This is a genomic window from Bacillus sp. 2175 (assembly GCF_057812155.1).
In genome coordinates this window covers 1,141,544-1,256,886 of the sequence record NZ_CM173819.1, presented here as the reverse complement: position 1 = coordinate 1,256,886, position 115,343 = coordinate 1,141,544, and the positions used below count along the sequence as shown (strand labels likewise).

General features: G+C 35.3%; 128 protein-coding genes, 4 pseudogenes, 3 riboswitches and 3 other annotated features (1 of these 138 cut by a window edge). Of the genes and pseudogenes, 38 read left to right on the top strand and 94 right to left on the bottom strand.

Annotation, left to right across the window (positions count from 1 at the left end):
* The 13 genes from ACXKY9_RS06830 to ACXKY9_RS06770 all read right to left on the bottom strand — a co-directional run.
* Nucleotides 1-452: the 5' portion of a cob(I)yrinic acid a,c-diamide adenosyltransferase gene (locus tag ACXKY9_RS06830; RefSeq protein ID WP_000781276.1), read on the bottom strand. The gene continues 130 nt to the left of window position 1, outside the view; 452 of the gene's 582 nt are visible here — the first part of the coding sequence; its start codon is at nt 450-452; its stop codon lies off the left edge, out of view.
* A 137-nt stretch (nt 453-589) separates the two neighbouring features.
* Nucleotides 590-2,365 carry a sensor histidine kinase ResE gene (resE, locus tag ACXKY9_RS06825; RefSeq protein ID WP_000964697.1) on the bottom strand — a complete coding sequence of 592 codons (1,776 nt, stop codon included), beginning with the start codon at nt 2,363-2,365 and terminating at the stop codon, nt 590-592.
* Nucleotides 2,365-3,081, bottom strand: a complete 717-nt coding sequence (resD, locus tag ACXKY9_RS06820; RefSeq protein ID WP_000426861.1) for a DNA-binding response regulator ResD — start codon at nt 3,079-3,081, stop codon at nt 2,365-2,367. The genes resE and resD overlap by 1 nt, the downstream gene beginning before the upstream one ends.
* Nucleotides 3,082-3,384: 303 nt before the next feature.
* Nucleotides 3,385-4,542 (bottom strand): cytochrome c biogenesis protein ResC, encoded by a 1,158-nt coding sequence (gene resC, locus ACXKY9_RS06815; RefSeq protein WP_000250081.1) that lies wholly within the window; start codon nt 4,540-4,542, stop codon nt 3,385-3,387.
* A 14-nt stretch (nt 4,543-4,556) separates the two neighbouring features.
* Nucleotides 4,557-6,182, bottom strand: a complete 1,626-nt coding sequence (gene resB, locus ACXKY9_RS06810) for a cytochrome c biogenesis protein ResB (protein WP_000910548.1) — start codon at nt 6,180-6,182, stop codon at nt 4,557-4,559.
* Between the two features lie 121 nt (nt 6,183-6,303).
* Nucleotides 6,304-6,825 carry a thiol-disulfide oxidoreductase ResA gene (gene resA, locus ACXKY9_RS06805; RefSeq protein ID WP_000742194.1) on the bottom strand — a complete coding sequence of 174 codons (522 nt, stop codon included), beginning with the start codon at nt 6,823-6,825 and terminating at the stop codon, nt 6,304-6,306.
* A 106-nt stretch (nt 6,826-6,931) separates the two neighbouring features.
* A complete protein-coding gene (gene rluB / locus ACXKY9_RS06800) occupies nt 6,932-7,660 on the bottom strand; it encodes a 23S rRNA pseudouridine(2605) synthase RluB (protein ID WP_000440556.1) in 729 nt (242 codons plus the stop codon).
* Nucleotides 7,661-7,949: 289 nt separating this feature from the next.
* Nucleotides 7,950-8,480 (bottom strand): spore maturation protein SpmB, encoded by a 531-nt coding sequence (gene spmB, locus ACXKY9_RS06795; protein ID WP_000029514.1) that lies wholly within the window; start codon nt 8,478-8,480, stop codon nt 7,950-7,952.
* Nucleotides 8,477-9,073, bottom strand: a complete 597-nt coding sequence (gene spmA, locus ACXKY9_RS06790; RefSeq protein ID WP_000247812.1) for a spore maturation protein SpmA — start codon at nt 9,071-9,073, stop codon at nt 8,477-8,479. Before spmA ends, spmB begins: the two co-directional genes overlap by 4 nt.
* On the bottom strand, nt 9,066-10,190 hold the full coding sequence (locus tag ACXKY9_RS06785; RefSeq protein ID WP_001252636.1) for a D-alanyl-D-alanine carboxypeptidase family protein: 1,125 nt from the start codon (nt 10,188-10,190) through the stop codon (nt 9,066-9,068). The genes spmA and ACXKY9_RS06785 overlap by 8 nt, the downstream gene beginning before the upstream one ends.
* A 112-nt stretch (nt 10,191-10,302) precedes the next feature.
* A complete protein-coding gene (locus ACXKY9_RS06780; RefSeq protein WP_001075739.1) occupies nt 10,303-11,217 on the bottom strand; it encodes a superoxide dismutase in 915 nt (304 codons plus the stop codon).
* A 105-nt stretch (nt 11,218-11,322) separates the two neighbouring features.
* Nucleotides 11,323-11,814: a YpuI family protein gene (locus ACXKY9_RS06775; RefSeq protein ID WP_000067556.1), complete on the bottom strand. Its 492-nt coding sequence runs from the start codon at nt 11,812-11,814 to the stop codon at nt 11,323-11,325.
* Nucleotides 11,815-11,835: 21 nt separating this feature from the next.
* Complete coding sequence (locus ACXKY9_RS06770) at nt 11,836-12,225, bottom strand: hypothetical protein (RefSeq protein ID WP_000584363.1); 390 nt, start codon at nt 12,223-12,225, stop codon at nt 11,836-11,838.
* Between the two features lie 182 nt (nt 12,226-12,407).
* Between ACXKY9_RS06770 and mprF the strand changes: the two genes are divergently transcribed.
* Nucleotides 12,408-14,990, top strand: a complete 2,583-nt coding sequence (gene mprF, locus ACXKY9_RS06765) for a bifunctional lysylphosphatidylglycerol flippase/synthetase MprF (RefSeq protein ID WP_000010889.1) — start codon at nt 12,408-12,410, stop codon at nt 14,988-14,990.
* Nucleotides 14,991-14,994: 4 nt separating this feature from the next.
* Here the strand turns inward: mprF and ACXKY9_RS06760 are convergent, their stop codons facing one another.
* Nucleotides 14,995-15,783 carry a DUF8832 domain-containing protein gene (locus tag ACXKY9_RS06760; RefSeq protein WP_000232610.1) on the bottom strand — a complete coding sequence of 263 codons (789 nt, stop codon included), beginning with the start codon at nt 15,781-15,783 and terminating at the stop codon, nt 14,995-14,997.
* 177 nt (nt 15,784-15,960) lie between these two features.
* On the opposite strand from ACXKY9_RS06760, the gene deoD reads away from it, so the two are divergent.
* The 4 genes from deoD (at nt 15,961) to ACXKY9_RS06740 (ending at nt 19,745) form a co-directional block, all read left to right on the top strand.
* Nucleotides 15,961-16,668, top strand: coding sequence for a purine-nucleoside phosphorylase (gene deoD / locus ACXKY9_RS06755; RefSeq protein ID WP_000110707.1), 708 nt, complete (start codon nt 15,961-15,963; stop codon nt 16,666-16,668).
* Between the two features lie 308 nt (nt 16,669-16,976).
* Nucleotides 16,977-18,791 carry a sensor histidine kinase gene (locus tag ACXKY9_RS06750; protein WP_000797503.1) on the top strand — a complete coding sequence of 605 codons (1,815 nt, stop codon included), beginning with the start codon at nt 16,977-16,979 and terminating at the stop codon, nt 18,789-18,791.
* Nucleotides 18,792-18,898: 107 nt separating this feature from the next.
* Nucleotides 18,899-19,429 carry a tyrosine-type recombinase/integrase gene (locus ACXKY9_RS06745; protein WP_000806236.1) on the top strand — a complete coding sequence of 177 codons (531 nt, stop codon included), beginning with the start codon at nt 18,899-18,901 and terminating at the stop codon, nt 19,427-19,429.
* Between the two features lie 121 nt (nt 19,430-19,550).
* Nucleotides 19,551-19,745, top strand: coding sequence for a DUF3924 domain-containing protein (locus ACXKY9_RS06740; RefSeq protein ID WP_001094860.1), 195 nt, complete (start codon nt 19,551-19,553; stop codon nt 19,743-19,745).
* A 215-nt stretch (nt 19,746-19,960) separates the two neighbouring features.
* On the opposite strand, the gene ACXKY9_RS06735 is transcribed toward ACXKY9_RS06740, so the two are convergent.
* The gene (locus ACXKY9_RS06735; protein ID WP_000897354.1) at nt 19,961-20,806 is read right to left on the bottom strand and encodes a DUF72 domain-containing protein; all 846 of its coding nucleotides are present in this window, start codon (nt 20,804-20,806) and stop codon (nt 19,961-19,963) included.
* A 138-nt stretch (nt 20,807-20,944) separates the two neighbouring features.
* Here ACXKY9_RS06735 and ACXKY9_RS06730 point away from each other — a divergent pair, with 138 nt between their 5' ends.
* The 3 genes from ACXKY9_RS06730 (at nt 20,945) to ACXKY9_RS06720 (ending at nt 23,390) form a co-directional block, all read left to right on the top strand.
* Nucleotides 20,945-22,216, top strand: a complete 1,272-nt coding sequence (locus ACXKY9_RS06730) for an ATP-binding protein (protein ID WP_000937239.1) — start codon at nt 20,945-20,947, stop codon at nt 22,214-22,216.
* 225 nt (nt 22,217-22,441) lie between these two features.
* Nucleotides 22,442-22,744 carry a hypothetical protein gene (locus ACXKY9_RS06725; RefSeq protein WP_000660281.1) on the top strand — a complete coding sequence of 101 codons (303 nt, stop codon included), beginning with the start codon at nt 22,442-22,444 and terminating at the stop codon, nt 22,742-22,744.
* Nucleotides 22,745-22,961: 217 nt separating this feature from the next.
* Complete coding sequence (locus ACXKY9_RS06720; protein ID WP_001265589.1) at nt 22,962-23,390, top strand: hypothetical protein; 429 nt, start codon at nt 22,962-22,964, stop codon at nt 23,388-23,390.
* Nucleotides 23,391-23,485: 95 nt separating this feature from the next.
* On the opposite strand, the gene ACXKY9_RS06715 is transcribed toward ACXKY9_RS06720, so the two are convergent.
* Nucleotides 23,486-25,528, bottom strand: coding sequence for a transglycosylase domain-containing protein (locus ACXKY9_RS06715; protein WP_000769239.1), 2,043 nt, complete (start codon nt 25,526-25,528; stop codon nt 23,486-23,488).
* A gap of 311 nt (nt 25,529-25,839) precedes the next feature.
* Between ACXKY9_RS06715 and ACXKY9_RS06710 the strand changes: the two genes are divergently transcribed.
* From ACXKY9_RS06710 to ACXKY9_RS06700, 3 genes are all read left to right on the top strand, one after another.
* Nucleotides 25,840-26,460 (top strand): DUF47 domain-containing protein, encoded by a 621-nt coding sequence (locus tag ACXKY9_RS06710; RefSeq protein WP_000231449.1) that lies wholly within the window; start codon nt 25,840-25,842, stop codon nt 26,458-26,460.
* 11 nt (nt 26,461-26,471) lie between these two features.
* Entirely contained in the window at nt 26,472-27,470 is a 999-nt protein-coding gene (locus tag ACXKY9_RS06705) for an inorganic phosphate transporter (RefSeq protein WP_000380273.1), read from the top strand.
* Between the two features lie 117 nt (nt 27,471-27,587).
* Nucleotides 27,588-28,388: a sulfite exporter TauE/SafE family protein gene (locus tag ACXKY9_RS06700; protein ID WP_000455762.1), complete on the top strand. Its 801-nt coding sequence runs from the start codon at nt 27,588-27,590 to the stop codon at nt 28,386-28,388.
* A gap of 293 nt (nt 28,389-28,681) precedes the next feature.
* Here ACXKY9_RS06700 and ACXKY9_RS06695 read toward each other — a convergent pair whose 3' ends face one another.
* Nucleotides 28,682-28,909: a hypothetical protein gene (locus tag ACXKY9_RS06695; protein ID WP_000883009.1), complete on the bottom strand. Its 228-nt coding sequence runs from the start codon at nt 28,907-28,909 to the stop codon at nt 28,682-28,684.
* Nucleotides 28,910-29,079: 170 nt separating this feature from the next.
* Here ACXKY9_RS06695 and ACXKY9_RS06690 point away from each other — a divergent pair, with 170 nt between their 5' ends.
* A complete protein-coding gene (locus tag ACXKY9_RS06690; protein WP_000600585.1) occupies nt 29,080-29,592 on the top strand; it encodes a Crp/Fnr family transcriptional regulator in 513 nt (170 codons plus the stop codon).
* A 17-nt stretch (nt 29,593-29,609) separates the two neighbouring features.
* Here the strand turns inward: ACXKY9_RS06690 and hmpA are convergent, their stop codons facing one another.
* From hmpA to ACXKY9_RS06675, 3 genes are all read right to left on the bottom strand, one after another.
* A complete protein-coding gene (hmpA, locus tag ACXKY9_RS06685) occupies nt 29,610-30,818 on the bottom strand; it encodes an NO-inducible flavohemoprotein (RefSeq protein WP_000947320.1) in 1,209 nt (402 codons plus the stop codon).
* 159 nt (nt 30,819-30,977) lie between these two features.
* Complete coding sequence (locus tag ACXKY9_RS06680) at nt 30,978-31,496, bottom strand: hypothetical protein (RefSeq protein WP_000735523.1); 519 nt, start codon at nt 31,494-31,496, stop codon at nt 30,978-30,980.
* A gap of 114 nt (nt 31,497-31,610) precedes the next feature.
* Nucleotides 31,611-32,708: a site-2 protease family protein gene (locus ACXKY9_RS06675; RefSeq protein ID WP_000794491.1), complete on the bottom strand. Its 1,098-nt coding sequence runs from the start codon at nt 32,706-32,708 to the stop codon at nt 31,611-31,613.
* A 151-nt stretch (nt 32,709-32,859) separates the two neighbouring features.
* Between ACXKY9_RS06675 and ACXKY9_RS06670 the strand changes: the two genes are divergently transcribed.
* Nucleotides 32,860-33,057, top strand: a complete 198-nt coding sequence (locus ACXKY9_RS06670; RefSeq protein ID WP_001053356.1) for a hypothetical protein — start codon at nt 32,860-32,862, stop codon at nt 33,055-33,057.
* 107 nt (nt 33,058-33,164) lie between these two features.
* On the opposite strand, the gene ACXKY9_RS06665 is transcribed toward ACXKY9_RS06670, so the two are convergent.
* Complete coding sequence (locus ACXKY9_RS06665; RefSeq protein WP_000677070.1) at nt 33,165-34,019, bottom strand: YhfM domain-containing protein; 855 nt, start codon at nt 34,017-34,019, stop codon at nt 33,165-33,167.
* A gap of 108 nt (nt 34,020-34,127) precedes the next feature.
* Here ACXKY9_RS06665 and ACXKY9_RS06660 point away from each other — a divergent pair, with 108 nt between their 5' ends.
* Nucleotides 34,128-34,904: a class I SAM-dependent methyltransferase gene (locus ACXKY9_RS06660; RefSeq protein ID WP_000026273.1), complete on the top strand. Its 777-nt coding sequence runs from the start codon at nt 34,128-34,130 to the stop codon at nt 34,902-34,904.
* Between the two features lie 40 nt (nt 34,905-34,944).
* Here the strand turns inward: ACXKY9_RS06660 and ACXKY9_RS06655 are convergent, their stop codons facing one another.
* Nucleotides 34,945-35,154 carry a hypothetical protein gene (locus ACXKY9_RS06655; protein WP_000880630.1) on the bottom strand — a complete coding sequence of 70 codons (210 nt, stop codon included), beginning with the start codon at nt 35,152-35,154 and terminating at the stop codon, nt 34,945-34,947.
* A 272-nt stretch (nt 35,155-35,426) separates the two neighbouring features.
* Nucleotides 35,427-35,685: a binding site (T-box leader), on the top strand.
* Nucleotides 35,686-35,741: 56 nt separating this feature from the next.
* On the opposite strand from ACXKY9_RS06655, the gene brnQ3 reads away from it, so the two are divergent.
* Nucleotides 35,742-37,097, top strand: coding sequence for a branched-chain amino acid transport system II carrier protein BrnQ3 (gene brnQ3, locus ACXKY9_RS06650; protein ID WP_001099144.1), 1,356 nt, complete (start codon nt 35,742-35,744; stop codon nt 37,095-37,097).
* A 24-nt stretch (nt 37,098-37,121) separates the two neighbouring features.
* Here the strand turns inward: brnQ3 and ACXKY9_RS06645 are convergent, their stop codons facing one another.
* The 9 genes from ACXKY9_RS06645 to gltP all read right to left on the bottom strand — a co-directional run bounded on the left by ACXKY9_RS06645 (nt 37,122) and on the right by gltP (nt 44,911).
* Nucleotides 37,122-37,460: a DUF3922 domain-containing protein gene (locus ACXKY9_RS06645; protein WP_002061028.1), complete on the bottom strand. Its 339-nt coding sequence runs from the start codon at nt 37,458-37,460 to the stop codon at nt 37,122-37,124.
* Between the two features lie 172 nt (nt 37,461-37,632).
* Nucleotides 37,633-38,265 (bottom strand): response regulator, encoded by a 633-nt coding sequence (locus ACXKY9_RS06640; protein WP_000598713.1) that lies wholly within the window; start codon nt 38,263-38,265, stop codon nt 37,633-37,635.
* Entirely contained in the window at nt 38,262-39,317 is a 1,056-nt protein-coding gene (locus ACXKY9_RS06635; protein ID WP_000744326.1) for a sensor histidine kinase, read from the bottom strand. Before ACXKY9_RS06635 ends, ACXKY9_RS06640 begins: the two co-directional genes overlap by 4 nt.
* Nucleotides 39,317-40,057, bottom strand: a complete 741-nt coding sequence (gene liaF / locus ACXKY9_RS06630) for a cell wall-active antibiotics response protein LiaF (protein ID WP_000716097.1) — start codon at nt 40,055-40,057, stop codon at nt 39,317-39,319. Before liaF ends, ACXKY9_RS06635 begins: the two co-directional genes overlap by 1 nt.
* Nucleotides 40,058-40,163: 106 nt before the next feature.
* Nucleotides 40,164-40,826: a PspA/IM30 family protein gene (locus tag ACXKY9_RS06625; protein ID WP_000814127.1), complete on the bottom strand. Its 663-nt coding sequence runs from the start codon at nt 40,824-40,826 to the stop codon at nt 40,164-40,166.
* A gap of 47 nt (nt 40,827-40,873) precedes the next feature.
* Nucleotides 40,874-41,230: a lmo0954 family membrane protein gene (locus ACXKY9_RS06620; RefSeq protein ID WP_000808641.1), complete on the bottom strand. Its 357-nt coding sequence runs from the start codon at nt 41,228-41,230 to the stop codon at nt 40,874-40,876.
* 182 nt (nt 41,231-41,412) lie between these two features.
* Nucleotides 41,413-42,729, bottom strand: coding sequence for a Na+/H+ antiporter NhaC family protein (locus tag ACXKY9_RS06615; protein ID WP_000665486.1), 1,317 nt, complete (start codon nt 42,727-42,729; stop codon nt 41,413-41,415).
* Nucleotides 42,730-42,823: 94 nt separating this feature from the next.
* Nucleotides 42,824-42,929: riboswitch (SAM riboswitch) on the bottom strand.
* 120 nt (nt 42,930-43,049) lie between these two features.
* On the bottom strand, nt 43,050-43,568 hold the full coding sequence (locus ACXKY9_RS06610) for a ribonuclease FAU-1 family protein (RefSeq protein ID WP_000824666.1): 519 nt from the start codon (nt 43,566-43,568) through the stop codon (nt 43,050-43,052).
* Nucleotides 43,569-43,636: 68 nt separating this feature from the next.
* Entirely contained in the window at nt 43,637-44,911 is a 1,275-nt protein-coding gene (gene gltP / locus ACXKY9_RS06605) for a glutamate/aspartate:proton symporter GltP (protein WP_000821130.1), read from the bottom strand.
* 495 nt (nt 44,912-45,406) lie between these two features.
* On the opposite strand from gltP, the gene ACXKY9_RS06600 reads away from it, so the two are divergent.
* Together ACXKY9_RS06600 and ACXKY9_RS06595 are read left to right on the top strand one after the other, a co-directional pair.
* Nucleotides 45,407-46,663, top strand: a complete 1,257-nt coding sequence (locus ACXKY9_RS06600) for a murein hydrolase activator EnvC family protein (RefSeq protein WP_000726080.1) — start codon at nt 45,407-45,409, stop codon at nt 46,661-46,663.
* A 101-nt stretch (nt 46,664-46,764) separates the two neighbouring features.
* Nucleotides 46,765-46,929 carry a hypothetical protein gene (locus ACXKY9_RS06595; RefSeq protein WP_001096002.1) on the top strand — a complete coding sequence of 55 codons (165 nt, stop codon included), beginning with the start codon at nt 46,765-46,767 and terminating at the stop codon, nt 46,927-46,929.
* Between the two features lie 27 nt (nt 46,930-46,956).
* Here the strand turns inward: ACXKY9_RS06595 and ACXKY9_RS06590 are convergent, their stop codons facing one another.
* From ACXKY9_RS06590 to ACXKY9_RS06535, 12 genes are all read right to left on the bottom strand, one after another.
* Complete coding sequence (locus tag ACXKY9_RS06590) at nt 46,957-48,312, bottom strand: sodium-dependent transporter (protein ID WP_000665430.1); 1,356 nt, start codon at nt 48,310-48,312, stop codon at nt 46,957-46,959.
* A 111-nt stretch (nt 48,313-48,423) separates the two neighbouring features.
* Nucleotides 48,424-48,672 (bottom strand) — a binding site (T-box leader).
* A gap of 64 nt (nt 48,673-48,736) precedes the next feature.
* Nucleotides 48,737-49,351 (bottom strand): NAD(P)-binding protein, encoded by a 615-nt coding sequence (locus ACXKY9_RS06585; RefSeq protein ID WP_000283355.1) that lies wholly within the window; start codon nt 49,349-49,351, stop codon nt 48,737-48,739.
* Complete coding sequence (locus ACXKY9_RS06580; RefSeq protein WP_000648879.1) at nt 49,326-50,081, bottom strand: sirohydrochlorin chelatase; 756 nt, start codon at nt 50,079-50,081, stop codon at nt 49,326-49,328. The genes ACXKY9_RS06585 and ACXKY9_RS06580 overlap by 26 nt, the downstream gene beginning before the upstream one ends.
* A gap of 1 nt (nt 50,082) precedes the next feature.
* Complete coding sequence (gene cobA / locus ACXKY9_RS06575; RefSeq protein WP_000521255.1) at nt 50,083-50,859, bottom strand: uroporphyrinogen-III C-methyltransferase; 777 nt, start codon at nt 50,857-50,859, stop codon at nt 50,083-50,085.
* An 84-nt stretch (nt 50,860-50,943) separates the two neighbouring features.
* Nucleotides 50,944-51,144, bottom strand: a complete 201-nt coding sequence (locus tag ACXKY9_RS06570; RefSeq protein WP_000366915.1) for a DUF3906 family protein — start codon at nt 51,142-51,144, stop codon at nt 50,944-50,946.
* A gap of 10 nt (nt 51,145-51,154) precedes the next feature.
* Nucleotides 51,155-52,777 carry a nitrite/sulfite reductase gene (locus ACXKY9_RS06565; RefSeq protein ID WP_000119612.1) on the bottom strand — a complete coding sequence of 541 codons (1,623 nt, stop codon included), beginning with the start codon at nt 52,775-52,777 and terminating at the stop codon, nt 51,155-51,157.
* An 11-nt stretch (nt 52,778-52,788) separates the two neighbouring features.
* Nucleotides 52,789-53,382: an adenylyl-sulfate kinase gene (cysC, locus tag ACXKY9_RS06560; RefSeq protein WP_000380499.1), complete on the bottom strand. Its 594-nt coding sequence runs from the start codon at nt 53,380-53,382 to the stop codon at nt 52,789-52,791.
* A 12-nt stretch (nt 53,383-53,394) separates the two neighbouring features.
* Entirely contained in the window at nt 53,395-54,531 is a 1,137-nt protein-coding gene (sat, locus tag ACXKY9_RS06555) for a sulfate adenylyltransferase (RefSeq protein ID WP_000029494.1), read from the bottom strand.
* 39 nt (nt 54,532-54,570) lie between these two features.
* Nucleotides 54,571-55,275, bottom strand: coding sequence for a phosphoadenylyl-sulfate reductase (locus ACXKY9_RS06550; protein ID WP_000959013.1), 705 nt, complete (start codon nt 55,273-55,275; stop codon nt 54,571-54,573).
* A gap of 87 nt (nt 55,276-55,362) precedes the next feature.
* A complete protein-coding gene (locus ACXKY9_RS06545) occupies nt 55,363-55,506 on the bottom strand; it encodes a YezD family protein (protein ID WP_000538896.1) in 144 nt (47 codons plus the stop codon).
* Between the two features lie 72 nt (nt 55,507-55,578).
* Nucleotides 55,579-55,687: riboswitch (SAM riboswitch) on the bottom strand.
* A 116-nt stretch (nt 55,688-55,803) separates the two neighbouring features.
* Nucleotides 55,804-57,120, bottom strand: coding sequence for a diaminopimelate decarboxylase (gene lysA / locus ACXKY9_RS06540; RefSeq protein WP_000280652.1), 1,317 nt, complete (start codon nt 57,118-57,120; stop codon nt 55,804-55,806).
* A 180-nt stretch (nt 57,121-57,300) separates the two neighbouring features.
* Nucleotides 57,301-57,482: riboswitch (Lysine riboswitch) on the bottom strand.
* A gap of 89 nt (nt 57,483-57,571) precedes the next feature.
* Complete coding sequence (locus tag ACXKY9_RS06535) at nt 57,572-57,967, bottom strand: DUF3888 domain-containing protein (RefSeq protein ID WP_001228824.1); 396 nt, start codon at nt 57,965-57,967, stop codon at nt 57,572-57,574.
* A 254-nt stretch (nt 57,968-58,221) separates the two neighbouring features.
* Between ACXKY9_RS06535 and ACXKY9_RS06530 the strand changes: the two genes are divergently transcribed.
* On the top strand, nt 58,222-60,108 hold the full coding sequence (locus tag ACXKY9_RS06530; RefSeq protein ID WP_000939083.1) for an LTA synthase family protein: 1,887 nt from the start codon (nt 58,222-58,224) through the stop codon (nt 60,106-60,108).
* A gap of 188 nt (nt 60,109-60,296) precedes the next feature.
* Nucleotides 60,297-60,998 carry a CDP-diacylglycerol--serine O-phosphatidyltransferase gene (gene pssA / locus ACXKY9_RS06525; RefSeq protein ID WP_000285417.1) on the top strand — a complete coding sequence of 234 codons (702 nt, stop codon included), beginning with the start codon at nt 60,297-60,299 and terminating at the stop codon, nt 60,996-60,998.
* A 30-nt stretch (nt 60,999-61,028) separates the two neighbouring features.
* On the opposite strand, the gene ACXKY9_RS06520 is transcribed toward pssA, so the two are convergent.
* The 20 genes from ACXKY9_RS06520 to ilvE all read right to left on the bottom strand — a co-directional run bounded on the left by ACXKY9_RS06520 (nt 61,029) and on the right by ilvE (nt 79,260).
* Nucleotides 61,029-62,000 carry an NAD(P)-dependent oxidoreductase gene (locus ACXKY9_RS06520; protein ID WP_001062830.1) on the bottom strand — a complete coding sequence of 324 codons (972 nt, stop codon included), beginning with the start codon at nt 61,998-62,000 and terminating at the stop codon, nt 61,029-61,031.
* 144 nt (nt 62,001-62,144) lie between these two features.
* Nucleotides 62,145-62,312, bottom strand: coding sequence for a YozQ family protein (locus ACXKY9_RS06515; protein ID WP_001118880.1), 168 nt, complete (start codon nt 62,310-62,312; stop codon nt 62,145-62,147).
* Between the two features lie 68 nt (nt 62,313-62,380).
* Nucleotides 62,381-63,397 carry a histidinol phosphate phosphatase domain-containing protein gene (locus ACXKY9_RS06510; RefSeq protein WP_000861846.1) on the bottom strand — a complete coding sequence of 339 codons (1,017 nt, stop codon included), beginning with the start codon at nt 63,395-63,397 and terminating at the stop codon, nt 62,381-62,383.
* A gap of 12 nt (nt 63,398-63,409) precedes the next feature.
* On the bottom strand, nt 63,410-63,733 hold the full coding sequence (hisE, locus tag ACXKY9_RS06505; RefSeq protein ID WP_000426357.1) for a phosphoribosyl-ATP diphosphatase: 324 nt from the start codon (nt 63,731-63,733) through the stop codon (nt 63,410-63,412).
* Between the two features lie 10 nt (nt 63,734-63,743).
* Nucleotides 63,744-64,049, bottom strand: coding sequence for a phosphoribosyl-AMP cyclohydrolase (hisI, locus tag ACXKY9_RS06500; protein WP_000803961.1), 306 nt, complete (start codon nt 64,047-64,049; stop codon nt 63,744-63,746).
* A complete protein-coding gene (gene hisF, locus ACXKY9_RS06495) occupies nt 64,046-64,804 on the bottom strand; it encodes an imidazoleglycerol phosphate synthase cyclase subunit (protein WP_000880117.1) in 759 nt (252 codons plus the stop codon). The genes hisI and hisF overlap by 4 nt, the downstream gene beginning before the upstream one ends.
* Entirely contained in the window at nt 64,798-65,517 is a 720-nt protein-coding gene (gene hisA, locus ACXKY9_RS06490; protein WP_000402298.1) for a 1-(5-phosphoribosyl)-5-[(5-phosphoribosylamino)methylideneamino]imidazole-4-carboxamide isomerase, read from the bottom strand. Before hisA ends, hisF begins: the two co-directional genes overlap by 7 nt.
* Nucleotides 65,490-66,119: an imidazole glycerol phosphate synthase subunit HisH gene (gene hisH / locus ACXKY9_RS06485; protein WP_000560336.1), complete on the bottom strand. Its 630-nt coding sequence runs from the start codon at nt 66,117-66,119 to the stop codon at nt 65,490-65,492. The genes hisA and hisH overlap by 28 nt, the downstream gene beginning before the upstream one ends.
* Nucleotides 66,120-66,704, bottom strand: a complete 585-nt coding sequence (hisB, locus tag ACXKY9_RS06480) for an imidazoleglycerol-phosphate dehydratase HisB (RefSeq protein ID WP_001249951.1) — start codon at nt 66,702-66,704, stop codon at nt 66,120-66,122.
* On the bottom strand, nt 66,704-67,993 hold the full coding sequence (gene hisD, locus ACXKY9_RS06475) for a histidinol dehydrogenase (RefSeq protein WP_000402914.1): 1,290 nt from the start codon (nt 67,991-67,993) through the stop codon (nt 66,704-66,706). Before hisD ends, hisB begins: the two co-directional genes overlap by 1 nt.
* Before the next feature lie 11 nt (nt 67,994-68,004).
* The gene (hisG, locus tag ACXKY9_RS06470; RefSeq protein WP_001244487.1) at nt 68,005-68,640 is read right to left on the bottom strand and encodes an ATP phosphoribosyltransferase; all 636 of its coding nucleotides are present in this window, start codon (nt 68,638-68,640) and stop codon (nt 68,005-68,007) included.
* Nucleotides 68,616-69,878 carry an ATP phosphoribosyltransferase regulatory subunit gene (locus tag ACXKY9_RS06465; RefSeq protein WP_000170293.1) on the bottom strand — a complete coding sequence of 421 codons (1,263 nt, stop codon included), beginning with the start codon at nt 69,876-69,878 and terminating at the stop codon, nt 68,616-68,618. Before ACXKY9_RS06465 ends, hisG begins: the two co-directional genes overlap by 25 nt.
* A 309-nt stretch (nt 69,879-70,187) precedes the next feature.
* Nucleotides 70,188-70,769, bottom strand: coding sequence for a 3-isopropylmalate dehydratase small subunit (gene leuD, locus ACXKY9_RS06460; RefSeq protein WP_000433189.1), 582 nt, complete (start codon nt 70,767-70,769; stop codon nt 70,188-70,190).
* Entirely contained in the window at nt 70,747-72,141 is a 1,395-nt protein-coding gene (leuC, locus tag ACXKY9_RS06455) for a 3-isopropylmalate dehydratase large subunit (RefSeq protein ID WP_000518102.1), read from the bottom strand. Before leuC ends, leuD begins: the two co-directional genes overlap by 23 nt.
* Nucleotides 72,141-73,205 (bottom strand): 3-isopropylmalate dehydrogenase, encoded by a 1,065-nt coding sequence (gene leuB, locus ACXKY9_RS06450; protein WP_000415384.1) that lies wholly within the window; start codon nt 73,203-73,205, stop codon nt 72,141-72,143. Before leuB ends, leuC begins: the two co-directional genes overlap by 1 nt.
* 77 nt (nt 73,206-73,282) lie before the next feature.
* Complete coding sequence (gene leuA, locus ACXKY9_RS06445) at nt 73,283-74,803, bottom strand: 2-isopropylmalate synthase (RefSeq protein ID WP_000815752.1); 1,521 nt, start codon at nt 74,801-74,803, stop codon at nt 73,283-73,285.
* Between the two features lies 1 nt (nt 74,804).
* A complete protein-coding gene (gene ilvC, locus ACXKY9_RS06440) occupies nt 74,805-75,815 on the bottom strand; it encodes a ketol-acid reductoisomerase (protein ID WP_001151747.1) in 1,011 nt (336 codons plus the stop codon).
* 26 nt (nt 75,816-75,841) lie between these two features.
* Nucleotides 75,842-76,351 (bottom strand): acetolactate synthase small subunit, encoded by a 510-nt coding sequence (gene ilvN, locus ACXKY9_RS06435; protein WP_000822952.1) that lies wholly within the window; start codon nt 76,349-76,351, stop codon nt 75,842-75,844.
* Entirely contained in the window at nt 76,348-78,048 is a 1,701-nt protein-coding gene (ilvB, locus tag ACXKY9_RS06430) for an acetolactate synthase large subunit (RefSeq protein ID WP_000095831.1), read from the bottom strand. The genes ilvN and ilvB overlap by 4 nt, the downstream gene beginning before the upstream one ends.
* Before the next feature lie 72 nt (nt 78,049-78,120).
* Nucleotides 78,121-78,348: a binding site (T-box leader), on the bottom strand.
* Nucleotides 78,349-78,363: 15 nt separating this feature from the next.
* Nucleotides 78,364-79,260: a branched-chain-amino-acid transaminase gene (gene ilvE, locus ACXKY9_RS06425; protein ID WP_001005487.1), complete on the bottom strand. Its 897-nt coding sequence runs from the start codon at nt 79,258-79,260 to the stop codon at nt 78,364-78,366.
* 415 nt (nt 79,261-79,675) lie between these two features.
* On the opposite strand from ilvE, the gene ACXKY9_RS06420 reads away from it, so the two are divergent.
* The gene (locus ACXKY9_RS06420) at nt 79,676-79,915 is read left to right on the top strand and encodes a DUF3911 family protein (protein WP_000752512.1); all 240 of its coding nucleotides are present in this window, start codon (nt 79,676-79,678) and stop codon (nt 79,913-79,915) included.
* Between the two features lie 86 nt (nt 79,916-80,001).
* Nucleotides 80,002-80,241, top strand: a complete 240-nt coding sequence (locus ACXKY9_RS06415) for a YkuS family protein (protein WP_000101022.1) — start codon at nt 80,002-80,004, stop codon at nt 80,239-80,241.
* Between the two features lie 352 nt (nt 80,242-80,593).
* On the opposite strand, the gene ACXKY9_RS06410 is transcribed toward ACXKY9_RS06415, so the two are convergent.
* The gene (locus ACXKY9_RS06410) at nt 80,594-80,683 is read right to left on the bottom strand and encodes a hypothetical protein (protein ID WP_000608227.1); all 90 of its coding nucleotides are present in this window, start codon (nt 80,681-80,683) and stop codon (nt 80,594-80,596) included.
* A gap of 108 nt (nt 80,684-80,791) precedes the next feature.
* Complete coding sequence (gene ytfJ / locus ACXKY9_RS06405; RefSeq protein WP_000204234.1) at nt 80,792-81,259, bottom strand: GerW family sporulation protein; 468 nt, start codon at nt 81,257-81,259, stop codon at nt 80,792-80,794.
* A 188-nt stretch (nt 81,260-81,447) separates the two neighbouring features.
* On the opposite strand from ytfJ, the gene ACXKY9_RS06400 reads away from it, so the two are divergent.
* Nucleotides 81,448-81,822 carry a hypothetical protein gene (locus ACXKY9_RS06400; protein WP_000136535.1) on the top strand — a complete coding sequence of 125 codons (375 nt, stop codon included), beginning with the start codon at nt 81,448-81,450 and terminating at the stop codon, nt 81,820-81,822.
* A 35-nt stretch (nt 81,823-81,857) separates the two neighbouring features.
* Here ACXKY9_RS06400 and ACXKY9_RS06395 read toward each other — a convergent pair whose 3' ends face one another.
* Complete coding sequence (locus ACXKY9_RS06395) at nt 81,858-83,201, bottom strand: TrkH family potassium uptake protein (RefSeq protein ID WP_000383522.1); 1,344 nt, start codon at nt 83,199-83,201, stop codon at nt 81,858-81,860.
* Nucleotides 83,202-84,472: 1,271 nt separating this feature from the next.
* On the opposite strand from ACXKY9_RS06395, the gene ACXKY9_RS06390 reads away from it, so the two are divergent.
* Nucleotides 84,473-85,708: a dicarboxylate/amino acid:cation symporter gene (locus ACXKY9_RS06390; RefSeq protein WP_000814807.1), complete on the top strand. Its 1,236-nt coding sequence runs from the start codon at nt 84,473-84,475 to the stop codon at nt 85,706-85,708.
* Between the two features lie 22 nt (nt 85,709-85,730).
* On the opposite strand, the gene ACXKY9_RS06385 is transcribed toward ACXKY9_RS06390, so the two are convergent.
* Entirely contained in the window at nt 85,731-85,886 is a 156-nt protein-coding gene (locus ACXKY9_RS06385; RefSeq protein ID WP_000184928.1) for a hypothetical protein, read from the bottom strand.
* Between the two features lie 155 nt (nt 85,887-86,041).
* Nucleotides 86,042-86,461 carry a MarR family winged helix-turn-helix transcriptional regulator gene (locus ACXKY9_RS06380; RefSeq protein WP_000081432.1) on the bottom strand — a complete coding sequence of 140 codons (420 nt, stop codon included), beginning with the start codon at nt 86,459-86,461 and terminating at the stop codon, nt 86,042-86,044.
* Nucleotides 86,462-86,730: 269 nt separating this feature from the next.
* Here ACXKY9_RS06380 and ACXKY9_RS06375 point away from each other — a divergent pair, with 269 nt between their 5' ends.
* Nucleotides 86,731-87,318 (top strand): thioredoxin family protein, encoded by a 588-nt coding sequence (locus ACXKY9_RS06375; protein ID WP_003283701.1) that lies wholly within the window; start codon nt 86,731-86,733, stop codon nt 87,316-87,318.
* A gap of 29 nt (nt 87,319-87,347) precedes the next feature.
* Here ACXKY9_RS06375 and uppP read toward each other — a convergent pair whose 3' ends face one another.
* Nucleotides 87,348-88,139 carry a bacitracin resistance undecaprenyl-diphosphatase gene (gene uppP / locus ACXKY9_RS06370; RefSeq protein WP_000796265.1) on the bottom strand — a complete coding sequence of 264 codons (792 nt, stop codon included), beginning with the start codon at nt 88,137-88,139 and terminating at the stop codon, nt 87,348-87,350.
* Between the two features lie 186 nt (nt 88,140-88,325).
* On the opposite strand from uppP, the gene ACXKY9_RS06365 reads away from it, so the two are divergent.
* The 3 genes from ACXKY9_RS06365 (at nt 88,326) to ACXKY9_RS06355 (ending at nt 90,102) form a co-directional block, all read left to right on the top strand.
* Nucleotides 88,326-89,684, top strand: coding sequence for an MATE family efflux transporter (locus ACXKY9_RS06365; protein ID WP_000665549.1), 1,359 nt, complete (start codon nt 88,326-88,328; stop codon nt 89,682-89,684).
* 76 nt (nt 89,685-89,760) lie between these two features.
* Complete coding sequence (locus ACXKY9_RS06360) at nt 89,761-89,934, top strand: hypothetical protein (RefSeq protein WP_000341062.1); 174 nt, start codon at nt 89,761-89,763, stop codon at nt 89,932-89,934.
* Nucleotides 89,935-89,952: 18 nt separating this feature from the next.
* Entirely contained in the window at nt 89,953-90,102 is a 150-nt protein-coding gene (locus ACXKY9_RS06355; protein WP_000743742.1) for a hypothetical protein, read from the top strand.
* 83 nt (nt 90,103-90,185) lie between these two features.
* Here the strand turns inward: ACXKY9_RS06355 and ACXKY9_RS06350 are convergent, their stop codons facing one another.
* Entirely contained in the window at nt 90,186-90,704 is a 519-nt protein-coding gene (locus tag ACXKY9_RS06350) for a hypothetical protein (RefSeq protein ID WP_000715262.1), read from the bottom strand.
* An 83-nt stretch (nt 90,705-90,787) separates the two neighbouring features.
* On the opposite strand from ACXKY9_RS06350, the gene ACXKY9_RS06345 reads away from it, so the two are divergent.
* Nucleotides 90,788-91,690 (top strand): aminoglycoside phosphotransferase family protein, encoded by a 903-nt coding sequence (locus tag ACXKY9_RS06345; RefSeq protein WP_000378980.1) that lies wholly within the window; start codon nt 90,788-90,790, stop codon nt 91,688-91,690.
* A 2-nt stretch (nt 91,691-91,692) separates the two neighbouring features.
* Here ACXKY9_RS06345 and ACXKY9_RS06340 read toward each other — a convergent pair whose 3' ends face one another.
* The 5 genes from ACXKY9_RS06340 to amaA form a co-directional block, all read right to left on the bottom strand.
* Nucleotides 91,693-91,854 (bottom strand): hypothetical protein, encoded by a 162-nt coding sequence (locus tag ACXKY9_RS06340; protein WP_000651084.1) that lies wholly within the window; start codon nt 91,852-91,854, stop codon nt 91,693-91,695.
* 185 nt (nt 91,855-92,039) lie between these two features.
* On the bottom strand, nt 92,040-92,813 hold the full coding sequence (locus ACXKY9_RS06335; protein ID WP_000544577.1) for a hypothetical protein: 774 nt from the start codon (nt 92,811-92,813) through the stop codon (nt 92,040-92,042).
* A gap of 24 nt (nt 92,814-92,837) precedes the next feature.
* Entirely contained in the window at nt 92,838-93,284 is a 447-nt protein-coding gene (locus ACXKY9_RS06330) for a flavodoxin (RefSeq protein WP_000041153.1), read from the bottom strand.
* Entirely contained in the window at nt 93,277-93,459 is a 183-nt protein-coding gene (locus ACXKY9_RS06325) for a hypothetical protein (RefSeq protein ID WP_000929026.1), read from the bottom strand. Before ACXKY9_RS06325 ends, ACXKY9_RS06330 begins: the two co-directional genes overlap by 8 nt.
* Before the next feature lie 224 nt (nt 93,460-93,683).
* Nucleotides 93,684-94,853, bottom strand: a complete 1,170-nt coding sequence (gene amaA / locus ACXKY9_RS06320) for an N-acyl-aliphatic-L-amino acid amidohydrolase (protein ID WP_001082787.1) — start codon at nt 94,851-94,853, stop codon at nt 93,684-93,686.
* A 337-nt stretch (nt 94,854-95,190) separates the two neighbouring features.
* Here amaA and ACXKY9_RS06315 point away from each other — a divergent pair, with 337 nt between their 5' ends.
* The 5 genes from ACXKY9_RS06315 to dltD all read left to right on the top strand — a co-directional run bounded on the left by ACXKY9_RS06315 (nt 95,191) and on the right by dltD (nt 99,516).
* Nucleotides 95,191-95,337, top strand: coding sequence for a teichoic acid D-Ala incorporation-associated protein DltX (locus tag ACXKY9_RS06315; protein ID WP_000440293.1), 147 nt, complete (start codon nt 95,191-95,193; stop codon nt 95,335-95,337).
* 12 nt (nt 95,338-95,349) lie between these two features.
* Nucleotides 95,350-96,864: a D-alanine--poly(phosphoribitol) ligase subunit DltA gene (gene dltA, locus ACXKY9_RS06310; protein WP_000770512.1), complete on the top strand. Its 1,515-nt coding sequence runs from the start codon at nt 95,350-95,352 to the stop codon at nt 96,862-96,864.
* Nucleotides 96,861-98,036, top strand: a complete 1,176-nt coding sequence (gene dltB, locus ACXKY9_RS06305) for a D-alanyl-lipoteichoic acid biosynthesis protein DltB (RefSeq protein ID WP_000127921.1) — start codon at nt 96,861-96,863, stop codon at nt 98,034-98,036. The genes dltA and dltB overlap by 4 nt, the downstream gene beginning before the upstream one ends.
* Nucleotides 98,037-98,104: 68 nt before the next feature.
* Nucleotides 98,105-98,344 (top strand): D-alanine--poly(phosphoribitol) ligase subunit DltC, encoded by a 240-nt coding sequence (gene dltC, locus ACXKY9_RS06300; RefSeq protein ID WP_000807310.1) that lies wholly within the window; start codon nt 98,105-98,107, stop codon nt 98,342-98,344.
* Nucleotides 98,341-99,516, top strand: a complete 1,176-nt coding sequence (gene dltD, locus ACXKY9_RS06295; protein ID WP_001030266.1) for a D-alanyl-lipoteichoic acid biosynthesis protein DltD — start codon at nt 98,341-98,343, stop codon at nt 99,514-99,516. The genes dltC and dltD overlap by 4 nt, the downstream gene beginning before the upstream one ends.
* A gap of 21 nt (nt 99,517-99,537) precedes the next feature.
* Here dltD and ACXKY9_RS06290 read toward each other — a convergent pair whose 3' ends face one another.
* A complete protein-coding gene (locus ACXKY9_RS06290) occupies nt 99,538-100,626 on the bottom strand; it encodes an NAD(P)H-dependent flavin oxidoreductase (protein WP_000495286.1) in 1,089 nt (362 codons plus the stop codon).
* Nucleotides 100,627-100,741: 115 nt separating this feature from the next.
* Here ACXKY9_RS06290 and ACXKY9_RS06285 point away from each other — a divergent pair, with 115 nt between their 5' ends.
* A complete protein-coding gene (locus ACXKY9_RS06285) occupies nt 100,742-101,662 on the top strand; it encodes a S66 peptidase family protein (RefSeq protein WP_000640075.1) in 921 nt (306 codons plus the stop codon).
* 27 nt (nt 101,663-101,689) lie between these two features.
* Here the strand turns inward: ACXKY9_RS06285 and ACXKY9_RS06280 are convergent, their stop codons facing one another.
* The 3 genes from ACXKY9_RS06280 to ACXKY9_RS06270 form a co-directional block, all read right to left on the bottom strand.
* Nucleotides 101,690-102,088, bottom strand: a complete 399-nt coding sequence (locus ACXKY9_RS06280; protein WP_000435262.1) for an SseB family protein — start codon at nt 102,086-102,088, stop codon at nt 101,690-101,692.
* An 86-nt stretch (nt 102,089-102,174) separates the two neighbouring features.
* Nucleotides 102,175-102,729 carry a cysteine hydrolase family protein gene (locus tag ACXKY9_RS06275; protein ID WP_000184437.1) on the bottom strand — a complete coding sequence of 185 codons (555 nt, stop codon included), beginning with the start codon at nt 102,727-102,729 and terminating at the stop codon, nt 102,175-102,177.
* 10 nt (nt 102,730-102,739) lie between these two features.
* Complete coding sequence (locus tag ACXKY9_RS06270; RefSeq protein ID WP_000439753.1) at nt 102,740-103,150, bottom strand: carboxymuconolactone decarboxylase family protein; 411 nt, start codon at nt 103,148-103,150, stop codon at nt 102,740-102,742.
* A 126-nt stretch (nt 103,151-103,276) separates the two neighbouring features.
* Here ACXKY9_RS06270 and ACXKY9_RS06265 point away from each other — a divergent pair, with 126 nt between their 5' ends.
* A complete protein-coding gene (locus ACXKY9_RS06265) occupies nt 103,277-103,729 on the top strand; it encodes an Lrp/AsnC family transcriptional regulator (RefSeq protein ID WP_001175505.1) in 453 nt (150 codons plus the stop codon).
* A 100-nt stretch (nt 103,730-103,829) separates the two neighbouring features.
* A complete protein-coding gene (locus tag ACXKY9_RS06260) occupies nt 103,830-104,012 on the top strand; it encodes a DUF3913 family protein (RefSeq protein WP_000707107.1) in 183 nt (60 codons plus the stop codon).
* 29 nt (nt 104,013-104,041) lie between these two features.
* Here ACXKY9_RS06260 and ACXKY9_RS06255 read toward each other — a convergent pair.
* From ACXKY9_RS06255 to nrdI, 11 genes and pseudogenes are all read right to left on the bottom strand, one after another.
* A pseudogene (locus ACXKY9_RS06255) lies at nt 104,042-104,419 on the bottom strand (AbrB/MazE/SpoVT family DNA-binding domain-containing protein); the annotation flags it as partial.
* Nucleotides 104,420-104,475: 56 nt separating this feature from the next.
* Complete coding sequence (locus tag ACXKY9_RS06250) at nt 104,476-105,252, bottom strand: ABC transporter permease (RefSeq protein WP_000475423.1); 777 nt, start codon at nt 105,250-105,252, stop codon at nt 104,476-104,478.
* Nucleotides 105,252-106,154, bottom strand: coding sequence for an ABC transporter ATP-binding protein (locus tag ACXKY9_RS06245; RefSeq protein WP_000528820.1), 903 nt, complete (start codon nt 106,152-106,154; stop codon nt 105,252-105,254). The genes ACXKY9_RS06250 and ACXKY9_RS06245 overlap by 1 nt, the downstream gene beginning before the upstream one ends.
* Nucleotides 106,155-106,168: 14 nt before the next feature.
* The gene (locus ACXKY9_RS06240; protein WP_000843921.1) at nt 106,169-106,951 is read right to left on the bottom strand and encodes a hypothetical protein; all 783 of its coding nucleotides are present in this window, start codon (nt 106,949-106,951) and stop codon (nt 106,169-106,171) included.
* Complete coding sequence (locus ACXKY9_RS06235) at nt 106,948-107,646, bottom strand: ABC transporter ATP-binding protein (protein WP_000137747.1); 699 nt, start codon at nt 107,644-107,646, stop codon at nt 106,948-106,950. The genes ACXKY9_RS06240 and ACXKY9_RS06235 overlap by 4 nt, the downstream gene beginning before the upstream one ends.
* Complete coding sequence (locus ACXKY9_RS06230) at nt 107,643-108,023, bottom strand: GntR family transcriptional regulator (RefSeq protein ID WP_000687508.1); 381 nt, start codon at nt 108,021-108,023, stop codon at nt 107,643-107,645. The genes ACXKY9_RS06235 and ACXKY9_RS06230 overlap by 4 nt, the downstream gene beginning before the upstream one ends.
* 216 nt (nt 108,024-108,239) lie before the next feature.
* Nucleotides 108,240-108,635 (bottom strand): annotated as a pseudogene (locus ACXKY9_RS06225) (ribonucleotide-diphosphate reductase subunit beta); the annotation flags it as partial.
* Between the two features lie 129 nt (nt 108,636-108,764).
* Nucleotides 108,765-108,866: pseudogene (locus ACXKY9_RS06220) on the bottom strand (nuclease); the annotation flags it as partial.
* A gap of 201 nt (nt 108,867-109,067) precedes the next feature.
* Nucleotides 109,068-109,646 (bottom strand): annotated as a pseudogene (locus ACXKY9_RS06215) (ribonucleotide-diphosphate reductase subunit beta); the annotation flags it as partial.
* Nucleotides 109,647-109,800: 154 nt separating this feature from the next.
* Nucleotides 109,801-111,885 (bottom strand): class 1b ribonucleoside-diphosphate reductase subunit alpha, encoded by a 2,085-nt coding sequence (gene nrdE, locus ACXKY9_RS06210; protein WP_001215839.1) that lies wholly within the window; start codon nt 111,883-111,885, stop codon nt 109,801-109,803.
* Nucleotides 111,872-112,231, bottom strand: a complete 360-nt coding sequence (gene nrdI / locus ACXKY9_RS06205) for a class Ib ribonucleoside-diphosphate reductase assembly flavoprotein NrdI (protein WP_000959447.1) — start codon at nt 112,229-112,231, stop codon at nt 111,872-111,874. Before nrdI ends, nrdE begins: the two co-directional genes overlap by 14 nt.
* 163 nt (nt 112,232-112,394) lie before the next feature.
* Between nrdI and ACXKY9_RS06200 the strand changes: the two genes are divergently transcribed.
* Nucleotides 112,395-112,565: a hypothetical protein gene (locus ACXKY9_RS06200; protein WP_174767340.1), complete on the top strand. Its 171-nt coding sequence runs from the start codon at nt 112,395-112,397 to the stop codon at nt 112,563-112,565.
* A 143-nt stretch (nt 112,566-112,708) separates the two neighbouring features.
* Here ACXKY9_RS06200 and ACXKY9_RS06195 read toward each other — a convergent pair whose 3' ends face one another.
* Both ACXKY9_RS06195 and ACXKY9_RS06190 read right to left on the bottom strand, forming a co-directional pair.
* The gene (locus ACXKY9_RS06195) at nt 112,709-113,026 is read right to left on the bottom strand and encodes a hypothetical protein (protein WP_000502197.1); all 318 of its coding nucleotides are present in this window, start codon (nt 113,024-113,026) and stop codon (nt 112,709-112,711) included.
* Nucleotides 113,027-113,125: 99 nt separating this feature from the next.
* Entirely contained in the window at nt 113,126-113,320 is a 195-nt protein-coding gene (locus ACXKY9_RS06190) for a hypothetical protein (RefSeq protein ID WP_000356684.1), read from the bottom strand.
* Nucleotides 113,321-113,654: 334 nt separating this feature from the next.
* On the opposite strand from ACXKY9_RS06190, the gene ACXKY9_RS06185 reads away from it, so the two are divergent.
* Nucleotides 113,655-114,233, top strand: coding sequence for a GNAT family N-acetyltransferase (locus ACXKY9_RS06185; protein WP_000619548.1), 579 nt, complete (start codon nt 113,655-113,657; stop codon nt 114,231-114,233).
* A 35-nt stretch (nt 114,234-114,268) separates the two neighbouring features.
* Here ACXKY9_RS06185 and ACXKY9_RS06180 read toward each other — a convergent pair whose 3' ends face one another.
* Both ACXKY9_RS06180 and ACXKY9_RS06175 read right to left on the bottom strand, forming a co-directional pair.
* Nucleotides 114,269-114,871 carry a histidine phosphatase family protein gene (locus tag ACXKY9_RS06180; protein ID WP_000703098.1) on the bottom strand — a complete coding sequence of 201 codons (603 nt, stop codon included), beginning with the start codon at nt 114,869-114,871 and terminating at the stop codon, nt 114,269-114,271.
* 88 nt (nt 114,872-114,959) lie between these two features.
* Entirely contained in the window at nt 114,960-115,142 is a 183-nt protein-coding gene (locus tag ACXKY9_RS06175; protein ID WP_002004691.1) for a hypothetical protein, read from the bottom strand.
* Between the last annotated feature and the right edge of the window lie 201 nt (nt 115,143-115,343).

Here is a 115,343-nt window from a genome sequence, read left to right as displayed (position 1 = left end):
TACTTTAAGACAACTTCATTTATTTTCACTTCTTTTTGCAATGATACTATAGAGCGTTCTGCTCTCCTTACAACAGTACGTGCAATATGAATAATAGCCGCCGCCTCGCTACCACCTGGCAAAATAAAGCGTTCTAATGGCGGGGCTTCTTCTATATATAAATCAATCTTTCTTTCTAAACTTTCAACCATCTCAATTGTCACTTTATAAGGAATTTTTTGTTCCACTATTGCCAAGTCTCCTCCGCAATCAAATAGTTCATGTTGAATATTTTCGAGCTCATTGTAAATATCTCTAAAAGCCCCGCCTTGAACCTTAGTCATTGCATATCCAATATGAGAATTTGCCTCGTCTATTGTTCCATACGCTTCCACACGGATATCATCTTTATCAACCCTGCCACCTATTACACTTGTCGTTCCTTTATCTCCTGTTTTTGTATATAATTTCATTTCTTCACAGCACCCTCTCTTGTTATTCTTGATTCGACCAAGATAGAAAAAAGTTCTACCATTCTTTATTTAATTGAGTTTACAAAAAAATAAAAAACAGCAGAACTTTATTCATTATCAACTTTAAAAAAGCATATCTAAATTATACGATTCGGTAAATATACAGAGAATGTAGTTCCTTCTCCAACAACACTTGATACAGAAATTTTACCGTCATGGCCTTGAACAATATTTTTCGCAATTGCAAGCCCGAGTCCTGTGCCACCCTTTTTCCCACGTGTTCTTGCTTTATCAGCTTTATAGAAACGATCAAATAAAAATGGAATATCCTCTTCTGGAATGCCTACACCCGAATCTTGTACTTCAAAAATGAGGCCATTATTTTTCGTATCAATTACAAGCGTTACATGTCCACCCGCATTCGTATGACGAATTGCGTTATCAATCAAGTTCGTCAACACTTGTTCCATCCGATCTGCATCAAACGCATATTCTTCAATCTGATTCCGGAAATCAACTGTTAGTTCAACTTCTTTATCCTTTGCAATCCCTTGGAATTTACGACCAATTTTTTCCACAAACGGATGTATGTCCACTTCACCAATATGTAACTCTACGTGACCGCTTTCCATACGAGCTAAATCTAACAATTCATTTACAAGTTTACCTAAACGAACGGATTCATCATAAATGATTTGAACAAACTCATCTATTTCCTCTTTCGTTTGCACAATATCATCTAAAATCGCTTCACTATACCCTTGCAGCATGACCATCGGTGTACGAAGTTCATGTGATACATTCGCAATAAAGTCTTGACGCATTTTCTCAAGACGACGTTCTTCCGTCATATCTCGCAGTACCGCTACAGCCCCACGAATTTTCGTTTGATTGTAAAGTGGTGTCATAAGAACTACATAGTTCCCTTTTTGTAAATTAATTTCAACAACTTGTTGTTGCTCGCTTTCTACAACGAGATGGAATAGTTCCACAAGTTCAGAAGGTAATTTTTTACTTAACTCTATCTCTTTTTCTTCTTGCCAAACTTGTAAGAAATGTTCAGCCGGTGGATTAATAACTACGACTTCACCTTCTTGATTTAACGTAATAACTCCATCTGCCATACTACTCAAAATACTAGCTAACTGTTCTTTTTCTTGCTGCAAAGCATTCATATTAAACTTCAACTGTTTACCCATTTGATTTAAGGCCGTTGCCAGCTCACCAATTTCGTCCTGAGATACCATAGGAGCCTTCGCATCAAATTTCCCACGTGACACTTCAAAAGCAACCTCACGCATTTTACGAAGCGGTGCTGTAATCCGAGTAGATAAGAAGAACGCAAAGAAAGTTGTTAATATAATCGCAATCCCAGCGGCTAAGAAAATGAAATCAGTCGTTCTCTCCATATCTTTTATTGGCACTTGTAAAGATTCATATACGAACACTGCGCTTTGATTTTTTGATTGCACTGGTTTCCCAACGATCACAATATCATTTTCAGTGCTTTTATTCTTTCTACTATCAGAAGCTTTTCTAATGTTGTTCTTAATTTCTTTTTTGTCCGTAAAAACAGCGGCTAATTCTTTATCTTCTTTTAAATTATCCATTGTAAGGGTGACTAACCCTTCTTGTTTCGGTGAAGAAGAGATTTCCTTGCCATCTTCTACAATAATAATCCTTGAAAGTGGATCAGAGAATTTGTACGCGATGTTCTCAATCGTTTTTACATCGGCACCTTCTTCAATTAATTCCGTAACACTTGTTGCGACTTTTTGAAGTCTATTTTCACTCATATCAACATAATACGTTCTAAAAAATTGTGAAAGTAAAATCGCAACAAATCCAAGAACAAACGAAACGAGAAGTAATATGGTCATCCATAACTTCCCTACTACACTTCTCCAAAGCATCAGTCGTTCACAACCTCAAATTTGTAACCTACACCCCAAACAGTAACAATCATTTTCGCTGCATCTGGTGATTTTTTGCTTAACTTCTCACGTAAACGCTTTACATGTGTATCAACTGTACGTAAATCTCCGAAGAATTCATATTGCCATACTTCTTTTAACAGCTGCTCACGATCGAATACTTTATCAGGAGCTTTCGCTAAAAATAATAGTAACTCATATTCTTTCGGCGTTAAGTTTACTTCATTGCCATCTGCAGTAACACGGTGTGCATCGTTATCAATTGTTAAGTGAGGGAATACAGTAACATCTTTTGTCGTTGTATCTTGTGTAAAGAATGTTGTTGGTACAGCACGACGTAATACCGCTTTCACACGTAGCACGACCTCACGTGGACTAAACGGCTTTACAATATAATCATCTGTTCCAACTTCAAATCCTTGTACTCTATTTACTTCTTCACCTTTTGCTGTCAGCATAATAATTGGTGTCGCTTTCTTCTCACGAACCCCTTTACATACTTCAATGCCATCTTTACCAGGCATCATAAGATCTAATAAGATTAAATCGTAATCATTTTGCAACGCCATTTCTAAAGCTGTATCACCATTATCTGCTTCTTCAATCGTATATTGTTCTCTTTCTAAGTACATTTTCAATAAACGACGAATACGATCCTCATCATCTACAATTAAAATTCTTGATTCATTTTCCATCTCTACCCGCTGCGTACTCTCACCTCAGCGGTTCACACCTACCCTTCTTTAACTATTATGTTGCGCTATTCTCGTTTATTTAAGCAATCTTCTAAATGTTTCACTTCCCATATTATGCTTCACAAGAATAATAAATTTTGTTCAATTTTTTTCCAAAACTATGTATTTTTTTTGAACTGTATATAATGTCCTCGACATCATTTTACAAAATCAACCGCTACTTTGTCATGTTTTTCTCAAAAAAGAAGAAAAGTTGACAAAAATAAAATAGGAAAGTGACATGCACTCTCCTATTTTATTTCTCTATGCATATGAATGTAAACCGGCAATAATTAAGTTTACTACAATAAAGTTAAACATAATGATTGCAAAACCAATTACTGCAAGCCAAGCTGATTTCTCTCCATGCCACCCTTTAGATAATCGTAAATGTAGTACTGCAGCATAAAAGAGCCACGTTATAAGTGCCCAAACCTCTTTCGGATCCCAGCCCCAAAAGCGCGTCCACGCTATTTGAGCCCAAATCATCGCAAAAATTAATGCACCTAATGTGAAAACTGGGAATCCAATTGCAATAGATCGATATCCGATTTCATCTAGTAAATCACTATTCGTATTCTTTACTAACGGCTGAAGTGCCGCCGATACTCGCTTCCGTAAAACGAGTCTTAATACAATATACAGTAATGTTCCAACTAACACTGACCAAATAACAGTATTTAATTTTTTTGCATTTACAATTGCTGGAACTTCAACTGCCGGTTCTAATTTATTTTCTGTCAGTAACTTCCCTTCATGCGGTCCAACTAAAGCCGGAAGATTGTACTTCATTTCCAGTTGTTGTTCATTTTTATCAATCCATTGAAACTTCGCTTCATATTTCATACTAGAAAATACCGTTGTTACTCCAATAAATCCAACTGTACAAACAAGTGTAAATACTACCGTCTCTAGCCAAAATGTACGTTTACTTCTCGTCGATTGATCTACATTTTTCAATAAATACATAACGCCTGTAATAAAACTAATCGCTAAAATGGCTTGTCCTGCTGCTGCCGTCGTCACGTGAATATGTAACCAATTACTTTTTAAAGATGGAATAAGCGGAGATATTTCCCTCGGAAACATACTTGCATAGGCAATTAATAAAAGCGCAACTGGTAATGCAAATAGTCCGATTATGCTTACACGGTACATAAAATACATGACAATAAATGCTCCTACAAGCATCATGCCGAAAAATGTACCGAATTCAAAAAAGTTACTAACTGGCGCATGCCCTGATGCAATCCACCTTGTAACAAAATATACTGTTTGTGCTATAAACCCTAAAATTGTAATCGTTATTCCTACATTTGCCCATTTATGACCCTTTTCTTTAATGGCTCCTCCAAAAAATAGAGTCGCAATTAAATATAAAATAAATGCGGTAAAGAGAAAGTTACTACTTATTTGCACCATATCGTTTCCCCACCTTAACTAATTTTTTTATCAATTACTTTATCATTTGGCTGTGGAATTGTTGTACCTTCTATTACTCTTTCAATATCTTTCTTTAAACCGAACCAATTTTTATTTGTATGCCCTGCAATCCACCATTCATCATTAACACGTTGTATCCAAATACGGCGATGATTCCAATACATACCTTGAATGACACCAACCATAAATATAAATCCTCCAATGCCGAGAATCCAAAGCGTTAAATCTTTTCTTACAGTAAGTGCTGTTGCATTTTGCATTTCAACACCTGCAAACGACATTTTATATTTGTTGTTTCCATCTGGTTCTATATTTTGCTGAATACCAACAAAACTCACTTCGCCATCTGGTGTTTCAGGTGTAAACATTTTAAATACAAATGCAGGATTGTTTGGTAATTTCGTTTTCGTATTTGGTTTTCCATTCTCATCAAAATAAAAATCAGGAAAATAGCTTAATAGTTCTAGAGAATAACCAGTTCCTAAATCATATTTTTCCTTAGGATTCGTTAAATCTACTTTAATCGGTCCCCACTTTTGATTATTTTCTTTATTTTGTAAGTTAAAGGACATACTTTTAAATTCACTTTCTTTATAATCCACTTGATACACTGCAAATTGATCAAATTTCAGTGGTTCATTCACTCGAATTTCCGCTTCTTTTACTTTTTCTAATTTCGGTTTTTGTCCTGCTATATTTTCTCCTACTGCTTTATATAATACGGCATTCGTTTGGAAGTTTTTCGCAATCATTTTATCGCCTACACGATTAATCGCTTCATCAAAAACTTCCTTGTCCTTACTTTTATCATAAACTTCTTTTATAAATTTCTCGTTTTTTAAGTAGTATTGTCCATCCGTCCCTGGTATCTCTTTCGTTTCACCGTCACGTAACCAAAGTGCTTCGTCTACGTACATACTCGGTAAAAAACGAAGCATCGCACCGAATAAAAAGATAATAAGACCGATATGATTTACATATGGACCCCAACGCGAGAAGCGTCCCTTTTCTGCTAAAACGTTTCCGTCTTCCACTTTCACGTTATAGTTTCTTTTCTTTAAATTCTTTTGCACTCTTTCCAGGTCACCTTCTTGCGGTGTACCAGTCCCATATAATCTCTGTCTCTTTAAAAAGCTAGGATGTCTTTTTACGCCTTGCTTTTTTAAAGCTTTATAAAGTGGAATAACACGGTCTAAACTACATATCACAAGTGAAATACCGATAGAAGCAATCAAAATCATATACCACCATGAACCGTATAAATTATTAAACCCTAATTGATAGTATAATTGTCCTAAAAATCCGTATTCTTGTTTATAATATTCAGCTGGTGCAATCCCTGGAGTTATGTACATTTCTTGCGGAAAAATAGTTCCTATCGCTGATGCAGCTAAAGTTATTACGATTAGCCATACACCCACTTTTACAGAAGAGAAAAAGCTCCAAATTTTATCGATTATCGTTTTTGTCTGCGTGAGAGATCTCCGTGCACTCCCCTCATAGCGCATATCCAATAGTTTTGTATTTTCATTGCTTTCAAATGGTTTCCCGCAAGCTTCACAAAAAACGGTTCCTATCGGATTAACATGTCCACATTCACATTTAATTTCTTTCAACACTCTCACCGCCCCTGTATCTATATGTACTATTGTATATTCTAACCTCAAGTTACCGCAATACTCAGAATTTTTAAACCAGAGGCACTATAGACACGCACCCCTTATGTAAAGGCTTTCTTTATTACGGAGTAATTTTCTTTAAATACCCTTCTAACTGTTCTTTCGTTTGTTCACCTATAATTTGCTCCACTACTTTTCCATCTTTATCAATCAAAAAGCTTGTCGGTAATGGACCTACTCCATATGTTCCTATAATCTTTTGTCCTTTATCAATGGCAACTGGGAATTTCAAACCATACTGGTTCACAAAGTTCTTTACTGCAATATCCGTTTCATCTGCATCTAACGCTATGATTTCAACACCTTTTTCTTTATACTTTGGATATAATTCATTCATATAAGGCATTTCTTTTTCACAAGGTTTACACCACGTGCCCCAAAAGTTTAAAAATACACCTTTTCCCTTTAAATCTTTTAGTTCAATTTTCTTCCCTTCTAAATCCGTCACAACAAAGTTAGGTGCTTCTTTTCCGATTTGCATTTTCTCTTTATTAGCAAAGAATCCTTGATAAAGGGTAAATCCTACAGCACCACATAAAATGAGTAGAATAATAACGCGAAATAATAAGCGATTTTTCTTCATATTACTTCTCCTCTCCTCGATAAATGTTATGTATTATCTTCTGTAAATGTTGTATTGAATAAATCACCAGCAGAGCACTCCACTGGTGAATTTTTAACTCTATAGCTTATCTTGGCTTTGTAGAAGCAAGCGCGCGTAATTGTTTCACCTCATGTGGTGTCAATTCTCTCGCATCACCAGGTCGCAGGCTTCCTACTTCTAAGAAAGCATAACGTTCACGTTTTAATTTCACTACTTTACAGTCTAACGCTTCAAACATACGACGTACTTGACGATTACGTCCTTCATGAATTGTTAATTGTACAATAGCCATCTCTTTACGCTTGTCCCAAGAAATAATTTTCACACGTGCTGGTGCTGTTTTACCGTCTTCTAACGTAACACCGCGTTCTAACATGCGAATTTTCTCACCTGTTAATGGCCCTTTTATTTTTGCAACATATGTTTTTTCAACTTTATATCTAGGATGCATTAATACGTTTGCGAAGTCCCCATCGTTTGTCATTAATAATACGCCAGACGTATCATAATCTAAGCGTCCGATTGGGAATAAACGTTGTGTAATTTCCGGGAAAAAGTCCGTTACAACACTTCTTCCTTTATCGTCTGATACACTTGAAATTACGCCAGTTGGTTTATATAGTAAAAAATAAACAGGTTCTTCTTTTTCAAGAGGGATGTTATTTACTTCTACTTTATCTTGAGGAGTTACTTTTGTCCCTAACTCTTTCACTATTTTCCCATTAACTTTCACTTTTCCTTGCTGAATTAATTCCTCAGCCTTTCTTCTCGATGCAATACCTGCTTGCGCAATCACTTTTTGTAATCGTTCCATTTCTTTTTTTCACCTCGAATTTATCTTACCTTACATTAGAAAGACTTGGCAACCGCATACGCTTTACGGCTATTCGCTTCATCTTACTTAAACAACATAGCGATGATAATAAACATATAAAGGTCAAATCATGTTTTTACCCTTTATTATTGTCCATATTTTTCATATTTCTCACAATAAAAGTTCATCATTTTGTCAAAAATACCACATAAAAAAACCACTATTAAGCTACACCTTAATAGTGGTCGTATACGTATTATAAGCGAAATAGCGTAAAAAATGAATAGTATTACTGAAACAATAAAGAAACGAACACAATTGAGCATATAATCCCGATTAAATCTGCAAAAAGTCCTACTTTTAGTGCATCACCCATTTTTCTAATCCCGACCGCTCCAAAATATACAGTTAAAATATAGAAAGTCGTATCTGTGCTCCCCTGCATCGTAGAAGCCAATCTCCCAATAAACGAATCTGGCCCATATGTGGCAATTAAATCGGTCGTAATACTTAAACCAGCAGAGCCTGAAATAGGGCGTATAAGTGCTAGTGGAACAATTTCTGCTGGAACATGGATCAAATCTAACATTGGCTTCATTACCGATATCATTGCATCTAACGCACCTGAAGACCGGAATATAGAAATAGACACAAGCATTCCAACCATAAACGGTAAGATGGAAATTGCAATTTGAATCCCTTCTTTTCCTCCCTCAACGAACGATTCATACGTCGGTACTTTCTTTATTGTGCCATATAAAAGGATAAAACCAATTACACAAGGAATTACCCATAAGGAAATTGTATTTACAATACTCATTTTTTCCGCCCCTTTCTACTCCTTCTTCGGTAAAAATAGCGGTCAATCCAAATTGCTCCAATCATAGAAAGTACTTGTGCAATAAATGTTACCCCAACAATTTCAGTAGGATTCGCTGATTCATACGTCATTCGAATGGAAATGACTGTCGTAGGAATTAATGTAATGGCTGATGTATTTAATGCTAGAAACGTCACCATAGAACGGCTCGCCGAATCCTGTCCTCCATTTAACTCTTTCAGTTGTTCCATCGCTTTAATACCAAGAGGGGTTGCTGCATTACCTAGACCAAAAAAGTTTGCCATCATATTTGATAGAATAAATCCCATGGACGGATGATCCTTTGGTATTTCTGGAAACAACCTTTTTACTATCGGCATAAAAAGTGTAACTAATTTTTTTAACAATCCGGCTTCCTCTGCAATTTTCATTAAACCGAGCCAAAATACTAAAACACTAATAAGTCCTATACAAATCGTTACCGCATCTTTTGCTCCGTCAAATACAGCTTTATTCACTTCTTCCATCGTGCCATTTATCATGGCGTATACAATCCCAATGACAGCCATCGCTACCCATACGAGATTAACCATCGTTCCCAACACCTATCATGTAAGAAAAAATTTCTTTCACATTATTCCAGTAAAGTCCCGTTGTAGCTACTAACTTCCGTTTACTATAAAATAAATTCCGTTCTCCAACTTTTTCATTACCAACATAAATGTCTGTCTTCCCAACCTTTACTCCATCCGTAAGTTTTATACTTTTATGGAGTTCAACTTTTAATACTACGTTCTTTTTTTCTTCTTCAGTTAACGGTACCGAAAAACTATTTTTCGTATAAACATGGTTGGCATACTTCTTTTCATTTATTTCAGCAATTGCTCCTTGTCCTAAAACTTTCGTTTGTTTGAAACGTTCAAAACCTTTATCAAACAAATTCATATGATCATCCCAATCACTAGAGGCACTCAAAGTTACGACAATTAAATCTAGTCCATCTTTTGATGCCGTTGTCACAAGCGTTCGCCCAGCTTTCTTCGTAAAGCCTGTTTTTCCTCCTGTTGCAAATTCATAATAAGACGTTACCAGCTTATGTTTATTTTTCCACGGGTAATCCCAAGAATCTGATTTATATGTTTTGGTTCCAAAGATTTTCTTAAATGTCTCGTTTCCCATTGCATATTTCGTTAATAATGCCATATCGTAAGCAGACGAATAATGTGATCCATCTCCATCTAAGCCATGAGGGTTTGAGAAGTGCGTATCTTTCATTCCAATTTCTTTCGCTTTTTGATTCATTAAATATACGAATCCATCTATACTCCCACCCACACTTTCAGCAATTACTTGCGCTGCGTCATTACCAGATCTAAGCATGAGTCCGTATACTAAATCTTCTAACTTCACTTTTTGTCCAGGCTTTAAATAGATTGCCGATCCTTCCACCCTCACCGCTTCATTACTAACTGATACCATTTCTTTCATCTTCCCTGATTCAGCAGCTAATAAAGCGGTCATAATTTTTGTTATACTAGCAATTTTTTGAGGCTCATGTTCTGCTTTTCCGTATAATACACGACCAGACTGTTGCTCCATTAATACAGCATTTCGAGCACTGACATTGCTGTTCATCTTTGCATATGTAGGAATCGGCATAACGCTTGCATACATCATAAGAAGCGTAATGATTACACAAATTCGTCTCATATTTCCCCCCACGTCCTTTTGGCACTTTTTGTACAAGTGTATGCTTGGCCTTTTAAAATATGAACGAAATCTTCCTTCTACTTCCATTAAAAAAGACGCAGAGAATTTGCGTCTAATATGGTGTCCATTCAATTTGTTTCGCAGTTTCAAACCTTTTTTCTACATCAGGCCAATTTACAACATTCCACCAGTTTTTAATATATTCATCTTTTCGATTTTGGTATTGTAAATAATACGCATGTTCCCAGACATCTAGTACAAGGAGCGGTATCGTATCCCATTGTGTAAATAATTGATGAAGTGTACTTTGCAAAATTTCTAACCTTCCAGACCGGGGTACCCAAACGAGAATTGCCCAGCCTGAACCTTCTACTTTAGAGGCCGCTTCTGTAAAATGTTTTTGGAAACGTAAAAAGCTCCCAAAATCTTGTTCAATTTGTTGTGAAAAAGCTCCTCTTGGACTTCCACCACCGTCTTTTTTCATGTTATTCCAAAATATCGTGTGTAAGTAATGACCTGACCCATGAAAAGCCGCTTCCCTTTCCCAATGCTTAATTAAATCAAATTTATTTGTTTTTCTCGCTTCTTCCATCATCTTCTCTGCTTTATTTAACCCTTCCACGTAACTCCGATGATGTTTATCATGATGTAACATCATAATTTCTTTAGAAATATACGGTTCTAATGCATTATACGGATAAGGTAATGGCGGGAGTGTATGTCCTCCAATTGGGACAGCTCGTTCACTATCCCCTCTTTCATATAATTCATATTCCTCTTCTTCTTGCATAAATACTTCCTGCAAGTGATGCTGAATGTGTTCTACATCATCGCTTATTTCATACATAAACTCTGCATCTGTTTCATACTCATGCTCTTTCATACGCTCTAATAACGTCTGAATTTTATAAGCAAGCATATGGACATCATACACTTCCATTGCGCGGCTATCTAATACGTGAAGAACACTTTCACACCAATTTTCTACTTCATGAAAGTAATCTGTAAATACACCTTGCTGATTCATGTTGCACCTCCCTAATGCTATCCACTTAACTATATTCAATGAAAATCCCTTATATAACTGTACAAAAGGAAAAGAAGCTAAGTCACCTTAGCTTCTTTTCCTCAATCAATATTTGTGTAACATCTTTGTCTGATAATCCGTCTCATAATATTCTAGTTCTTCACGCATCAATTGAAATTTACCTTCTAAACTCTTCATCACTTGCTCCAAAGATGCAGGTGGTGTTTGTTGAAAAACGATAGAATTTTTCCCTGTATATGCAGACCGACTATTTTCATACCAATGATCACTCTTCGGTGAAAAAAACTCTGCAATTACTTGATGGTAAATCTTATATAAAATTTTTTCAGCTGCTGTTTTTCGAAATGGCTGGCTATTCAACAAAACAAAACATGCATCCTGTCCTTCTTCGCAAAAAACGAGAAGTCGTCTCATTGATGCTAATACCCCTTTATAATATTGCTCATTCCCTGCTGGTGTTTCCTCTAATAAAGAAGGTAACGTATGATAATTTACATAATTGGTTATCAAATTAATAGCATCTTCTAAAAATATAGAAACTTGTTCTGTTTGATTTTCAACCATCAAATTAGACATTTTTCTCTCTCCTTTGCCATTTCACGCTATTTCTACTCTTTTATTTTTATGTAATTCAGCCAATATTTCTTGTACTTTCGACACCGTTCCCTCATCAAAATATTGTTGAAATTCTTCCATATTATTTAAATACAAACGTTTTTGCGCACGAAGCTCCTTATCTTTCACTAAACAACATATCGCTACAATATCACGCAAATATATGTTTTGTTCTTCTACTTTATACACTGGATTTCCTTCAAAAGGAGTAATTTCTTGTAAAACTTCTTCAAAATATCGAACGTATAAAACCGAAAAAGTTTTCTCTTTACCATTTAATATATATGTCACTTCAGATCTGTTAAAAAAATCTTCTGATGTATTAGGTTTCGCTTTTTCTAACTCATATCCTACATAACCTTTTATAATCATATACTCCCCTCCTCCTTCTTTCATCTTATTCTAACTTAATTTTCTGATAAACAAAATATTCTTTTAAATATACCTATATAAAAAATAGCTCGCCTATACAGGAATTTACCTTTTTATTTTTCTTGAAGTTTGTCATAATAATATTATTGTCTCAGTTTTCTTATACAAGGAGAGTTGTATTTATGTCGTTTTCATGGAAACGTTTCTTACAAATCGGGAAAATTGTCTTCCCATTTGTTGTATTAACAATTGTATTCTTTCAAGCAAAAAAAGAATTAGCGGGCATTTCTTTTTTAGAAGCGATTGATACAATTAAAAACATTCCAACTGGAGGAGTCTTTTTAGCAATTACACTTGGTGCATTCGCTGTATCAACAATGTTCTTTTATGACTATGTTATGCTTCGTTACTTAAAAGCTGATATCCCTGTCCAAAAGATTTTCCGTATCTCGTGGATTGCTAATACTTTAAATGGATTTATCGGGTTTGGTGGTCTTGTTGGAGCCGGCGTACGCACAATGCTTTATCGTCCATATATAAAAGAAAATGGAAAACTTATTAAAAGTATCGCTTGGATGACAACTGCCTTTATTAATGGATTAGCCATTCTTTCATTTCTTGGTCTCATCGGAATATTAGACACGAGATTTATTTTGCATGAAAAACCATGGCTATGGCCTGTTCTTATCTTCTTCGCTCTTTTCGTCCCTATATATATCGGATTTTCTAAATTAAAAAATAGAAAAGCGACGCAAACAGAGGAACAAGAAGAAGAAGAGGAGAAAAACCCAACTGTTTTATACTCATTAGTTTCATTAGTCGAATGGGTATCTGCTGGTATTGTTATGTACGTCATATTACTATTATTTGGCATTGAAATCGAATTCCAAAAGTTTTTAGGCGTATATGTTATTGCTGCTTTAGCTGGTGTCGTTAGTCTTGTTCCTGGTGGCCTTGGATCATTTGATCTTGTCTTCTTAACTGGGCTTGGGCAATACGGCATCGATACAGGTGTTTTACTCCCTGCTATGTTATTATATCGTCTCGTCTATTACATCTTGCCCTTCTGCCTTGGTCTCATTTTTGCAGCTTTTGAAATGACAGGAGTAGCCATTAAAAAGTTTGAAGATAAACCTTTTATTGCGCCTGCATTAGAGACAACTGGTGTTATATGGACTTTGCAGCGTGACTTTCTAGGAAAGTTAGGTTCTTGGGCATCTGCTGCTTTAACAGTATTTGCTGGCTTAATGGTTATTTTATCAACCATTCTACCGACAAGTATAAATCGGGCACACGCCTTACATATTCTAGCTCCAAAACATCTTATTCAATTTTCTTTTAGCTTATCGCTAACATTCGGTATTCTCCTCCTCATTCTTTCGCGGGGGATATATTACGGAACAAAACGTTCTTATTATATGACGATTGTTTCTTTAATCGGAGCGGCTATTTTTAACACACTAAAAGGAATTGATGTTGAAGAAACTTTTATTTTATTAATCGTACTCGCTGTATTGTATATGCTTCGTAAAAGGTTTGTACGTGAGAAAATGGAAGTCTCACTTTCCGATATCGTAAAAGTTTTTATATTCCTACTTGTAACGTTATATTTATATAAAAACTTAGGTATTTTATTTGCAGGTGCAAAAGAAGCTTTCAAACCTGATTTTGTCGTTCGTAATATTACACAAGTGAAACGAAGTGCATTAGCAGCTGCCTTTTTTGTTCCTACTTTTTTACTAATTGGTTCACTCATTGCAAATCGTTATCGAAATGAATTTCCCGGGCAACCAGCTAATGATAAACGATTACAAAACTTCTTAGATGAACATGGTGGAAATGTACTTAGTCATTTAGGTTTTTTAGGAGATAAACAGTTCTTTTTCAGTAGTGATGGAAAAGCACTCATTCTCTTCTCAATAACTGGAAAACGACTTATTGTACTAGGTGATCCAATTGGGGACCCTTCCTCCTATCGTACTGTATTGCAAGAGTTTTTAGCTGAGGCTGATCGATTTGGATACATTTGTGTATTCTATCAAATTGAAAGTAAATGGATGAGTTTATACCACGATTTTGGTTATAACTTCTTTAAGCTTGGTGAAGAAGCTGTTGTTGATTTAAATACCTTTACAATAACAGGAAAGAAACGCGCTGGCATGCGAGCTACTTTCAACCGTTTTGAAAGAGAAGGCTATACATTCTCTATTCATGAGCCACCTTTCTCCGACGAATTATATGAAGAGTTAAGAAAAGTTTCAGATGCATGGCTTGGTGGAAAAAAAGAGAAAGGTTTTTCACTCGGATACTTCGATCGTGAATATATTAGTCGCGCTCCTATCGCAACATTATCTGATTCGGATGGAAAAATCATTGCATTCACAACATTCATGCCTGTATATCAAAACGGATCATTATCTGTCGATTTAATGCGATATTATCCAGATGCGCCTAGCGGCATTATGGACGCAATTTTCATCCACTTATTCCAGTGGGCAAAAGAAAATGAATACCACTCCTTTAATATCGGTATGGCACCACTTTCAAATGTTGGTTTATCCACACAGTCTTTCTGGTCTGAACGAGTGGCTGCTGCAATCTTTAATAACGTTCGTTATACGTATAGTTTCAGCGGATTACGACATTTTAAAGAAAAATATAAACCAGCATGGAGCGGTAAATATTTAGCATTTAGGAAGAATCATTCTTTACCAATTACAATGCTCTCTGTAACAAAATTAATAGGAAAAAGAAAAAACAGCTAAATTCTTAGCTGTTTTTTCTTTTTTGAACTTGTACAATAAATTCTTTTTCATACTTCTTACCATTTATATAGAAATTCCCCCACATTTTATACGTGCCCTCGGCAGGAAATGTAATTCGGTATTGTAATTGTTCATCCGTATCTACAGGCATAGCGTATAAAAAATTCTCCTTCGTTTCATCCACTATATAGAGTGACTCTACTTCTCCTCTCTCTGAATGCAATTTCAATTTTTCACCCTTTTTCGCTTGAAACTGAAATGTTAACGTAACTGGTTCATTCGGATGTAATGCGCCAAATAAAAGAGAAACTTCATACTCTCCTATTTTTTTTGTAAGTACACTGTCGATTGGAAATTTCACTTTTTTCTTATTGTTCTCCTCTTTCGTTCTACCAAAATTCTTCCTAGCGAATGACTCTACGGACTTATTTTTATCTTCGTATAAAAATATTGTATATTCTTCGTCTTTCGCTATTTTGGAAGATAACTTATATGACCCGTTCCCTGCAAATGTGGGTTTAATTTGTTGTATGTTTTTTAACTGTCCATCTACAATCACTGCCCGCATTTGATCATTTACACCACGAATTTCATTATTCTTGTTGTTTAACAACTGAAATACAATATCTACTTTCTCATTTCCCTTTCCATTTGAAACATCCCACTTTACTTCCTGAACATCTCCTACAGTCTCTTCGTTTTCTTGATATTTTTTTATGTAAAATCCTCCTGCCACAATAAGTACTAACGCAATAAGCCCGATGACAAGATTTTTCAAAACATCACCTACCATTTTTATTGTCTCTATTCATACAAAACTTCTTAAGATATATATTCTAGATTATGATTTATGAAATCCTCCTATTTTGCACATATTACAAATAATAAAAAGATTTTAATTGAAAGGATTCGTAGTGTATAATGCAAATGATATTGATTTCTATCAATACATTATAAGGAGGACTTTTTTATGAGTGTACATATCGAAGCAAAACAAGGCGAAATCGCTGAATCTATTCTATTACCTGGTGATCCATTACGTGCAAAATATATCGCTGAAACATTTCTAGAGGACGTTACTTGCTATAATAATGTGCGTGGTATGTTAGGTTTTACTGGAACTTATAAAGGAAAACGTGTATCTGTTCAAGGTACAGGTATGGGTGTTCCTTCTATTTCTATTTATGTAAACGAATTAATCCAAAGCTACGGAGTTAAAAATTTAATTCGCGTTGGAACTTGCGGTGCAATTCAAAAAGATGTAAAAGTTCGTGATGTTATTATCGCAATGACGGCTTGTACTGATTCTAATATGAACCGTTTAACATTCCCAGGATTTGATTTTGCACCAGCTGCAAACTTTGACCTTTTAAAGAAAGCTTATGATGCTGGAACTGAAAAAGGATTACACGTTCGTGTCGGTAACGTTTTAACAGCAGATGTGTTTTATCGTGAAAGCATGGACATGGTTAAAAAACTTGGAGATTACGGTGTATTAGCAGTAGAAATGGAAACAACTGCTCTTTACACATTAGCAGCGAAATACGGTGTAAATGCATTATCTGTATTAACAGTTAGCGATCACATCTTCACTGGCGAAGAAACAACATCTGAAGAGCGTCAAACTACATTTAACGAAATGATTGAAATCGCTTTAGATGCAGCAATTCAACAATAATACACTAAAGAACTTGTCATACGTCTGGCGAGTTCTTTTTATGTGACTTTTTATAAATAACTACTTTATAAAGAGACAGATTTCTCCCCTCTACTTTCTTGTAACGTTTGTTATAATAAAGTGAAACTTTAATCAGTGGAGGTTTTTTCCATCCCCCACTGATTATTAGTTGAACCAATCGGATTTTACGGGCAATTGTTTTCCCACTTAACTCCCTTGTATTCGCCGAATTTTGAAGTGGGAGTCTTATTGCCCGTTAAAGCGGGATAAAGAAATCATTTACAGTATTTCTCATAAGAGGTGACGTAGTGAAAAACAGAAGTATCGTCTTTAAACTATTTTTATTAACATCCACTTTATTTACAATCATATTCCTACTTTTTTTCCTAGGACAATCTCTATTTTTAGAGAAATTTTATATTAATAAGAAAGTAAAAACAGTCCAAACTGCTTTTGAAAAATTCGTAGATAATTATGATAAAAGTGATAAAAATTATGAGCAGGTTAGAAAACTAAAACAAGAATTTCATGATAAAACAAATGCCGATATGCAGTTTTTGGACTCTAACGGTATTATTAAAAGTGATAACAATTACTATATCGATGTATTTAATCCCAACAATAATAAACAGTATTCCATTCCACTCAATAATCTTTTAACACCAGAAGAATATAATAAATTCGAAAATTTAGGTTTAAAAAAAGATGTAATAATCAATGTTGATGGAGTCGTACAAGAGAATAATATAATCACACCACAAAAATTAGGGACGAATTATAATCAATGGCAGAACGAACATTTCTATTCGGATTTTCAGTCAATTAATGGTAACCCTTCTAAGAACAGACTTGCAAGCCGATACAAATCTACAACTCGAATCGTCTTTACAGGTGTTATAACTAAGTTACAGCTCCCATCCAAAGCTGAGGTTCGTCTTGCAAATGATATTGAAACATTACAAGCCGTTCAATATTTTGCAGATATGATTAGAGAGGGAACTTCTAACTCGAACCAATTAAGTACTTTCATATTAGATGGCGGAGAAAATATAAAAAATAGTATCTTTGTAAAACCGATTATAGAAAATGGAAGGATTACAGAATACGCTTTTGCGATAGCATCTTTGCAGCCTGTTAATGAAGCGATGCTCGTTTTAAAAGATTATTATGTCTATGCCTTAATCATCGTGTTTCTCGTAATTATTTTGTTATCCTTCTACTACTCAAAAATCATTGTTAAGCCATTAATTAAAATAAATCGTGTTACAAAAAAAATGGCTAATTTTGATTTCAGCGAGAAATTACCTGTTACAGCTGACGATGAAATTGGCGGGCTTTCTGGCAGTATCAATACATTATCTGTAAATTTAAAAGATCGAATCGATCGATTAAATGTTGCTAATACAAAGTTACAACAAGATATTGAACGTGAACGTCAATTAGAAAAAACAAGAAAAGAATTCATTTCTGGCGTATCACACGAATTAAAAACACCGCTAAGTGTAATTAGAAGTTTTGCAGAAGGAATTAAAGATGGTGTTAGTAAGGATACTTCGTATTATACTGATGTTATTTTAGAAGAAACAGAAAATATGAACAGGCTGATTGTTGAAATGTTAGAATTAGCAAAGTTGGAATCTGGTACTTACAAACTAGATATGACGACGTTCTCAATCGGTGAATTAACGCAACAAGTCTACACAAAATTATTATTTAGCATGGAAGAAAAACATTTACAAGTGAACATCGATGCAGACCCTTCTATACTTGTTAAAGCAAATCGCAGTCGCATTGAACAAGTAGTTGTGAACTTACTAAGTAATGCAATCCGTTATACGCCAGAGGGAGAAAAAATACAAGTCTCCATTATAGAAGCAGAAGATACCGTAAAAGTCGAAATCGAGAATACAGGAAACCCTATCCCTGAAGAAAGTCTTGAAAAAATTTGGGATCGCTTCTATCGTCTAGATGCATCACGTAGCCGTCACACCGGAGGTACCGGTCTCGGATTATCTATTGTAAAAAACATCTTAGACCTCCATCATGCCGAGTATGGTGTGTATAATACGACTAACAGTGTTGTATTCTATTTCAATTTACAAAAAGTAAAAGAAGTCAAATAATTTGTCTTAATTTCACTAGGAGTTCACATGAAATTCACACTCTCCCTTTATAGTAAGAAACAAGTTAATCCTTTCCTTTACACATATAAAAGAGGAGAGTGCGTGAAATGAAACAAGCAGGACAACCTATTCAAAATGAAAAACAATTAGAAACTATCAAAAATATACTTTTACAATCTTCGAAACGTGATGGCTTATTATTCGTATTAGCTGTAAATTCTGGCTTAAAAGTAAGTGAAATCTTACAATTAAAAGTTAGTGATGTAATCGATGAAAATGAAAATGTTCGCCATTCCATTTTATTTTACAATGAAAAAGTGAAGAAACATAAATGGTTTGCTGTAAATGAAGACTTACAGCACGCAATCGAAGACTACATGAAAGAACGTAAAACTTGGAAACGTAATGAACCATTGTTAAAATCTCAAAAAGGAACAAAATCTATTACGAGACAACATGCATGGTACATTTTAAACAAAGCCGCAAAAGAAGTTGGATTAGAAGGGATTAGCTCACATACACTTCGAAAAACTTGGGGTTATTGTGCATACAAATCAGGTGTTGATATTGCGTTTTTACAACACTTCTTTGATCACAGTACTCCATCAAAAACTTTAAAGTATATCGGTATTGCTTAATAACTCTTATACATAAAAAAGGTTACCATTTTAAAATTTGGTAACCTTTTTTATATTTCGTATTCTCTTTTCTTGTCTCTCCTATACTGTAGTGGTACTCTAATAATAAGGGGGAGAAATTATGAACACACTTACAATTGAATTACCAAAAGAAACGGCTGAAAAACTTGATTTATTAAAACAAGCTTATGAAAAGAAGACAGGTGCTTCTATCTCTGAGAGCACTCTCGTTCAAACACTTATCTCAAAAGAATTTATCCAAGCGATAACTCCTTTTGATTTACAACAATTCGTCAATGGAAAAGAACAGCATTAATCGCTGTTCTTTTTTTATCTCTATTTAAAATATATAAAGTTTTTTATATATTTTTAGAAAAACCATTGACAATGATAATGATAACCATTATCATTTATTGTGAAGCCAACAATTGATGAATCAACCAAACGCTCAGTAACATTGTTACCCCTCTTTTTCATATAGAAAGGCACTGTACATTCCCCCTGTTTGTACAGTGCCTTTCTTGTTTATTATCATTCAAAAAAATTTAATTGCTCCGGCTTCGGCTCACCATATGTAATATTCATCATTTTCATAAGCTGTTTCGCATTATCTGCTGCATCCCCACCTGAATTGTTGTTAAACAGTACGTATATATCCTTTGTTTTCTTTTTTAATTGCTCTAGTCGTTCAACCCATTCTTCCAGTTCTTTATTGTTGTAGCGATATAAACAGCGAACCGCTCTCCAATTTTCCCCTTTATCAAGCCAACCATGAACATTTCGACCGTGAAAACGTATTAATGCCATGTCTGAATTCGTAACCTCTAACACGAGTGGCACAGAACCTATCCCAGCCTGTGGTTCATCACAAATTGTATGAATCCATTTCTCCTGTTCTAGAAACTGTAACGTCTTATCTCTCATTTCTGGATAAAACCATGTTTGATTTCGAAATTCTATTGCACATGGTAAACCTTCCATTTTTTCTTTCGTATATCGAAGAAAATCTACATTTTTCTTTTTGCAATCAAACCATGGTGGATATTGAAATAAAATTGTTTTTAATTTATCAGCTTCTATTAAAGGAAGAATAGACTGTTTATACACATCAAACATCTCATCGAACGTAGAAAAAGGAATTTCACCTTTCATATGTCCCGTCATTCCTTGATACGCTTTTACGACAAAAGAAAAATCTTTCGGCGTTTCCATTGCCCATTTTATATAATTTCGTGCAGGTTGCATCGCGTAAAATGAACTATCCACTTCCACAATAGGAAAATACTCGCTATATGTTCGTAATTTATTTCTATTTTCATAGGGATTTATGTATAAAGAATCATGATCTCCCCATCCTGTCACTCCAATAAACAGCACATATACCCCTCCCTTTTAACTTCATCTTCAATTCACTTTCCAAACACTTTGCATCATGTAGCCTTTTCTTTAAGAGTATCCTTATAAAAATATGATATACTATATGGAAGAATTTTTAAAATGAGGGGTTATTTATTTATGCTTCCAAACGATGCTACTGTATCTCATGAAAAACGAATTGAAGAACTAGAAAATAAAGTACGTTTTTATGAAGAACTTGTGAATCAATTACCACATCATTTCACATACAAAAATCCACATATTGGTTTACGAATAAAGAAAACTAGAACGACTCATTCCATTCAAGAAATACCAAAAGAGAATAAAGAGGCTCATTTTCAACTTACTTGTGATTCATTATTTTTATTTGAACAACTTGAAAAACACTTTGTACATATTTTTGATGCCTTTTCACATCATGTAACCTTTATCGATAGTAAAGGGAATATTACTTTATGTAATCAAGTTGCTGCAGATGATTTCGGTATAATACGAAATCATATTATCGGAAAACCGATTCAACAATTACTAAACTTGCCGGAAGAAAAAATTAAAGCAATTGAAACATTAAAAACGGGAACAGAAATATATAATGAAGAAGTTTTAGACAAAAACTATGGCATTATAAATAACCGAATTATTCGCGATTATAACGGGGAGATTTTTAGAGTTATTAGTGTCTTTCATTATTTAAATACAGAACGTGATGCAGAGAAGTTTTCGTTAGCAGGGCGAATCGCAGCTGGAATTGCACACGAAGTACGAAATCCTCTTACAACAGTACGCGGATACTTACAATTTTTACAAGAAAGCATTTCTCCATCAAATAAAGAGTTATTTAAAAACTTGCTTATCCCTGAATTAGATCGTGCAAATAATATTATTACAAAATTTTTAGCCATTTCAAAAACACGGGAATTTACAAGAGAACCGTTTCCCATCAATACATTTTTACGTGACTATATTCAACAGTTACTAGCTAGTGAAGTTTCCTTGCATAATATTTCAATTGATTATAACTTCTCTAATGAATTAGATGATATTTTAGTCAATATTGATCGACATGAACTTGTTCAAGTGTTTTTAAATCTATTTCAAAATGCCGTCGATGCTCAAGGCGACAAACCTCTTTCTATTCAAATTACTAGTTATCGCCTTAATAACTTCATTCGGATTACTTTCACAGATAATGGAATTGGTATTCCTCCAGCTATTCAAGAATATATCTTTGATCCATTCTTCTCAACGAAGGATTCGGGAACAGGACTAGGCTTGTCAGTAACAAAAAAAATCATCCAAAATCATAACGGCACATTAAAAATGACTAGTAATGAAGATGGTACAACTTTCACTATTTCAATTCCAATCTTACCTAAAACAACCCTTGAAAAATTAAATCAATGTAAATAAAGGACTAATCCACGAACTACATGCCAATTGTTAAACACTCCCAACAATTAGCATGTAGTTTTTTATGTTGCACTTTTCTTCTTTACATTATATAAACCTTTCTCTATATCTTACTTATTTCTTTCGTAGGTGGGCCAATTTCTTATTTTTTTTAGAAATGGTAATTTGTCCATCACGAATTTAGTATAAATTTCATTTTAATATATAGTAATGACTGATGATTCTATGAAAGAAAAGAATGAAAAGATGAACAATAAAAATAAAGGAAAAGTATTTTATGGTAATGATTGTTGCGAAGTAAGAGCATGTAACCATATTAACATCCCTAAGTCAGAACTTACAGAATTTGTTAGACTTCTTCAAGCTCTTGGTCAAGCTATTCTAGTTCAATATGGATTTGGTTGCCTAGGCGGAGGAACTACGGGGACTACTGGTGCTCAAGGGCCTCAAGGCGCTCAAGGACCTCAAGGCGCTCAAGGACCTGCGGGCGATACAACTGCGACACTATCTGTCTTCCGAATTTACTAACCACAATTTCCGAAAATATTTTGGGAGGACTAAGCACATTTATAAGTAATAGATGTGATTTTGATTGTCTATTAAATCTCTCTTTTAATAAAAAGGAGCACTTGTTTGGGAGGATAAGTGCTCCTTCTTTACGTTTCTTTACCTCAAATTTACTCTATCTTAATCCTCATTTTGTATGATAAATAATGAAGTCAAAGATATGAAAGAGGGATGAAAAATGAGAGTTATGTCACCGATACGCATTTGGATTGCTCTTATGGTATGCATTATTTTATGTGTAGGATTTTTTTTAACTCTAAAATATTCCACTATTTCAAAAGCAGATAGAAAAACTGTTCCATACAAAATTTTGTATACGAAACAAAGCAACATCCCTTATTCCAATGCAACAAAAAATGAAAAGAAAGTTATAACGGGAATGCTTATTACGAAAGCTTCTAGTTCCGAAGCGTTACTTCAAATTGCTGAAACGATTAAAGATCAGTATACAAATAAAAAAATCGATGAAATTACACTTTCTATCCACAATGAAAATAATGGTAATTACGAAGAAGAATTACCTTACGAACCTATTAGTAAAGGAAAAATAATTGTCACATACGATTCTCAATCCTTTGGCAATACGAACATTATACTTAACGAGTAGTAACTAGTACGGAGAAGGGATAATTTCAATCGTTTAAAGTTTCATTTTGTTTTTCATACAAAAAAGAGGCGAATTTCATTATTCGCCTCTTTCTTTTACCAAAATGAAGGAATCCATTCTTTCACTTTATCAATCCACTCTTGTTGCTCTTTTTTTCTTTGTTGTTCCTCTTCTTTCCTTCTCTTCTCTTCTTCTTTTCTTCGTTTTTCCTCTTCTATTGTAGTCAATTGTTTTTTATAATCAGCCTCAGATATGAGCGATAACTGAAATGCTTTTTGAGCTGGATTTGCGTTCGCTTTTTTCATAATATCCCGGAACATTGTCGTCGTAATTTGACTACCACCCGGAACATAATGATCGCTATCTGTTTTATCATATCCTACCCAAATCGCACCTACCAAATCTGGTGTGTATCCAACAAACCATGAATCCTTTGCGCCGGTGCTTGGGCCATTTACAATTTGAGTAGTTCCTGTCTTACCGGCCGTATCAACATTATTAACTTTCGCCTTTTCACCCGTTCCCTTTTCGACAACGCCTTTTAATAAATATGTCATCTTTTGAGAAATTTTCTCGCTTGTCACTCGTGTCTCTTTCTTATACCACTTTCCAATCGTTTCACCTTCCGCATTTTGTATCTCTCTAATCGCATGAGCTTCCACTTGAACACCATCATTTGCAAATGTACTATACGCTTGAGCCATTACAAATGGGGATGTTCCTACATGCATACCGCCTAAAGCGATTGGATACGTACGATCTTCTGGCACTAATGGAATACCAAATCGCTCTAAAGATTTCAATCCTTTATCTAATCCAATCTGTTCCAATAGCCAAACAGCCGAAACATTGTACGACTTTGCCACAGCTTCATACATTGTCACATCACCGTGAAAAGTATGATCGCTATTTTGTGGTTTATATTCTTTAATATTAAATGGTTCATCCTTTAATATATCGTATACTTCATACCCTTGTTCTAAAGCGGGTACATATACAGCTAGAGGCTTTAATGTTGAACCTGGCTGTCTTTTTAATTGCGTAGCATGATTAAATTGTAAAAACTGATATGGTCCTCTACCCCCAACTAAAGCTGGAACACCGCCTGTTTTGGGATTTATAAGGACTACACCTGTTTGCATAAGTTGATCTGAGCCACTATCTTTGAAATAACTATCATTATTCACAACATCTTCTACAGCTTGTTGTTTTTTCGGATCAAGCTCAGTATAAATACGATAACCACCTGCTAAAATTTCATTTTGTGTTAATTCGTATTTGTCCATCGCTTCTCTAACAATATAGTCTACATATTGAGAATATTTTCCCTTGTATTTATCATCCACACCACGTTTTAATACAAGACCGCTCTCTTTTTCTTTATTATACTGTTCGTCAGAAATATACCCTTGCTCTTTCATTAAGCTTAATACGACATTACGTCTTTCAATTGACTTGTTAAAGTTTTTATAAGGTGAATATGCAGATGGTGCTTTAATTAAGCCTGCAATCGTTGCAGCTTCTGAAATTGATAAATCTTTTACCTCTTTATCAAAATAAGATTTAGCTGCCCTCTTTATCCCCCAAGCACCTTCCCCAAAATAAATTTGATTCATATACATTTCAATAATTTCATCTTTTGTATAAGTACGTTCTATTTTTTTTGTTAAAAAGTATTCCTTTATTTTACGAGAAAATGTACGATCTTGTGTCAGAAATACATTCTTCGCAAGCTGCTGTGTAATTGTACTTCCCCCAGCTACAACTTCTCCTGCTGTAATATTTTTAAAAACCGCACTTATAATTCCACTATAATAAATACCATGATGGTTAAAAAATTCCTTATCTTCTACTGCAACAATTGCCTGAACCATAATATCAGGAATATCTTTTCTTTTAACGCCTTCTGTTTTCGAAGAAGCTAATTTAGTTGCGACCTCATTATTTGCATCATAAATTAAAGTCGGTTGTGGAACAGCTTGTTTTAGTTCAGATATGTCTTGAATGGAAATTATTATATTTACAGCAATAAATAGAGTAACGAATACACTTCCCAATACAATTAATGAATTACGAAGTTTCTTCCTCTTATTGAACCACTCAAGCATTTTTTTAAAATGAGTGTTCTTCAATTTCATTCGTTCACTTCCTTCATTTATTTACACTCTTCTTTTTAAAAGGAAGAATATACCGCCTTTTAAATTTATTATAATAACGTAGTCATTCCTATAGTGTAAAGCTTTTCTTTTACATTCATACTTTTTGCAAGAAAAGGACATTCTACAAGTAAGATATTCACTATTGGATATTAATATTATTAATAGAACAACGAGAGTTATGTTAAGTTTTTGTAAACTTTTCGATAAAATGTTTTAAAAAACGACAGTTTTTTGTTAGAATTGATTAGCCAATATATTTTACATATATTACTTTTGTGGGGGTAACAATAATGGTCTTTAAATCAAAAAAAGATAAATTTTCTGAAATGTTAATGAATGTTTCCGAAAATTTAAAAGAAGGCGCGCAGTTTTTCGTGGAGTATAAAATTAAAAATGCTAGCGATTTAAAAGAGTTTTCTATGCGCATGAAAGAGTATGAGTCAAAAGGTGACTCATTTATTCACGAAATCATTATGGAGTTAAACAAAGCGTTTATCACTCCGATTGAACGTGAGGACATCCTACAACTTGCAATGAGTATGGATGATGTATTAGACGGATTAGATCACAGTGCTGGTCTGTTCGAAATGTATTCTATTACAGAAGCAGATGAATACATGATTAAATTCGTAGAAGCAATTAATCAATGTGCGATTGAGATTGCAAACTCTGTTGAATTAATGTCTAACAAAAAATTAGTCGACATTCGTACAAATGCGATTAAGATTAAGGATTATGAATCACAGTGTGATGATATTCGCCGTCATGCGATTAAGAACTTATTCTCTCGTGAAAAAGATCCGATTAAGATTATTCAATTTAAAGAGATTTACGAAGAGCTTGAAGAAGTAGCTGATAGCTGTCAAAGCGTTGCAAACGTATTAGAAACAATTATTATGAAGAACGCGTAAGGAGTTTGATCATGGATACACTCTTGATACTGACCGTTTTAGTAGTCATTTGCGCTTTAGCTTTTGACTTTATCAATGGATTTCACGATACAGCAAACGCTATTGCAACGGCTGTTTCAACGAAAGCTCTAAAGCCTAGACATGCCATTATTATGGCGGCTATTATGAACTTTTTGGGCGCAATGACATTTACAGGTGTAGCAAAAACGATTACAAAAGATATCGTTGATCCATTCGCCTTACAAAATGGTTCTCTTGTAATTTTAGCTGCTTTGCTTGCGGCAATAGCTTGGAACTTAATTACTTGGTACTACGGTATTCCAAGTAGTTCTTCGCATGCAATTATCGGCTCAATCGCAGGTGCAGCAATTGCGGCCGCTGGGATTAGCTCGCTAAATCTTAAAGGATTTATTAAAATTATTGAAGCTTTAATCATTTCACCGATTATCGCTTTCGTTATTGGTTATACCGTATACAGTATTTTTAAAGTAGTATTTAAAAACTTTAACTTAACAAAAACGAATAAGAACTTCCGTATATTCCAGATTTTCACTGCAGCATTACAAGCCTACACACACGGTACGAATGATGCACAAAAAGCAATGGGAATCATTACGATGGCTCTTATGGCTAATAACTATCATACTTCTAGCGATATCCCGTTCTGGGTACAATTATCTTGTGCTATCGCAATGGGGCTTGGTACTTCTGTCGGCGGATGGAAAATTATTAAAACTGTCGGTGGACAAATTATGAAAATTCGTCCTGTAAATGGTGTAGCTGCCGATTTATCATCATCACTTGTTATTTTCGGTGCAACATTCATTCACTTACCGGTTAGTACGACGCACGTTATCTCTTCTTCTATTTTAGGGGTTGGTGCTTCTCACCGTGTGAAAGGGGTAAAATGGGGAACTGCAAAACGCATGTTAATTACATGGGTTATTACACTTCCTATTTCAGCTTCTTTAGCTGCTCTGTTTTACTACCTATTACATTTTGTTTTCTAATCAAAAGTCGTCTTCCTTATTTTTCTAGGAAGACGACTTTTTTGTGAACAAGCCTATTTCTCTTTAAAAAGCGTGTATAATAATTGGTGGATAAGTTATTTAGAGGAGTTGGCAATTTTGGAATACATCATGTTACTTTTCATCGGACTAATCGCCGGAACAGTCGGCAGCCTAGTTGGGCTTGGAGGCGGAATTATTATTGTTCCGTTATTAATTGGATTACACAGTTTATCACCACAACTTGCAGTAGGGACTTCTATGGTAACAGTCGTTTTCACAGGACTATCTTCCACCCTTACTTACATGAAGCATAAGCGAGTAGATTATAAAAGTGGACTTATTTTATTTATCGGAAGCGGCCCTGGTGGTATTATCGGATCATGGGCAAATAAATTTTTAAACCAAGACACATTTTCTTTATACTTTGGGATTTTCCTTATATTCGTCTCAATTCTACTTATGCTTCGAGACAAATTAAAACCTCTTTCCCTCTCAAATACGTCTGTAATTAAGCGTTCTTTTACAGATAATGATGGAAATACTGTACACTACCAATTCCCACCGTTTCTTGCTATCTTTATCGCCTTTATAGTTGGGTTTATATCTGGATTATTTGGAATTGGTGGCGGTGCCTTACTTGTTCCAGCAATGATGCTTCTTTTTGCATTCCCAGCACATATTGCAGTAGCAACTTCAATGTTCATCGTATTTCTATCAGCAATTGTAAGTTCTGCAACTCACATCTCACTTGGAAATGTCAGCTGGATTTATGCATTAATCCTGATTCCGGGTGCATGGATTGGCGGAAAAATCGGGGCTTACATTAATACAAAACTAAGTGGTAACGCCGTAATTAATTTATTACGTATTACGTTGATTATTCTTGGAACTAGATTAATCATTATTTCCCTTTTATAACGTATTCTTTTTAGAATGCGTTTTTCTTATACACATGAATATAAAAATCCTCCGAGGAGAACAAATAAAATTAAGCAAACACATAATAACATATAATTTGAAATATGTAATTTCTTCAAGTTGACCACTCCTATAACTGCGACTGTTATCTTTATGATAGCGAAAAAATAGTTCACTTGCAGTTACAGAGTGCTAACAATGCAAAATCAATTATTACAAATTTTATCCTTATATTTCATTTCTTTGTATATTCTATCGATTTAATAAAAAAAGATGTCATATTGACATCTTTTTTAATGAAGAAGTGACCACCCCATGAAGTCTTCATGTACTTGGCACGCCCTCTTATCGTTTCGATCATATAATTCAGCATAGCTATCTGTTTCTTCATCATAAGCCATCGTATAAATAATTTGGCCGTCTACTTCAACGGATAAAACGACTCCACCTTTCATCTCTTCTACATGAATGATAGCATTCGCCGGAATTCTCATATCCGTCATTCTCATCGCATCTAACAATATACTAAACCCCCTACAGCGTATTCATTGCTAGTACTATTACACACTAAATAGTATACTACTGTAATAGCATACATTTCGTCAATGAAATTGCTGTTGAAATAGCATATTGTCTATATACATATACGCTAAAATAGAAGAAATAGAAACATATTAATGGGGGGCTAACATTGATTCTACACAAAGGAGATGTACTATTCCGTCAAGGCGAGGACGGTCCTTTATACTTTATAAAAACAGGCTTATTAAAAGTAGTTCGGCTAGAAGAAGACGGAACACCATTTTTATTCAACATTATCGTTCCAGGTGAAACGATACCTCATCATTCTTTAATTTCACCGAAAGAATATCACGGTACAGCTATCGCTTTAATAAAAACAGAAGTGGAACCGATCACTAGTAGTGAATGGTACGAGAGACTTCAAGCAAATCCCGAATCGTATGCTAACATCGCTATGCAATTGCAATCTAAATTAAGAATGATGCAACAACGAATTGATCAATTGACAACCGTCTCTCCGAAAGAACGTCTTCATCGTTTACAAGAATGGTTCACCCTATATTTAGGTGACATTCCTATATATGAAATATTAACACAAACCGAAATTGGTCAACTGATAGGTATACGTCGTGAAACAGTAAACCGTTTATTACGAGAACAAATAAAAAACGAGGTAAAATAAATACCTCGTTTTTTTGCTTATTGTAAGCTTGTTGCTGGGCCGAAAAATTCATAATGAATATGCTCTTGTTTCACACCTAAATCAGTTAGTGCAGCATTTATATGCTTCATAAATGCTACTGGACCACAGAAATAAAACTCTGCTTCAGTTGTCGGAATAATAGTTTTTAACCATTCACTTTCAATGAAACCTTCTTTATCAAAGTTCTTCATTTCTAAATCTTTTTCAGTCGGTGCAGAATAACAAGTATATGCTTTAACTTGTTCATATTCATTTTCTACTGCCTTAACGTCTTCTTTCATTGCATGTGTATTACTATTTATTGCTGCATGAACAAAATATACATTACGTTTTGAATCTTGCTCAATTAACGTATTTAACATACTCATCATCGGTGTAATCCCTACTCCACCACTAATTAGTACAACTGGTAATGTTGAATCCATATTTAACACGAAATCTCCCGCTGGTGCACTTACTGGTAAAACATCTCCTTCTTTTACATGTTCATGTAAGTAATTAGACACTTTACCGTCTGGTGTATCTACACCTTTTTCTTTTTTTACACTAATACGATAATATTCTTTCCCAGGAGCATCGGATAAACTGTATTGACGATTATGTGTATATGTCTCACCTTCAATATTGATTTGAACCGTTACATATTGACCTGGGATGAATGAAGAAACTTTCCCTCCATCTTCAGGTTTCAAATAAAATGACGTAATAACATCGCTTTCCTTCACTTTTTTAACAATCACAAAGTTGCGGAAGTCTTTCCATCCACCTTCTTTATGTGCAGCTTCTTCATACATCTCTGCTTCAATGCTAATGAATGCATCAGCAATGACACCATATGCTTCTCCCCATGCGTTTAAAACTTCATCAGGTGCACCTGCGACCTCTTTAATGGCACGCAGTAAACATGTACCTACAATCGGGTAATGCTCTGCTTTAATACCTAAACTTCTATGCTTATGACCAATTTGTTTTACAACTGGAATAATAGCTTCTAAATTATCAATGTACGTTGCAGCTGCATAAACAGCATTCGCTAACGCTTGTTGTTGTCTTCCCTTTTTCTGATTTGTATGGTTGAAAATATTCAATAACTCCGGATGTTCCGAAAATAAAATTTCGTAAAATCTCGTTGTAATTTCAACGCCTTTTTCTTGTAATAATGGTACTGTTGACTTTACGATTTCAATTGTTTTTGCACTTAACATTGTATCCCACTCCTCTATTTCCTTAACTGTTTTTAGTTTAACTGAATCTTATAATGCAGATTGTGATTTTAATCACTATTAACACGGTGTTTTTGTGAATAATATATGAACATTGTATTTACAAAAGAAAATAAGCTAACTAGAATTCTAGCTAGCTTATTATTTTGTTTGTATAGCTTGTTCAATTACTTTTATATCTTTCCCATCGCCAAACTCCGTATATCCCCAGATATTCGTTTCACCTCTATATTTATTTACGATAATATCCAAGTCATGATATACACGGTGGGCATACACTACATACTCAATATTTTGAAGTTCCACACCTTTTTTTACAATTTCATAGCTTCTATTTACATCACGTTTTATTTTTTCATTCTTTATTTCTGTATGTATATTTTTTAACGATGATTCTTGTTGTTGAAACCATTGCTTAAATTGATTCAAATCCCCGTCTGTATAATTCTCTGCTTTACCGTAATTTAAGAAATTATTATAGCTTTCATGTGTCATTCGAATAAAATTTAGCACTTTTGTCTCTTCTTGCACATCTTCTATTTGAGCTATTGTATTTACCTCAGCAGGCTTATTCGCATAATGTAACAGCACTTTCATAAGACTATAGCTTGCAATGATCATCACGATAATAATCCCGAATACACTTAACAATTTCTTCATATACAGAACTCCTTCTCTACTAAAAATATTACAATGTATGACTATACTTGTAACTTTCTCTCGTAGAAATATAATTCCTGTATAAATTCTTCCTATCATTTCGACAATATTTTTCTATACATTTCTCGTTGGCAAATGTTCTTGTAAAACAATATATCCTTCATAAGCTGTGTAACCGAGTATAGCCATTAATCCGATATAACAAGCAAATACTGTCCATTTCGTTTTCGCATCCACTTTATAATAGTTTTCTTGTTGTTCCTTTTCTGTTTTCCATTCATTTAATTTTCTTTCTGACGCTTCAAATGCTTCCCTTATGTGAATTGTATACTCATCTTTTTCATCTTCATATGGAACATAATCTAACGGTTCGAACTTCGGTAAAAGATACTCTAACACTTCCATTTTTTGAAGTTCACCTATTTGTAACTCTTTTTCCCGTTCTCTTTGTCTTAATGCATTCATCTCATGATGCATCACGTATATAGTCCGATGTACAGCACCCGTTTCTTTTAATTCCTCTTCAAGCCTAGTAACATATTCTTTCATCCCATCAATTTTATGCCCTAATTCCTTAATCGGCTCATCTCTCTTTATTACTCTATATAACTCCATACAACCGATAATAACAATAAATCCTCCCAAAATACTTTTAAAGTAAATTGAATAGCCAAGTAATAAAATAAGGCCTGCCCCCCAAATTTTAGTACTGACAACTGAAATAATTCGCCCACCATCTAGCGGCGAAACGGGAATTAAATTAAAGAAATTAATCATACTTCCAAGCAAAATAACAAGCGCCCAAAATGGCTCTTTCGTCATTATATAAAGCGGTATCGCTGGTAAAAATGACAGAAGTCCGAAAAGCGGACCCATATAGGCAATGTAAGCTTCATCTTTCGCATTTTTCGGCATCTCTTTCATTCCAATAAGGGCCCCCATAAATGGAATAAAGATTGCTGGCGATGTTGGGATCCCCTTTCTTTTCGCAGCCCATAAATGGCCCATTTCATGAACAAACAACAAATAAATGAGCGCCACTCCAAATTTCCAACCATATAGAACTGCGTATGCGCCAAGCGATAGAAACATACTAAATACCGTTGAAAACTTTGCTAATTTAAAAATTGCAAATACCCACTTTAACTTAGACAGTAAAAATAGACCTATCGCAACAATAATTCCCCATAATCCTTTTTTATTATTTTTCATATTCCTCTCCTTTATCTCTCATTAATGAATCATATTCATTCATTAAAGCTTGTTCTTTTCTCTATTATGACATATTTTTTTCTATTGTTAGAAATAATGTTTATATAATCCATTTTCAGCCAAAAATATAAATAAAAGGAGGTGTACAAAAATGAATTTACAATCTCTTATAATAGGTGCTCTATCGTTTTTAGCTTCAACTCTTATTTTTTATACCGTTAGTTACGTATTATTATTAGATTTGTTGCCCAATCACGTATTTATTGCCCTTGTCATCCTTTCCGCTCTTATGATTTCTTTTCTTATTACACGAAAATCAATGAATGAGCCATCTGCAAAAGCAAAGTAATAGAGAGGGGTGCTTTCCCCTCTCTATTATCATTTCCTAGGAAAGGTCATATAGATTTGACGAGTTTATATTCATTCCAATCCGTAAGGGCTAATTAAAGTCTCACTTTATCTTTGAAAATTCATTTTTTCACCATAATCTTTAACAATCTGAATTATATTTTGAAACACACCTATTTTTTCTTTTTTACTGTTTAATATTTTCAAATCATAACTTTCGTAATATGTTTCTAATGATTTTAATTGTGATTCTGAAGCGCTTTTTATCGGAACAGTAGCATGTAATTCATATTGCTTATACCCTTCCTTTACTTTTTCACCTAAAATCATTTCACTCTCTTTTGCTCCAATTAATTTTTGAACTTTTTCTGGAAAATTGAGTTGCAAATAATATTCTTGCTCCTTCACTAACTTATTGTATAGTGATTGTGAAATCGTATACCGTACCGTATAATTCACGTTTTGATCGCCTGTTTTAATATGAAACGCGGTAATCTGCAAATCTTTTTTTGTTACTTCCGTTAAAGGGCTTACCTGCATCTCATCTTCTTTTTGTTCTGAGACATTTGGAAATATATCCAAAAGCTTTTCCGTATCTTTTTCATTCAACATATACATAGCTTTCTTATATTGCACCCATCCTCGTCTATCTTCTCCCCTTAACCATGCATAATAAGTTTCTTTTTTCCCATCTCTACTAATTTGTATTTCATATTCAGGTTCACCGAAGCTTCCTGTTATTTCTTGTTTCTCAGCTTTATTCAAAATGTCTATTACTAACTTCGCTTCTGATTCCTGCAACTTTTTCTCTTTATGTTTTTTTTGTAAAACGGTTACCCCTATTGTTTCTTTCACTTCATTCACCGTCTCTTCTACTTTTTTTGTTTCTTTTTTCGGTTCAACTTGACCACAAGCTGCTAGTAACATAACAAACAACAACACCAATACATATTTCCCTTTCAAATTAATCCTCCTCTTACGATAAGAAATCCTTATAATCTTCATACATAAAACAAAAACGTGACATCCTATTAAATACGCTATACTAATCATTGAAAGGAGGTCTTTATCATGTCCATTAATTTTCATGATGAAAATAATAAGTACACATATGCAACAAGAAACGCTCATATTTCTTGGGCTGAAATGGTAAAAAACATTACAGAAATACAAAACAAGCAAATAATTGATATCGGCTGTGGTGGTGGGATTTATACGAAAGAATTCGCTCTTATGGGAGCCAATAATGTTGTGGGACTTGATTTTTCAAAAGAAATATTACAAGCTGCAAAAGAAAATTGTAACAACTTTTCAAACATTTCATTCATCCACGGTGATGCACATAATATCCCATACCCTAATGAAACATTCGACATAGTTATTTCGCGTGCAGTTATTCATCATTTACAAGACATTCCTACATTTTTACGTGAAGCTTCTCGTATATTAAATAAAAACGGTGTACTTATTTTACAAGATCGAACAATTGAAGATTGTACAATTCCAGGAAGTCCCGAACACATTCGCGGATATTTTTTCTCTCTATTTCCAAAACTTATTGAAATAGAGTCAAAAAGACGTCCAAAAACCAACACTATACAGACAGAATTACAAAAACATTCTCTTCATGTACTTCCCACACAAACACAATGGGAAATACGAAAAATACATGATTCTGTAGAAACATTATTGCAAGATTTATCTCCTCGAACAGGTCGATCCATTCTATATGAGTTAACAGATGATGAACTTTCTCAACTTCTACAACATATACAGACCGCATTACAAAACGTCTCTCCTATTATTGAAAGAGATCGATGGACAATTTGGAGCGCCATGAAGTTGTAAGGAAGGAAGCCTCACAAAATAATGTGAGGCTTCCTTTCTTTCATAATCTAATTTTGCAACACTCTTGATATCCTCCACTTCTGGCCTGTGCACTTCCACACTTCGGACATACTAAATATCTAGACTGATTTGTCAACAAACTACCTTTTTGAAAGAGTAAAACTTCTGCTTGTTTAAACGAACGCGAATAATATAACCACATAAAACCAATTATAGCAATAATGCCAAATAATACTCCCATCGCAAGCATTTCAGTCACCTCTTTTGGTTTGTTCTTTCCAGCAAGTGGATTGTTGTATTATTCTCTATAAATTCAAACAATCCCTTCTTCACTCCTATAAATATCAATTTTCTCTATAAAATTTACAATTCTCCGCAAATTTCCACTCCCATTTTACAATTCATCATTTCCTTTACAACAACGAATATCACTTTCGATATTTCCGTATATAAATATATCTTTCAAAAAACATATTGACTTTCTAAAAAAAACATGCAACAATACTGTCAGAATACTTGAATAAAAATTCATTGACGAGAACGAGTACGTTATAGAACTGTTCCCCAGAGAGTTGGCGATTTGCTGAAAGCCAACGTTCAGCGCGTAACCGAAAATCATCTCCGAGAAGTAGAACCGAATGTTACAGTAAGTTCTTACCGGCCGTCCCCCGTTACAAGGAACACGTATCATGTTGTACGTTGCAAAGCCGTATACATATAGATTTATTTCTACATGTGTAAATTAGGGTGGTATCGCGGGTAAATATAACTCGTCCCTTTCTTTAGGGACGAGTTTTTTGTGTTCTTACAAATGAATTTAAAAAAGGAGGAAAAACAATGAACACTGTATCAAAAAAACATATTTTTTTCACGGGTCTTATGCTATTTTCTTTATTTTTTGGGGCAGGTAATTTAATTTTCCCTCCCATGCTTGGCCAAAATGCAGGTGAAAACTTTTGGCCAGCAATGATTGGATTTTTACTAACAGGAGTTGGCTTACCACTACTAACTGTTATCGCAATTTCTCTATCTGGAAATGGAATGCAGCAACTTGCAAGTCATGTTCATCCATTATTCGGAATTTTCTTTACAGTAATTGTATACATTGCTATCGGTCCATCTATGGGCATCCCACGTGTTGCAAATGTCGCTTATGAAATGGGTGTTAGTTCTTTCTTACCAGAAACAATCCGCTCTAGCAGCCTAGTGCTATTTGTATATACAATCATCTTCTTTACTATCGTATTTTGGCTGAGTTTGAATCCATCTAAACTTGTTGATCGTATTGGAAATGTATTAACACCTATTTTATTACTCTCTATTTTCTTATTGTTTGTTAAAAGTGTATTTACACCACTTGGGCAATCAGGACCAGCAATGCAAGAGTATCAAACTTCTCCAATCTTCAAAGGCTTTATGGAAGGCTACTTAACAATGGACACTATTTCAGCACTTGCATTCGGAATTATCGTTGTAAATGCAATTCGCTCTAAAGGTGTGAATGATCGTAAGTCCATTGCCATCGCCACAGCAAAAGCAGGGCTTATTGCCTCTACAGGGCTCGTACTTGTATACGGTGCACTCGGCTGGCTTGGGGCAACTAGCGTCTCGCTCGGATATGCAAAAAATGGCGGACAGCTACTTACTGTTATCGTACAACAATTATTCGGTCCATACGGTTTGCTCCTATTATCTCTTATCGTTACACTCGCTTGTTTAACGACATGCGTTGGACTCGTATCTGCGTGCAGCCAATATTTTTCAACATTATTGACTACATTTTCATACAAAACGTTCGCGAGTATCATTTGCGCATTAGGATTACTAGTTGCCAACTTAGGTTTAACGAAAATTATCGCAATCTCTGTTCCAATTCTACTTGTTGTGTATCCAATTGCGATTGTACTCGTACTACTATCATTGCTTCATAAATACTTCGGTGGATATCGCTCTGTTTATGTAGGTGCTTTAATTGGAGCAGCTGTAGTGAGCGTATTTGATGGATTAAAACAAGGTGGTATTTCAGTTTCATTTATCACACCATATTTTGAATTTATCCCTTTATATAATGAAGGAATCGGTTGGCTAATACCAGCATTAGCAGGAGCTCTTATTGGTCTTGCAATGGCTAAGTTAAGCGGTACGAAAAAAGTTCCATTAGTAACCGAATCTCACGAAGTAAAAGCCTCCTAAAAAAACTCCCAAAAGGGAGTTTTTTTACATTTGATACGCAGTATGATTAAAACTGCTTATTTTATAAGCCTTCGTATAATATTCAATATTCGTATCAACTGTTTCTACCTTGACAACATCATAGTGCTCTTCTTGCTTTACTAAAAATAAATAGTATTCCTCTGTTGCCTCAATAATCGCAATTTTATCTGTTTCAACATTATATTGTTCACAAAGCGCTTGTAATGCGTTCACATAATCCCCTAATTTTTTAGACTTATCCATTCCGAATATAGTTTGAACTAACATATACATTCTCCCCTTTATATGTACTGTTAACACCTCAATGATAACGCTTACATTATTTATCGTCAATAAAAACATTCAATTGTTTTAACACCAAATCTATATTGTATCGAGCCAATAATCAGCGAGGAATTCCCCGCCAATTAAAGTTTCACTTTATCCCGCATTAACTGCCCGTAAAAGCCCGATTGGTGAGGGCTGATAATCAGTGGGAGAGGAACAACCTCCCACTGATTAAAGTTTCACTTTATCACTTCGTTAATTGATGCCTAAATGCATAAATAACCGCCTGAGTACGGTCACTTACATTCAATTTATTTAATATATTACTCACATGTGTCTTTACCGTTTTCAGTGCAATAAATAACTCGTCCGCAATCTCTTGATTACTTTTTCCCTCTGCAATTAATAACAAAATCTCAAACTCTCTTTCCGTTAAATCATCATGCAAAGGTTGCTCTTTCTTTTGACGCATACGGGACATCATTTTCCCGGTAACTTTCGGCTCTAATACTGTTTCTCCATCATAAGTAGCTCGTACAGCATCAGCAATATCACTTGCTCTTGATGTTTTTAATAAGTAGCTGGTCGCCCCAGCCTCAATAACAGGATACAATTTTTCGTCATCTAAAAAGCTTGTTACAACTACAATTTTTGCTTCTGGCCATTCTTGAATAATAGCGCGTGTTGCTTCGACACCGTCCATCTCATCCATAACAAGGTCCATTAAAATAATATCCGGCCTTAATTGCAATGCTAATTGTGATCCTTTTCTTCCATTCTCAGCTTCCCCTACTACTTCAATATCTGGCTGTGTAGATAAATATGCCGATACACCCATACGAACCATTTCATGATCATCGACAAGCAATACTTTTATCATACTTCTCCCCCTCTCTCAATCATAATCGGTACTTTTACTTCTATTTGTGTACCTTTGGCCGGGAAACTAAGTACCTTAAGTGTCCCACCAATTTCATGAACACGCTCTTGCATCGATCTTAGGCCATATGAACCAGCCTTATTAACCCCTACTTCAAACCCAACGCCGTCATCAATGATTTTTAAAATCGCATATTGATCAATTTTTCGAAGGCGCACTTCTGTTTTCTTTGCCTTCGCGTGTCGCAACGTGTTTGATAGCGCCTCTTGCACAATACGGAATAAATGATCTTCTACACCTTTTTTTAATTCTATTGGCTCAATAAGCCATTCAATTTTCATATGTTGTTTTCGCGATAATTCCGTTAATAATTCCTCTATACCTTCTGTCAGTTTCTTACCTTCCAATTGTACAGGACGTAAATGAAGGAGCAATGCTCTCATTTCTGATTGAGCATTTACAACCATATTTTCAACAAGTTGCAATTGTTTTTTTGTCACATCTGGAAATTCAGTTATTTGTTCATTAATCGCTGACATCATCATCGACATTGCGAAAAGCTGCTGACTTACTGAATCATGCAACTCCCTTGCTAAACGATGCCTTTCTTGAGAAATCGCTTCTTGTCTCATCTCTTCATTCCAATGAGCTCGTTCATTCGTTACTTTTTGAAAGAGTCCAGCTTGCTCCTCTAATCGACGAGCCAGAACGATTACTTTTCGTTCCACTTCATGAAATTCATCATCTGCAGTAAACGAAACATCGCTCGGAAAATTCCCTCGCTCTACTTCAAATAGAAACGTATTTAATCCTTGTATACGCTGCTCTATATAGTAACCGATTGCATATCCTACAATTCCCCCGATAAGTAAACTTGTAGTCATAATAAACAAGCCAATTGGAACAGAAGCGATGGATTCCTTCCATAATAAATCATACACTTGTTGCTCGCTTTTCCATACATATACAATTGTACAAATGAGTGCGATACTAACAGAGGACAACATAGAATAACGAATATACATCCACGAAATATTTTTTTGTTTCTTCATTATACTTTCCTCACTTCCGTGTCGCCTACGACAAGCGAAGAAATAATTTTAATACGTCGAGGAGCCTCTTTATACTGCTCTGTTCTAAATGTAACATTGCGGTTAAACCCTGTCTCTTCATAACCTGGCAAGAGCACACGCCCGACAATAACAGAATGATTTAAAGAAAGTTCAATATCATATGGCACATATAAACGAATATTACCAACGACACCTCGAATAACAATTACCGTTTCCCCTTCTGGAATCATAGCAGTTGTTAAATCTATTTCCACATCACAAGCACCATATTGAACATTAATATCCTCAAGTTCATAAATATGATCCATCATTCGCACATTGCCTACAAACATATTTTTTAAATATGGTTCTGTACGATATATTTGCTTCTCTTCGTCTATCATCCCTTTTTCTTTAATTTCAACCTTCATTGCTTTTTGCTGATGCCCTTGTTGAATCAATTGATAACCAATTAAAGCTAAACAAGCAAATACGACAAGAACAAATGCTGCTGATGAAAATAAGAAGAATAAAAATACGATACCACCAACAAATAAAAATACATTTCCCCGTACATAACGATTCTTTTTACGATAATGCCTTCCAAACATAAGCATAATAAATGCAAAAATGAGACCACCTGGTTCAAAATGTCCAAGTATCATATCAAGAAAAAGACCGAACCCAAATATGATGAGGAGCATCCCCATTAATTGTGTCTTTGAAAAATGTTTCTTCATTTCAGCTCCCCCCTTCTTGTCACATATACATAGAAGAAAAGGCATTGCTTTCCAACACCTTTTCTCCTATCACTATATCATAAGCCTGTTTTATAATATACTACTATTATTTTGTTAACTCTTTCGTTAACGATACATCATTCTTTTCTTTCATTTCACGCTCAAGTTTTGCAATTTTCATATCAAATGTGTCACGCTCATGCTCTTCATTCATACGAGTTTCTAAGTCACGAATATGATCTTCAATCTCTTCAAATCGTAAGAATGGATTATTTTCATCCATTTTATGCATCGCAGTATTCATACGACGATTTGCATGTGCCATATTTTCACGTGCCATTAGTTCCATACGCTTTGCGTGCATTTCTTTTAATTTATTTTTCATTTCAGAAAGACGACGCTCTAACTCATCAATTTGCTCTACAACACCTGCATACATTTCTTCTAATCGAGTTACTTGCCCTTCATAATAAGCTACCTCTTCTAACGCACGTTCGTGCAATTGTAATTCACCTGCTTCTTGAGCAATGATAGCTTGCTTTGATCTTTTATTAACGAAATAACGTGCTTGCTCAAGCTCACGAGCAAAGTTAGATTTTAATGTTTTATGACGCTCAATTAACTTCTCAATTTTTGTTATTTCACGCTCACTATCACGTAAATATTGGTTTAACATCGCAATTGGATTTTTTCTTTCCTTCTCATCTAACACGTTATGAAAATCAGCTAAAATTGCATCGCGTACACGTCCGAATAAAGATTGTTTCATTATAAATCTTCCTCTCTTCTACTTTAATTATAATTTGATTTATTGTTTTAGTTTTTCATTAATTTGTTCCACTCATCTTCAAAGTTGCTATATGATTTAGAACTTTCTGGAGCAGATTCAACAACTACATCTTTTTCTTTTTTCCACTCACGGTATCCGTAGTATAAAACCACTAAAGCAGCGATACCGATTAATGCTGGCGAATGAGAAAGTGCAATGGATAAACCGATTAAACCAACAATACCCCAAGCTAACTTTCCAAAAAATGATTTAGCTCGCACAAATGATTTATAGCTCCAATATACAACTCCTGCTCCGATTGCGAATCCTACAATACCAGCAAGACTACCAAGAGCAATTAAAGCCAAAATACCGGCTGCGATAAACGCTAGAAATTGTTTCATCTTGTGCTTGCCTCCCTTCGATTTGATACTCTTATCTTAACTATTTTTTCATCTTTCCATAACGAGCTTAAGAACCGTTTTTAACTCAGACTTAAGACCGAGTCATATTCAGCCCTTTACGCAAAAAAAAAGTGCAGAGTCTATTCTCTGCACTTTTTTTAATTACTAACATTCATATTAAATTAAGCAGTTTTATGATACTCTTTTTTCTTAGCTACTTTCGAAAACCTTGGAAACCCAATTAAAATAGAAACAATCCCACATACTCCAACTAAAATTGGATAAAACGCATACGGTAACAATTCAACTGGAGATAACGCTGCAAATCCTGCTGCCGTTAACATTTGGGCACCGTACGGAATTAATCCTTGCACACAACATGAGAAAAGATCTAATACACTCGCTGATTTACGAGGGTCTATTTCATATTGATCTGCAATATTTTTTGCAAGCGGGCCTGTAAAAATAATTGAAATCGTATTATTCGCTGTACACATATTCGTCATACTCACTAAACCAGCAATACCAAATTCCGCTCCTTTTTTCGAACGAATATTACGTGTTAATACATTCATTAAATATTGAATACCACCATTATATTGGATTAATTCAACCATACCGCCAATTAATATAGCAAGTAATACTAACTCCATCATACCGCCCATTCCAGTCGTTACACTTTTAAAGAAACTTTCTAACGTGTAACTTCCATCTATAAGACCGATAACACCAGATAGTACAGTTCCACCAGTTAATACAATAAGTACATTCCAGCCAAGTAGCGCTGTAATTAGTACTCCTGCGTACGGTAAAATCTTTATCCAATCAAAGCTATGTGCTTTAATCTGCGTGTCACTCCCTGAAGTAACTATTACTAATAGTACAATTGTAATAATAGCCGCTGGTAACACAATTAAAAAGTTCGTTTTAAACTTATCTTTCATTTCTGTTCCTTGTGAACGAACAGCTGCGATTGTTGTATCTGAAATAAATGATAAATTATCACCAAACATCGCTCCGCCAACAACAGTAGCCATTGCAAGCGCAATTGAGATATCAGTTTGACCACTAATACCTACAGCAATCGGCGCTAATGCTGCAATTGTTCCCATTGAAGTTCCCATCGCTAATGAAATAAATGCACCAATAACAAAGATTCCAGCTACGATAAATCCTGGCGGTAAAATAGTTAATGCTAAATTAACAGTTGAGTCTACTCCGCCCATTCCTTTAGCAGTTTCAGAAAATGCACCTGCAAGCACAAAAATTAATACCATAATCATAATATCCGGATTTCCTGCACCTTTAGCGAACCGCTCTACTTTCACATTAAAACTTTCTTTACGATTCATCATTAAAGCGACTCCTACAGCAATTGAGATCGCTACAAGTATCGGCAATTTATAGAAATCACCTGTAATAATTCCAGAACCAATAAATAGCGCCAAAAATATCCCAAGTGGTAATAAAGCTAAACCATTTCCTCTCGTTTCTTTCAAAGTATCATCTCTCCCTAGTTTCAACCTTTTTCTAATGAATAACAAAAGACCTCTTCCGATGAGAAGAGGTCTTATACATCTATAAGAAACACTCTTCTCATCTTTCAAGCACACGCTTGCTGGATTTGGCACAGCACTCTGAAATCGAGTCCGCTGCCGAGGCATCGTAGGGCCAGTCCCTCCGCCTCTCTTTATAAGAAGGTTTCATATTTATTTTTTAATAATAATTTCTTTCCTAACTTTACTCGCTTACAAAACAAAAGTCAATTATTTTTTGTATAGATTTTTTTGGTAATTATACAAAAATTCGAATACAACAATCATTTTAACTTTTCTATTTCTTCTTTCAACATTGAAATCCAATAAAATTCATTATTTTTTATTGCTGCTAATATCCATTTCGTAGTGTACCAAGCTAACTCATACTCTTCCTTCGTGACATCGACACTTTTATAAGCATCCTCTAGCTCCTCTTCATCTAATACATACACCTTACCGCTAGGTAATAATACTACATCTAAATATAAATCATCAAAATACGGTAAACCACGATCGTCTATTTTATATTCTTTCGCCACATCGATATAATATTGCACTAATTTTTTCTGATCATCTAACATAGCGGTAATCGCAAAGTTTTTCCCTTCTATAAAATATTGAACCCACGTATACTGATCCGCTGCAATACAAAGTTCTTCACCATCATATTCTTTACAACTAGGCTCTCTCACCTTTTTTATATCCAGTATTCCGAGCATTCCCTCTTCCACTTGCTTAACCGTATAACTCTTTTCTATTAGCCTCTTCCACGAAGAACCGTCACCATATTTACGTTTCATTATGTCTGCTCCTCTTCTATATACAGAAAAGCTCCCACATATTATGTGAGAGCTTGTTCATATTATAATTAAGCCGCTTGACCCTTTTCAGAAATCTCTTTTAAATAAGCTTGTCCTTTTTCAGCGTCATATTGACCTTCCCACTTAGACATAACTACAGCTGCTAAAGAGTTTCCTACAACGTTAACTGCTGTACGAGCCATATCTAAAATACGGTCAATACCAGCAATGAACGCTAAGCCTTCAGGTGGAATACCTACTGTACCAAGTGTCGCTAATAATACAACGAATGATACGCCCGGTACACCTGCGATACCTTTTGATGTAACCATTAATACAAGCAATAATGTAATTTGTTGTGTAATAGATAAATCAATACCGTACATTTGCGCTAAGAAAATAGCCGCAATTGCTTGATATAAAGTTGATCCATCTAAGTTAAATGAATAACCTGTCGGAATAACGAAAGATGTAATTGCTTTCGGACAACCGAATTTCTCCATTTTCTCCATGATTTTTGGTAAAACTGTTTCTGAGCTTGCTGTAGAATACGCTAAGATCAGCTCGTCTTTTAAAATCTTAAAGAATTGGAAAATGTTAATTCCAAATATTTTCGCTGTAAGGCCTAAGACAACTACGACGAAGAAGATCATTGCCCCATATACGACAATTAGTAATTTCCCTAATGGAATTAATGAAGCAAGACCAAATGTAGAAACTGTAACACCAATTAGTGCAAACACACCAAATGGTGCAAATTTCATAACTTGGTTTGTTACGTAAAACATTGCGTCAGCTACACCTTGGAAAAATTGAAGAACTGGTCTTCCTCTTTCACCAATTGCTGCTACACCTAAACCAAATAGTACAGAGAAGAAGATAATAGCAAGCATATCTCCGTCAGCTAACGACTTCATAATGTTCGTTGGAACAATATTTACAAATGTATCTGCAAATGAATGACTTTGTACTTGCTCTGTCGTATGTGTATATTTCGAAATATCTGTCTTTGTTAACTGCTCCATATTTACGCCTTTTCCTGGTTGGAAAATATTCGCTATTAATAGACCAACAATAATTGCAATTGTTGTAATAATTTCAAAGTAAAGAATTGTTTTTCCGCCTAGTCGACCTAGTTTTTTAACATCGCCAACACCAGCAACCCCAACAACAATACTTGCTACAACAATCGGTACAACAATCATTTTAATTAATCGGATGAAAATATCACCAATTGGTTGTAAGTACTTCACAACAGCTGGATTATCAAAGAAAATCGCCCCAACCGCAATACCAAGCGCAAGCCCTATTAATATTTGCCATGCAAGTCCTATTCTTTTCATATTTGTTGTAACCCCCTCTTCGATGTGTCACTCTATCTCTCATTCTATCTCTATAAAACTAAGAAATTAAGAGTATTACATATTATTCGACAATTCACTACATTTTGTCCCTGTTAAAAATCATAAATCAAAAATTTAAATCTGACAACAAAATAACTTTGCCCGAACACAAATAATTTTCTTGACAAAAAGCAGACCCATGTCAGAAAACCTAACATGAGAACGATTCCTCACTAGTGTTTTATTAGCTTTCCAAGTAATATTTCACCTCATAAAAACGATTACTTTCCTTCTTCATTTTACAGATTAATTCCAAAATATACCTTTGTTACACATATGAATAAAATGTATGTACTATGACAATTACAGTTGAAAAATGATAAATTCCGACAAAACTTAGCAATTTTATAAAGTTTTCTTTACATTATGATTACAACGATAGACACTCTTCTTCTTATGATATATAACATTCATAGAGAAAGGAGTCAGACAACTATGAAAAAGAAATTTGCAGCGTTTAGTGTTTTAGCAGCAGGAACGATTTTTGCTTCCCCGTTACTTTCACCCGTATACGCTGAAACAAATCAAGATAAATTATCTAACATTCAATCTGAATTAGAAGGCAAACAAAGTGACTTACAAAATAAATCAGTCGAGAAAGAACAAATAGAAAAAGAAATTCAAGAATTACAGAAGAAAATTGATGAATTAACTACTTCTATTAATAAAAACGAAGCTGAATTAAACGATACAAAAAAAGAAATTAGCAAAACTCAACAAGTAATTGCTGACAAAAAGAAACATATAGAACAATTACAAACAAACATAGATACACGTCAGGAAGTTATTAAACAACGATTACAATCTATGCAAGAAAAACCTCGTACAAATATCATTACAGAGGTACTAACAAATTCTTCAAATATTGCCGATCTTGTTGATAATATGTACTCCGTAAGTTTAATATTAAACAACGATACAGATATTGTAAAAAAACAAACATCTGATCAAAATGCTGTAACGTCAGAAAAAGAGGCTGTTGAGAAAAAAGAACAACAACTGAAAGAATCTGAGCAAAAACTAGAACAAAAACAGCAAGAATTACAAAATAACCAACAACAGCAACAAACTCTTATTAACGATCTACATACGAAAGTAGCAAAAGTAGATTCAGAGATTGAAGGATTAGAAGAATCCAAAGGCATTTTAGAAAATCAACGTCAAGCTGTTCAAAAAGCAATTGAAGAAGAAAAACGGGCCGAAGAAGCTCGCCAGGCAGAAGAGGCTCGCAAACAACAAGCTACTAAATCTGCTCAAGCAACTCAAGCGGCCCCAACACCACATGATACAAACATCGGTGGCTTTATCAAACCAGCAGCTGGATCAAAAACTTCCGGATTTGGTGTACGTTCTTTAGATAACCATAAAGGAATTGACATCGCTGCTTCGGGAACGGTTCCAATTATCGCCGCTGCAGATGGCGTTGTTATTCGTTCAGAATTATCATCTAGTTACGGAAACGTAGTGTATTTATCTCACCGTATAAACGGAAAAACATATACGACAGTATATGCTCATATGAATAGCCGTTCTGTATCGAATGGACAAACTGTAAAACAAGGCGATCAGCTTGGATTTATGGGAAACACGGGCCAATCATACGGACAACATTTACACTTCGAACTTCATCTTGGAGAATGGAATGTCGGCAAGACAAACGCAGTTGACCCATCTCCTTATATCGGATTATAAAAAACCTCGGTGCCTACCGAGGTTTTTTATTTACACTTCACACAATATAGGCATTCTACATAGACTATAACTAAATGCCTATAGTTTACGGGGTGATCAATATGAATACGCAATTACAACAAAAAATAGAAGAAGCTAGAGAGACGTATATTGGCCGGATATTTACATTTGGCGGCTCAGTATTATTTTTAATCGGTTCATTCCTTGCAGTCACTACAGCCTATAAAGCATATAATCGTTTATTACACTCATCAACATCCACATAAAAAAAGACGGGAGATCCCCGCCTTTTTTTATGCAAACATTTTAAATACACCTATCGCATTTAAAAATACAATTATTACAGTTACCGGAATAACATAACGAAGTAAGAAGAACCAAATGTTAAATAACGTTTTCCCCTTCGTTTCCGTCACTTCTAATTCTTTCATCAATAACTCTTTACTCATTTTATTTGGTACAAATAATGAAATAGCTAGTACTCCTAACGGCAGCAATACGTTACTTACCGAAAAGTCAACTAAATCAAAGAATGTTTTCCCGAATATTTTCACGTCACTCATAATCCCAAATGATAAAGCTGATGGAATACCGACTGCAAAAATAAGAATACCGATTAATAATGATGCTGACGGACGCTTCTTCTCATTACCTTTCGCAACAGATGCTACTACAATTTCAAGCATTGAAATTGCTGATGTTAAAGTCGCAAAGAAGAATAAAATTAAAAACATAATAAAGAAAAATTGACCAAATGGTATTTTTGCAAATACTGCTGGAAGGACGATAAACAGTAATCCTGGTCCTTCAGTTGGTTTTACTCCTAATGCGAAAATCGCTGGGAAAATTGCTAATCCTGCAAGTACTGTAACAAAAACAGTTAAACTTACAATAGATGTTGCTGATTTCGCTAAATGTTCCTCTTTCTTTAAATACGAACTATACGTGACCATTACTGAGGCACCTACTGTTAGTGAGAAGAAAGATTGTCCCATCGCGTATAAAATCGTATCTGCTGTAAGCTTTGAAAAATCTGGCTTTAAGAAGAACTCTACTCCAGCAAAAGCACCATCGAGTGTTAACGCACGAACAATAATCGCAATAAATAAAATAAATAATAGCGGCATCATGTACTTACTTGCCTTTTCTATACCTTTCTCTACACCTTTACTTACAACAAAAATCGTACAAAGCATAAAGATAAATTGTGCTCCAATCGCACTTAATGGATTTGAAATCGTTTCACCGAACAATTGTCCATAATCAGCTGCTCCATTCCAGAAACTTCCTGTCACACTATAATATAAATAAAGTAAAATCCATCCACCTACAACACTATAAAAAGATAGTACACTAAAACAAGTAACAACTCCCATACGACCAATCCAAGGATATAATTTGCTATTTGGCACTAGTACTTTATAAGCTGTAACCGCCTCTTTTTGCGTGCTACGTCCAATAACAAACTCCGCTATTAGAAGAGGCATACCTATAAATAAAGTTAATAGTAAAAATACAAGGAAGAATGCGCCTCCCCCGCCATTACCTGCAACATATGGAAATTTCCATATCGCACCAAGACCTACTGCGGCTCCGGCTGCTGCGAGTACAAAGCCTATTTTCGACGTCCATTGCTGTGTTTCTTTCATCATAAATTCTCCTTTTCTGAATATTTAAACTTTTGTTAATTATACACTTTCATTTCATACTCGCACACCTCCTTTAGAAAATAAAAAAGTCCCCTACACGCAAATATGCATGTAGAGGACGATATATGTAATGTAAATACCGTGGTACCACCTCAATTGGATTGATAAATCCCACTTGTTCAAGTACAGGAATAATTCCGATACTCTATCCTTTTAACGGCGGAACCCGGGTTGCCTACTACAATGTTCAACATACCTCTCGCAAGCCCATTCTGTACATTTTATCGTACCGGGCTCCCACCTAACCCCAGCTCTCTGAACGCATCAAATATACGTACTCTTCTTGCTCATCGATTTCATCTATTGAAGTTACTTGTGATTATAAATTATATTTTTATATTTGTAAAGCGCACTTTATCTTTTATTATTTTAAAATCTTTTCCTCTAATTCTCGTAAAAAACTTTCTCTTTTCCCCTCGTTTTGCACATATACTGATTTCAACACTTCTTGGAGCAATATATTTCGTTCCCTCTTTTCTAACTGTAAATCTTTTAACTTCAACCTTACTTCATATAAAAAATCTAAATACGATTCATATGTCTCATCATATTTATTTGCAATATCATCTCGAATTTTTTTTGCGAGCTTCGGGCTCGCTCCCCCAGTAGAAACTGCTATATTAAGTAAACCACGATGAATCGCTGCCGGAAAATGAACATTACCACTTTCTGGATTTGTAATAACATTTACTAATTGATTCTCAGCGGCATCTTCAGCAACTTGTTCATTTAATATTGAATCACTACTCGCTGCAACAACTAAAAAAGCACTTTTAATATCACTTTTTTCATATTCTCTTTGATACCAACGAATTTTCTTTTCTTCCACAAGTTTTACTAAATTCGCATCTAATTCTGGACTTATCACAACTATATCCGCACCCTGTTTGAGTAAAGGAATAATTTTAAATCCTGCAACTTTTCCCCCGCCAATAACAACAACGCGTTTCTCATTAACTCGCACTGTAAGTGGATACATACTGATCTCCTTTCAATAACTCCGTCGTTTTCTGAATTAACATATCTTGAAACGCTTCATTCTTCCCTAAATATGGACTGATTTTTATCTCTTCCAATTCATATTGGCGCACTTCTTTCTCAATATGTTTCATAAGTAAACCTGTAAATAACAAGTAAGGCAGTACAACGATGTTCTTTTCTTTTCGTTCTATAACTTCCTTTAACTTCTCCTCAAATTTTGGCTCTGCAGCCGCTAAATAACAAACTTCTACTTTTTTAACCTTCTCTTTTGTTTGAAATAAAGAAGCAATCCAGTTTACATCTCTTAATACTTCAGGATCACTGCTCCCTCTTGCAACGAGAAGTAACGTCACTTCATTTTTATCTTCCTGTTCGATGCCACTTCCGCTATACACCGATTTAACAAGTGTTTCCGATACACCAAACGGATTACCATAAGTCACTTTAACATTCGGATATTGATTCTTAAGCTTTACCAATTCACACGGAATATCTTTCTTCACATGACCTGCCGCTAATAAAAAAACAGGGATAGCAATAATCTCCGTGGCCCCACGCTCCACACATGTACGAAAACCATCTTCAATAGAAGGATTCGCTAACTCTAAAAAACAAACTTCTTGAATAGTCGCTTCTATACGGTTCATACACGATGTAATAAATTGAATCGCCTCTTCTTTCGCTGTCTTCAAACGACTTCCATGACATATATATAAGACGGCTTTCATTTTACAACACTCCACTTACTTGATAAGCATTTTCTGTCTGCTTCTCAAACCAATGAATTTTTTCTCTAAAACGGACAACTTCTCCAATTACAATCATGCTCGGATTTTGAATTTGCTCTTTTTTCGCAACATCTACAATTGTCCCTAACGTTCCAACAACTGTGCGTTGCATAGACGTCGTCCCCTGCTCAATAATAGCAGCTGGCGTACTTTTATCTTTTCCATGCTTCATAAGTTGCTCACATATGTAGGGCAAATTACTAACCCCCATATATACCGCTAAAGTCTCTACACCTTTCGCTAAACTCTCCCATTTCACTTCTTCTTCAGCACCTTCTTTCCTATGCCCAGTCACAATAGCAAAACTTGCACTTGCATCACGGTGCGTCACTGGAATGCCCGCATAAGCAGGAGCAGCTATTCCAGCTGAAATACCAGGAATGATTTCAAATGGTACACCTTGCTTTGCTAATGCTTCAGCTTCTTCTCCCCCTCTACCAAACACAAATGGATCGCCGCCCTTAAGTCTCGTTACAACTTTTCCTTTTTTCGCATACTTAATAAGAAACGTGTTAATTGTCTCTTGCTTCATCGTGTGATAATTCGGGAGTTTTCCGCAATAAATTAAATCCGCGTCAGGCTTTGCGTGTGAAAGCAGCTCTTTATTCACAAGTCGGTCATATAAAATAACATCTGCCTTCTCAATACATTTCAACCCTTTAACAGTAATTAAATCTGGATCGCCAGGACCCGCTCCAACAATATAAACCTTTCCCATCATCTCTCCTCATTTCTTCTATTAAAATGAAACTTCCATTCGTATATAAGAATGGAAGTTTTTATTTTTTCGTATTACTGATCTCTACTCATGGACAACAAATGCCCCACCTTTTCGAATCTTCTTTTTTTCAAACAAAGAAATCTCTTTTACCTCTGGCAACGGTAAAAAATGCTTTTCAAGCTCAATCTCCGCAAGCTTAAATGCCTGTTCTTCACTTTGAGCAACAACAACAATCGGAACAATACTATTTACTAACACAGCTTCAAATCGATATAAATCCATATCGTCCCTCCTAAGACGCTATTACTTCTTCTAGCACGTTATTTAACGCTATTTGTAATGTATCTACACCAATACGACCTACAAAATCATAAAATGTTTCGGCTGGTAATTTATTCTCTTTGAAATAACTTATAAATGATGCCAGTACATCAGGTAGATCCTCGCCATCTATTTTTCCTTTTAACTTTTGATTGTAGGCACCGCCATCTAACAATGTTCCACCTACGTATATTTCAAACGCTTCAACAATGCCTTTTTCCTTCGTCTTCATTTTCACCCCTTGTAACCCAATGTCAGCAATTTGACGTTGACCACATGAATTCGGGCAGCCTACCATATGAATTCGAACTGGAACATCGAGTGCAATTTGTGTATCTAAGTATTCTGCAATTTTTCGTAATCTTTCTTTCGTTTCTACTAGTGCAAGATTACAATATTCAATACCGGTACATGAAACCGCATGACCAATAAATGATTTCGGGCTAGCAGATATCACTTCAAACAGCGGTTCACTAAGTAATCCTTTTACATTTTCCGGAGGAACGTTCGGAATAATGAAGTTTTGCGAGTTACATGTACGAATTTGTCCATTTCCATATTGCTTTGCGATTCTTGCAATCTCAAACATTTCTTCTGCATGTAAACGACCTACCGGTACATTAAAACCTACATATTTTAATCCCTTTTGTTTTTGGTCTTGAACACCATAAAAATAGCCTGCATTCCATCCTTTGAATGCACTTTCCCCTTTACTTTGTAAAGACCCTGTATACTCTATTAGTTTCTCTTTAAATTTCTCTGCTCCCCAGTCCGCAACAAGAAATTTCAACCGAGCTAAATGACGTTTTTCACGATATCCAAAATCACGGAATATAGTAGCAATCGCAATCGCCACCGCCTTCACTTCTTCTGGTAAAACGAATACATCTAATTCATCAGCTAAATACGGTCGAGCTGATAATCCTCCACCTACTTTTATATGAAAACCAACTTTTTTCTCACCATCTATTTCTTTCGTTGCAGGCGTAAATGCAACACAGTTAATTTCTGCGTTTGCTGAATTATAAATATTAGAACTAATAGACATTTTAAATTTACGTGGCAAGTTAGAAAACTCTTCATTATGTTGGAAGTAATCATATACTTCTTTTACAATATTCGTTGTATCAAATAGTTCATTTGCATCAATGCCAGCAAGCGGATTACCTGTAATATTCCGCGTTATATCACCACAAGCCCCCGCTGAAGATAACCCAACTCTTGCTAACCTTTTAAAAATATCTGGAATTTGCTGAATTTCTAACCAGTGAAACTGAATCGCCTGTCTCGTCGTAATATCTATTACATCACGTCCATAATCTTCAGCGATAGAAGCAAGTACTTCTGCCTGTGCATTTGTAATAATCCCTGACGGAATATTTACCCGCATCATAAAATAACCAGCTTCTTTCGGTCTTTGTAAATACAAGCCTGCCCATTTAAAGGCATCCCACTCTTCTTTCGGAATAGATTCGAAACCATTTTCCGCATAGTAAGGAATATCATTAAAAATTTCTAAGCCATCTTTTTCTAATTTATTTTTCTCGGTCTGATTTAATTTTTCATTGTTAGCCCATACTTTTTCATAACTCATTGTTTATCCCCCTATATAAAACTACGCTCTTGTAAGTACTTCACGATTTGTTCTGCACATTCTTCAATAGAATATTTGTGCGTTTCTACAATTAATTCCGCTTGCTCTGGCTCTTCATAAGGCGAATCAATACCTGTGAAATCCTTAATATCACCTTTTCTTGCCTTTTTATAAAGTCCTTTCGGATCACGTTTCTCACACTCTTCAATCGGACACTTCACAAAAATTTCAATAAATTCATCTGCCGCTAATAAATCTCTTACTTGTTTGCGGTCTACTCGAAATGGTGAAATAAATGCTGTAAGGACAACTGCTCCTTGATCTACAAATAACTTTGCCACTTCGCCAATACGTCTTATATTTTCCATGCGATCACTTTCAGAAAATCCTAAGTCTTTATTTAAACCGTGGCGAATGTTATCCCCATCCAGCACATAATTTCCAATATTCTTTTCAAACAGTTTACGAGCGACCGCATTCGCTACTGTAGATTTACCCGAAGCTGATAAACCAGTAAACCAAATTACAAAACTATGATGTCCATTCTTCACTCTTCTCTCATCTTTTGAAACCGAAGCTGTATGCCAAGTAATATTCGTATCCATCTCGTTCTCTCCCTATTCTGTTACTACTTCTTTTTTCAAGCCTTTAATTAGCACTTCCACTACTTCTTTACGACTAAATGTACTTGGCGGAATCTCACCGTTTCTTAATAATTCTCTTACTTTCGTACCCGATAAAATAACATGATCTTCTTTTCCGTGCGGACATGTTTTCGTTGAAGCCATCGCTTCACATTTCGTGCAGTAAAAACTATGTTCAAAGAATAGTGGTGTAATTCCTAACTCTTCTATCGTAAAATTTGTGAAGATTTCTTGCGCTTCATACGTTCCGTAATAATCTCCTACTCCAGCATGATCACGCCCTACTATAAAGTGGGTACATCCAAAATTCTTTCTTACTAACGCATGAAATATCGCTTCCCTTGGTCCTGCGTAACGCATGGCAGCAGGAAATACACTTAAAAAGACACGATTTTTCGGATAATATTTTTGAAGAAGTACTTCATAGCTTTCCATTCTTACATCAGCAGGAATATCATCCGATTTCGTTTCTCCGACGAGCGGATTTAAAAAGAGACCATCTACAATTTCAAGAGCAGATTTTTGAATATACTCATGGGCACGATGTACCGGGTTTCTCGTTTGAAATCCGACCACTGTTTTCCACCCACGTTTTTTAAATGCTTCCCTCGTTTCAATTGGGTCTAAATGATAAGAAGGAAATTGATTATTTTCAAAGCGTTTTGTTAGAATAATAGTTCCTCCAACGTAAACGTTTGGTCGTTCATATAATTTTTTCACTCCTGGATGAGCCTCATCCGTTGTTTTATATACAAGTAACGCTTCTTTTTCTTTATCTGGTACAAAAATATCTTCTATTTGAATGACACCGTATATATTTCCATTGTTGACAAGCTTTACTTCCTCTCCAACCTTCAGGCTTTCTGCGACTTTTTCTGTTACCGGTAATGTAATCGGTATACTCCACACACTACCATTTGCTAAACGAAGCGTTTCTACAACTGAATCATAATCTTCCTTCCCTAAAAAACCAGTAAGGGGGCTATATCCACCTGTCGCCAATAGTTCTAAATCACTTAACGCAATATTGTCTAATTTAATTTCTTTTTCAATTTGTGATACGTCATATGTCTCATCTATACGGTTTACTAATTCGTTTACTATGCTCATTTTTCTATATCCTCTCTTAGCTTTATTTCAAGATTCATCTTATTGGTAATGAAGACCACATTCGGTTTTCACTTTCCCAGCCCATCTACCATCTCTTGAATCGCCACCATCCCCTACAGGTAACGTACATTTCTCACACCCAATACTTGGATAGCCAACATCATGCAACGGGTTATACGGCAAGCTATGTTTGTATACATATCGCCAAACTTCTTTCCACGTCCAATGAATGAGTGGACAAACTTTAATAGATTGAAAACGATGATCTTGATTTATAAACTTTGTATGCTTACGTGTTTCTGATTGTTCCCTTCTTAAGCCCGATATCCACGCTTTTTCCGCTGCTAATGATTTTTCTAACGGTAAAATTTTTCTAATCTTACAACAAAGATTCGGATTACTTTCCCATAATTTCTCGCCATGCAACTTCTCTTGTTCATCAAGCGTAAGTTCCGGTTGTTTTTCTATAATATTTAATGAAGGAAATCGCCTCCGCACTTTTTGAATTAATTCATATGTTTCTTGAAAATGAACATTTGTATCTAAAAATACAACTTTAGCAGATGGATTTACTTGGTTTATAAGGTGCAGCAATACCATACCTTCCACCCCAAAGCTACATGCGTAGACGATTTCATCTTTATATTCTTTATAAGCCCACTTTAATACTGATAGCGCGCCTTTTGTTTCATCTTCTTCCGAAAACGAAACAACATTTTCTTCCCACGTTTCATACGTCAACATGTTTTTTCCCCCTGTAAAAGCAAAAAGACGGTTTTAACCTAATGAAAATAGGTTAAAACCGCCTCTAGTTTTTCTAGTCAGCGCTTTTCACTTTAAACGTACTTTTTCACTTTTCTCTAACTGAATTACTTTTCCATCTTGCACAACAATTGTAATTGAACCATATTTCATATCAGCAAGCATCGCTTCAATCTTCTCGGATACTTCATCAAAATGTTCCCGTACACCCACGCGAACAGCCCCCCTTTTTATTCATAAAAAAAATCTTTCCCATTTCGAAAAGACTGTTCGGTAATATATTTTACCTTATCTTTCAAAATGGATTCCATTTTGCTGGATTTAGCACCTTGCTTTCTATAAGCAGGTTGCCGAGCTTCTTCGGGCCAGTTCCCTCCGCTTCTCTTGATAAGCTTTGTATTTGTATTTTATCATAATTCTGATTTTTTTCAATCCTAGTTTTCCGATATATTTTAATTATTTTATTTTTACAAAAAAGGAATTGCCCATCCGAACAACCCCTTTTTCTATTTAGACAAGCTCTTTAATACGTATGCGATCGTTCCCAATAATATTTTCATATGTTTCGCGTTCCACAACTACTTGCGATGTTCCGCCTTTTGCAAAGACAACGGCTGGTCTTCGAATCCGATTGTAATTATTCGCCATCGAGTACCCGTATGCTCCTGTACAGGAAACTGCTAGTAAATCAGAAGAAGCGACTTTTGGTAAATGAATATCCCAAATCAACATGTCTCCACTCTCACAGCATTTCCCGGCAATCGAAACGAGTTCCTCATTCTCATCATTCCCTCGATTCGCTAACATCGCTTCATAACGCGCGCTATATAAAGCAGGTCTTAAATTATCTGTCATTCCACCATCGACTGATACATATTTCCGAATACCAGGAATATCTTTCACAGATCCAACTGTATAAATTGTTGTCCCAGCATCACCTACAATGCTACGTCCTGGTTCAATCCATATTTCTGGCAATGGATATTCACATACAGTAAATTGTTCTCTCACTGCACTTGTTACAGCTCGCACATATGTCTCAAGAGTTAATGGTGTATCTGACTCTGTGTAGCGTATTCCAAATCCCCCGCCTACATTTAACACTTTTACTACATAGTTTGTTTGCTCTCTCACTTCTACTAAAAATTGGCGAAGAACTTCAATCGCTCGAACAAAACCAGCTGTTTCAAATATTTGCGATCCAATATGTGAATGGATCCCTAGCACATTATAATTGGATTTTTGTAAAGCAAATGTAATTGCCTGCATCGCTTGACCGTTTGAAACGCCAAATCCAAATTTCGAATCATCTTGGCCTGTCGTAATATATTCATGTGTGTGCGCCTCTACTCCAGGCGTTACACGAATTAATATGTTCACAAACTTTCCATGTTGCATCGCTAAATCGTGTAAAACTTCTAATTCAAAGAAATTATCTACGACAAAACAACCGATATTCGCCTGAAGAGCCATCACTATTTCTTCTTCTGTTTTATTATTTCCATGAAAATGAATACGTGATGCCGGAAATCCTGCTTGGAGCGCAGTATATAATTCTCCCCCAGAGACAACGTCTAATGACATATTCTCTTCACGAGCTACTCGGCACATCTCCATGCACAAGAACGCCTTGCTTGCATATGCTACTTGATAAGAGAAACCACTTTCTTTAAAAGCACGATGAAATGCTCGGCATTTTCCTCGAATAGACTCTTCATCGTATACATAAAGTGGTGTTCCGTATTGCTTTGCTAGCTGCGTCGTATCGCACCCTCCAATTTCTAAGTGTCCTTGCCCATTAATTCGGCTTGTGCCGTGTAAATACATTTAAATTCCTCCCTTATTTCCTCTAAAACTCATAACCCCAATCTTCTATTCATTGCAGCACGCTTTTAGATAGACAAAAAACGCGCGGAACAATGTTCACACGCGTTTCTTATTAGGAAAAATATATATTGAAAAAATAAACGAGTTGTTATCTCCTCAAAATAAGAAACCGCATCAACATCTCCAAATAGCTCTCCATAAAATAAATCTTATGACAGTACTACATTTATTCAATGCAGTCCCAATATATGAATAAGATGGTTATTCTTATATTTCGGCAATAGTCCCTTTCAACCTATGATCACAGATTCCATTAAATCTCCCATAGCTTACTCTTTCCTATCGCGGCCTCTACCTTTGAGAGTAGATGAGGTAAGTCTATTTAATTTTCAAACATCTAATTGTTGCTATTAACAATACCAAAGGACCATTTTATTTGTCAAACAATTTTTTATATTGTTTTTTTGCAGTTTAATTTCGTATCGTCTGGTAAGCGCTTTACTAATACCTTTGTTACTTCCCATTCGCCTTCTTCGTTATTAAATGTAATCGTTACCTTCTCAAATGGTGGAGCAATTTTCCCAGCAACACGTTCATACTTTGTCACTTCAATACTTGCTTGAAATAAATATGTACCGCTATACACTTTTTTTAAACTAATAATTTTAGGACATTGATAAGGTTTCAAACTTCCATATTGTTTTTCAATTGCTTTATTTATTTTTGGAAATAAAACAGAATAAAGTGCATCTTCCATAAGAGGTGCATCATATTGGGCTACCGACACACTCGGTGAAGTAAAAAGTATAACACTACTGCATGCTATAAAATATAATAATTTTCGCATTATAACCTCCGTATTATCACGCGATTCTTTCTGCGTACAATAATTATCATACATAGAAATTCTGTTTTATTGTCTCCCACCACTCTTTTTCTACTCGATTATTATAAAAAAGCCCACAACCTTCTTTTATTTTCGTATAATGATACTCATAGTATAATAATCATAATAACAAAGGACTGTTCGTATATATAAAATGAGTCGTTAAGCAAACTGACTCTCAAGAACTGTCATGCTTTTTAGGAGAGGAGTATATTATGCTACAACATCTGTTTCCAAAACTGCGATTTGCACTCGTTGCAGTCGTTTTACTATGGATTAAAACATATATTGTGTACAAGCTAGCATTTGATATTAAAATTGATAATTTCTTTGAAGAATTCATGCTTTTTATCAATCCACTAGCTGCGTTACTTTTATTTTTCGGCTTAGCTTTACTTGCATCTAAGCACCGAAACCGAATTATAATTGGAATCAGTTTTATACTGTCATTTATTTTATTTGGAAACGCAATGTTTTATGGGTTCTATAACGATTTCGTTACTTTCCCAGTTTTATTCCAAACAAACAATATGGCTGATTTAGGGACAAGTATAAAAGAACTCTTTACGTACAAAACATTACTTTTATTTGCAGATGCAATTATTTTAATGTTTATTTCGCGTAAATTCCCATCATTTGGCGACAAAACACCACTTTCCCGCTCAGAGAAGCGAACTTTCTTTAGCGGTGTAACAGCTTTATTAGCACTACAAATTGTTGTATCAGTTATTTATAAACCACAAATGTTCTCACGCTCATTTGACCGTCAAACTGTCGTGAAGAATTTAGGTTTATACACATATCATCTATTTGATATTACGCTTCAATCCAAGTCCTCAGCTGAGCGTGTATTTGCAAGTGGGGATGGGTTTTCTGAAATTAAAAACTATACAGACTCAAAAGACAAACAAGTTGATAAAAACTTATTTGGAGCTGCAAAAGGTAAAAATGTAATTTTAATTTCAATGGAATCTACACAAAGCTTTGTTATTAATAAAAAAATAAATGGAAAAGAAATTACACCATTTTTAAATGAATTTATTAAGGATAGTTTCTATTTCGATAACTTCTATCATCAAACTGGACAAGGTAAAACTTCTGATGCTGAATTTATCGTTGAAAACTCACTTTATCCGCTAGATCGTGGTTCTGTATTCTTTACTCATGCAACAAATGAATACACAGCGACACCAGAACAATTAAAGAAATACGGATATTCTTCTGCCGTCTTCCATTCAAATGATAAAACGTTTTGGAATCGGGATGTAATGTATCCTGCGCTTGGATATGATCGTTACTTTAATTTAAATGATTACGCAGGAACGGAGCAAATGTCTGTCGGTTGGGGATTAAAAGATAAAGAGTTCTTTGAACAATCTATTCCAAAGTTAAAATCTTTACCGCAACCGTTCTATACAAAATTTATTACATTAACAAATCATTTTCCATTTCTTCTAAATCCGGAAGATCAATATGTTGATGAATTCAACTCGGAAAGTGGTGTTGTAAACCGCTACTTCCCAACTGTTCGTTACACAGATGAAGCTCTTAAATTATTTATTAAACAATTAAAAGAAGAAGGATTGTATGATAATACCGTTATTGTCATCTATGGTGATCATTACGGTATTTCCGAAAACCATAACGCAGCTATGGCACAGTTCCTAGGAAAAGATACTATTACACCATTCGATTCTATGCAATTACAACGAGTCCCTCTTATTATTCATGTGCCTGGCCAAGAAGGAAAAGTTGTTTCTAAAGTATCCGGTCAAATTGATATTAAGCCAACGCTCCTTCATTTACTTGGTATTAAAACAAATAAATCCGTTGAATTTGGAACTGACTTATTTATTAAAGAGAAAGACCCGCTTATGGTAATGCGTGATGGTAGCTTTGTTTCTGAAGAGTATGTTTATACAAAAAATATGTGCTACAAAAGAAGTACGGGTGAAGAAGCTGACATGACGCTATGTCAGCCGTATATTGAAAAAGCAAAAACAGAATTAAAACTCTCCGATAAATTAATTTATGGAGATTTATTACGCTTCGATCCTAATAATCGATATAAAACTGGAACGATGACAACGAAATTTGAATAGTAAAGGAAGCAACTTTATACAAGTTGCTTCCTCTTTTTATTTTCACTTAATTTTCAAACCATCCTTCTATGAAATCTTTCACAAATTGGTAATTTCTTTCGTATGAGGAATAAATTTATGGTATGATAAAATAAGTAAACTTTCATACACTAATTAAGAATTTATTACAGAAAGCAAGGGATCAGATTTTGTATAGAGCAGCTATTCCAAACTTATTTACGCTCGGAAATTTATATAGCGGATTTTTATCAATCGGCTATGCATCTTTAGGATATTATAAATCAGCTGCTATTTTAGTACTTATCGGGATGATGTTAGATAGTCTTGATGGTCGTGTTGCTCGTTTATTACGTGTTGATTCACAAATGGGAAAAGAGCTCGACTCGCTTGCAGATGTCGTAACATTTGGTGCAGCACCAGCTGTTTTAATGTATTACACATCTTTCTCAAACTACGGAATCATCGGATTATACATAGCGGGATTATTCCCTCTTTTCGGAGCATATCGTTTAGCACGATTTAATGTAACACCATCTTCTACTTCAATGAAATATTTCACTGGAGTACCGATTACAGCAGCGGGAGGGCTTGTTGCTTTCTTAACATTATTTTCACATACCATTCCAAAAATCGTTCTTATTACCGTATTTGTAACGTTCGCATTTTTAATGGTGAGCCGCATTCGTATCCCAAGTTTAAAAGATGTACCAATTCCACGATATAGCATCATTATTACACTATTTTTAGTTGGAATCATTATTACAATGTATCAAACAGGATTTGGAAATTTTTCTGTTTTCTTATTTATTGCCATTCCACTATATATTTTGTACATGTTATCTCAATTCATTAGACAAAGACCGTCTAAAAAAGCGAATAAAGAAAAATAAGAAAACCTTCCGAGTCCGGAAGGTTTCTTTTTATTTTGTAACTAATACCTTTTGATTTACAGGTGTTACTGGCTCTTCGCCGTTTAATACAGCTAAAATATTTCTGACAGCCATTTCAGCCATCGCATCACGAGTTTCAAATGTTGCATTCCCTACGTGTGGAGCAAGTACTACATTCTTTAATTCTTTTAGCTCTTCTGTAATTTTCGGTTCAAATTCAAACACGTCAAGAGCTGCTCCTTCAATTTCATTCGTTTTTAATGCATGAGCAAGTGCTGCTTCATTCATAATTGGTCCACGTGAAGCATTTACAATATACGCTGTTTTCTTCATCATTTTAAACTGCTCTTCATCAATCATATGATGTAAATTTGGACTATAAGCACAGTTAATTGTAATAAAGTCTGCTGTTTGTAATAATTCTTCCAACATCACATACGTTGCCCCCAGCTCACTTTCAGCTTCAAGCTTACGATTTGGCCCTGTATATAAAACATCCATTCCAAATGCTTTCGCACGTTTTGCAACAGCCTTCCCGATTTCTCCAAGACCTATAATTCCGATTGTCTTACCATGAACTTCTCGTCCTAAGAAAAATAACGGTGCCCATCCGTTAAATCCAGTCGTACGACATAACGTATCCCCTTCAGGAATTCTACGCGCCGCTGCTAAAAGAAGTGCAAATGTTAATTCTGCAGTCGCTTCCGTTGATACTTTCGGTGTATTCGTAACTGCAATTCCTTTTTCGCCCGCATACTTGTAATCAATATTGTCGTAACCAGCACCATAGTTTGCAACAATCTTTAAATGAGGCGCTGCATCAATAACTTCTTTTGGCACCTTTGTCGAAAGTAAACTTAACAATGCATCTTTATCTTTTACACGCTCTGTTAATTCATCTATAGAAATTAACTCCTCTTTATCGTACATTTCTACATCATGATCTTTTAATAGTTCTAATCCAATTTCCGGAATTTTTCCCGCTACTAATATTTTTGCCACTACTAACACCTCTTCTATAGAAAATAAGATATCTCTTATATTTCATTGTAAGAAATCCACATATAAAAACCAAGGAATTTGATTATAGTTTTAAAAATCGACACTTTTCCATGAAAAAAGAGGAGATGCAACTCTCCCCTTTTCTTACGCTTTTTCCTGCGATTCTTTTCCAAGCTTCACATCAATCGTTCCTTCTGCAACCGTATCGCTAATTTGCTCCTCAATAACCGATTGAGATTCAGCATTCGTTTCAGAAGTATAAGCTTGTTGCTGTGCACCTTGTACATTTTGTTTATTTTGTTGTTTCGCCATTTCTTACCCTCCTTTTCATTCTTTCTTATTTTGAACAAAAAGGACGGTTTTCATCAAAAAATTGCGTTTCATTTTGAATTTGTTACTTCTTCTTCAAGCGACCTCATTACTCTTGCTCGCTTCGTAAATGTTGCAACCTGAGTAACACCGTGAGCTAGTAATGTTTGTACATTTTCTTGTACATAATTCCCTAAATCATTTGGATAATGGGCATCCGAAGAAATCGTAATTGGAACACCATACTTAGCTAATACTTGTAAATATAGTGGACTTGGGCACATTTCACGAACAGGATAACGATAGTATAATCCTGCATTTATTTCTGTTGCCGTATTCGTTTCTACTAACGCACAGGCAATTTCCTCATAATAAGAAAGCTGTTCATTCTCATCCAATCGATAATTAAATACCTTTATATTATCAAGATGAGCGATAATATCAAATAACTCGGTACGAATCGCACTCTCAACTGTTTTAAAAAACATATCATATAATGCGCGTAGGTCATGCTTCTCAAAATATTCTTTCGTATCTGGATTATCAAATCCCCAGCCATTTAGAAAATGAACGGAACCAATTATATAATCAAAGTCTCCTAGCGCTAATAATTCTTTTAACTCTCCTTCACAACCAATAAAATAATCCGCTTCAATTCCAAGTTTAAGTGTGACACCTCTTTTACTCCATCGTTCTTTCGCCTCTTCAATGACCTTTGTAAAATCATACAGTGAAACTACCCTTACTTGATCTAACCATTCCTTCTGTATACGACCGAGCTTAGAATCACTAATATCTACATATTTTTCATAATATCCTTTCGCTTCATGAAAACGATATAAATGATCAACAATCCCAACTTCTGTTATACCTTTTCGCACAGCTTCTTCTAAATAGAGGTCCATCCATTCTGTTGTAAATGGCCCTTCCTTCACACGCTTTTGCAAACGCTCTTGTGTTTTCATAAGCCAATCAATAGAATGCCTTTCTTGAAGCGGTTCATAACGTTCCAGCGCTTCATTTATTTTAGCAAGCCATCCTATTGAATACGGTCCTTCTTCTAAGTGAAGATGATAATCTACTTTCATATACATTCCCCCTTATAATGTATCTATTTCCCTTCTATCCCCAACTCTCGAAAGCTTTCCATTTCGTTCTTTCACCTCTCGCATGACATCTTCCAATGTAATATTTTTTTCAGCTAATAAAACGAAACAGTGATAAAATACATCAACCATTTCTTTCACTACTTCTTCTTTATCATTATTTTTACATGCGATAATTACTTCAGCACACTCTTCACCAATTTTCTTTAAAATTTTATCTTCTCCTTTTGAAAATAAATAATTTGTATACGATTCAGGAAGTGGGCTTTCCTTTCGTTCTTCAATTGTTTTATACAGCAACTTAAAGGCATTTTCCATATGTATCCCCCTATATAATTTGATAGTGAAAACATGTCTTCTCTCCCGTATGACAAGCAGGTCCTACTTGTTTCACATTCACAACAATTGAATCTTGATCACAATCTAAATATAAAGATTGCACATATTGAAGATTCCCTGATGTTTCCCCCTTATTCCATAACGACTGCCTCGAACGAGAATAAAACCATGTTCTTTTCGTCTCTAACGTTTTTTCATATGCTTCTTCATTCATATAAGCTAGCATTAAAACTTCTTTCGTACCTTCTTCGATGACAATTGCTGGTATTAATCCTTTTGAAAAATTAGGTTTCATAACCGCACCTCAACATTTGCATCTCTTAATTTTCGCTTTACACTCTGCACTGTCGCCTCACCATAATGAAAGATGGATGCCGCTAACGCTGCATCAACTGTTGTCTTTTGAAAAACTTCTATAATGTGATCCGTATGACCACAGCCCCCTGATGCGATGACTGGAATGGAAACACTTTTTGAAATTTCTTCTGTTAAACGAAGGTCATATCCGCTTTTCGTTCCATCTGCATCCATACTCGTTAACAAAATTTCACCTGCCCCAAGTTTAACAACACGCTTCGCCCATTCTATGGCATCCATTCCTGTGTCAACTCTTCCGCCGTTGACGTATACGTTCCATTTACCTTCTGCTACTTTTCTAGCATCAATTGCCACGACAATACATTGTGATCCAAAGTGTTCTGCCCCTTCTTCTATAAGCTTCGGGTTTCGCACTGCCGCTGAGTTTATTGAAACTTTGTCTGCTCCAGCTCTTAGTAAATTGTACATATCTTTCACACTTGAAATCCCCCCGCCAACCGTAAGAGGAATAAATACTTTAGCTGCTGTTTTTTCTACAACATCTATAATCGTTTTTCTTCCTTCATGAGTCGCTGTAATATCTAAAAATACGATTTCATCTGCCCCTGCCTCGTTATATGCTTCAGCTATTTCAACCGGATTACCGACATCTTGTAATCCTATAAAATTTACACCCTTTACGACTCGCCCTTCTTTCACATCTAGACATGGAATGATTCGTTTCGCTAACATAACTTCGTTACCTGTAACACTTCTTCTAAATCAATCGTTTTCTCGTAAAGCGCCTTTCCAATTATGACACCATATATATTCATATCATTTAACTTTTTCACATCTTGAATAGATGCCACTCCTCCAGAGGCGATGAGACGAATGCCCACACTTTTTTGAAGTATCGCTAATTGTTCAAAATTTGGACCTGCAAGCGTCCCGTCTTTCGAAATGTCTGTAAACACAATCGTTTGAACACCTAAACTTTCCATTTGTTTCGCTAAACTAACGTAAGAAATTTCAGACAGATCAAGCCAACCTCTCGTTGCTACGAAACCATTTTTCGCATCAATTCCAACAATGATTTTCTCTTTATATAGACGAACTGCTTCCTCTAAAAATGACTTATCATAAAGAGCTGCTGTTCCTAAAATCACTTTTTCTACACCTGCTGACAATAACTTCTCCACCGTTACAAGTGAACGAATTCCTCCTCCCACTTGCACAGGAATACGTACCGCCTTGCAGATTTTTTCAATGACGGGCAAATTTAACGACTCGCCAGCAATTGCACCGTCTAAATCAACAATGTGTAGTATTTCCGCTCCAAGCTTTTCAAATATGATCGCCTGCGCTACCGGATCTTCATTCATCACCGTTTCTTTACTAAACTCTCCTTGATAAAGTCTAACGCATCGCCCTTCTTTTAAATCGATAGCTGGGAAGATTTCCATGCTTCTACCACTCCTTGAAAATTTTTTAATATTTGCATGCCAATTTCGCCACTTTTTTCTGGATGAAACTGTGCACCAAATACATTTCCTTTCGCGACAAACCCTGGTATTTGCATTCCATAATCACTTACTCCGCATACAATTTCATCTGGACAATCCGCGTAATATGAGTGAACATAATACACGAAAGAACCATCCACTAATCCATTCCAAAGCGGAAATTCTCTTTCCTTCCTTAATTCATTCCATCCCATATGAGGAATTTTATACGAAACTTTTAACTTCCGAATTTCACCTGGTAGTAAACCTAACCCGCTACAATCTTTTAGTTCCTCACTTCGTTCAAATAAAAGTTGCATGCCCAAACATATACCGAGGAGTGGTTTTCCTATGTCACAAACTTCTTTTAGTACACACACTAAATCTCTTTCTTTTAATACTTCCATCGCTTTCGGAAATGCACCTACTCCCGGTAGAATCACGCCATCGCTTCTCAATATCTCTTCTTTATCACTCGTTACAATGTACTCTGCCTCAATATATTTTAATGCTTGCTCTACACTGCGAATATTCCCCATTCCATAATCTATAATGGCAATCAATTACAACATCCCTTTCGTTGAATTTACACCAGTAATGTTGGCATTTTTTTCGACCGCTTCTCTAAGCGCTCTACCAAAAGCTTTAAATAATGCTTCAATTTTGTGATGTGTATTACTTCCGTATAGAACGCGCGCATGTAATGTAATATTGGCAGCATGTGCAACTGCTCTAAAAAATTCTTCCGTCAATTCTGTATCAAAATCCCCGAGCTTCGGATTTGTTAATTCCCCTTGAAATACACAATATGAGCGTCCACTTATATCAATTGCAACAAATCCTAAAGATTCATCCATCGGTACATACGCGGAACCGTAACGATTAATTCCTTCTTTATTTTGCAATGCTTCTTTCAAGCAATTTCCGAGTACAATTCCAACATCTTCAACGGTGTGATGTGCATCGACAAATACATCACCTTCTGCCTCAACTTGCAATCCAAATCTTCCATGTCTAGCAAATAAAGTCAGCATATGATCGAAAAAACCAACCCCCGTTTGAATAGATACACTCGTACTTTCATCAAGCTGCAAACTTAATTTAATTTTTGTTTCTGTCGTCTCACGTGCTTGACTGGACTGACGCATTATTTTTCCTCCTCAAACCTTATTTGGATTGCTCTCGCATGTGCATGTAACCCTTCTTTATTTGCAAGCTCTACAATATGATGCTGTACATTTTTTAATGCTTCCTCTGTATAAGAAATAAAACTTGATTTTTTCACGAAATCATCGACTGATAACGGAGAAAAAAATCTTGCCGTTCCGCTCGTTGGTAATACATGATTCGGTCCCGCCAAATAATCCCCGAGCGGTTCAGGTGCATATGGCCCAAGGAAAATAGAGCCTGCATGTTTCACATAATCTAGAGCATTCATCGGTTCTTTTATATGTAACTCTAAATGTTCTGGAGCAATTTCATTTGATAACTTTAGTGCCTCCTCTAAAGAAGCAACGATAAAGATGGCTCCATTTCTATTTATTGATTCACGTGCAATTTCACTTCTTGGTAACGTTTCTAACTGTCTTTCTACCTCTTTTTCTACTTCTTTAGCTAGTTCCATATTCGTTGTAATACAAATCGCCGTTGCTCTCTCATCATGCTCTGCTTGCGATAATAAATCCGCTGCGATATATTTTGCATTACCTGTTTCATCCGCGACAACTACAATTTCTGATGGACCAGCAATCATATCGATATTTACTATCCCGTATACTTCTCGTTTCGCTAGAGCGACGTACAAATTTCCCGGTCCAACTATTTTATCCACTTTCGGAATCGATTCCGTCCCGTATGCTAAAGCAGCAATTGCTTGTGCGCCACCTATCGTATAAATTTCATCTACTCCCGCAAGATTTGCAGCAGCTACTATATGAGGATCAATTCCCCCTTTCCTCGGCGGTGTTACCATTACAATTTTTTTCACACCTGCAAGTTTCGCCGGCAATACATTCATTAATACTGAAGAAGGATATGAAGCTGTCCCACCTGGTACATATACACCTACATTTTCTAATGGCCGAATAAGCTGCCCTCTAATTATGCCTTTACTTTCACAATCGAAGATTGAATACTTCTTTTGTTTTTCGTGATACGAAACAATGTTTTTCTTCGCCTCTTTTAAAGCTTCTAAAAATGAATTCTCTACAAACATACTCGCTTGCTGTATTTCTTCTTCACTTACACGAAAATCTTTCATCTCTACACCATCAAACTTTTTTGTATAGAAAGATAAAGCCTCATCATTTCCTTCCCTTACATGTCTAATGATTTCTCTTACACTTCTTTGAACAGTTTCTTCTATTATATTAGCGTTTTCTCTTAGCACTTTTATTTTAGATAATGCCTCCTTAAAGTCTTCATAAATGATTTCCATTTTAAATCCTCCTATTTCCCTGATAAGATTTCTTGCTCCATCATATTTATAATGCTGAATATTTCGTCTTTTTTAGTTTTTAAGGCTGCCTTATTTACAATCATCCGAGCCGATATAAAGTACATTTCCTCAAATACAATGAGTCCATTCTCTTGTAATGTTTTTCCTGTTTCAACAATATCTACAATCGCATCTGCCAATCCAAGAAGAGGAGCGATTTCTACAGAACCTTCTATTTTAATAATTTCTACATCCTCTCCCTTATCATGAAAATAAGTAGAAGTAATATGTGGGTATTTCGTAGCGATTCTTTTCTTCCGGTAACTCTTCGGATTATACGTAGGAATAGAAGCAACACAAAACTTACAAATCCCCACTCCTAAATCCAGCATTTCATAAATATCTTTCTCGTTTTCCATTAAAATATCTTTTCCAACGATGCCAATATCAGCTACCCCATGTTCTACATAAGTAGCAACATCAACCGCTTTTACTAAAATAAATGAAATATTTGTATTTTTACTTTGAAATACAAGCTTCCGACCTTTATTTTTGAGCTCGGAACAATCAATTCCAATCTGCTCAAAAAGTGGAATGACATGTTTTTCTAATCTTCCTTTCGTTAACGCAATTTGAATGTTACGCATGAAGCCTCTCCTTCTTTCTGGACTACCCATTTCTCATTCCATACATATTCCACTAAATATTCATTCTTTGCCTCAACAACCGTTCCTATTTTATTTTTTCTTGCAAATTGAAAGGTATCGCTTAAATTAGAGAATAGAGATAACCAAGCATTCTTCCCATCCTTTCGAAGTAAATTTCGTAACCTTTCTGCTTCCGCTAATCTATTTAACTCATAATGAATCACAATATCAATTTGATTTCGTTCATATGGTTCTTGCTGCTCTTGCAGCGCCTTCACAATTTGATTTACTTGTACCGCGAGTCCAACAGCTGGCAGCATTTCTCCAAAATTGCCAATTAGCTCATCGTATCTTCCGCCACTAACGATTTCTTCTCCAATTTCATATATATATCCTTTGAAAATAACACCCGTATAGTAATCTAAGTGTTGAATCATACCCAAATCAATTGATATGTAAGAACCATATCCTAACGTTTCAATTGTTTCATACATTTCTTTTATTCTTGCAATTGCCATTTTCATTTCATTACTTGAAGCAAGCTTTTCTGCTTCCTCAATAACTTCTAAATTTCCAAATAGCCTTGGCAATTTCTCAAGTAACCTTACTGTCTCATCGCATCGATTTAATTTCTTTTCTCCGATAAAATTTGAGAGGGCTGCATAATTTTTACTTTCTATATACGTTCTAAGTACCCTTTCTTCTTCATCATGGATGGAGAGTTTTTTTACAATACATTTATATAACTGTACTTGCCCAATCTCAATTGTAAAAGATTGCACCTTCAACTTTTGAAGTGCTTGAATGACACTTATTACACATTCAATTTCAGCTCTTACATTATCAATCCCGATAACTTCAATACCACTTTGTACGATTTCATTATATTTTCCAGAATGGGATTCATTCGCTCGAAATACATTCCCGCTATACGTCACTTTAAGTGGCGTATCCCATCTCTGTGTTCCAATAACTCTCGCTAAAGGAATTGTCATATCTGGACGTAAAACGATAATCCTTCCCTTTTCATCAAAAAATTTATACATCTTCTCTTCATCTATCGGTCTATTTTGAAATGCAAAAACATCATAAAATTCAATTGTAGGTGTTCTTATTTCCTCATAACCTCTCTCTAAAAAAGTAAGCCTTAATTTCTGTTCTACTTCTTCAATTAACGTACATTCTTCGAATAAATAATCTCTCGTTCCATTCGGGTTTGCTCGTTTCCATTTTGTCATCTAAATTTTCACACCTTTCCCCTTCTAATGTATGCCTATTTCATTCCCCTAAGCCGAAAATAAAAAGAGCCTTGTAGACAAAATACCTACAAGGCTCTTCAGTAGAGTGTAGGTACAACGGGAATAACCCTTGTACCTACACGTTTTCACGCTAGGTTCAAGGGTTTCATGTATGATGATGTAGTTGTGTAAGCATTGTAATAGATTGCACGATATTCATAATACTTACTCCCTTTCTCCTCTGATTTTCACATAGTATATAACAGTTAATTTTGAATGTAAATACATTTTTAATATTCCGTCACTTTTTTAATGTAAAGCCACTTTTCTTTCATACTCTTTTATTTCTTGTTCATATTGCATTGTAATACTAATTTCATCTAAACCATTTAATAACTTCTCTTTCCACATTTTCTCGATTGTAAAATGGAATCTATGCGTATTCGTTGTCATTATTTCATTTTCTAAATCAACTGTAATTTGTTCCCTCGCATCTGTTTTAGCAAGTTGTTCACGCATATCTTTATCCATTACAATCGGTAACATGCCATTCTTCATACAATTCATATAAAAGATATCGGCAAATCCTCCAGCGATAATAACGCGGAAACCATAATCAGCAAGCGCCCATGGAGCATGTTCTCTTGACGAGCCACATCCAAAATTATCACCTGTGATTAATATACTGGCTCCTTTTCTTTCTTGTGCATTAAGCGGGAAATTAGGGTTTTCTTGGCGATTATTATCATATCGCCACTCATCAAATAAAAACTTCCCAAACCCAGTTCTTTCAATTCTCTTTAAATATTGCTTCGGAATAATTTGATCTGTATCAATGTTATCATTCATCAGTACTGCGGCAGTACCTTTATGAATACGAAATGGCTCCATCATAACTCTCCTTTCTAATATCAACAAAATGACCATATAACGCAGCCGCTGCCGCCATTGCCGGGCTAACTAAATGCGTTCGTGCTCCCTTTCCTTGTCTTCCTTCAAAATTGCGATTTGACGTAGAGGCACAATGTTCCCCTTCAGGCACTTGATCTGGATTCATACCTAGACACATTGAGCATCCGGGCTCTCTCCATTCAAATCCAGCTTCTTCAAATATGCGATGTAATCCTTTATGCATCGCTGCTTCTCTTACCCTTTGAGATCCAGGTACAACAAGTGCTCGCACACCTTCTTTTACTTTTTTACCTTTCACGACAGATGCAGCAATTTCTAAGTCAGAAAGCCTGGAATTTGTACAAGATCCAATGAAAACATGTTGAACTGGAATGTCATACGTACTTTGTCCGGGACTCAATCCCATATAAGAAAACGCTCTTTCGTCATTTGCATCATGCTTTTCTGGCAATTTCTCATCGATCCGAACGCCCATACTAGGATTTGTTCCCCACGTAACGTACGGCGCTAAATCCGTAACATCTACTAGAATATGTAAATCATAAACTGCATCTAAATCTGTATAAAGTTCTGACCATTTTTTCTTAATAGATTCATAGTCTTTCGGTGCATATTTACGCCCTTTTACGTAAGCAACCGTTTTTTCATCTGGTGCAATAATGCCAGCCTTTGCTCCCCCTTCAATTGCCATATTGCAAAGCGTCATCCTCTCTTCCATATCCATAGCATGAATGGCCTCTCCGTAAAATTCCATTACGTAACCTGTTCCAACTGCTACTCCGTACTTTGAAAGAAGGTGTAAAATAATATCTTTCGCATAAACACCTTGCGGTAACTTTCCTTTTAACTCAATGCCCATTGCTTTCGGCTTTCGTTGCCATAACGTTTGCGTCGCCAATACATGTTCCACTTCACTCGTACCAATACCAAACGCTAGTGCGCCAAAAGCACCGTGTGTTGCTGTATGACTATCACCACAAACAATCGTTTTTCCTGGCTGTGTGAGTCCAAGTTCTGGTCCTATTACATGAACGATCCCTTGCTCTTCATCTCCGATATCCGCTAATGGCACCTGAAATTGTTTACAGTTTTCCCGAAGTGTATCTAGTTGCTGCTTCGCAATGCGGTCGGTAATATTCCAAACATCTTTCGTTGGAATATTATGATCCATCGTTGCAAATGTTAAATCTGGTCTGCGGACTGTTCGATTTGTAAGCCGCAAGCCTTCAAAGGCTTGCGGTGACGTTACTTCATGAACAAGATGTAGATCGATATATAATAAATCCAATCCATTTTCATTAGTCGCAACTACATGTCTTTCCCAAAGCTTATCTAGTAACCTTTTCCCCATTATCTTCCTCTCCCTACTAACGCTTGCTCTTCCATTTCTTGAATAACTGCCTTTGTAAATGAAGTTGTCGTTTCAGTCCCCCCGATATCTGCTGTACATTTTCCTGATTTAAGGACTGCAGAAACTGCTTCTTCAATTGCATATCCTTCTCTCGTTAATCCGAACGATTGCCCAAGCATCATTGCAACAGAACGCATCATCGCAATTGGATTCGCCTTATTTTTCCCCGCAATATCCGGTGCTGATCCGTGAATAGGCTCGTATAATGAAGGCCCCTTTTCAGCGTGACTTGCTGATGGAAGCATTCCTAATGATCCAGCTAATACTGAAGCCTCATCACTTAAAATATCACCAAATAAATTTTCCGTTACAATAACGTCAAATCTTCCTGGATTCCGAATTAATTCCATAGCTGCTGCATCTACTAAAATGTGTTCTACTTCCACATTTGGGTAGCGAAGTGCTACTTCTTCTGTCACAGTTCTCCATAATTTACTAGACTCTAAAACATTCGCTTTATCAATAGATGTTACTTTTTTCTTCCGCTTATTCGCTAATTGAAAAGCATACGAAACGATACGTTCAATTTCATGGCGATGATACGTAAGTGTATCTGTCGCCACTTCTTCCGTTCGCTCTTTCGGATAAGAAAAATAAATTCCACCTGTTAATTCACGAACGACAACGAAATCAATTTCATCAGCGTTTTTTAATGGTGATAAATGTGCAGTTGCACTTTCTACCGTTACAGGGCGAACATTCGCAAATACACCGAGTCCTTTTCTTAATGCTAATAATCCTTTCTCAGGCCTTTCTTTCGCACTATCCCACCTTGGTCCACCTACTGCTCCAAGTAAAACCGCATCACTCGCTAAACAGGCGGCAAGTGTTCGCTGTGGTAATGGTTGCCCAGTTAAATCGATAGCAACACCACCAAAGTACTCATCTTGCAAATGAAAATGATGTCCATATAGCCTTTCTACCATATGCAATACTTCCTTCGCACTTTCCATTACTTCTGGACCAACACCATCACCAGCTAAACAAACGATACGTTTTTCCATTTTTAACACTCCTTTTAACTGAATTTTCAGAACTTTAATTTGATAGGTGAGGAAAGCTTCTCTCACCTATCAAATATTTATTTCCCAAGCGCTATAAGAGATTTTAATTTCCCTGCTGCATGGACATAAGCTCTCGCCGACGCTTCCAATACGTCTTGCGCAACTCCGAAACCTGATATTTGGTGACTACCTTCTTTTAATTCAACATGAACGTGAGCAAGTGCATCTTGACCTTGTGTAATAGATTGTATGCGATAATCTGCCAATTCACATTCTAATCCTAAAATTCTTTGAATCGCATTGTATATCGCTTCAATACTACCAGAACCAGTGGCTGCATCTTCATATACATTTCCTTCCTCATCCTTCAGCACAACTGTTGCGCATTGTGTACTATTTGATACGAAATGCACTTGTAATTGCGTAATGTTATATTGCTGAGCTGCAAATGCTGCTTCACCAAGCATAAGTGCGCGTAAATCTTCTTCAGTAATTTCCTTTTTACGATCAGCCAACTTTTTAAATGCTTCGAATGCCGCATCTCGCTCTTCATTTGTAAATTCATAACCAAGCTCTTTCATTTTTTCCGTAAACGCATGACGGCCAGAATGTTTCCCAAGTACAAAGAGATTTTGAGATTCTCCTATAAGCGCTGGTTCGATAATTTCATAAGTTGTTACTTCTTTTAAAACCCCGTCTTGGTGAATGCCCGATTCATGAGCAAATGCATTCGCTCCAACGATTGCTTTATTTTTCGGTACAACCATACCCGTTAACCTGCTTACTAATATACTCGTCGCCTTAATTTCTTTTAAAGTCATTGAAGGCTCTGCTTTATAAAAATCTTTTCTAATATGAAGAGCTACCGCAACTTCTTCTAACGCTGCATTCCCTGCTCTTTCTCCAATGCCATTAATCGTTCCTTCTACTTGCAATGCTCCTCCTTCAACCGCAGCTAACGAATTTGCTACTGCCATACCAAGATCATCGTGACAATGACAAGAAAAAATCGCTTTTTCATATGATGGAACGGATTCTTGTAAGTATTTAAAAAGAGAATAATACTCTTCTGGATTCGTATATCCAACTGTATCCGGAATATTAATTACATTCGCTCCTGCTCGAATTGCAATTTCTACTGCTTCAGCTAAAAATGCTCTCGATGTTCTTGTCGCATCTTCTGCAGAAAATTGTACTGTCGGAAATAATGATTTTCCAAGCGTAACCGAGCGATGAATACTATTTAACACATCTTCTTTTGACATACAAAGTTTATATTTCATATGAATATCACTCGTAGCTAAAAATACGTGTAGACGAGGAGATACAGCACCTTTCACAGCTTCATATGCTCTTCGAATGTCACTTTCTTTCGCTCTAGCTAAACTCATAACCGTAGCATTTTGAATTGTATTCGCAATACGTTTTACCGATTGAAAGTCACCTTCGGAAGCTGCCGCGAATCCAGCTTCCATTACATGAATACCAAGCCTCTCTAATTGCCTAGCAATTTGTAATTTCTCTTGTTCATTTAAATTTACTCCTGGTGATTGTTCGCCATCACGAAGCGTTGTATCCATGAACAAAACCTGCTTCATATTATTTAACCCCTACCTTTACTCGCGGCTGTACGAAAGGCATCATTTCACGTAATTTACGTCCAACTACTTCGATTTCATGTTTATTCTCTTTCTCATTTGTCGCATGGAAATTTGGTCTTCCTGCTTTATGCTCTGCAATCCAGCCTCTTGCAAATGTACCATCTTGAATTTCTGCTAATACTGCCCCCATCGCTTTCTTCGTATCTTCAGTAACAACGCGTGGTCCTGATACGAAGTCTCCCCACTGCGCTGTATCTGAAACTGAATATCTCATATTTTCAAGTCCACCTTCGTACATAAGGTCAACGATTAGCTTCAGTTCATGTAAACATTCAAAATATGCAAGTTCAGGCTGATATCCTGCATCAACTAACGTTTCAAACCCTGCTTTTACAAGTGCAGTCACTCCGCCGCAGAGTACAGCTTGCTCTCCAAATAAATCTGTTTCTGTTTCTTCTTTAAACGTCGTTTCTAGTACACCAGCTCTCGTTGCTCCAATTCCGTCAGCATAAGAAAGTGCTTTTTCAGTCGCAACTCCTGTTGCATCTTGATATACTGCAAATAATGCAGGAACAGCCCCGCCCTCGGCGAACGTACGGCGTACGAGATGCCCCGGTCCTTTTGGCGCTACTAGAAATACATCTACATTAGCTGGTGGTTTTACTTGATCAAAGTGAACATTAAATCCATGTGCGAACACGAGGGAGTTTCCAGCCTGTAAATTTGGTGCAATTTCAGCTTCATATACTTCTGGTTGTAATTCATCAGGCAGTAGAATCATTACTACATCAGCTTTTTCCGCTGCTTCTGCTACTGTATATACAGAAAATCCATCTTCATTCGCTTTATTCCAAGACTTACCTTTTCTTAAACCTACTACTACATCAAATCCGTTATCACGTAAATTTTGCGCATGTGCATGACCTTGCGAGCCATATCCGATGATTGCTACTTTCTTTTCCTTTAATACATTTACTGTTACATCTTTCTCATAATAAACTTTTGCCATTTTCATTTCCCCCTATATTTAAATGATTATTGAATTAACATAACTTGCTTATCTTGTTTTTTCATACTACGTGTAAATGCTGTTACACCTGTTCTAGCAATTTCTTTCAAACCGTATGGACGAAGTAATTCAATTAACGCTTCTACTTTGTCTTGCGTACCTGTTACTTGCACAACTATGGAATCCTTCCCAACATCTATTACAGCGGCTCGAAACGGTTCAATTAAACTATATAATTCTGCCCTCGCTACAGAAGTTGCTACTTTAATAAGAGCAAGCTCTCTAGCAATCATCGCTTCTTCTGTAATATCTGATACTTTCAGTACGTCAATTTGTTTATGCAGTTGTTTAATTAACTGCTCCACTTGCTGTTCACTTTCAACGTGTACAACAATCGTCATTCGCGATATATCTGATGATTCTGTATGACCTACTGAAATACTTTCAATATTAAAATGTCTTCGTGTCATAACCCCTGTAATTCGGTTTAAAACACCACTTTGATTTCGAACTGTCGCTGTAACAATTCTCTTCACCCTTTTTCCACTCCCTCCATTTGGTGAACACCTTTTCCTGGCGCAACCATCGGCATAACCTTCTCTGATTGAAGTACACGACAATCAATTACGACTGGCTCTTGTAATTCAATAGCATGCTGGATTTGCTTCTTTGCAAGAAGTGGATCGTCAATACGAACACCTTTTATGCCATATGCATTCGCAAGAGCGACGAAATCTGGTTGGCATGGTAATAAAGAATGTGAATATCTTTGATTGTAAAATTCATCTTGCCACTGTCTTACCATTCCTAAAGCTTCATTATTTAAAATAAATACTTTAACGGGTAAAGCGTGTTCTTTTAATACACTTAATTCTTGTAGAGTCATTTGAAACCCAGCATCACCAACAATTGCAATAACTAATTCTTCAGGCTTTGCAATTTGCGCACCGATTGCTGCTGGAAATCCAAACCCCATCGTTCCTAATCCACCAGAAGTTACCCATTTATCTGGATTTTTCAGCGGATAATATTGGGCTGCCCACATTTGGTGTTGCCCAACGTCTGTTGTTACAATCGCTTCTCCCTTCGTAATTTCATATAACATATCAATTGCGTATTGGGGCTTAATACTTTCAGAATTTCTTTTATAAGAGAATGGATATTGTTCTTTTCTCCCCTTTAATAAAGTGATCCATTCATGATGATTTTCTTTTCCCCCTTCTGGTTCAAGTAATACTTCCAATGCCCGCTTAGCACTTGCAACAATAGGAATTTCAGTTGGCACATTTTTCCCGATTTCTGCTGGATCGATATCGATATGCGCAACAGTAGCCCCTTTAGCAAAATAAGCTAAATTCCCTGTAAGCCGATCATCAAATCTCGCGCCTATATTAATGAGTAAGTCACATTCATATAACGCTATATTTGCTGTATAAGAACCATGCATTCCTCCCATCCCTAGAAATAGTTCATCATCTGGTGGAAAACCACCAAGACCAAGTAATGTATGCACAACAGGGATTTCATATTTACGAGCAAAATTTGTCAATTCTTTCGAAGCTTTCGCATGCAATATACCCGCTCCAGCTAAAATTAACGGTTTTTTTGCGGTTTCAATTACTTTGAGTAATTTGTTTATTTGAAGTAGATTCGGTTCATAATTAGGGTTATATCCCGGTAAATCCATTTGTACATTGCTACATTGCTCACCTTTCTCGACTACCATATCTTTCGGAAGGTCAATAACGACTGGTCCTGGTCTTCCAGTTTTAGCAATATGAAATGCTTCTTTAATAATTCGAGGTAAATCTGAGGCCTTTCGCACTTGATAGTTATGTTTTGTCACTGGCATCGTAAGTCCCATAATATCTGCCTCTTGAAAAGCATCGCTCCCAATTAACGTTGTTGCTACTTGGCCTGTAAATACTACAAGTGGCAATGAATCAATCATCGCATCAGCTAGACCCGTAATTACATTTGTAGCACCTGGCCCACTCGTTGCAATTACAACCCCTGGATGCCCTGTAATTCTGGCATACCCTTCAGCAGCGTGAATTGCCCCTTGCTCATGCCTTGTTAAAATATGCGGAATTTCACAATCATACAATGCATCATAGAGAGGTAAAACGGCACCACCCGGATAACCGAAAATCACTTCTACGCCTTCCTTTTCTAGCGCTTCTAACAATAGCTGTGCACCAGTTGCCAGTTTCTCTTCCGTTTTTGAAGACATTGTTCTTATAAGCCCCCTTTTTCAAACTTTTATACAATAAAAAAATCCTACGTCCACACTCCAGCTATGTGCTGAAGGGACGAAAGATTTCGCGGTACCACCCTTCTTCGCAAGAATACTCTTGCCTCAGTGATCCATAAATGGATCTAGCTAATAACGGAGCTACCGTCTAAGCCTAGACAAATGCTTTAGCTTAGCACTCAAGGGCGATGTTCGTCGACGTGAACCATCGGTTTTCAGCAACCACCGACTCTCTGTGAGGCTTCACAATCAACTACTCCTCCCTATCAACGCTTTCTTATGTTAAAAAAGTTGTTATCCAACTTTATTTTCTTCGTAAATTTTCTCTCCATCTTCTACAACTAACTTACGAAACTCTTTTAATAAACGGTTCGTATGTGGACCTGTTTGCCCTAAGCCAATCGTTCTACCATCTACTGTCGTAACAGCAATCACTTCAGCAGCTGTTCCTGTTAAAAACACTTCATCAGCTACATATACATCATGTCTTGTAAATAACTCTTCTCTTACGTCATACCCAAGTTTTTCGCCGATTTCTAAAATGGCGTTTCGTGTAATACCTTCTAACGCTCCAGCAGAACTTGGTGGTGTAATTAATTTATTTCCTTTAACAATAAACACGTTATCTCCTGATCCTTCAGCTACATATCCTTGATCATTTAACATAAGTGCTTCTTGTACTCCAGCTAATTTCGCTTCAATACGAACTAAAATATTGTTTAAGTAATTTAAAGATTTTACTTGAGGGGATAAAACATCGGGACGATTTCGGCGCGTTGCAACTGTTACAACTGGAATCCCTTTCTCATAATATTCTTGTGGGAATAAAGATAATTGTTCTGCAATTACTACTACATTCGGCTTCTTACATGAATCGGGATCCAATCCAAGATTTCCTGCTCCTCTTGATACAACAAGGCGAATGTATCCATTAGATAATTTATTTTGTCGAATCGTCTCAACAACAATATTTGTTACTTCATCTAATGAATATGGAATTTCTAAAAGGATTGATTTTGCTGATTCATACAGCCGGACAAGATGCTCTCTCAAACGGAAAACATTACCGCTATAAACTCTAATTCCTTCAAACACTCCATCGCCATATAAATAGCCATGATCATATACTGAAACTTTTGCCTCATCTTTTGGAACAAATTCTCCATTTAAGAAAATCCATTGCTCATTCACTAGAAGCGCCTCCTATGTTCTATGAATTTTTTATTGTTTCCTAGTTTACTCTCCTTTCTAAATAAATCAAGTGAATTTTTTAGAAAATTTATAATTTTTAATCATACGTACTTCTTTGCTTATACTGATTTAACAACATTGTTAACGTTTACAAAAAGTCAAAAAATTTTTTTCGCCAACTTCCACTAAAAAAATATTTGTTTAAAAGAAGGATTTTCATCAATTGATACGAATCTATTGTATTCAATAAACGGACGTCCGATTTTATAAATCCGGGGATATATAACGACTTTTGCTGAAAAAGGGGGAAAATAACAAAAATAGCGCTGTCTAAAAATAACATTCATATTTTTCATTTCGTAATCATAATCCTATTTTTAAAAAACAATTTGTCAAAATAAAGGAGGAAATAAATATGGCGTGTGTACAAATTAAAGGAACGAGACAAGAGGTAGTAGAAATGCTGCAATTATTTGATCTAATGGATACGAAAGGTTTTTGTAAATTCGATAATTACGTAGAGGTAGAACCAAATACGAAAGAACATAATCATTTTATTGCTTCAATCGACATCCATTCAAATACTTCTTCAGCACAAGATACATTAAACGATCAATTCGTTAGTCAAATGCTTACTGGCGTATATAACGACTAAACAAAGATTTACTTCCTACCGTCTTTTCATAAATATATGCAGTGAACTTGAGCATACTAGCAATTAGATGGTAGGAGGTGATAATTATGGCTAGAATTGGCGTTGAAAACTCATTAACAGACGTTCAACAAGCTCTTCAACAACAAGGTCATGAAGTTGTTACACTTAACTCAGAACAGGATGCACAAGGGTGTGATTGTTGCGTTGTAACTGGGCAAGATTCTAATGTGATGGGCATTGCAGATACATCAATTAAAGGATCAGTCATTACAGCTCACGGTTTAACAACGGATGAAATTTGTCAACAAGTTGAAAGTCGCACTTAAAAAATGCAAGAGGACCCCTTTTAAAAGGAGTCCTCTTTTTTATATTCACCTAACGGGAAAGTAACATATACTGGATGAAAGCCCTACCTCTCTCTCATCATTACGGTTCCACTGACCGCTCCTTGATTCACTAGTATACATATATAGCTTACAAATACAATTTATAGGGTTTGTTCACAAAAGTTGTTGATAAAATTACCCGATCTTTCGCAAACTTTTCGTATTGCATTCATAAGAGATATTTACTTTACACTAGCTGTAACCGAGACACGAATTAAAATCTTAACACCAATACAATAACTTGTCAACTTTTTTCCGCAAATTAAAAACAGACATTAACGGTTTGTCTGTTTTAAAATGGAGCTTTTTCTTTTATTACATATACAACAAAGCCGCTTACTAACATAAATAAGCCAACTACTAAGTTTTTGATATTAATCATAAATTCCTCTCCCTTATTCCACACATCATATATATTTACATTTCAATTATTCCGATCATCCTAAAGCGCACTTTTTCTAATATATCATAATTCCTAAAAAATGCAAGTTCACTTTTGACGACCATTCACAAATTTATCTACAGTGCTTGGTACAGTATTTAAGGCCTTTTCAATTAAATGTGTACTGCTGTTGAGATGTAATACTTGCACCCCATTAGAACCAACTACTAAAAAAGCTACTGGACTAATGGAAACCCCAGCCCCGCTTCCTCCTCCAAATGGATGCCCTTGTTTGTTCTCTTTATGCTGATTTTGCCCACCGTTATGTTTTTCAGTGATGAAATCCCCTTTAAAATCACTTCCACCAGCTCCAAAACCAAAAGCCACTTGAGATACTGTTAATACTACATTTCCGTCAGCTGTTGAAACCGGGCTCCCAACAATTGTATTTACATCTACCATCTCTTTTAAATTTGTCATTGCCGTTTTCATTAAATTTTCAATTGGATGTTCCATTATGTATTGCACCCTTTCCTCATTATTCCTTTTTATATTTTCCAAAATAGAGGAAGTCATACTAACTTTTCCTATTTTAAAAAAACATTTTCCTTCTTTTAAAAGATACTACTCCCTGTACATGCTCCGGTATAGTGAAACTTTAATCAGTGGGATGTGTACGTAGCTCGACTCCCACAAATAGCGGGATAAAAAAGAAAAAGAGATACATACTACTATTGAACCTTGTTATGAAAGGAGTCATGACTTTGACTGAGAAATTTGATGATTATAAAAAAAGAGATAGAATAGATAGTGATTATAGTGACTATAAAGAAGAGTACGCCGCTGAGGTCGCACCACAACGCATTGATTATGATTACGATGATAAAGACGATAAAGATGTTGTAAAATCGTCCGCTGCTGGATCAACTGCTGGTTTTATCGCTCTTGCGCTATCTATCTTATCGCTATTTACATTTCCAACACTATTTGGTCTTGTTTCTGTTTTACTCGGTATTTACGCTTATAATCGCGGAGCTACTGTAACTGGCGGTATCGCTGCAGTTGTCGGTGGAATTGCTGCACTTATCGCAATTTTATTCCGAGTAGCACTTATTGGTCTATTGTTCTCCCTGTTCTAAAAAAGAAAAAGGTATCTCGCTTAACGCGGGATACCTTATCCTGTAAACACATCTTCCGATGGATATTTTATTTTTTGTTTTGCTGGTCGCGCTAAAGAGAACACAAGTGTTAATGGTCCAATTAATCCGCAGAACATAACAAACATAATAATACATTTTCCGAATGCCGATAGCTGTGCAGTAATTCCCATCGTTAATCCGACTGTGCCAAACGCTGATATTGTCTCAAATAATAATTGAATAAAGCTGAAGTTTTCTGTAAGCATTAATATGAATACCGCTGCTAAAATAAGTATTTGACTGGCAACAGCAATTGCTAATGCCCTCGTTACTGTCGACATTTTAATTGTACGCTGAAATAAAACAATTTCCTCCTTTTTTCTAAAGAAAGAAAGGACAGATGTAATTAAGATAACAAACGTCGTTAATTTAATTCCTCCACCTGTCGATACACTTCCTGCACCAATAAACATTAAAATCATCGTAAATAATATAGATGATTCTTCCATACCTCCATAGTCAACCGTATTAAATCCAGCTGTCCGCGGAGTAATACCTTGAAAGAAGGAAGCCCATAGTTTTTCATTTAAAGATAAATTCCCTAACGTCTTCACATTATTATATTCCAATACAAAAATCACAATCATTGCTATAACATTTAGCACTACTGTTCCAATAATCATTATTTTTGAGTGAAGTGATAATTTTCGAAAACTGCGACTATACCATATATCAATTAATACGGTAAAACCGAGTCCTCCGATTACAATTAAAGAGCAAATCCCAATATTAATAATGGGATCCCCTACATATCTTGTTAAATTATCTGGCCATAAAGCAAATCCTGCATTATTATAAGATGCAATTACATGAAAAATACTATAGTATAAACCTTTTCCAAAACCAAACTCTGGAATAAAGCGAAACGATAAAAAGATGACCCCAATAAGTTCAATACAAATCGAAAATATAAAGACACGCTTTACTAATTTTACAAGACCACCTATATTTGTTTGATTAAATGCTTCTCCAATTAATAAACGATGGCGTAATCCGATTTTTTTACCTAGTACCCAAACAATTAAAATGGCAATTGTCATAAGACCTAGACCACCTGTTTGAATTAAAAACATAATAACAATTTCGCCAAACATCGTAAATGTACTTGCTGTATCCACTACTCCCAAACCAGTTACGGTCGCTGCTGACGTTGCTGTAAAGAAAGCATCTACCCAACTAATATGTGCTTTCGTTGCGAATGGTAATTTTAATAACAAACCGCCAACCACAATTAAGCAGAAAAAGCCTAATGCTAATATTTGTGGTGGGTTTAATCGTATAAGACGATTATACAGCCCTTGTTTTTTTGTTACGTCCATATCATTAACTCCCTTATTAAAGTGAAGCTTCCCCTCATACAATAAAAAGCTTTTTAAAAGCCCTTAAATAATTGGGACAAACCTTATATTCTCATAATATAGTTGAGCATAATCTTTTTTTTCATAGATTACAACTTTTATTTATATTCAGATTCCTTTTCGTTTTATGTTGGAAAACTCTATATCCTAATTCTATATTGCTAGCAATAACAATTTCATATGTACTATTGTTCAAATCCCCATATCTTTCACTCTATGTTCACATAGAGGTCACATCCACCTTTTATAGTATATGTATCGAAGCTGTTCCTCCCTAATTTATAAGACATTCCCCAGTGTCTTTGAATAGCTTCCATCCCTAATTAAATTGACATAAATTGTCCCCTTCCCTTGACCATCTTATAAATGATGGTCTTATTTTTTGTTTGCTTTATCTTTTATTCCGCTATTTGTGGGCAATAAACGCCCGATTGGTTAAGGCTAATAATCAACAGGGGATGAACAAAAAACACTCATTAAATTTTCATTTTATTTAAAACTCCCTCTCTCTTTCACTCTATATTCACACAGAGGTCACATCTATCTTTTATAGTATATGTATTGAAGTTGTTCCTCCCTAATTTATAAGACATTCCCCAGTGTCTTAAAGCAGCTTCCATCCCTAATTAAATTGACATAAATTGTCCCCTTCCTTGACCATCTTATAAATGATGGTCTTATTTTTTGTCTTTCTATCTTTTATTTAAAACTTCCACTCTCTTTCACTCTATGTTCACACAGAGGTCACATCTACCTTTTATAGTATATGTATCGAAGTTGTTCCTCCCTAATTTATAAGACATTCCCCAGTGTCTTTGAACAGCTTCCATCCCTAATTAAATTGACATAAATTGTCCCCTTCCTTGACCATCTTATAAATGATGGTCTTATTTTTTTGTCTTTCTATCTTTTATTTAAAACTCCCTCTCTCTTTCACCCTATGTTCACATGAGAGTCACACCTACCTTTTATAGTATATGTATTGAAGTTGTTCCTCCCTAATTTATAAGACATTCCCCAGTGTCTTAAAGCAACTTCCATCCCTAATTAAATTGACATAAATTGTCCCCTTCCCTAGACCATCCTATGTGATGGTCTATTTTATTTTCCAAACACAAAATCAGTCTATCTACACCTAAAAACCAAAAATTCAGAAAATATTGTTAAATTAGGGATTTTTTCGGTATAATTGCTTTAGAAAGAAATTTCGCAAAAACAAAAGGGGGATTTTATTGAAACAAACAAAAGCAATCTTAATCGCATTATTTCTAGGTCTAGTTGTTGGACTCACTCTAAATTTAGCTGCTCCATCTATCTTTGAGCCACTAAATCAATATGTGTTCAACCCAATTGGTCAATTATTTATTCGACTTATTAAAATGCTAGTTGTTCCTGTTGTGTTTATTTCTATCGTACTTGGTGCTGCCGGCCTTGGAGATCCGAAACAACTTGGAAGAATCGGTTTAAAATCAATTTCATTCTTTCTCGTAACAACTGCGGTTGCCATCTCTATAGCGGTTACATTTGCACTTATTATAAAACCAGGAGCTGGCGGTAATTTTAAAACAGAAGGTCTTAAGTATGAAGGTGCAAAAACTGAAACATCTTTCGTTGACACATTGCTAAATATCGTACCAGATAACCCAGCAAAAGCGATGGCTGACGGAAACATGTTACAAATCATTGCCTTTGCCGTATTGATTGGACTCGGTATAGCTATTTTAGGAAAACGAGTTCAAGGTATCCATTCATTACTTGAACAGGGCAACGAATTAATGATGTATCTTGTTAATCTCGTTATGAAATTAGCCCCAATTGGAACATTCGGTTTGCTCGCTTCATCCGTTGGTAAAATGGGGCTTGCAGGCGTCGCTGCGATGTTCAAGTATATGATTGTCGTTATGTTAGTACTCATTATTCACGGGGTCTTTGTATATGGTGGCTTATTAAAGATATTAGCAAAAGAAAGTATTGTTCGTTTCTTTAAACATTTCGGGCCAGTAATGGCAATTGGATTTAGTACATCTAGCTCTAATGCATCGCTTCCATTTGCAATGAAAACAGCACAAGATAAGCTTGGCGTTCCAAAAGCGATAAGCTCATTTGTACAACCACTAGGGGCAACTATTAATATGGATGGTACTGCCATTATGCAAGGAGTAGCCACTGTATTTATCGCTCAAGTATACGGAGTTGAACTTACATTACCGCAATTAGCTATGGTCGTATTAACTGCTGTACTCGCTAGTATCGGTACTGCTGGTGTACCTGGTGTTGGACTTGTAATGCTTACAATGGTTTTAAATCAAGTAAATCTACCAGTAGAAGGTATCGCTTTAATTATCGGTATTGACCGTATTCTAGATATGTCTAGAACAGCTGTAAACATTTCTGGCGATGCAATTTGCGCAATGATTGTCGCAAAATCAGAAGAAAAATATAATACGGATCAATCGGCAGCATCGTAAATCAAAAAAGGAGTGAATTAATTCACTCCTTTTTTGATTTACTCCCTTTTTTAGAACGATATTCTTTCCCTTTATTATCATTACCAGTTTCAAATTCAGTGCTAAATTCCTGATTAAACTGGCCGGACTTTGGTGATCCTTGATTACCGCTCCCTTTACTACCGTTACGATTCGTCATATTTCTCCCTCCCTTCCTTGTATTAGTAGTATGGCGCTCTATCTTTTTTCATACACATTTTATTTTTTAACATCTATTACACACGAAAGAAGACCTCCCATATATAAGGAAGACCTTCTATTTCATCACGTAAGCGTTTTCTTATTTATAATCACTTAAATAAGTTTTTTGGAAATTGAAATCATTACATTCATTTCATCTTCTGAAAGTGCAGAGAATCTTTCTTGTAAGTATTGTTTTTTCGCATCTTCCATTTTCGCAACTAAATCTTTCCCTTGTTCTGTAATCTCTAAATACACAACTCGGCGATCTGATGTAGAACGTGAACGAGTTACAAAACCTTTATTAATTAATTTTTCTGTAACAGCTGTAATATGACTATTCGACACATTTAATTCATTTGCTACACGCGATACCATTTCTTTATTCGTACGATTTAATATTCTCAGAACGATGAATTCATTCCACGGTATGTAACCACCGAATATTTTTCCGATATCATTACGCAATGTGCGAAACATAGCAAACACATTTGTCGATAGTTCTTCCATTAATTGCTCTCGATTTTGAGACAACATTGACAGCTCCTTTTATTTCATTTAGTTAAATAAAAACCTTATTAATAATTTTACATGAAATCTTACTTTTTGTCATCTTATTTTCCCATAATTCGTAGTTTTTTAATATGTATTTCATGATAAAATGAAGTCAACTTCCAGAAAAAGGGGGATTTTAATGCGTGAGGAGGAGAGGTTCTCAAATCTCAGCCAAAAAGATAAAATAATAATTATTAAGTGACAAGAAAGAGTAAGAATACAAGCTTTTCTATATAAAAATTGGTACAATGAAAGCAAATCTTACTAAAGAGGTGTTAATTATGAACTTACAACAATGGGCTGATAAAGGTATGTCCTTTGATACATATGTGAATGAAATGCAAGTAAACCAATACGAGCTACTACACATTTACAATAATTTTTTAATTCCAAATGAATTACTTCCTGTATTAGAAGAACGTCAAAATGATGGCTGGCGTGTTATCGTATTAACTGCTGATTGGTGTGGCGATGCTCTTTTATGCGTACCTGTTATGAAACGAATTTCTGAAGTTGCAAATATTGATATGCGTTTATTAATTCGCGATGAAAACTTAGAATTAATGGATCAATATTTAACAAATGGAACAGCACGTGCGATTCCAATCTTTATTTTCATTGATAAAGATGGAAATGAACAAGCCGTCTTTGGACCACGCGCTCCAAAAGTACAAGAATTAGTAACTTCAATGCGCGCTACATTACCTGAAAAAGAAGATCCAACATTTGAAGAAACACAAAAAGAAATGTATGCTAATTTCCGTGCTACATTAGCTGATGATACTTCTCTTTGGGAACATGTAATGGAAAACATGATAGAAAAATTAGTAAAATAAAAACCTGCCGAGCTCGGCAGGTTTTTATTTTACATAATGAAGAAATAGAATACCGCAGCTAAAATGAAACGATAATAAGCGAACGGTGTTAGTTTTACACGAGCTAATAATTTTAAGAATGAGACAATTGCAAGCATCGCAACAACGAATGCAGTTACAAATCCTGTTGCAAATAGCGTTACATCTGCCGAGCTTAATACATGCCAGCTTTTAATTAAATCTAATCCAGTTGCAGCTACCATCATCGGTACTGCTAAAATGAACGTATATTCAGCTGCCGCTGTATGCGACACGCGAGCTAATAAACCACCACTTATTGTAGAACCAGAACGAGAAAATCCTGGCCAAAGTGCTAAACATTGGAACATTCCAATTGTAAATGCTTGCTTATATGTGATTTCATCTAACGTTCTTGCTGTACTTGGTTTTGAAAACTTCTCAGCAACAATCATTAAAATACCACCAGCTACTAAACTAATGACAACTGGTCCTGGACCAAATAAAACCTTTTTAATTGCACTATGGAATAATACACCGAGTACCCCGGCAGGAATCATCCCAATAATAATATGTAATAAATTTAACGATGGCCCTTCTTTTACTTTCCCAATTCCAACTAACGACCATAATCGTTTCCAAAATACAACTACAACCGCTAAAATCGATCCCAATTGGATTACAACTTCAAAAACTTTTGCTCTCTCGTCTTCAAATCCAATTAAATGTCCTGTTAAAATCATATGTCCTGTTGATGATACTGGTAGAAACTCTGTTAACCCTTCAACAGCACCCATGATTAAACCAATTAACCAATCAGCCACAAGTAGTGCCTCCTTAATAACAAATAATATGTAATTTTTTCACACCTTATCATAATACCTTATCCCTTTTCAAAGTGCATCCTTTTTTTATTGGCTTCATATGTTGTAGGCGCGTATTTCTTTTCTAATCTTTGATTAAATTGTATGATAGTAAGAGTTTGTTTTTTTATACGGAAAGGGGATTTTATGAAAGAAACTACTTCATTCTCACAAAAGTTAAAGCAATTTGTATTACTATTTTTTCCGATTTTCGTAACGCAAATGTCATTATTTGCGATGAGCTTTTTCGATACAACAATGTCAGGACATGCAAGCCCAACTGATTTAGCAGGTGTCGCAATTGGAACAAGTATATGGATTCCAGTTAGTACTGGGTTAACAGGAATTTTAATGGCCACGACTCCCATTGTTGCACAGCTCGTTGGATCCAAGAAAAAAGAGGACGTTCCCCACGTTGTCATACAAGCAGTTTATTTAGCAATTTGTGCTAGTTTCGTTGTTATCCTCATCGGTTTCTTCGTCGTTTCACCTATTTTAAACGGCATGCGCTTAGAAGAACCTGTGGAACGTATTGCAGCTCAATTTTTAAGTATTATCGCAATAGGAATTATACCTTTATTCACTTACACGGTTTTACGTGGATTTATTGATGCATTAGGAAAAACTCGAACAACGATGATTATTACATTACTATCATTACCAATTAACGTAATATTAAATTACTTATTAATCTTTGGTAACTTCGGTTTCCCAAAACTTGGTGGTGTTGGAGCGGCAATTGCTTCCACTGCAACATATTGGTGCATTTTAATTATTACAGTCATTATTATTCAGACGAAAGAGCCTTTTGCCTCTTTCAACATTTTCAAACAATTATACCGCCCTTCTCTTTCGAGTTGGACAGCATTCTTAAAGCTTGGCGTCCCTATAGGATTTGCTATCTTTTTTGAAATGAGTATTTTCGCTGCGGTAACGCTTATGATGAGTAATTTTAGTACGACAACTATTGCAGCTCACCAAGCAGCTATGAACTTTGCTTCCTTGTTATATATGACTCCGCTAAGTTTAGCAATGGCAATGACTATTGCGGTCGGATTCGAAGTTGGTGCAAAACGTTTCGATAATGCAAAACAATACGGACTGATTGGAATTGGATTAGCCCTTACCTTTGCTTTATTATATTCGATTCTTCTCTACTTCTTTGATGATCAAATTGCTTCTATTTATACGACAGATGCAAAAGTTCATCATTTAGCAAAAGAATTTCTTATCTTTGCGATTTTATTTCAAATTTCAGATGCAATTGCAACCCCTGTACAAGGAGCTCTGCGTGGTTATAAAGATGTAAATGTCGCTCTAATTATGACTTTAATTGCTTATTGGATAATAGGTCTACCACTAGGTTATATATTAGCAACGTATACAGAATGGGCCGCAAAAGGCTATTGGATCGGTCTTATTATCGGTCTAGCATTTGGCGCTGCCTTCCTACTTATCCGTCTCTTTCAAGTACAACGAAAATATACAACACAAAACAGCCGCTAATAATAAAGCGGCTGTTTTCTTTATGCATATTTTTTCTTGTAACGTATAATATAATGAAAAAGGAAGGTGGGTACATATGGACGACAAAGAAAAAAAGCAATCATTCGATGAAGAATTTGCCCCTGAAATTTCACCTGGATATCGGCAAGATGTACATAAGCCACCTAAATATAAAAACACTTCGTTTTTAATGGGCATTACCATTTTCGCTGCTGTATTACTCATACTTATCATTTTCGTTTATTTTTGATGAAAGGTGGCCTATTATATGAAGAAACAAGATTCCAATCGTTCAAAAAGAACTGTTAAAACACAAAAAGGATATGCAGGAGATTCTGTTCATACCCTTAAACAAGTCGAGCAAGGAAATTTATATATTGCTCAAAAAGAACTTGGTCAACAAAATGAAAATCTTTAAAGGCCCTTTATTCCTTGAGGGCCTTTTTATTCCGCATTAAGTAGTACACACCCCAAAATGTTCTATTGAGCAATGAATTTCCTTTATTGTACGCGCTGCTTTTGTTCTAGCACCATAAATATATTATTAACCTTTACAATTTTCACTTCATAATTCAATTTCATTTCGCTTCTCTTACCATTTTCAGTACCCGCAACGTACGCTACAGCTTGATAAAGAAAACTCTCATCGGTCTCTTCACGTATCTCCTCGTTTGTAAATTTATACTCTAAATCTCGAAAACGATTTGGATAATAATTTCCCATTAATTGTTCATACCCTCTATTTAAAAATAGTTCTTCACCTTTTCGTTTCACATCTTCTTTATTAGTAGACCCAAACACTGATAGTTGCTCGGTCACAAAATGCTCTCCTACCTTTTTCATTTCATTATGAGTTAAATTTTCTATACTTTTGTTCTTTAACTCCTTATTTAACTCGTACTGATCAATCGGTTTAAAGGTAGCAAAAACCTCCTCTTTATATGACCATAACAATATAAAAGCGATACATAGAGAACTGATTAACAGTCTTTTTTTCGTAATACTCCCGCCCTTCTTAATAATGATAGCTATATTTTAACATATAGAAAGAAAATTCTGATATCATAAAGTGGAATAACTTAACTTAGAAACGAGGAACAATTATGGACTCTTACAAACATTATATAAAAGAAGCTTTGCCTAATCTTTCTATACATTCATATAAACAAAATGAAGAAGGATGGGATAATGTAGCAGTTATAGTAAATGATGAGCTATTGTTTCGTTTCCCGCGAAAACAGGAATATGCGATGCGAATTCCGTTAGAAAAAGAACTATGCGCAATTCTCACTCAATCACTACAAGAAATCGAAGTTCCACAATATCACCTAATTTATAAAAATGAATCTGATGAGGTTCCTCTTTGTAGTTACTATACTCTCATTCATGGTGAACCATTAAAAACAGACACAGTTGCCACGCTGGAGGATCCAGAGCTGAAAGCAATTATTACACAATTAGCTACTTTCCTTGCGGTACTACATAGCATTCCTTTACACCAAGTTACAACGCTATGTTTCCCTATTGAAAAAACATGTACCTACTGGAAAGAGCTACAAACAAAATTAAACCAATATCTCACTACTAGCCTTACTTCATTACAGAAACTAGCCTTAAATCGCTTATTTGAAAATTTCTTTGCATGTTTAGCTATATCCACTTTTCAAAACACAATCATTCACACTGATTTTACTCATCATCACATTTTATTTAACAAGCATAACAAAAGTATTTCAGGTGTTATCGATTTTGGTGATGCGCAAATTGGCGATCCTGCTTTTGATTTTGCAGGACTATATTATGATTTCGGACATGAGTTTACTACATCTGTATATGAACAGTACAGTACACTTATTTCTCATCATGATCCATTACTCATTCATCGCATTACTATCTTCTATCAATACAGTCCTTTACTACATAATATTATTTATAACTTTGAGTCAGAGAATAAACTCGAATTCATTACAGGCACAGAACAGCTAAAAACGATATTACAGGGATGAGATTACATTCTCTCCCTATATACTCTCTCCTCATACAACATTAACTTTTTATCCATTTCAACAATGACTTTATACAATTGAAATGCCTGTAAAATTTGCAGTTGAATTTCAAAAGGAGCATTTTGTTCTTTTAACCATTGAAATACTTTCGTTTCATCTTTCATTGATTATTCCTCCCTTTATCCTGCTATTCGCGGGTAGCCCGATTAATGAGGGCTGATAATCAGTGGGGGATTGACAAAACCCCCACTGATTAAAGATTCACTTTATTAAAATCTGCTATAAATATACGGTAAATGATGAAAAGCTTTTCATGTCAACAACAAAAAAGGATGCAAAGTTGCATCCTTTAATGTACGATATTTTTCTTCTGCTCCGCTTCTTTCTTTACTTCTTCCCCTTGGCATTCACTACGAAATGCACAACTTATACACTCAGAACGAAAATGACGCTCTGTATAATGCTCAGGTTGTTGCAACATTTCTTTCATTCTAGATAAATCAGCCATTCCAGTTATAATATCTTCCTGTTTTGGAATGTACTCATACTTAGTTCCTTCTATTAAATTAATAACTTCAATCTTTCCTGGAAGAACGCCGAAAGCTTTATAACTAAATACTGTCATTAGCTTCTGACAAAGAGCAAGCATTTCCTCATCCGCATCGACGACATACTTTTTAATTACAAACGACCCAGCACTCCACTCACCAACTTCAAATGTCAATGACATGTGGACACCTAACTCTTCCATATATGTTTGAAACTTCTCGTATAAAAACAATGGTGGTGTCTGACTATCATCCTTTTCAACAAACTGTAATAAGTGATCCGTTAGCTTAGCTAATACAATATAGTACTCCGTCTTCGAAGCAAACATATTAATCCTTACTTTTTTCCAATACTTTTCTATTAATATTAAAAGTACAATTTTCGTTTGTTGACCCGCAGGTAGCGTGTAATACTCGTTAATAATTTGATTGACAATCATTTGTGCTATTTGTTGCCATTCAAATGAAGAAGGTTCTCTTCTTTTTATATGACGAAAATAAAATTTATGCGGACAACGCATAAAATCATACAAATGATAATCTGTCATCGTTTTGATTGAGATTTTCTCATGCACTTGCTCTTCATCTCCCTTCTGCCATTAAGAAAGGTGTTTTACAAATTCAGCTCCAAACTGTAAACATTTTTCTACATCTTCATCTTCTGGCGTTAATTCTACTTTTAGTCCTTCTAACACAACTGCTGCCCCGCGCTCTTGTAGCTTTTCTATTAAAATGTCAACTGCCACTCCGTATTTCGGATAAGCTGAATCACACGATCCGAATACTGCCGCTTTTTTCCCAGTTAAATCAATAGAATCCATTGCATCATAAAAATCTAAGAAATCATCAGGAAGATCACCATCTCCCCAAGTATATGCACCTAAAATAATTCCATCATACTGTTCTAATATAGAAGCTTCTGGTGAATCCATAATATCAATAACTTCAATTTCATTTTCTGTTTCACGAATTACGCCGGCAATGTGGTCAGCCATTTCCTCTGTATTTCCACTCATACTTGCAAAAATCATTACTAACTTACTCAACTGAACCTCTCCCTTTACTTTGTATCTCTTTTTCTGTTTGAATGCTCTTCTTCTCATCTACATATTCAGACCGAATTACATTTCTTTGCCATTCCATATGCTGATCAACATCTTTATTTTTATTTTTATCTTTTAATCCCCTCCGCAGAAGGTGAAAATTTTTTCTCATTAACATGTCGCATCCATCCTATTGATAATAATTATCAATTTCAACTACTTTTAGATTAATTGACATTGATTATCAGTGTCAACAACTATTTTTAAAAAAATGATTAAAATGTACAAGCTTGTCCGTTAGCTATTCATATACTATGAATGAGCATAGTTCTTTCTCAGCCCTCTCTGACGGAAAGAAATAAAAGCAACTGCAATAGAGTGCAGTTGCCTTTTTTTGTTTTTCTATGATTTTAGTAATCTTATAGTCGTCTCTAAAAATAGCTCCACTCCACAAATTAATGCTGATTCATCCACGTCAAATTTCGGATGATGATGTGGATAACAAGTATATATATTTTCATTACCTGTTCCTAATTTAATGAAACAACCGGGTGCTTTTCTTAAATATGCTGAAAAATCTTCCCCACCCATAGAAGGTTCAAGCTTCACAACACGCTCATTCCCAAACAAATGTAGTGCACTTTCTTCTACTATTTTCGTAATATATTCATCATTAATAACCGGATCATATCCATATCGATACGTATATGTATACGATCCTCCATGTGCTTCTGTAATTCCTTTCACAATTTTCTCGATTTTCCCTTCTGCTTCCACCCTCAATGCTTGATTAAATGAACGAACGGTTCCCATTAAAGTTGCTGTACTAGGAATAATATTGTCAGCCGTTCCCCCATGAAATTGTGTAACTGAAATAACCCTTTGCATAAAAGCACTCGTATTTCTTGATACGATATGTTGTAAATTTGTAATAATCTGTGCTCCGATAGCAATAGGGTCTATCGTTTCTTCTGGTCGCGCCGCATGTCCTCCTTTGCCTTGAATTTCAACTGTAAATACGTCTGGTGCCGCCATCATCGGCCCATACACAATTCCTATCTTTCCGCTTTCTAATCCAGACATAACATGTAAACCTATTACATAATCAACACCGTCCATTACACCTGCCTCAACCATTTCTTGTCCCCCACCGGGATACACCTCTTCTGCGTGCTGAAAGAATAGACGAATCTCACCTGCAAAATCTTCCTTTATATTTGATAGCACCTCTGCTGTGCTTAATAAAATAGCTGTGTGAGCATCGTGCCCACATGCATGCATCATTCCTTTATTCACAGATGTATAAGATTTACTTGTCTCCTCTTGAATTGGCAAAGCATCTATATCAGCTCGAATCGCAATTACTTTCCCTTGCTTCACACCTCTTTTAATTGCTAGTACACTATACTTCGTCGGTCTCGTTACTTCAAAAGAAGAAAATGAGCATAATGTATCATATATAAATTGCGAAGTTTCTTTTTCATGAAATGATAATTCCGGATACTTATGGAAGTGCCTTCTCCATTTCACGATATTTTCTTCCGAAATTAGATTCTTCCACACTCTATTCATGATAATTTCCTCCTTTTCAAAAGAACTAGAAATTTAAAAGTTTACTCCGTCTTGAATGATTAATAAAAACAAATACTGTATTTTTACGTATTCTTATAGTCCACTTTTATGTATTCACACAATCCACTTTCTATTTACATGTCAAACCCATTACAAATTCATGCTGAATGTAATATAATTGCTAAGTTAGGGATTTTCTTTTTTAGTATTTAGTGCTAATATCAAAAAAGAGCCTTTTGACTTATTTTTACCTAAAATGTGGGATTTTGTTTTTTTCACAATAATGTAGGACATGATACCTACAAAGAGCTATTATTTCATTAAGAGAGGGAAAGACATGGAAAGATTAAAAGAGATATGGTCTCGACCACTCACACAATGGGTTGCAAAGACGGTTTATTATCTTGCAATTTTATTTGCATTACTTTGGTTGTATGGATTCCATGATACAAACACAAGTACATTTATTTACAATGAATTCTAGGGTGGGAACGTTATGAAGTTATTAGAACAAATTGAAAAGTGGGCTGCAGAAACGCCTGATCAAACCGCTTTTGTTTGGCGAGATGCGAAAATTACGTACAAACAATTAAAGGAAGATTCTGATGCGTTAGCACATTGGATTTCTTCTGAGTATCCAGACGATCGTTCACCAATTATGGTGTATGGCCATATGCAACCTGAAATGATTGTTAACTTTTTAGGATGTGTAAAAGCTGGACATGCTTACATTCCTGTAGATTTATCTATCCCAGCTGATCGTGTACAACGTATTGCTGAAAATTCTGGTGCGAAATTACTTTTATCGGCAACAGCAGTAACTGTAACTGATTTACCAGTTCGCATCGTAAGTGAAGACAACTTAAAAGATATTTTCTTTACTCATAAAGGGAACACTCCAAATCCTGAACATGCGGTAAAAGGTGATGAGAACTTCTACATTATTTACACATCAGGAAGCACAGGTAATCCGAAAGGGGTTCAGATTACTTATAACTGCCTTGTTAGCTTTACAAAATGGGCTGTAGAAGATTTCAACTTACAAACAGGGCAAGTATTCTTAAATCAAGCACCTTTCTCATTCGATTTATCTGTAATGGATATTTACCCATCATTAGTAACAGGTGGTACACTTTGGGCAATCGATAAAGATATGATTGCGCGTCCAAAAGACTTGTTTGCTTCTTTAGAGCAATCGGATATTCAAGTATGGACTTCGACACCTTCTTTCGCTGAAATGTGTTTAATGGAAGCATCCTTCTCTGAAAGTATGCTACCGAACATGAAAACATTCTTATTCTGCGGTGAAGTGTTACCAAATGAAGTGGCTAGAAAATTAATTGAGCGTTTCCCAAAAGCAACAATTATGAATACTTACGGTCCAACAGAAGCTACTGTCGCTGTAACAGGTATTCACGTTACAGAAGAAGTGCTTAATCAATACAAATCACTTCCAGTTGGCTATTGTAAATCAGACTGTCGCCTTCTTATTATGAAAGAAGATGGCACGATTGCACCTGATGGTGAAAAAGGTGAAATCGTAATTGTCGGTCCAAGCGTAAGCGTTGGATATTTAGGAAGCCCTGAATTAACAGAAAAAGCATTTACTATGATTGACGGTGAGCGCGCCTATAAAACAGGCGATGCTGGCTATGTTGAAAATGGTCTTCTATTCTATAATGGTCGTCTTGATTTCCAAATTAAGTTGCATGGTTATCGAATGGAATTAGAAGAAATTGAGCATCACCTTCGTGCGTGTTCTTACGTAGAAGGAGCAGTTATCGTTCCAATTAAAAAAGGTGAGAAATACGATTATTTATTAGCGGTTGTTGTTCCTGGGGAGCATTCGTTTGAAAAAGAATTCAAATTAACATCTGCAATCAAAAAAGAACTCAATGAGCGATTACCAAACTACATGATTCCACGTAAATTCATGTATCAATCTTCTATTCCAATGACACCAAATGGAAAGGTAGATCGCAAAAAATTATTGAGTGAGGTTACAGCATGACCGCATATGGATCATTTTATTTTTTCGCTATAGTGGGCATTTTATTAATACCTACTATCATAGCTGGATTAAAAGGTAAAATGTTGCGTAAATATAATGCCGTTTTAACATTAATCATGCTTGCTATTATCTTCTCAGATAAACCAAAGCAAGCAATGATGTTAGCCGCATTTATTATTTGGCAATATGCCCTAATTAAAGGCTATTTAATTTTAAGAAAAAAAAATAATAGTACATTCACATTTTGCATAGCTGTTATTTTATCGATTTTGCCTCTTATTTTGGCAAAAATCGCACCATTTGCATCGTTACTACCTGAGTTAAAACTTGTTGTTTTTCTAGGTATATCTTACGTAACATTCAGAGCAGTTCAAATGGTATTTGAAGTTCGTGATGGTTTAATTAAAGAGCTTTCTTTCTTTAACTTCTGGGAATTCGTTTTATTTTTCCCTGCGATTTCAACAGGACCTATCGATCGTTACCGTAGATTCCAAAAAGATATTCAAAAGCCACCTAGCGCTGAAGAATATCAAAATTTACTATATACAGGACTAAATCGTATTTTCCAAGGTTTCTTGTATAAATTTATTATTGCTTACTTAATAAAGCAATATTGTATGGATCCAGCATTCGCTCAACACGATACAATCTTTTCAAATATGATTTACATGTATAGCTATAGCTTATATCTATTCTTTGATTTTGCTGGTTATAGCTCTTTTGTAATTGGTGTAAGTTATATGATGGGAATTAAAACGCCAGAAAACTTTAATAAGCCATTCCTTAGTCGTAATATTAAAGACTTCTGGAACCGCTGGCACATGAGTTTATCATTCTGGTTCCGTGACTTCATCTACATGCGTTTCGTATTTTTTGCAACGAAGAAAAAGTTAATTAAGAACCGTTACACAATTTCGTATATCGGTGCATTTTTAAACTTCTTCATTATGGGAATTTGGCATATCCAAGGAAGCGCTGTTGCGCAGTATATTATTTATGGTCTATATCATGCCGCACTGTTTATTTTATTCGATATTTTCGAACGAAAAAACAAGAAGCATAAATTTTGGCCAAACAATAAATTCACACGCATCCTTGCGATTGTAATTACGTTCCACATTGTATGTTTCGGTTTCCTAATCTTCTCTGGACACCTTAACAGATACTTTTAATGCACCCTTCTTATTCCATTAAGAAGTTGCACATATAATATATTTCGGATATAAAGGAGATTTTAAAAATGGCAGAATTCAAAGAGCAAGTATTAGATATTTTAGAAGAAGTATGTGAAAACGATATTGTGAAAGAAAACTTAGATGTTCAATTATTTGAAGAAGGTATTCTTGATTCTTTTGCTGTAGTATCTTTATTAGTTGAATTCCAAGAGCGTTTAGATATTGAAGTTTCTATTTCTGATTTTGACCGTGACGAGTGGGCTACACCAAACATGGTTATTAAAAAGTTGGAAGAAATCCGATGAACAAAGCAAAATTTGGTCCGATGCTTTTAGCATTGGCCCTTTTTGCTGTATTCTTACTTATTCCAACGCGCTTCCTACTTCCACTTTTAAGTGATGAAAAAGTAGAACAAGCTGCTACTTCTTTAAAAGAAGAAAAAATTCAAAGTATGATTTTACAGCAAAAGATGTTAGCAGATCCAAAATATCTTCCGATGTACGGTTCATCGGAATTCGCACGTATGGATGCTTTCCATCCATCTAATTATTTTAAAGTAAAGCCTGAAGGATTTACGCCATTCCTTCTTGGACGCGGCGGAACACAAGACCTTGTACATGTGTTAAACTTCGCATCTACAATGGATCAATTGAAAGATAAGAAAATGGTATTCGTTCTTTCTCCGCAATGGTTTGTACCACAAGGTATTGATGAAACGCACTTTGCACCTAACTTTTCAAAACAACAAGGTTACCACTTCATTTTCAACAATGATTTAAAACCTGAAATGAAAAAACAAATTGCAAAGCGTTTATTAAACTTTGAGATTGTAAAAAAAGAAACTTTATTAAAAATCTCGCTTGAAGGCATCGCTTATGATGATACGAAGTATAAAGTAAAAGCACTTGCTGCTAAACCTTTCGCTTATATTTACCGTAACATTTTAGATCGTAAAGATTTATTTACAGCTATGTTTAATATTAAACCGCATAAAGAAAAGCTTGACCCTTCATTAAAACAAATGAACTGGGATGAAGCTCGTAAACATGCAGATCAAACAGGTGCAGCAGAATCTGGATCTAATGAATATGGTATCGAAGATGGTTACTTCAATAGCAAAATCAAGAAGAAATTAAAGCAACGTGAAGGCTACTTAAAAAATGATGCTTATGATCAATCGCCAGAATATGAAGATTTACAAATTGTACTTGATTTATTAAAACAATCTGGTGCAAAACCACTCTTCATTTCTGTTCCTGTCAAAGGTCCTTGGTACGACTACGCTGGCTTCCCGAAAGAACGCCGCGAAGCATACTATAAGAAAGTTCATGAGCAAATTGAAAAAGCTGGTTATCCAATTGCCGACTTCTCAAATCATGAATACGATAAATACTTCTTAAAAGATCATATGCACTTAGGTTGGAAAGGCTGGGTTTACATCGACGAAGCCATCCAACAATTTTATAAAGCAAACTAATGAAAAGACCGCTTGAATTACTCAAGTGGTCTTTTTGTATATATTTTGTAATTGTTCGATTGCATTCTCTGCTTCTTTCATAACTCGCTCCACTACATGCTGAGCTGATTCGATTCTAGCTAATGATGCTGCCTGTCCTGCCCAAAGTGACATATATTCTTCCTTATTTTGCTTCGCTGCCTCTTGGCGTATTTTAGAAGTTAATACGTTTTGCACTGGATACATCGGCAGCCCTTCTTCTTTTCCTTCATGTCTCTCTATAAATTCATTCCGAATACCCCGCGCATATTTCCCAGAAAACGCACGAGTTACAGTTGTGCTCGTATCTGTACTATGTAAAACCGCTTCTTTATACACATCGTGCGTAATACTCTCTTCACTTGTTAAAAAGGCCGATCCCATTTGAACACCTTCTGCTCCTAGTGCCAATGCCGCAACAAGCCCTTGTCCGTTCATTACACCACCTGCTGCGACAATTGGGATATGCGGAATAGCCCCTACTAACTGAGGTATTAACGCAAAAGTACCGATCATAGCATCTCGTTCTTTCCCAATAAACGTTCCTCTATGCCCTCCGGCTTCGCTTCCTTGCCCGACAATAATATCTACTCCTAACTCGGCAAGTACTTTCGCTTCCTTCACATGGGTAGCTGTTCCGATAACTTTTATTCCACTTCTTTTTAAATCATTTATTTCTTCTTTTTCTAACGTTTGAAATGCAAAACTAACGACCGGTACTTTTTCATCTAATAACACTTGTAATTGTTCCTTATAGCTTTTTGGAAGTTTTAACGTCCCTTCTACTTCTATACCTAATTCTCTATTTACTCCACTTAGTAATACTTTCGCCTCATTTACCTTCTCTTCTTCTATTTGTATCTCTTTCGTTACAAGTAAATTAACACTGAAAGGCTTATCTGTTAGTTCTCTTATTCTATAAATCGCTTCACGAATTTGTTCTGGGCTCATATAGCCCGCTCCAAGCGTCCCTAATCCTCCGCTATTACTTACTGCTGCAACAAGTTCTGGCGTCGTAATCGCGCCTGCCATACCGGCTTGAACAACGGGATACTCAATTTTTAATATGTCTGTTACTCGACTTGTAAACATCATTTCCCCTCCTATTTCCTTTATATCTTCTTTATTTGATAAGCTTTCCCCTGCTTTTGCAAGGGTTGAACTTCATATGAAGCGAATATATTGAAAGAGAAGGAGGCTGAGCTTAATGATTTATCCAAATGCATTAAAACAAGGTGATACAGTAATGATCATTGCACCATCTGGTCCACCTACAATCGAAAATGTATTACAAGGTGTGAATGTATTACAAGAGATGGGGTTATCCGTAATAATCGGGAAGAGCGTTTACGAGAAATATGGATTTTTAGCCGGAAGTGATCAAGTTCGGCTTGACGATATACATGAAGCATTTACAAATAATGAAGTGAAGGCCGTTTTCTGTGCACGAGGTGGTTACGGAAGTGCTCGTCTCCTCCCTCACATTCAATATGAAATCATTCGGCAAAACCCTAAAATCTTTTGGGGATATAGCGATATTACAGCTTTACATACTGCTGTTTCACGTTATGCAAAGCTTATAACATTTCATGGTCCGATGATTGAAGAACTAGGAAAAGGTATTGATTCCCTATCTTTATCCTCTTTCAATCAGCTATTCCATCCGTATTCAACCATTTTATCTGCATCAGAATGTATCGTATCTAGCTCTCACAGTACAGTTACAGGTACGTTAGTTGGAGGAAATTTAGCTGTGTTAACAAGTATAATTGGCTCGCCCTACGAGATAAATACGGACAATACACTTTTATTACTTGAAGACATTGGTGAAGAACCGTACCGCATTGACCGTATGTTAAATCAGCTACTTTTATCTGGAAAGTTTAATGAATGTAGGGGCGTTATTTTCACAAGTTGTCACGACTGCACTCCTTCAAAGCCATCTCAATCATTGCAAGCAATATTATATGAATATTTCGCACCATATCATATACCGGTCCTATTCGGTTTACCAATTGGACATATAAGTCCAAACATCGGTATTCCACTTGGAGCTACAGCGACAATAAACACGAATAATAAAACAGTCTCTATTTCTTCCGGTATAGCCACTCCATATTCAAATTAAAAAGGAAAAGCGATTACGCTTTTCCTTTTACTTATAATAATTAAAAATTCGTCCAGATGAGATATCTGCAATTTCTTCTGGAATAAATGTTTTACTTATATCAGTACCAACATTTAATACAGCTGTAGCATCTTTCTCAATGCTACCAAATAACTCTTTCCCACGTATCGTAATAAGGGGCGTTCCTTCTGGCAACACATCTTTTACAAATTCCATTTGTGTAAAGAACGGAACGATCCATCTACCTTCTCCTTGGAAATGACGCAAACGAAGTATTCCCTCTGTTGCCCCGTCCTCTGCTTCTAGTGAACCAGCAACATAAAACTCAGTAAATAAGAGCAATTCATAAAATTCCTTTTGCTTCTGTTTATCATCCCCTGCTACAACAAGTACCTCTTCTAATTTCTTTACTGAAATTTGCTCCATATGATGCCACCCCTATTTTCAAAATGATTGTACTTAGATTATACGAAATATTCTTATTTTTTTCTACATAATTTGCAATTATTTTCTTAAAATAATTTTAATACTTCTTTTGTCGTCACAATCGTAGCAAACTCTTCATGTAAATTTACAAGTGTCATATTGTGAATATCTTCTGCACTATACTCCTTACCATCTAAACCTTTACGGTTAAAAGTAGCCGTTGCATCACTCACTAAATATGTTGTAAATCCTAAATTCCCTGCCATTCGTGTTGTAGTTTCCACGCAATGATTTGTCGTTAATCCTACAACCACTACTGCATTACATTTGTTCTTTCTTAATTGCTCTTCTAAATTTGTCCCAATGAACGCGCTGTTAACGAATTTCTGAATAACCACTTCACCAAGTAGTGGTTGCACTTCTTCTTTAAAGTTTACCGTTTCCGCTCTCTCATAAAACATTGACTGAGCATTTTCTTTATTTACATGCTGAATATGAAAAACTGGTCGTTTCCTTTTTCTCCATTCTTCTAACAAAATTCTCATGTTTTCTTCAGCAAAAATATTATTTCTCTCGCCCCAATCTGGTAATTGAAATGCCTTTTGTACATCGATTATGATAAGTGCTATTTGATTTGTCATCATTTCCCCCTTAATTTGGCTGTAATTGAAATAGAAAACCAAGTTGTTGTGACGCAGTAATAAAGCAAACATAGGCGCAAAGCTCTACAATTTCTTTTTCTGTCCAATATTGTTTTAATACGTGAAACATAGTATCATCTATTGCTTTTCGGTCATGAACAAATGTATGCGCAAAAGTAACGGCTACACCAATCTCCTCTGCCTTTTGCATATCATCAGGTCTTCCTTTTGCCATACAGTACGGACATTCATTCCCATACGCTAATGTTCTTCTCACTTGCTCCTTCAACTCTGCTGAAAGAGTTCCTTTATTGTACAGTGTATCTTCTAACGTACTCCACGAATGTAATATATCCGAATTATGCCCTAATAACTTTTGAAACTTTGTATCTCCTACATTTGATAATGAAATTCTCTCCATCATTTCCCCTCCTATTTCCTTCTGTTTTATTGTAAAATAAATAACGTTCACTTTACATTTCATATGAATCTTAATTTATATTTTCCCTTTACAAAAATCATTATTTTACTGGAGGTATATTTACAAATGCAATTAGACCGTGTTGATCGAAAAATTTTAAATGAATTATATAATGATAGTCGCCTTTCGATGCGTGAATTGGCGAAACGAGTAAACTTATCTGCTCCATCTACTTCAGAACGTGTTCGTAAGCTCGAAAGCGAAGGTGTTATTCAAAAATACACAATCGATATTGATTATAAAAAAGCAGGACTCGTTTTAGATTGTATTTTAGAAATCACTTTAAAAAATGGTGATACAACACGTATGCAACAGTTTATTCAATCTTATCCATCTGCAAGTTTTTGTTACCGAGTAACAGGAAGCTTATGCTACATTGTAAAAATTTCTGTTCCTTCACTCGTTGAACTGGAAGAATTTATCAATGATGTTTCTTCATATGCAACGACCGTTTCTCATATCGTATTATCAGAAGTATCTCTTACTCCTGATATTGAACATATCTTCCCAGAAGATTAATTTATTTTTATTCATAAAATATAAAAAAACCCCTTACAATAAGAATAAAAATAATATATTATGTATTAAAATACATAAAGTTCGAGAAAGGGGCTTTACATTGAAAATCTGGTTTTATGAAAAAACGGCACAATTAGATGACTTGCTTGGTATTTGGGACAATGTTCCGACCATCCCACGAATTGGTGAAAAAGTGGAGATTTTAAAGACGGTCCGCACTGTTACAGATATTAAATATGTAAAGAACGGTAATAATTTTCGTGTAGAAATTATTACAAATTAAAAAGTAGCTCCTAAGGAGCTACTTTTTAATTATCTATTATGTGCTTTCTTTATAACGATTTTATCTTCTTCTACAGATACTGTTACATAATCATTTTCTTCTAACCGAAGCTTATTTACAGCCTCATCTGGTAACTCTATGGCCATCAATCTATCGGTTACGATCACTTGACTATACACTTCATTTTCTTGTGATGAACTCACTACTTTTTGCTCATTTATAAAACGTACTCGTGGCACGCCAACTTCTTTTACTGTACGCCATTGTTTCCAAACATAAGGAATTAACCAAAGTAATCCAACAACTGTAAGACCAATACCAATCCATAAATTACTTTGCGCTTGTAATTCAGTAATTGAGATTGTACCACTTTCTTCTCCACCGAAAAATTGCATACTTGTTGCAATCTAAGTGAATTTTATGTAATAAAAATCCCCGTTTTTACAAGCGGGGATTTCTTTTATTATAATACGTCACGTTTTTGGAATAATGCACTTGATGCTACAAGTAACACAACAAAGTATGCAACTACAAGTAATAATGAAGTTGTAAACGTAAATTCTGTAAATGTTGGTTCCATTCCACCATTGATTAATTTATTACTATCGTAAGCTCTTAAATCCAAATGGTTGAATACTACAAACTTCGCTACACCTTTTGCAAACATTATTAATACCATATTAATTGCACCTTGTAAGAAGAATAGGAACATCGTAATAATTAATGGTAATACAGATTTTCTAAAGACATTTGCTAGGAAAAATGCAAGTGTTGCAAAAAAGAACGGTGAAAGTAGTTGATATAAAGTTGACTTCATTACGATTCCTAACGTTAATTCTGTTTTACTACCATCCATTACAATACCGCCAATAATCATTGCAATTAGCATACCAGCTAATACGATAAATAACATTGCTAATAACACTGTAATATATTTAGAAAATAAAACTGCAAGTCTTTTTCTTGGACGGATTAACAATTGTTTAATTGTACCTTTTTGGAACTCATCAGTAAGAGTACGGGCAGCAAGTGTAATCCCAAAAATCGTTGTAAATAAAACAATTAAGCCAATCTCTGAGTTTGCATAATCTAAATATGCCCCCTTAAACTCATCACCTTTTCCCCACTTCAACATTGCTAAAGTACCTAAAATTTCGAGTGCCGCAATGACACCAATTAAAATATACATACCTTTTTTCGCATGCAACTTTAAAAATTCATTTTGAATTAATTTAAACATTACGCTTTCACTCCCCCAGTAATCGCTAAGAACTCATCCTCTAAAGTTTTATTTTGAACAGTAACGCCATATACAAGCACATCAGCATGAACAAGTTTTTTTACAAGTTGCGGAATGTTGTCTTTTGTTACAGATGCTACAATTACATTCCCTTTTGCTTTGCCTTTAATGATTTCATTTGCTTTCTGAACTTCATCTACTTCAAACGCTACAACGACTGCCTCATCATGTTTCACTTTTTCATGTAAGTTGTACTCTTGTACAAACTCACCTTGTTTAATAATAACAACGCGATCACACATTAATTCAATTTCACTCAATAAGTGACTTGATACGATTACAGCAATATTCTCTTCTTTCGCTAAACGTTGTAAATAATCACGAATTTGGCGAATACCAGCTGGATCTAATCCATTTGTCGGCTCATCTAAAATTAAGATTTTCGGCTGATGAAGTAATGCCTGTGCAATTCCTAAACGTTGTTTCATACCAAGTGAATATGTTTTCACCTTTTTATGAATCGCATGCTCTAATTCAACAAGCTTTACAATCTCAGCAATGCGCTCTTTACTAATTGGTGTAATGGCCATATTCGCAAAATGCTTTAAGTTTTGCATTCCTGTCATATAATCATATAGTTCAGGATTTTCTACAATCGCTCCAATTTGCTCTAGTGCCTTTTCACGCTCCGAGCGAATACTATGTCCACAAATTGTAATATCGCCCTCTGTCATTGAAATAAGACCTGTCATCATACGGATCGTCGTCGTCTTACCGCTACCGTTCGGCCCAAGGAATCCGTATACTTCTCCTTCACGAACCTCAAATGATAAACCACGAATAATTTCCGTTCCACCAATCCTTTTTCGAACATTCTCTAACTTTACTACTACGTTTCCCAATGCTGATTCCTCCTTTAGACTTCTAGTTTTTTATCGATAATATAAGCAATTACATATATTATTAGAGCACTAACCATTACCATGAAACTTATATTAAAAATGTTAAATCCATTTTCTTGAAACATATTAATAAACAGACTCTTGCTTTCACTATGATATTCTACTCTTCGCAATACTTGGAAAGCTGGAGCTAATTTTCCTAGCAAGGTTGTCGCTAAAGTAATCGCTATATTTATTACTAGAAAAATAATAACGATCAGTATATTTTGCGCCTTTTTCTTTTTGGTAAGTAACTTAACTAGAGTAATTACTAATATGATTTGTAACACACTAAACAAAAACTCAAATAAATCGCTTATCGTATATATTAAATTATTAATTATGCCTACTTGCATAATCTCTTTTGCCTCTACATATACAGAAGTCGTAGGAAAAGCTAATACATAACTTACGTAGAAAAGAATTCCACATATCCCATACCATATAGCCATTGCGATAAATGAGAAAATAAGCATAGAAATTACATATTGTTTCCCAGATATTGCTGTAAGTCGTAACATTGGATTAGTTAGTAAGCGTGAATATGATTTCATTGTTTGTATAAACATATAAACAATATAAAAGAAAAATATAATCATAATGATTCCAAATATACCCTCTTGTCTACTGATAGCCGCATCACTTTTTCTTACAATCATTTGTGAAAATAACACAGCTTCAATTAGCACAAAGAATAAAAAAGTAACAATATATCTTTTCTTATTTACATTCCATAAATAGGAAAGTACTGACTTCACTTACTAAACACCTCCTTAAACAATTCATGAACTGCTTTTCCTCTCTGAAAACGAATTTCTTCTACATTTTCATATAGAACCATTTCTCCATCTTTTAAAAAGATCACTTCATCAAAAATATTTTCAATTTCATTTATTAAGTGAGTGGAAATTAATATCGTACAATCTTCCCTATAGAACTGTAGAATTAAATCCAATACATGTTCTCTAGAAAGAGGATCTATCCCGCCCAACGGCTCATCCAGTACGTATAGCTTCGCTTTTCGAGAAAATGTTAAAATGATTTGCAGCTTCTCTATCATACCTTTTGACAATGCTGTAATTTTTTCTTCTAACGGTATTTTAAATTCTGCAATCGTATCTACCGCTTTTTGAATATCGAAGTCTTTATAAAAATCTCGGTAAAAAAATAAAGCATCTTTTACAGTCATCCAATCATCAAAGACTGGCTTATCGGACATAAATGAAACGATTTCTTTCGTCTGTAATCCTACCTTTTTACCGTCTATTGTAATACTACCTTCAGAAGGGTGTTGCAAGCCTGCAATCATTTTCAATAACGTCGTTTTCCCGCTCCCGTTATCTCCAACAAGCCCAACGATTTTCCCTTCCGTAATCTCTATGTTTAATTCACGGATCACTGCTTTTAATCCGTATCTCTTCCATAAGTTTTCTATTTTCAATAGCTCTGTCATTGGCTCTCCTCCCTCTTATCATGTAATGAAGAACGAAGAATTGTAAGAATTTCTTCTTCTGAAAAACCTAAATTGTCCATTCCATCTATAAAAGAATGAAGTAATTCTTTCGCCATCTCTTTTCGCAGCTCCATAATTTTCTCCCCTTCATTCGTTACATACCGTCCCATTCCTCTACGTGTGACAACAACTCCATCCCGTTCTAGCTCTTGAAATGTACGCTGAATCGTATTTGGATTCACTTGTAATTCACTCGCTAATTCACGGACAGAGGGAATTTTATCACCAGGCAATAAATGTCCTGTTACGATCTCTTTTTTTATGCATTCCATTACCTGAATGTAAATTGGTGTATTTGGAGAAAACTCTATTTTCATTTCTTCCCTCCTTTTGTATCGGTGTACTAGTTAAATAATACACTGATACAAAAGGTTTGTAAATACCCATTTAATTACAAAAAAGTTCTATCCGTTAACCGAATAGAACTTCCCAAATATAAATCGCTATACAAAAATAATAGTGTTATGTAAACAAAATTATAAAGAAAAGCTGTCTTATCAATCAATAAGACAGCTTTTCCTTATAATCCTATATTAAAAGTTAAACACGAAGTCATCGTCAGCTAACTTTTCAACGTTCGTTGCTTTTACGTAACCATTTCCTTTTACAGAGAAGAAATCATGGTTTTTCGTATCTGTACGTAAACCATTTAAAACGATTGGGTTAATTTCTTCTTCTTCAAACTTCGGCTCAAGTCCTAAGTTCATAAGCCCTTTATTTGCATTGTAACGAACGAAACGATTTACATCTTCTACAAGACCGATAGAAGTGTAAATTTCTTCTGTATAGGCCATTTCAATTTCATATAGTTCCATTAATAACTCTTGTGTTTCTTTTTGCACTTCTTGTTGCTCTTCTACAGAAAGTTCTGCGAAGATTTGTTGTGCTAAAATACCGACGAATACGCCGTGAATTGACTCATCCTTTACCTTCACATAAGTTCGCTACTCCTATGCCGTTTATACAGCTTACAGTTTCCTGTAAGAAGAGACTATATCATCTACCTTCTCAGGTAGCCCTCCATTTCGATTTAAGGGATTCTCACCCACCGCTTGGCCCTACTCCTCTTGCGGAATTTCACCGCCATTGGGATAGTCGTTGAACGTTCCTTTATCTACGTATCGCACCCACCACTGTTTATACAGTTTTCGATGTCTGATACTTCCGTACATGTTATCGCTAGATAAAGGCTTCGCTGCTGATTGCCCTATCAGCTATTCTCCTTTCCATCTATTGATAGTTAGAGAATAACCTGAATGCATATATTCATCAATAATAATACAGATAAATTTACACTAGGGGGTCCCAGCAATTAAAAGGGTTTTTCAATTGGTATCTCTACCAAAAGCCGCCATAAGTTAACGGATAATAAGGTTAATAATTTCACCACTTGCCGTCAGTTTACCTTGACCAGCTAAGTAAAGTGGATAGAAAAATCCACTATAGAATAAGTAACTTTCTAAGAACACACTTGCTACCATTGCCATGTATAACTCTTTTTTCGTTACTTCAGGCTTTAATAAACGACGATAGTAACTAGTAATAATACCAGCTTTTTTCTCAAGTAACGGATGATTGTCTACCCAGTCAAAAATATCATCAATTTCTTCTTCTGTAGCTAATGTTGTGAAAATGTGACTATAACTTTTCGCATGTACTTCTTCCATAGCTCCCATGAAAGCTAATACACTTTTCGCTTGTAAATTTTCAAGATGAACAAGTACAAGTGGCATTCCTTCGCCACCTTGTTTCGTATCTAAAAGTGTTAAACCACCTAATACACGCTTATAAGCAATTTGCTCTTCTTTCGATAATTGCACCCAAGTATTTTTGTCAGACGAAACCGCGATTTCTTCTTCTGTCCAAAACTGAGCGATGTTTTGCTTCCAAAACATTAAACTGAAATCATCTTCCTTTTTATTCCAGTTAACAGCGCGCATTGAATCACCCCTATATCTATTATTGTTCTACTGAACGGTTAAATTTCCATCTAACAATGAAAAGCTAACCGTTTAGTAGAACAAACCAAGTATGAGCAGGGTTCATAACCCTGCTCATACTATTGGGTTATTCATTTAGTATGGCAATATGCCATTAAACGGTACAAGCCACACACTCTTCCACGCTTAATTTACGTGTTCTCGTATAATACAGACTCTTTAAGCCTTTTTTATGTGCATAGATGTAGTAACGTGCTAATTCACGTGTTGAAATATCACTATTAACGTAAAGAATTGTACTAATTCCTTGGTCAATATGTTCTTGAATTTCTGCGATTAAATCAATTAATTTAAACTGATTCATATCGTAAGAAGATTTATAGTACCAGAACGTATCTTTTGATAAATACGGCATTGGATAATATGTTGTCGCATTCGCATATGTTCTTGATTCGATTTGACTTACGATCGGCATTACGCTTGAAGTTGCATTTTGAACGTAACTGATTGATTGTGTTGGAGCAATGGCAAGACGATATGAGTTGTATAAACCATTCTTCTGCACTTGCTCTTTTAAACTTGTCCAATCTTCTTTTGTCGGAATATGAATTCCTTCAAATAGTTGCTGAACTTTTTCAGTTACAGGACTGTAATCTGTCGTTTCATACTTTTCGAAGTATGTGCCATTCGCATAATCAGATTTATCGAAGTCTTTAAATGTCTCGCCTTTTTCTGTAGCGATTTCCATACTTTTCTCAATAGAATAGTAATTTAACATCATAAAGAATGTACGAGCGAATTCTTTCGCTTCTGCACTTTCATAAGCGATTTTATTTTTTGCTAAATATCCGTGTAAGTTCATTGCTCCAAGTCCAACTGAATGAAGCTCGTCATTTGCTTTTTTCACAGTTGGTGCATTCGGAATAATCGTCATATCAGAAACAGCTGTTAAAGCTTCCATTCCCGCATGAACTGCTTCACGAATTTCTTTATTTTCCATTACGTTTACAATATTTAACGATCCTAAGTTACAGTTAATATCACGACGGATAATGTCATCTGTACCGTAATCATTTATTTCTGAAGTTTCTTGAAGCTGGAAGATTTCTGTACATAAGTTCGACATCTTCACAGTTCCAATATCCTTCAATGGATGTTGATTATTTGCATTTGATTTAAACATTAAGTATGGGTAACCAGACTCAAGCTGAATCATAGCGATTTTAATAAGCATATCACGTGCACTAATATCTAGTGGCTTCTTCTTCACTTTCGGATTGCTCATTAATTCATCGTACATTTCATCAATGTCAATATCATCTAAATGCTTGCCATATTCTTTATAAACCGTATAAGGCGCGAAAACATGGAAAGGTTCGTTTTTCTCAGCAAGCTCAAAGAACTTACTTGGAACGATAATTCCGATTGATAGAGACTGAATACGGCTCTTCTCATCGGCATTTATTTTTTTGGTATCAAGGAATTCAATAATATCCCAATGGAAAATGTTTAAATATACTGCACCGGCACCTTTTCGTTGGCCAAGCTGATTCGCATATGAAAACGAATCTTCAAGCAATTTCATAACAGGTACTACGCCACTTGCAGCGTTGTCGATACCTTTAATTTGCTCACCACGTGCGCGTAGCTTAGATAAGTTTAAAGCTACTCCCCCGCCGATTTTTGATAATTGCATCGCAGTATTAATGTTAAAGCCAATTGAATTTAAGCTATCATCCATCTCTAACAAGAAACAAGACACCATTTCTCCTCTTCTGCTTCTTCCCGCATTTAAAAAGGTTGGTGTCGCTGGTTGGTAGTTTTGTTTTACAATCATGCTTGCGAATTGTCTTGCTTTCGAAACATCACCGCGTCCTAAGTATAATGAAACAATTGCTACACGATCTTCATAGCTTTCTAAGTATTGTTTTTGATCATTCGTTTTTAACGCATAATCTTTGTAGAACTTAGATGCTGCCATATAAGATTGGAACTCGAAGTTTTCACCATAAGCGATGTTATATACTTCCTCTACTTCCTCCAAGCTATACTCGTCCAGAACGTTGTAATAGTAATCATGTTCTTTCATATACTCCATTCGCTCTGCCACGCTATTAAAAGGAACGGTATTCTCTCTAGCTTCTTCCATAAAGACTTCTAATGCCTCTTTATCTTTATGAAGCTGATAAAAACCGTCCTGCATTTGCGTGATTTCATTATTCAGTTCAATGTGTCGCAATCTCCCGCACCCTTTCCTTAAAATATTCTACATCGTTATTTGTTCCAGATAACTCAAATTTTGATACAATAGGCACTTCATATTTAGTAGAAATCTTGTCAGCACTTGCACCGAACATGTCTCCCCAGTTACGATTGCCGCTTGCAGATACGCCTTTTAATTTTTCATTATTGCGCTCTAAAAAGTCTAAAACACGTTCTGGTACATTTCCAAAACCTGTTGTATACGTAATAAGAATAAAGTCTTCATCTATTACTAGATCTTCATCAATTTGAACGGCCGGCATATTTAATTTGTGAATGAAACGCTTCACGTTTCCTGTCATAGAATCATATGCAACTAACATTTCCGACCCTCCCTCTCAAATCTATATTCTCTATATGTTGTTCTTGATTTCTCTATATATTGTATTACGTTTCAAAATAAGACACAAGATATATGTATAAATTCTTTCTTTTTTTAACTTTTACTTTTCGACATGATAGCCGTTTTTTTTCAATACAATGACTATGAAACAACATTCTAAAACTCATGTCAATAAAGTGCTTTTCAAAAAAGTTGTCAACGAATTTAACCTTATTTTTAAAAAAGTTAACAATATATTTTGTCATAAAACGGTAGATGCTGAAGAAATATATTTCTCCAGCATCACGCAAAAAAGAACAGATATGAAACTATAATCTGCTCTAAAAAACGATTACATTTATCAAATTTACCTTATTAAATATATTATACATATACTTTCGTTTTTCGTTACATACTAAAAGATAACTATTATAGAAAAAGATTATTATTATGGAACTTCAATTTATTTATGAAAAGTTTATTCAGAGTACTCAATGCGCAAAATATCTTTTACAAATATATGATGTGGATTTTCATCTTTATCAAGCATTGTACATACAGGAGCCTCTTCATCAAAGTATACAATCAGTCCTTCTACGTACTGATATGTATGTTGAACTTGTACAGTTACTTTAATTTCTATTGCTTCTTCATATGCTCTTTTTATTTTCTGAAGCATTTTTGCTGAACATTTTCGTTTCTCTGGATACATAACCATTCCCATAAATCGATTGCCGGCTCTATCTTTCCACATATAATCCCAATGTGGTAAAATGCCTTGTTTAAAATCGCCCATAATTCCCCTCTCCTTTATCTTTTATTTATCCCGCATGAAACGTCCGTTTGGTGAAGGCTACTAATCAGTGAGAGATGCCCTGCTGATCAAAATTCTCCTTTATGAACGTGGCGTTTCTGAATATGTATAAATCACTTGCCCGCCTCGCTGTGCGTTACCAATGAAATGCTTAAAGTCTTCTCTATTTACAACAACTTCTCTGAACGTATAAAATACATCTTTCGTAACAACATACTCCTTTATTTCACCATTTTTTAGCTGATCTAAAATTGTATTTGCTAATTCTTTATCCATGTATTTCACCTCTCTGCAATATTTTATTTTATCTTATATTCTATAGGTCAACAACTGTAAATTTATCCCGCTATTTGCAGGTAGTCCGATTGGTGTTGACTACTAATCAGTCGTAGAATGAACAAAAAATCTTACTGATTAACGTTTCACTTTATCTCGTTGTTATGCCATGATTTTATTTTCGTTATTTCGCAAACAATATTGTTTTACTATATGTCCACTAAATATCATATACTAACATAGCTACTTCTCTATATCAAACATTTCGGCATTCAATTATGCAAAGTTCCATACCACTATGCTACAATATACAAATAGAACTAGGAGGGATACTATGATTCGGAAAGCAAAAAAGACAGATGCAATGGCAATAGCTCCTTTATTGTATAATGCTCTGCATGAAATTGCTGAAAAAATCACAGGTAGCACAGTTGAAGCAGAAGTATTACTAGGACTTGAGACATGGTTCTCAAAAGAAAATAACCGTCTGAGCTACGAAAACTGTTTTGTCTATGAACAAGACGAGAGTGCAGTTGGAATTATTGTCGCTTATCACGGTAGTGAAGCAACACAGCTTGACGCACCAATTGTACATCACTTAAGAGCATTACATAAAGATGAATCAATTACGTTAGAAAAAGAAGCTGAGCTTGATGAGTATTACATTGATACATTATCAGTTTCAAGTGCACACGGCGGAAAAGGTATAGGTTCTAAATTAATTGAAGCTGCCGAAATCTATGCAACTGAAAAAGGGCATAAAAAAATCGCTTTACTTGTTAATTTAGAAAACAAACGCGCCTATTCACTATACGAAAAGTTAGGTTATAAAAAAGATGAAATTGTTATGCTAGTAGGAGAACCTTATGCTCATCTCGTAAAACCATTAAACGTCAAAATTTCTATATCTTAAAAAGAAAGCACACGATTTATATAAATCGTGTGCTTTTATGTTAAATTTGTATTTAATATATTTCCATCCATCGCCTCGTGAAACGTATATGTTGTACATCCCCATGGCTCTCTGTGCAAAATAGGAGAACCAGACCATCCCATCGCTCTCAGTTCGGCACCAATCATTACATTCACATAATTATGACCTACAAGAGCTATACTTCCATGTACGAGAGCATAACGATGTAACAGGTAAGCCGCTTGCCTTACCCTCTCTCTTACTTCCTTATAAGACTCAACATCTTTATGGTAGCCAAGTATCCATAATGTTCGTCCAATGAACATCCATACCTTAATTGTGCATTTCAACCACTTCGGAGCAAAAAAGCATGAAGGAACTTCAGCTTCTCTAAAAAGAGAATTTTGCATAAAAGATAAAGAATCCGTCAATTCAGCTGCTGATTGTACAGCACGCCTTTGATCACTTGTTAAGACAAATTTCGCTGCTTCAATTGCCTCTATTGTTTCTATCGGCATTTTAGCTTTTTGTATCATTGACTCGGAATCATACTGTTTCATCCATTCGTGAAATGAATTAATTGTCATCGGTTCTCTTATACGACTTAAACAACCATGACGAATAAAAGAAATCTTCATTCTTTTCACTCTCCATTCATCACTTATGAACTCTATTATGCACTAGTTCTAAACATCATACCACGCAAGAAAATAAAGTTATATACCTTTACATCTCCCCACCACTATCATGTGTTATCGAAGCATGGATACCATCCATCCCATCAAAATATGTACTCGTATCATATTGACGAATCTTTTTTAAATGCATATAAGAAAATAAAAATAAAATTAAAGCTATAACACTCCCCACAAATTCAAACATCATTTTACCGCCTCTAATTTCTCCCACTTCAGCAGGTTATTCTACTTTTTCATTATACCTCGATATAAAGATTCTTGCATTTTTGCTATTTTTTCTAAAAAACATGGATTTTCTACATATTTTCTTACAAAAAGTGAATATTTTTCGAATTTTTACTTTGGAAACATTTACAAAGTAGGAAATATGGTTCAAAATAGGAGGAAATAAAAAAACCCAAATTTATTCTTT

Excerpts from the sequence above, each read along its gene's own strand:
- hisF (WP_000880117.1), bottom strand. The coding sequence starts at position 64,804 with ATGTTAGCGAAACGAATCATTCCATGTCTAGATGTGAAAGAAGGGCGA.
- ACXKY9_RS06365 (WP_000665549.1), top strand. The coding sequence starts at position 88,326 with ATGAAAGAAACTACTTCATTCTCACAAAAGTTAAAGCAATTTGTATTA.
- deoD (WP_000110707.1), top strand. The coding sequence starts at position 15,961 with ATGAGTGTACATATCGAAGCAAAACAAGGCGAAATCGCTGAATCTATT.
- ACXKY9_RS06360 (WP_000341062.1), top strand. The coding sequence starts at position 89,761 with ATGGACGACAAAGAAAAAAAGCAATCATTCGATGAAGAATTTGCCCCT.
- ACXKY9_RS06325 (WP_000929026.1), bottom strand. The coding sequence starts at position 93,459 with ATGTTAATGAGAAAAAATTTTCACCTTCTGCGGAGGGGATTAAAAGAT.
- ACXKY9_RS06610 (WP_000824666.1), bottom strand. The coding sequence starts at position 43,568 with ATGAAACGTAAATATGGTGACGGTTCTTCGTGGAAGAGGCTAATAGAA.
- ACXKY9_RS06550 (WP_000959013.1), bottom strand. The coding sequence starts at position 55,275 with ATGTTGACGTATGAAACGTGGGAAGAAAATGTTGTTTCGTTTTCGGAA.
- rluB (WP_000440556.1), bottom strand. The coding sequence starts at position 7,660 with ATGGAACGATTACAAAAAGTGATTGCGCAAGCAGGTATTGCATCGAGA.
- resE (WP_000964697.1), bottom strand. The coding sequence starts at position 2,365 with ATGCTTTGGAGAAGTGTAGTAGGGAAGTTATGGATGACCATATTACTT.
- ACXKY9_RS06200 (WP_174767340.1), top strand. The coding sequence starts at position 112,395 with ATGAAACAACATTCTAAAACTCATGTCAATAAAGTGCTTTTCAAAAAA.
- ACXKY9_RS06785 (WP_001252636.1), bottom strand. The coding sequence starts at position 10,190 with ATGAGACGAATTTGTGTAATCATTACGCTTCTTATGATGTATGCAAGC.
- dltB (WP_000127921.1), top strand. The coding sequence starts at position 96,861 with ATGACCGCATATGGATCATTTTATTTTTTCGCTATAGTGGGCATTTTA.
- hisI (WP_000803961.1), bottom strand. The coding sequence starts at position 64,049 with ATGAAACCTAATTTTTCAAAAGGATTAATACCAGCAATTGTCATCGAA.
- ACXKY9_RS06580 (WP_000648879.1), bottom strand. The coding sequence starts at position 50,081 with ATGAAAGCCGTCTTATATATATGTCATGGAAGTCGTTTGAAGACAGCG.
- hmpA (WP_000947320.1), bottom strand. The coding sequence starts at position 30,818 with ATGTTAAGTGCAAAAACAATTGAAATCGTAAAGTCAACAGTACCATTA.
- ACXKY9_RS06725 (WP_000660281.1), top strand. The coding sequence starts at position 22,442 with ATGAAAGAAAAGAATGAAAAGATGAACAATAAAAATAAAGGAAAAGTA.
- mprF (WP_000010889.1), top strand. The coding sequence starts at position 12,408 with ATGTCGTTTTCATGGAAACGTTTCTTACAAATCGGGAAAATTGTCTTC.
- resA (WP_000742194.1), bottom strand. The coding sequence starts at position 6,825 with ATGAAGAAAAATCGCTTATTATTTCGCGTTATTATTCTACTCATTTTA.
- ACXKY9_RS06280 (WP_000435262.1), bottom strand. The coding sequence starts at position 102,088 with ATGGAGCAAATTTCAGTAAAGAAATTAGAAGAGGTACTTGTTGTAGCA.
- ACXKY9_RS06570 (WP_000366915.1), bottom strand. The coding sequence starts at position 51,144 with ATGGATTTATATCGATTTGAAGCTGTGTTAGTAAATAGTATTGTTCCG.
- ACXKY9_RS06680 (WP_000735523.1), bottom strand. The coding sequence starts at position 31,496 with ATGAAGAAATTGTTAAGTGTATTCGGGATTATTATCGTGATGATCATT.
- ACXKY9_RS06640 (WP_000598713.1), bottom strand. The coding sequence starts at position 38,265 with ATGATAAAAGTATTGCTTGTCGATGATCATGAAATGGTTCGTATGGGT.
- gltP (WP_000821130.1), bottom strand. The coding sequence starts at position 44,911 with ATGAAAAGAATAGGACTTGCATGGCAAATATTAATAGGGCTTGCGCTT.
- ACXKY9_RS06510 (WP_000861846.1), bottom strand. The coding sequence starts at position 63,397 with ATGAAAGTAGATTATCATCTTCACTTAGAAGAAGGACCGTATTCAATA.
- ACXKY9_RS06635 (WP_000744326.1), bottom strand. The coding sequence starts at position 39,317 with ATGAAGAAACAAAAAAATATTTCGTGGATGTATATTCGTTATTCTATG.
- spmA (WP_000247812.1), bottom strand. The coding sequence starts at position 9,073 with ATGGTTAATCTCGTATGGGTAGCGATGGCTGTCATTGGGATTGTATAC.
- ACXKY9_RS06265 (WP_001175505.1), top strand. The coding sequence starts at position 103,277 with ATGCAATTAGACCGTGTTGATCGAAAAATTTTAAATGAATTATATAAT.
- ACXKY9_RS06710 (WP_000231449.1), top strand. The coding sequence starts at position 25,840 with ATGGTCTTTAAATCAAAAAAAGATAAATTTTCTGAAATGTTAATGAAT.
- ACXKY9_RS06190 (WP_000356684.1), bottom strand. The coding sequence starts at position 113,320 with ATGGATAAAGAATTAGCAAATACAATTTTAGATCAGCTAAAAAATGGT.
- lysA (WP_000280652.1), bottom strand. The coding sequence starts at position 57,120 with ATGTATTTACACGGCACAAGCCGAATTAATGGGCAAGGACACTTAGAA.
- ilvC (WP_001151747.1), bottom strand. The coding sequence starts at position 75,815 with ATGGCAAAAGTTTATTATGAGAAAGATGTAACAGTAAATGTATTAAAG.
- leuD (WP_000433189.1), bottom strand. The coding sequence starts at position 70,769 with ATGGAGCCATTTCGTATTCATAAAGGTACTGCCGCAGTACTGATGAAT.
- ACXKY9_RS06705 (WP_000380273.1), top strand. The coding sequence starts at position 26,472 with ATGGATACACTCTTGATACTGACCGTTTTAGTAGTCATTTGCGCTTTA.
- hisB (WP_001249951.1), bottom strand. The coding sequence starts at position 66,704 with ATGCGTCAGTCCAGTCAAGCACGTGAGACGACAGAAACAAAAATTAAA.
- ACXKY9_RS06515 (WP_001118880.1), bottom strand. The coding sequence starts at position 62,312 with ATGGCGAAACAACAAAATAAACAAAATGTACAAGGTGCACAGCAACAA.
- ACXKY9_RS06235 (WP_000137747.1), bottom strand. The coding sequence starts at position 107,646 with ATGACAGAGCTATTGAAAATAGAAAACTTATGGAAGAGATACGGATTA.
- hisD (WP_000402914.1), bottom strand. The coding sequence starts at position 67,993 with ATGGAAATCATTTATGAAGACTTTAAGGAGGCATTATCTAAAATAAAA.
- ACXKY9_RS06290 (WP_000495286.1), bottom strand. The coding sequence starts at position 100,626 with ATGTTTACAAGTCGAGTAACAGACATATTAAAAATTGAGTATCCCGTT.
- resC (WP_000250081.1), bottom strand. The coding sequence starts at position 4,542 with ATGGTGCAAATAAGTAGTAACTTTCTCTTTACCGCATTTATTTTATAT.
- ACXKY9_RS06620 (WP_000808641.1), bottom strand. The coding sequence starts at position 41,230 with ATGAAACAATTTCTAGCGTTTATCGCAGCCGGTATTTTGGCTTTAATT.
- ACXKY9_RS06375 (WP_003283701.1), top strand. The coding sequence starts at position 86,731 with ATGAAAGCAAATCTTACTAAAGAGGTGTTAATTATGAACTTACAACAA.
- ACXKY9_RS06315 (WP_000440293.1), top strand. The coding sequence starts at position 95,191 with ATGGAAAGATTAAAAGAGATATGGTCTCGACCACTCACACAATGGGTT.
- ACXKY9_RS06285 (WP_000640075.1), top strand. The coding sequence starts at position 100,742 with ATGATTTATCCAAATGCATTAAAACAAGGTGATACAGTAATGATCATT.
- hisA (WP_000402298.1), bottom strand. The coding sequence starts at position 65,517 with ATGGAAATCTTCCCAGCTATCGATTTAAAAGAAGGGCGATGCGTTAGA.
- dltC (WP_000807310.1), top strand. The coding sequence starts at position 98,105 with ATGGCAGAATTCAAAGAGCAAGTATTAGATATTTTAGAAGAAGTATGT.
- ACXKY9_RS06745 (WP_000806236.1), top strand. The coding sequence starts at position 18,899 with ATGAAACAAGCAGGACAACCTATTCAAAATGAAAAACAATTAGAAACT.
- ACXKY9_RS06645 (WP_002061028.1), bottom strand. The coding sequence starts at position 37,460 with ATGTTTTTATTGACGATAAATAATGTAAGCGTTATCATTGAGGTGTTA.
- ACXKY9_RS06600 (WP_000726080.1), top strand. The coding sequence starts at position 45,407 with ATGAAAAAGAAATTTGCAGCGTTTAGTGTTTTAGCAGCAGGAACGATT.
- ACXKY9_RS06395 (WP_000383522.1), bottom strand. The coding sequence starts at position 83,201 with ATGGACGTAACAAAAAAACAAGGGCTGTATAATCGTCTTATACGATTA.
- ACXKY9_RS06675 (WP_000794491.1), bottom strand. The coding sequence starts at position 32,708 with ATGAAAAATAATAAAAAAGGATTATGGGGAATTATTGTTGCGATAGGT.
- ilvB (WP_000095831.1), bottom strand. The coding sequence starts at position 78,048 with ATGTCTTCAAAAACGGAAGAGAAACTGGCAACTGGTGCACAGCTATTG.
- nrdI (WP_000959447.1), bottom strand. The coding sequence starts at position 112,231 with ATGTTAGTTGCATATGATTCTATGACAGGAAACGTGAAGCGTTTCATT.
- ACXKY9_RS06420 (WP_000752512.1), top strand. The coding sequence starts at position 79,676 with ATGGCGTGTGTACAAATTAAAGGAACGAGACAAGAGGTAGTAGAAATG.
- ACXKY9_RS06270 (WP_000439753.1), bottom strand. The coding sequence starts at position 103,150 with ATGGAGAGAATTTCATTATCAAATGTAGGAGATACAAAGTTTCAAAAG.
- ACXKY9_RS06415 (WP_000101022.1), top strand. The coding sequence starts at position 80,002 with ATGGCTAGAATTGGCGTTGAAAACTCATTAACAGACGTTCAACAAGCT.
- ACXKY9_RS06760 (WP_000232610.1), bottom strand. The coding sequence starts at position 15,783 with ATGGTAGGTGATGTTTTGAAAAATCTTGTCATCGGGCTTATTGCGTTA.
- ACXKY9_RS06565 (WP_000119612.1), bottom strand. The coding sequence starts at position 52,777 with ATGAGTTATGAAAAAGTATGGGCTAACAATGAAAAATTAAATCAGACC.
- hisE (WP_000426357.1), bottom strand. The coding sequence starts at position 63,733 with ATGGAAAATGCCTTTAAGTTGCTGTATAAAACAATTGAAGAACGAAAG.
- ACXKY9_RS06250 (WP_000475423.1), bottom strand. The coding sequence starts at position 105,252 with ATGTTTAAATTAATTCAAAATGAATTTTTAAAGTTGCATGCGAAAAAA.
- ACXKY9_RS06740 (WP_001094860.1), top strand. The coding sequence starts at position 19,551 with ATGAACACACTTACAATTGAATTACCAAAAGAAACGGCTGAAAAACTT.
- cysC (WP_000380499.1), bottom strand. The coding sequence starts at position 53,382 with ATGGATACGAATATTACTTGGCATACAGCTTCGGTTTCAAAAGATGAG.
- ACXKY9_RS06385 (WP_000184928.1), bottom strand. The coding sequence starts at position 85,886 with ATGACGAATCGTAACGGTAGTAAAGGGAGCGGTAATCAAGGATCACCA.
- ytfJ (WP_000204234.1), bottom strand. The coding sequence starts at position 81,259 with ATGACTTCCTCTATTTTGGAAAATATAAAAAGGAATAATGAGGAAAGG.
- ACXKY9_RS06720 (WP_001265589.1), top strand. The coding sequence starts at position 22,962 with ATGAGAGTTATGTCACCGATACGCATTTGGATTGCTCTTATGGTATGC.
- dltA (WP_000770512.1), top strand. The coding sequence starts at position 95,350 with ATGAAGTTATTAGAACAAATTGAAAAGTGGGCTGCAGAAACGCCTGAT.
- resD (WP_000426861.1), bottom strand. The coding sequence starts at position 3,081 with ATGGAAAATGAATCAAGAATTTTAATTGTAGATGATGAGGATCGTATT.
- ACXKY9_RS06410 (WP_000608227.1), bottom strand. The coding sequence starts at position 80,683 with ATGATTAATATCAAAAACTTAGTAGTTGGCTTATTTATGTTAGTAAGC.
- ACXKY9_RS06275 (WP_000184437.1), bottom strand. The coding sequence starts at position 102,729 with ATGACAAATCAAATAGCACTTATCATAATCGATGTACAAAAGGCATTT.
- cobA (WP_000521255.1), bottom strand. The coding sequence starts at position 50,859 with ATGGGAAAGGTTTATATTGTTGGAGCGGGTCCTGGCGATCCAGATTTA.
- ACXKY9_RS06185 (WP_000619548.1), top strand. The coding sequence starts at position 113,655 with ATGATTCGGAAAGCAAAAAAGACAGATGCAATGGCAATAGCTCCTTTA.
- ACXKY9_RS06780 (WP_001075739.1), bottom strand. The coding sequence starts at position 11,217 with ATGAATCAGCAAGGTGTATTTACAGATTACTTTCATGAAGTAGAAAAT.
- ACXKY9_RS06775 (WP_000067556.1), bottom strand. The coding sequence starts at position 11,814 with ATGTCTAATTTGATGGTTGAAAATCAAACAGAACAAGTTTCTATATTT.
- ACXKY9_RS06770 (WP_000584363.1), bottom strand. The coding sequence starts at position 12,225 with ATGATTATAAAAGGTTATGTAGGATATGAGTTAGAAAAAGCGAAACCT.
- hisG (WP_001244487.1), bottom strand. The coding sequence starts at position 68,640 with ATGCGTAACATTCAAATTGCGTTAACGAAAGGAAGATTAGAAAAACAT.
- liaF (WP_000716097.1), bottom strand. The coding sequence starts at position 40,057 with ATGAAGAAACATTTTTCAAAGACACAATTAATGGGGATGCTCCTCATC.
- leuC (WP_000518102.1), bottom strand. The coding sequence starts at position 72,141 with ATGGGGAAAAGGTTACTAGATAAGCTTTGGGAAAGACATGTAGTTGCG.
- brnQ3 (WP_001099144.1), top strand. The coding sequence starts at position 35,742 with ATGAACACTGTATCAAAAAAACATATTTTTTTCACGGGTCTTATGCTA.
- ACXKY9_RS06530 (WP_000939083.1), top strand. The coding sequence starts at position 58,222 with ATGCTACAACATCTGTTTCCAAAACTGCGATTTGCACTCGTTGCAGTC.
- ACXKY9_RS06715 (WP_000769239.1), bottom strand. The coding sequence starts at position 25,528 with ATGAAATTGAAGAACACTCATTTTAAAAAAATGCTTGAGTGGTTCAAT.
- ACXKY9_RS06670 (WP_001053356.1), top strand. The coding sequence starts at position 32,860 with ATGAATTTACAATCTCTTATAATAGGTGCTCTATCGTTTTTAGCTTCA.
- ACXKY9_RS06180 (WP_000703098.1), bottom strand. The coding sequence starts at position 114,871 with ATGAAGATTTCTTTTATTCGTCATGGTTGTTTAAGTCGTATAAGAGAA.
- ACXKY9_RS06590 (WP_000665430.1), bottom strand. The coding sequence starts at position 48,312 with ATGAAAGAAACACAGCAATGGACGTCGAAAATAGGCTTTGTACTCGCA.
- sat (WP_000029494.1), bottom strand. The coding sequence starts at position 54,531 with ATGAGCATAGTAAACGAATTAGTAAACCGTATAGATGAGACATATGAC.
- ACXKY9_RS06660 (WP_000026273.1), top strand. The coding sequence starts at position 34,128 with ATGTCCATTAATTTTCATGATGAAAATAATAAGTACACATATGCAACA.
- ACXKY9_RS06595 (WP_001096002.1), top strand. The coding sequence starts at position 46,765 with ATGAATACGCAATTACAACAAAAAATAGAAGAAGCTAGAGAGACGTAT.
- ACXKY9_RS06195 (WP_000502197.1), bottom strand. The coding sequence starts at position 113,026 with ATGGGCGATTTTAAACAAGGCATTTTACCACATTGGGATTATATGTGG.
- spmB (WP_000029514.1), bottom strand. The coding sequence starts at position 8,480 with ATGAGTATTGTAAATACAATTTCCTTATGGGTAATTCCTTGTGTAATT.
- dltD (WP_001030266.1), top strand. The coding sequence starts at position 98,341 with ATGAACAAAGCAAAATTTGGTCCGATGCTTTTAGCATTGGCCCTTTTT.
- leuB (WP_000415384.1), bottom strand. The coding sequence starts at position 73,205 with ATGGAAAAACGTATCGTTTGTTTAGCTGGTGATGGTGTTGGTCCAGAA.
- ACXKY9_RS06585 (WP_000283355.1), bottom strand. The coding sequence starts at position 49,351 with ATGTATCCACTTACAGTGCGAGTTAATGAGAAACGCGTTGTTGTTATT.
- ACXKY9_RS06345 (WP_000378980.1), top strand. The coding sequence starts at position 90,788 with ATGGACTCTTACAAACATTATATAAAAGAAGCTTTGCCTAATCTTTCT.
- ACXKY9_RS06230 (WP_000687508.1), bottom strand. The coding sequence starts at position 108,023 with ATGAAAATAGAGTTTTCTCCAAATACACCAATTTACATTCAGGTAATG.
- leuA (WP_000815752.1), bottom strand. The coding sequence starts at position 74,803 with ATGAAGCAGGTTTTGTTCATGGATACAACGCTTCGTGATGGCGAACAA.
- amaA (WP_001082787.1), bottom strand. The coding sequence starts at position 94,853 with ATGAATAGAGTGTGGAAGAATCTAATTTCGGAAGAAAATATCGTGAAA.
- ACXKY9_RS06465 (WP_000170293.1), bottom strand. The coding sequence starts at position 69,878 with ATGACAAAATGGAAACGAGCAAACCCGAATGGAACGAGAGATTATTTA.
- ACXKY9_RS06355 (WP_000743742.1), top strand. The coding sequence starts at position 89,953 with ATGAAGAAACAAGATTCCAATCGTTCAAAAAGAACTGTTAAAACACAA.
- ACXKY9_RS06625 (WP_000814127.1), bottom strand. The coding sequence starts at position 40,826 with ATGAAACAATCTTTATTCGGACGTGTACGCGATGCAATTTTAGCTGAT.
- ACXKY9_RS06340 (WP_000651084.1), bottom strand. The coding sequence starts at position 91,854 with ATGAAAGATGAAACGAAAGTATTTCAATGGTTAAAAGAACAAAATGCT.
- ACXKY9_RS06535 (WP_001228824.1), bottom strand. The coding sequence starts at position 57,967 with ATGCGAAAATTATTATATTTTATAGCATGCAGTAGTGTTATACTTTTT.
- ACXKY9_RS06655 (WP_000880630.1), bottom strand. The coding sequence starts at position 35,154 with ATGCTTGCGATGGGAGTATTATTTGGCATTATTGCTATAATTGGTTTT.
- ACXKY9_RS06730 (WP_000937239.1), top strand. The coding sequence starts at position 20,945 with ATGCTTCCAAACGATGCTACTGTATCTCATGAAAAACGAATTGAAGAA.